111 protein-coding genes and 1 tRNA gene (2 of these 112 running past the window's edge) are annotated in these 115343 nt (G+C 49.0%); 75 read left to right on the forward strand and 37 right to left on the reverse strand.

Going from position 1 to position 115343, the window contains the following annotated elements; all coding sequences use genetic code 11:
- The 3 genes from eno to mutS form a co-directional block, all read right to left on the reverse strand.
- On the reverse strand, positions 1–1198 hold the 5' portion of the coding sequence (gene eno / locus J3369_RS05720) for a phosphopyruvate hydratase (RefSeq protein ID WP_349584840.1). Its footprint begins 95 nt before the window's first position; only the first 1198 of its 1293 coding nucleotides appear in the window; the start codon lies at positions 1196–1198; the stop codon falls past the left edge of the window.
- Between the two features lie 58 nt (positions 1199–1256).
- Positions 1257–2888 carry a CTP synthase gene (gene pyrG / locus J3369_RS05725; protein ID WP_303574471.1) on the reverse strand — a complete coding sequence of 544 codons (1632 nt, stop codon included), beginning with the start codon at positions 2886–2888 and terminating at the stop codon, positions 1257–1259.
- 166 nt (positions 2889–3054) lie between these two features.
- Positions 3055–5628, reverse strand: coding sequence for a DNA mismatch repair protein MutS (mutS, locus tag J3369_RS05730; protein WP_349586186.1), 2574 nt, complete (start codon positions 5626–5628; stop codon positions 3055–3057).
- A 329-nt stretch (positions 5629–5957) separates the two neighbouring features.
- Here mutS and J3369_RS05735 point away from each other — a divergent pair, with 329 nt between their 5' ends.
- The 3 genes from J3369_RS05735 (at position 5958) to J3369_RS05745 (ending at position 10084) form a co-directional block, all read left to right on the forward strand.
- Positions 5958–6473, forward strand: a complete 516-nt coding sequence (locus J3369_RS05735; RefSeq protein ID WP_303574501.1) for a CinA family protein — start codon at positions 5958–5960, stop codon at positions 6471–6473.
- Positions 6474–6681: 208 nt separating this feature from the next.
- On the forward strand, positions 6682–7719 hold the full coding sequence (gene recA, locus J3369_RS05740; RefSeq protein ID WP_349584843.1) for a recombinase RecA: 1038 nt from the start codon (positions 6682–6684) through the stop codon (positions 7717–7719).
- 376 nt (positions 7720–8095) lie between these two features.
- Positions 8096–10084 (forward strand): methyl-accepting chemotaxis protein, encoded by a 1989-nt coding sequence (locus J3369_RS05745; RefSeq protein WP_349584846.1) that lies wholly within the window; start codon positions 8096–8098, stop codon positions 10082–10084.
- Between the two features lie 53 nt (positions 10085–10137).
- On the opposite strand, the gene J3369_RS05750 is transcribed toward J3369_RS05745, so the two are convergent.
- Entirely contained in the window at positions 10138–10446 is a 309-nt protein-coding gene (locus J3369_RS05750) for an EscU/YscU/HrcU family type III secretion system export apparatus switch protein (protein ID WP_303574468.1), read from the reverse strand.
- Positions 10443–12506, reverse strand: a complete 2064-nt coding sequence (locus J3369_RS05755; protein ID WP_349584850.1) for a hypothetical protein — start codon at positions 12504–12506, stop codon at positions 10443–10445. Before J3369_RS05755 ends, J3369_RS05750 begins: the two co-directional genes overlap by 4 nt.
- A gap of 141 nt (positions 12507–12647) precedes the next feature.
- Here J3369_RS05755 and ccmA point away from each other — a divergent pair, with 141 nt between their 5' ends.
- From ccmA to J3369_RS05805, 10 genes are read left to right on the forward strand one after another with little or no spacing between them, the layout of a single operon-like run.
- On the forward strand, positions 12648–13313 hold the full coding sequence (gene ccmA, locus J3369_RS05760) for a cytochrome c biogenesis heme-transporting ATPase CcmA (protein WP_502877428.1): 666 nt from the start codon (positions 12648–12650) through the stop codon (positions 13311–13313).
- On the forward strand, positions 13310–13978 hold the full coding sequence (gene ccmB, locus J3369_RS05765; protein WP_349584855.1) for a heme exporter protein CcmB: 669 nt from the start codon (positions 13310–13312) through the stop codon (positions 13976–13978). The genes ccmA and ccmB overlap by 4 nt, the downstream gene beginning before the upstream one ends.
- Positions 13978–14733 (forward strand): heme ABC transporter permease, encoded by a 756-nt coding sequence (locus tag J3369_RS05770; RefSeq protein WP_349584857.1) that lies wholly within the window; start codon positions 13978–13980, stop codon positions 14731–14733. Before ccmB ends, J3369_RS05770 begins: the two co-directional genes overlap by 1 nt.
- Complete coding sequence (gene ccmD, locus J3369_RS05775) at positions 14723–14953, forward strand: heme exporter protein CcmD (protein WP_303574463.1); 231 nt, start codon at positions 14723–14725, stop codon at positions 14951–14953. The genes J3369_RS05770 and ccmD overlap by 11 nt, the downstream gene beginning before the upstream one ends.
- A 1-nt stretch (position 14954) precedes the next feature.
- On the forward strand, positions 14955–15425 hold the full coding sequence (gene ccmE / locus J3369_RS05780) for a cytochrome c maturation protein CcmE (RefSeq protein ID WP_349584861.1): 471 nt from the start codon (positions 14955–14957) through the stop codon (positions 15423–15425).
- The gene (locus tag J3369_RS05785) at positions 15422–17419 is read left to right on the forward strand and encodes a heme lyase CcmF/NrfE family subunit (RefSeq protein ID WP_349584864.1); all 1998 of its coding nucleotides are present in this window, start codon (positions 15422–15424) and stop codon (positions 17417–17419) included. Before ccmE ends, J3369_RS05785 begins: the two co-directional genes overlap by 4 nt.
- The gene (locus J3369_RS05790; RefSeq protein WP_303574461.1) at positions 17416–18021 is read left to right on the forward strand and encodes a redoxin family protein; all 606 of its coding nucleotides are present in this window, start codon (positions 17416–17418) and stop codon (positions 18019–18021) included. Before J3369_RS05785 ends, J3369_RS05790 begins: the two co-directional genes overlap by 4 nt.
- The gene (locus J3369_RS05795; protein WP_349584867.1) at positions 18018–18470 is read left to right on the forward strand and encodes a cytochrome c-type biogenesis protein; all 453 of its coding nucleotides are present in this window, start codon (positions 18018–18020) and stop codon (positions 18468–18470) included. The genes J3369_RS05790 and J3369_RS05795 overlap by 4 nt, the downstream gene beginning before the upstream one ends.
- On the forward strand, positions 18467–19720 hold the full coding sequence (gene ccmI / locus J3369_RS05800) for a c-type cytochrome biogenesis protein CcmI (protein WP_349584870.1): 1254 nt from the start codon (positions 18467–18469) through the stop codon (positions 19718–19720). Before J3369_RS05795 ends, ccmI begins: the two co-directional genes overlap by 4 nt.
- Entirely contained in the window at positions 19717–20535 is an 819-nt protein-coding gene (locus tag J3369_RS05805) for an MlaA family lipoprotein (protein ID WP_502877413.1), read from the forward strand. Before ccmI ends, J3369_RS05805 begins: the two co-directional genes overlap by 4 nt.
- A gap of 102 nt (positions 20536–20637) precedes the next feature.
- Here J3369_RS05805 and galE read toward each other — a convergent pair whose 3' ends face one another.
- The 8 genes from galE to J3369_RS05845 form a co-directional block, all read right to left on the reverse strand.
- Entirely contained in the window at positions 20638–21657 is a 1020-nt protein-coding gene (gene galE, locus J3369_RS05810) for a UDP-glucose 4-epimerase GalE (RefSeq protein ID WP_349584872.1), read from the reverse strand.
- Positions 21654–21956: a DUF6170 family protein gene (locus tag J3369_RS05815; protein WP_119500460.1), complete on the reverse strand. Its 303-nt coding sequence runs from the start codon at positions 21954–21956 to the stop codon at positions 21654–21656. Before J3369_RS05815 ends, galE begins: the two co-directional genes overlap by 4 nt.
- Positions 21957–22066: 110 nt before the next feature.
- Positions 22067–23548 carry a peptide MFS transporter gene (locus J3369_RS05820; protein ID WP_303574499.1) on the reverse strand — a complete coding sequence of 494 codons (1482 nt, stop codon included), beginning with the start codon at positions 23546–23548 and terminating at the stop codon, positions 22067–22069.
- Positions 23549–23747: 199 nt separating this feature from the next.
- Positions 23748–24857 carry a KpsE/RkpR family capsule polysaccharide export protein gene (locus J3369_RS05825; protein ID WP_349584875.1) on the reverse strand — a complete coding sequence of 370 codons (1110 nt, stop codon included), beginning with the start codon at positions 24855–24857 and terminating at the stop codon, positions 23748–23750.
- A 22-nt stretch (positions 24858–24879) separates the two neighbouring features.
- Positions 24880–25530: an ABC transporter ATP-binding protein gene (locus J3369_RS05830; protein ID WP_349584878.1), complete on the reverse strand. Its 651-nt coding sequence runs from the start codon at positions 25528–25530 to the stop codon at positions 24880–24882.
- Positions 25527–26309 carry an ABC transporter permease gene (locus J3369_RS05835; protein ID WP_349584881.1) on the reverse strand — a complete coding sequence of 261 codons (783 nt, stop codon included), beginning with the start codon at positions 26307–26309 and terminating at the stop codon, positions 25527–25529. Before J3369_RS05835 ends, J3369_RS05830 begins: the two co-directional genes overlap by 4 nt.
- Positions 26309–28156, reverse strand: coding sequence for a polysaccharide biosynthesis/export family protein (locus J3369_RS05840; protein WP_349584884.1), 1848 nt, complete (start codon positions 28154–28156; stop codon positions 26309–26311). Before J3369_RS05840 ends, J3369_RS05835 begins: the two co-directional genes overlap by 1 nt.
- Positions 28157–28170: 14 nt before the next feature.
- The gene (locus J3369_RS05845; protein WP_119500464.1) at positions 28171–28524 is read right to left on the reverse strand and encodes a hypothetical protein; all 354 of its coding nucleotides are present in this window, start codon (positions 28522–28524) and stop codon (positions 28171–28173) included.
- A 552-nt stretch (positions 28525–29076) separates the two neighbouring features.
- Between J3369_RS05845 and wecA the strand changes: the two genes are divergently transcribed.
- From wecA to galU, 4 genes are all read left to right on the forward strand, one after another.
- The gene (gene wecA, locus J3369_RS05850) at positions 29077–30147 is read left to right on the forward strand and encodes a UDP-N-acetylglucosamine--undecaprenyl-phosphate N-acetylglucosaminephosphotransferase (RefSeq protein ID WP_119500465.1); all 1071 of its coding nucleotides are present in this window, start codon (positions 29077–29079) and stop codon (positions 30145–30147) included.
- A gap of 94 nt (positions 30148–30241) precedes the next feature.
- Positions 30242–31132 carry a glycosyltransferase gene (locus J3369_RS05855; RefSeq protein WP_349584886.1) on the forward strand — a complete coding sequence of 297 codons (891 nt, stop codon included), beginning with the start codon at positions 30242–30244 and terminating at the stop codon, positions 31130–31132.
- On the forward strand, positions 31129–31986 hold the full coding sequence (locus tag J3369_RS05860) for a glycosyltransferase family 2 protein (RefSeq protein WP_349584888.1): 858 nt from the start codon (positions 31129–31131) through the stop codon (positions 31984–31986). The genes J3369_RS05855 and J3369_RS05860 overlap by 4 nt, the downstream gene beginning before the upstream one ends.
- Positions 31987–32345: 359 nt before the next feature.
- A complete protein-coding gene (galU, locus tag J3369_RS05865; RefSeq protein WP_119500467.1) occupies positions 32346–33239 on the forward strand; it encodes a UTP--glucose-1-phosphate uridylyltransferase GalU in 894 nt (297 codons plus the stop codon).
- A gap of 58 nt (positions 33240–33297) precedes the next feature.
- Here galU and J3369_RS05870 read toward each other — a convergent pair whose 3' ends face one another.
- The 7 genes from J3369_RS05870 to queF all read right to left on the reverse strand — a co-directional run bounded on the left by J3369_RS05870 (position 33298) and on the right by queF (position 40871).
- On the reverse strand, positions 33298–33621 hold the full coding sequence (locus tag J3369_RS05870) for a ComEA family DNA-binding protein (RefSeq protein ID WP_303574451.1): 324 nt from the start codon (positions 33619–33621) through the stop codon (positions 33298–33300).
- 169 nt (positions 33622–33790) lie between these two features.
- Positions 33791–34798, reverse strand: coding sequence for an isocitrate dehydrogenase (locus tag J3369_RS05875; RefSeq protein ID WP_119500469.1), 1008 nt, complete (start codon positions 34796–34798; stop codon positions 33791–33793).
- A gap of 219 nt (positions 34799–35017) precedes the next feature.
- Entirely contained in the window at positions 35018–36631 is a 1614-nt protein-coding gene (locus J3369_RS05880) for an HDOD domain-containing protein (protein ID WP_349584892.1), read from the reverse strand.
- A 10-nt stretch (positions 36632–36641) separates the two neighbouring features.
- Positions 36642–37016 carry a DUF3192 domain-containing protein gene (locus J3369_RS05885; protein ID WP_119500471.1) on the reverse strand — a complete coding sequence of 125 codons (375 nt, stop codon included), beginning with the start codon at positions 37014–37016 and terminating at the stop codon, positions 36642–36644.
- Positions 37017–37107: 91 nt separating this feature from the next.
- Positions 37108–38466, reverse strand: coding sequence for a nucleotide 5'-monophosphate nucleosidase PpnN (gene ppnN, locus J3369_RS05890; RefSeq protein WP_349584895.1), 1359 nt, complete (start codon positions 38464–38466; stop codon positions 37108–37110).
- Between the two features lie 9 nt (positions 38467–38475).
- Positions 38476–39993, reverse strand: coding sequence for a GGDEF domain-containing protein (locus J3369_RS05895; RefSeq protein WP_349584898.1), 1518 nt, complete (start codon positions 39991–39993; stop codon positions 38476–38478).
- Positions 39994–40028: 35 nt separating this feature from the next.
- Positions 40029–40871 (reverse strand): NADPH-dependent 7-cyano-7-deazaguanine reductase QueF, encoded by an 843-nt coding sequence (gene queF / locus J3369_RS05900; protein WP_502877429.1) that lies wholly within the window; start codon positions 40869–40871, stop codon positions 40029–40031.
- Between the two features lie 102 nt (positions 40872–40973).
- On the opposite strand from queF, the gene syd reads away from it, so the two are divergent.
- Complete coding sequence (gene syd, locus J3369_RS05905) at positions 40974–41522, forward strand: SecY-interacting protein (RefSeq protein ID WP_349584904.1); 549 nt, start codon at positions 40974–40976, stop codon at positions 41520–41522.
- 3 nt (positions 41523–41525) lie between these two features.
- Here the strand turns inward: syd and J3369_RS05910 are convergent, their stop codons facing one another.
- Positions 41526–41816 carry a hypothetical protein gene (locus tag J3369_RS05910; RefSeq protein ID WP_349584907.1) on the reverse strand — a complete coding sequence of 97 codons (291 nt, stop codon included), beginning with the start codon at positions 41814–41816 and terminating at the stop codon, positions 41526–41528.
- Positions 41817–42025: 209 nt separating this feature from the next.
- On the opposite strand from J3369_RS05910, the gene J3369_RS05915 reads away from it, so the two are divergent.
- The gene (locus J3369_RS05915) at positions 42026–42385 is read left to right on the forward strand and encodes a DUF3192 domain-containing protein (RefSeq protein ID WP_119500475.1); all 360 of its coding nucleotides are present in this window, start codon (positions 42026–42028) and stop codon (positions 42383–42385) included.
- A 135-nt stretch (positions 42386–42520) separates the two neighbouring features.
- Entirely contained in the window at positions 42521–43168 is a 648-nt protein-coding gene (locus J3369_RS05920; RefSeq protein ID WP_349584910.1) for a GNAT family N-acetyltransferase, read from the forward strand.
- Between the two features lie 847 nt (positions 43169–44015).
- Here J3369_RS05920 and J3369_RS05925 read toward each other — a convergent pair.
- The gene (locus tag J3369_RS05925; protein ID WP_303574442.1) at positions 44016–44318 is read right to left on the reverse strand and encodes a DUF3301 domain-containing protein; all 303 of its coding nucleotides are present in this window, start codon (positions 44316–44318) and stop codon (positions 44016–44018) included.
- A 3-nt stretch (positions 44319–44321) separates the two neighbouring features.
- Positions 44322–45374 (reverse strand): DUF3549 family protein, encoded by a 1053-nt coding sequence (locus J3369_RS05930; RefSeq protein WP_349584913.1) that lies wholly within the window; start codon positions 45372–45374, stop codon positions 44322–44324.
- Positions 45375–45483: 109 nt separating this feature from the next.
- Here J3369_RS05930 and J3369_RS05935 point away from each other — a divergent pair, with 109 nt between their 5' ends.
- From J3369_RS05935 to J3369_RS05945, 3 genes are read left to right on the forward strand one after another with little or no spacing between them, the layout of a single operon-like run.
- On the forward strand, positions 45484–45795 hold the full coding sequence (locus tag J3369_RS05935) for a YqcC family protein (protein ID WP_349584916.1): 312 nt from the start codon (positions 45484–45486) through the stop codon (positions 45793–45795).
- Positions 45770–46543 (forward strand): pseudouridine synthase, encoded by a 774-nt coding sequence (locus J3369_RS05940; protein ID WP_232373495.1) that lies wholly within the window; start codon positions 45770–45772, stop codon positions 46541–46543. The genes J3369_RS05935 and J3369_RS05940 overlap by 26 nt, the downstream gene beginning before the upstream one ends.
- A gap of 20 nt (positions 46544–46563) precedes the next feature.
- A complete protein-coding gene (locus J3369_RS05945; protein WP_349584919.1) occupies positions 46564–47013 on the forward strand; it encodes a flavodoxin domain-containing protein in 450 nt (149 codons plus the stop codon).
- Between the two features lie 100 nt (positions 47014–47113).
- On the opposite strand, the gene dapD is transcribed toward J3369_RS05945, so the two are convergent.
- The 3 genes from dapD to map form a co-directional block, all read right to left on the reverse strand.
- Positions 47114–47938 carry a 2,3,4,5-tetrahydropyridine-2,6-dicarboxylate N-succinyltransferase gene (gene dapD / locus J3369_RS05950; RefSeq protein ID WP_119500480.1) on the reverse strand — a complete coding sequence of 275 codons (825 nt, stop codon included), beginning with the start codon at positions 47936–47938 and terminating at the stop codon, positions 47114–47116.
- Positions 47935–50586, reverse strand: coding sequence for a [protein-PII] uridylyltransferase (gene glnD, locus J3369_RS05955; RefSeq protein ID WP_349584923.1), 2652 nt, complete (start codon positions 50584–50586; stop codon positions 47935–47937). Before glnD ends, dapD begins: the two co-directional genes overlap by 4 nt.
- Before the next feature lie 184 nt (positions 50587–50770).
- Entirely contained in the window at positions 50771–51565 is a 795-nt protein-coding gene (gene map, locus J3369_RS05960) for a type I methionyl aminopeptidase (protein WP_303574437.1), read from the reverse strand.
- Between the two features lie 404 nt (positions 51566–51969).
- Between map and rpsB the strand changes: the two genes are divergently transcribed.
- The 17 genes from rpsB to tilS all read left to right on the forward strand — a co-directional run bounded on the left by rpsB (position 51970) and on the right by tilS (position 71535).
- The gene (gene rpsB / locus J3369_RS05965; protein WP_349584927.1) at positions 51970–52701 is read left to right on the forward strand and encodes a 30S ribosomal protein S2; all 732 of its coding nucleotides are present in this window, start codon (positions 51970–51972) and stop codon (positions 52699–52701) included.
- A gap of 128 nt (positions 52702–52829) precedes the next feature.
- Positions 52830–53702: a translation elongation factor Ts gene (gene tsf, locus J3369_RS05970; RefSeq protein WP_349584930.1), complete on the forward strand. Its 873-nt coding sequence runs from the start codon at positions 52830–52832 to the stop codon at positions 53700–53702.
- A gap of 193 nt (positions 53703–53895) precedes the next feature.
- Positions 53896–54636, forward strand: a complete 741-nt coding sequence (gene pyrH, locus J3369_RS05975) for a UMP kinase (protein WP_119500486.1) — start codon at positions 53896–53898, stop codon at positions 54634–54636.
- Between the two features lie 16 nt (positions 54637–54652).
- Positions 54653–55210, forward strand: a complete 558-nt coding sequence (gene frr / locus J3369_RS05980; RefSeq protein ID WP_119500487.1) for a ribosome recycling factor — start codon at positions 54653–54655, stop codon at positions 55208–55210.
- Positions 55211–55219: 9 nt separating this feature from the next.
- Positions 55220–55999: a polyprenyl diphosphate synthase gene (uppS, locus tag J3369_RS05985; protein ID WP_349584935.1), complete on the forward strand. Its 780-nt coding sequence runs from the start codon at positions 55220–55222 to the stop codon at positions 55997–55999.
- A gap of 53 nt (positions 56000–56052) precedes the next feature.
- Complete coding sequence (locus J3369_RS05990; protein ID WP_349584938.1) at positions 56053–56916, forward strand: phosphatidate cytidylyltransferase; 864 nt, start codon at positions 56053–56055, stop codon at positions 56914–56916.
- On the forward strand, positions 56916–58097 hold the full coding sequence (gene ispC, locus J3369_RS05995; protein WP_303574433.1) for a 1-deoxy-D-xylulose-5-phosphate reductoisomerase: 1182 nt from the start codon (positions 56916–56918) through the stop codon (positions 58095–58097). Before J3369_RS05990 ends, ispC begins: the two co-directional genes overlap by 1 nt.
- Complete coding sequence (gene rseP / locus J3369_RS06000; protein WP_349584942.1) at positions 58097–59452, forward strand: sigma E protease regulator RseP; 1356 nt, start codon at positions 58097–58099, stop codon at positions 59450–59452. The genes ispC and rseP overlap by 1 nt, the downstream gene beginning before the upstream one ends.
- A gap of 57 nt (positions 59453–59509) precedes the next feature.
- Entirely contained in the window at positions 59510–61987 is a 2478-nt protein-coding gene (bamA, locus tag J3369_RS06005; RefSeq protein WP_349584945.1) for an outer membrane protein assembly factor BamA, read from the forward strand.
- Between the two features lie 48 nt (positions 61988–62035).
- Positions 62036–62551, forward strand: coding sequence for an OmpH/Skp family outer membrane protein (locus tag J3369_RS06010; RefSeq protein WP_119500493.1), 516 nt, complete (start codon positions 62036–62038; stop codon positions 62549–62551).
- 186 nt (positions 62552–62737) lie between these two features.
- Positions 62738–63187 carry a 3-hydroxyacyl-ACP dehydratase FabZ gene (fabZ, locus tag J3369_RS06015; protein ID WP_349584949.1) on the forward strand — a complete coding sequence of 150 codons (450 nt, stop codon included), beginning with the start codon at positions 62738–62740 and terminating at the stop codon, positions 63185–63187.
- A 1-nt stretch (position 63188) separates the two neighbouring features.
- On the forward strand, positions 63189–63959 hold the full coding sequence (lpxA, locus tag J3369_RS06020) for an acyl-ACP--UDP-N-acetylglucosamine O-acyltransferase (protein WP_303574430.1): 771 nt from the start codon (positions 63189–63191) through the stop codon (positions 63957–63959).
- On the forward strand, positions 63960–65114 hold the full coding sequence (gene lpxB / locus J3369_RS06025; RefSeq protein WP_349584952.1) for a lipid-A-disaccharide synthase: 1155 nt from the start codon (positions 63960–63962) through the stop codon (positions 65112–65114). It abuts the gene before it with no gap.
- A complete protein-coding gene (gene rnhB, locus J3369_RS06030; RefSeq protein WP_349584955.1) occupies positions 65107–65682 on the forward strand; it encodes a ribonuclease HII in 576 nt (191 codons plus the stop codon). Before lpxB ends, rnhB begins: the two co-directional genes overlap by 8 nt.
- Before the next feature lie 11 nt (positions 65683–65693).
- Positions 65694–69176: a DNA polymerase III subunit alpha gene (gene dnaE, locus J3369_RS06035; protein WP_349584958.1), complete on the forward strand. Its 3483-nt coding sequence runs from the start codon at positions 65694–65696 to the stop codon at positions 69174–69176.
- Positions 69177–69209: 33 nt separating this feature from the next.
- On the forward strand, positions 69210–70166 hold the full coding sequence (accA, locus tag J3369_RS06040) for an acetyl-CoA carboxylase carboxyl transferase subunit alpha (RefSeq protein ID WP_303574426.1): 957 nt from the start codon (positions 69210–69212) through the stop codon (positions 70164–70166).
- Positions 70167–70182: 16 nt separating this feature from the next.
- A complete protein-coding gene (gene tilS, locus J3369_RS06045; protein WP_349584962.1) occupies positions 70183–71535 on the forward strand; it encodes a tRNA lysidine(34) synthetase TilS in 1353 nt (450 codons plus the stop codon).
- 62 nt (positions 71536–71597) lie between these two features.
- Here tilS and J3369_RS06050 read toward each other — a convergent pair whose 3' ends face one another.
- Positions 71598–72503 (reverse strand): GGDEF domain-containing protein, encoded by a 906-nt coding sequence (locus J3369_RS06050; protein ID WP_161599110.1) that lies wholly within the window; start codon positions 72501–72503, stop codon positions 71598–71600.
- 174 nt (positions 72504–72677) lie between these two features.
- Between J3369_RS06050 and J3369_RS06055 the strand changes: the two genes are divergently transcribed.
- A complete protein-coding gene (locus J3369_RS06055; RefSeq protein ID WP_349586189.1) occupies positions 72678–74615 on the forward strand; it encodes a monovalent cation:proton antiporter family protein in 1938 nt (645 codons plus the stop codon).
- An 8-nt stretch (positions 74616–74623) separates the two neighbouring features.
- Here the strand turns inward: J3369_RS06055 and J3369_RS06060 are convergent, their stop codons facing one another.
- A complete protein-coding gene (locus tag J3369_RS06060) occupies positions 74624–74857 on the reverse strand; it encodes a hypothetical protein (protein WP_119500502.1) in 234 nt (77 codons plus the stop codon).
- A 295-nt stretch (positions 74858–75152) separates the two neighbouring features.
- On the opposite strand from J3369_RS06060, the gene tadA reads away from it, so the two are divergent.
- A complete protein-coding gene (gene tadA / locus J3369_RS06065; protein WP_349584967.1) occupies positions 75153–75689 on the forward strand; it encodes a tRNA adenosine(34) deaminase TadA in 537 nt (178 codons plus the stop codon).
- A 275-nt stretch (positions 75690–75964) separates the two neighbouring features.
- On the opposite strand, the gene J3369_RS06070 is transcribed toward tadA, so the two are convergent.
- Positions 75965–76918: a membrane-bound lytic murein transglycosylase MltF gene (locus J3369_RS06070; protein WP_349584970.1), complete on the reverse strand. Its 954-nt coding sequence runs from the start codon at positions 76916–76918 to the stop codon at positions 75965–75967.
- A gap of 214 nt (positions 76919–77132) precedes the next feature.
- On the opposite strand from J3369_RS06070, the gene purL reads away from it, so the two are divergent.
- Both purL and J3369_RS06080 read left to right on the forward strand, forming a co-directional pair.
- Positions 77133–81029 carry a phosphoribosylformylglycinamidine synthase gene (purL, locus tag J3369_RS06075; protein ID WP_349584973.1) on the forward strand — a complete coding sequence of 1299 codons (3897 nt, stop codon included), beginning with the start codon at positions 77133–77135 and terminating at the stop codon, positions 81027–81029.
- A 309-nt stretch (positions 81030–81338) separates the two neighbouring features.
- The gene (locus tag J3369_RS06080) at positions 81339–81680 is read left to right on the forward strand and encodes a hypothetical protein (RefSeq protein ID WP_349584976.1); all 342 of its coding nucleotides are present in this window, start codon (positions 81339–81341) and stop codon (positions 81678–81680) included.
- Between the two features lie 513 nt (positions 81681–82193).
- Here the strand turns inward: J3369_RS06080 and smrA are convergent.
- The 3 genes from smrA to J3369_RS06095 form a co-directional block, all read right to left on the reverse strand.
- Positions 82194–82781: a DNA endonuclease SmrA gene (gene smrA, locus J3369_RS06085; protein WP_349584979.1), complete on the reverse strand. Its 588-nt coding sequence runs from the start codon at positions 82779–82781 to the stop codon at positions 82194–82196.
- 39 nt (positions 82782–82820) lie between these two features.
- A tRNA-Arg gene (locus tag J3369_RS06090) sits at positions 82821–82895 on the reverse strand.
- Between the two features lie 85 nt (positions 82896–82980).
- A complete protein-coding gene (locus J3369_RS06095; RefSeq protein WP_349584982.1) occupies positions 82981–84156 on the reverse strand; it encodes a flagellar assembly protein T N-terminal domain-containing protein in 1176 nt (391 codons plus the stop codon).
- Between the two features lie 235 nt (positions 84157–84391).
- Here J3369_RS06095 and J3369_RS06100 point away from each other — a divergent pair, with 235 nt between their 5' ends.
- Positions 84392–84868: an LPP20 family lipoprotein gene (locus J3369_RS06100; protein WP_349584985.1), complete on the forward strand. Its 477-nt coding sequence runs from the start codon at positions 84392–84394 to the stop codon at positions 84866–84868.
- Positions 84869–84946: 78 nt separating this feature from the next.
- On the opposite strand, the gene flgN is transcribed toward J3369_RS06100, so the two are convergent.
- The 3 genes from flgN to flgA all read right to left on the reverse strand — a co-directional run bounded on the left by flgN (position 84947) and on the right by flgA (position 86552).
- Positions 84947–85378: a flagellar export chaperone FlgN gene (flgN, locus tag J3369_RS06105; RefSeq protein WP_349584988.1), complete on the reverse strand. Its 432-nt coding sequence runs from the start codon at positions 85376–85378 to the stop codon at positions 84947–84949.
- Positions 85379–85388: 10 nt separating this feature from the next.
- Positions 85389–85724 carry a flagellar biosynthesis anti-sigma factor FlgM gene (gene flgM, locus J3369_RS06110; RefSeq protein WP_119500510.1) on the reverse strand — a complete coding sequence of 112 codons (336 nt, stop codon included), beginning with the start codon at positions 85722–85724 and terminating at the stop codon, positions 85389–85391.
- Between the two features lie 93 nt (positions 85725–85817).
- Positions 85818–86552: a flagellar basal body P-ring formation chaperone FlgA gene (gene flgA, locus J3369_RS06115; protein ID WP_349584992.1), complete on the reverse strand. Its 735-nt coding sequence runs from the start codon at positions 86550–86552 to the stop codon at positions 85818–85820.
- Positions 86553–86717: 165 nt separating this feature from the next.
- Here flgA and J3369_RS06120 point away from each other — a divergent pair, with 165 nt between their 5' ends.
- From J3369_RS06120 to flgL, 13 genes are all read left to right on the forward strand, one after another.
- Positions 86718–87638: a chemotaxis protein CheV gene (locus tag J3369_RS06120; protein ID WP_303574415.1), complete on the forward strand. Its 921-nt coding sequence runs from the start codon at positions 86718–86720 to the stop codon at positions 87636–87638.
- A 19-nt stretch (positions 87639–87657) separates the two neighbouring features.
- Positions 87658–88491 (forward strand): CheR family methyltransferase, encoded by an 834-nt coding sequence (locus J3369_RS06125; protein WP_303574414.1) that lies wholly within the window; start codon positions 87658–87660, stop codon positions 88489–88491.
- Between the two features lie 142 nt (positions 88492–88633).
- Entirely contained in the window at positions 88634–89041 is a 408-nt protein-coding gene (gene flgB / locus J3369_RS06130; protein WP_119500514.1) for a flagellar basal body rod protein FlgB, read from the forward strand.
- Positions 89041–89463 carry a flagellar basal body rod protein FlgC gene (flgC, locus tag J3369_RS06135; protein ID WP_119500515.1) on the forward strand — a complete coding sequence of 141 codons (423 nt, stop codon included), beginning with the start codon at positions 89041–89043 and terminating at the stop codon, positions 89461–89463. The genes flgB and flgC overlap by 1 nt, the downstream gene beginning before the upstream one ends.
- Before the next feature lie 24 nt (positions 89464–89487).
- The gene (locus J3369_RS06140) at positions 89488–90177 is read left to right on the forward strand and encodes a flagellar hook assembly protein FlgD (RefSeq protein ID WP_303574413.1); all 690 of its coding nucleotides are present in this window, start codon (positions 89488–89490) and stop codon (positions 90175–90177) included.
- Positions 90178–90191: 14 nt separating this feature from the next.
- Positions 90192–91577 (forward strand): flagellar hook protein FlgE, encoded by a 1386-nt coding sequence (flgE, locus tag J3369_RS06145; RefSeq protein WP_303574412.1) that lies wholly within the window; start codon positions 90192–90194, stop codon positions 91575–91577.
- 228 nt (positions 91578–91805) lie between these two features.
- Positions 91806–92549: a flagellar basal-body rod protein FlgF gene (gene flgF, locus J3369_RS06150; protein WP_119500518.1), complete on the forward strand. Its 744-nt coding sequence runs from the start codon at positions 91806–91808 to the stop codon at positions 92547–92549.
- 47 nt (positions 92550–92596) lie between these two features.
- Positions 92597–93385, forward strand: coding sequence for a flagellar basal-body rod protein FlgG (gene flgG / locus J3369_RS06155; protein ID WP_349584999.1), 789 nt, complete (start codon positions 92597–92599; stop codon positions 93383–93385).
- Positions 93386–93396: 11 nt separating this feature from the next.
- A complete protein-coding gene (gene flgH / locus J3369_RS06160; protein ID WP_119500520.1) occupies positions 93397–94077 on the forward strand; it encodes a flagellar basal body L-ring protein FlgH in 681 nt (226 codons plus the stop codon).
- Positions 94078–94086: 9 nt separating this feature from the next.
- Positions 94087–95199, forward strand: a complete 1113-nt coding sequence (locus J3369_RS06165; RefSeq protein ID WP_303574411.1) for a flagellar basal body P-ring protein FlgI — start codon at positions 94087–94089, stop codon at positions 95197–95199.
- The gene (flgJ, locus tag J3369_RS06170) at positions 95199–96152 is read left to right on the forward strand and encodes a flagellar assembly peptidoglycan hydrolase FlgJ (protein WP_502877414.1); all 954 of its coding nucleotides are present in this window, start codon (positions 95199–95201) and stop codon (positions 96150–96152) included. The genes J3369_RS06165 and flgJ overlap by 1 nt, the downstream gene beginning before the upstream one ends.
- A 49-nt stretch (positions 96153–96201) precedes the next feature.
- Complete coding sequence (gene flgK / locus J3369_RS06175) at positions 96202–98319, forward strand: flagellar hook-associated protein FlgK (protein WP_349585003.1); 2118 nt, start codon at positions 96202–96204, stop codon at positions 98317–98319.
- A gap of 8 nt (positions 98320–98327) precedes the next feature.
- Positions 98328–99554, forward strand: a complete 1227-nt coding sequence (gene flgL, locus J3369_RS06180; RefSeq protein WP_349585006.1) for a flagellar hook-associated protein FlgL — start codon at positions 98328–98330, stop codon at positions 99552–99554.
- On the opposite strand, the gene J3369_RS06185 is transcribed toward flgL, so the two are convergent.
- Positions 99522–100505 (reverse strand): hypothetical protein, encoded by a 984-nt coding sequence (locus J3369_RS06185; RefSeq protein WP_349585009.1) that lies wholly within the window; start codon positions 100503–100505, stop codon positions 99522–99524. The two genes, flgL and J3369_RS06185, sit on opposite strands and share 33 nt — an antisense overlap.
- Positions 100506–100731: 226 nt before the next feature.
- Here J3369_RS06185 and J3369_RS06190 point away from each other — a divergent pair, with 226 nt between their 5' ends.
- A complete protein-coding gene (locus tag J3369_RS06190) occupies positions 100732–101571 on the forward strand; it encodes a flagellin N-terminal helical domain-containing protein (protein ID WP_303574407.1) in 840 nt (279 codons plus the stop codon).
- 754 nt (positions 101572–102325) lie between these two features.
- Positions 102326–103159, forward strand: a complete 834-nt coding sequence (locus tag J3369_RS06195) for a flagellin N-terminal helical domain-containing protein (RefSeq protein WP_303574406.1) — start codon at positions 102326–102328, stop codon at positions 103157–103159.
- Positions 103160–103359: 200 nt separating this feature from the next.
- On the opposite strand, the gene J3369_RS06200 is transcribed toward J3369_RS06195, so the two are convergent.
- The gene (locus J3369_RS06200; protein ID WP_349585013.1) at positions 103360–103533 is read right to left on the reverse strand and encodes a hypothetical protein; all 174 of its coding nucleotides are present in this window, start codon (positions 103531–103533) and stop codon (positions 103360–103362) included.
- Positions 103534–103954: 421 nt separating this feature from the next.
- Here J3369_RS06200 and J3369_RS06205 point away from each other — a divergent pair, with 421 nt between their 5' ends.
- From J3369_RS06205 to J3369_RS06275, 15 genes are all read left to right on the forward strand, one after another.
- Positions 103955–104779 carry a flagellin N-terminal helical domain-containing protein gene (locus tag J3369_RS06205; protein WP_349585016.1) on the forward strand — a complete coding sequence of 275 codons (825 nt, stop codon included), beginning with the start codon at positions 103955–103957 and terminating at the stop codon, positions 104777–104779.
- A gap of 82 nt (positions 104780–104861) precedes the next feature.
- Positions 104862–105305: a flagellar protein FlaG gene (locus J3369_RS06210; RefSeq protein ID WP_303574403.1), complete on the forward strand. Its 444-nt coding sequence runs from the start codon at positions 104862–104864 to the stop codon at positions 105303–105305.
- A gap of 13 nt (positions 105306–105318) precedes the next feature.
- Positions 105319–106761 (forward strand): flagellar filament capping protein FliD, encoded by a 1443-nt coding sequence (gene fliD, locus J3369_RS06215; RefSeq protein ID WP_303574402.1) that lies wholly within the window; start codon positions 105319–105321, stop codon positions 106759–106761.
- Between the two features lie 16 nt (positions 106762–106777).
- Entirely contained in the window at positions 106778–107206 is a 429-nt protein-coding gene (gene fliS, locus J3369_RS06220; RefSeq protein WP_349585021.1) for a flagellar export chaperone FliS, read from the forward strand.
- On the forward strand, positions 107203–107514 hold the full coding sequence (locus J3369_RS06225) for a hypothetical protein (protein WP_303574401.1): 312 nt from the start codon (positions 107203–107205) through the stop codon (positions 107512–107514). The genes fliS and J3369_RS06225 overlap by 4 nt, the downstream gene beginning before the upstream one ends.
- Positions 107515–107582: 68 nt before the next feature.
- Positions 107583–108581: a UDP-N-acetylglucosamine 4,6-dehydratase (inverting) gene (pseB, locus tag J3369_RS06230; RefSeq protein WP_349585026.1), complete on the forward strand. Its 999-nt coding sequence runs from the start codon at positions 107583–107585 to the stop codon at positions 108579–108581.
- Positions 108578–109723: a UDP-4-amino-4,6-dideoxy-N-acetyl-beta-L-altrosamine transaminase gene (pseC, locus tag J3369_RS06235; protein ID WP_349585029.1), complete on the forward strand. Its 1146-nt coding sequence runs from the start codon at positions 108578–108580 to the stop codon at positions 109721–109723. The genes pseB and pseC overlap by 4 nt, the downstream gene beginning before the upstream one ends.
- Positions 109720–110412 carry a pseudaminic acid cytidylyltransferase gene (pseF, locus tag J3369_RS06240; protein WP_349585031.1) on the forward strand — a complete coding sequence of 231 codons (693 nt, stop codon included), beginning with the start codon at positions 109720–109722 and terminating at the stop codon, positions 110410–110412. The genes pseC and pseF overlap by 4 nt, the downstream gene beginning before the upstream one ends.
- A gap of 4 nt (positions 110413–110416) precedes the next feature.
- Positions 110417–111388: a glycosyltransferase family 9 protein gene (locus tag J3369_RS06245; protein ID WP_349585034.1), complete on the forward strand. Its 972-nt coding sequence runs from the start codon at positions 110417–110419 to the stop codon at positions 111386–111388.
- Complete coding sequence (pseI, locus tag J3369_RS06250) at positions 111381–112436, forward strand: pseudaminic acid synthase (RefSeq protein ID WP_502877415.1); 1056 nt, start codon at positions 111381–111383, stop codon at positions 112434–112436. The genes J3369_RS06245 and pseI overlap by 8 nt, the downstream gene beginning before the upstream one ends.
- Positions 112437–112460: 24 nt before the next feature.
- Positions 112461–113489 carry a UDP-2,4-diacetamido-2,4,6-trideoxy-beta-L-altropyranose hydrolase gene (gene pseG / locus J3369_RS06255; protein ID WP_349585039.1) on the forward strand — a complete coding sequence of 343 codons (1029 nt, stop codon included), beginning with the start codon at positions 112461–112463 and terminating at the stop codon, positions 113487–113489.
- Positions 113486–114061 carry a GNAT family N-acetyltransferase gene (locus tag J3369_RS06260; protein ID WP_349585041.1) on the forward strand — a complete coding sequence of 192 codons (576 nt, stop codon included), beginning with the start codon at positions 113486–113488 and terminating at the stop codon, positions 114059–114061. The genes pseG and J3369_RS06260 overlap by 4 nt, the downstream gene beginning before the upstream one ends.
- 18 nt (positions 114062–114079) lie before the next feature.
- On the forward strand, positions 114080–114319 hold the full coding sequence (locus tag J3369_RS06265) for an acyl carrier protein (RefSeq protein ID WP_303574393.1): 240 nt from the start codon (positions 114080–114082) through the stop codon (positions 114317–114319).
- The gene (locus tag J3369_RS06270; RefSeq protein WP_119500540.1) at positions 114303–115070 is read left to right on the forward strand and encodes an SDR family NAD(P)-dependent oxidoreductase; all 768 of its coding nucleotides are present in this window, start codon (positions 114303–114305) and stop codon (positions 115068–115070) included. The genes J3369_RS06265 and J3369_RS06270 overlap by 17 nt, the downstream gene beginning before the upstream one ends.
- Positions 115067–115343: the 5' end (the start) of an AMP-binding protein gene (locus tag J3369_RS06275; protein ID WP_349585044.1), read on the forward strand. Its footprint extends 1106 nt past the window's final position; 277 of the gene's 1383 nt are visible here — the first part of the coding sequence; the start codon lies at positions 115067–115069; the stop codon falls past the right edge of the window. The genes J3369_RS06270 and J3369_RS06275 overlap by 4 nt, the downstream gene beginning before the upstream one ends.

A 115343-nucleotide genomic window follows, 5' to 3' on the forward strand; every position in this document is an offset into this window, starting at 1 on the left:
CAGAACGGCACAGAGAACCGGTCTTGATTTGACCCGCTGCAGTACCAACCGCCAGGTCAGCGATAGTCGCATCTTCGGTTTCGCCTGAACGGTGAGAGATAACCGCAGTGAAGCCGGCATCTTTCGCCATCCTAATTGCATTCAGGGTTTCGGTCAGTGAACCGATCTGGTTGAATTTAATCAGGATAGAGTTACCGATACCATTCTCGATACCACGGGACAGAATTTTGGTGTTAGTCACGAACAGGTCGTCACCAACCAGTTGTACTTTGTCACCAATCTTCTTAGTCAGGCTTGCCCAACCGTCCCAGTCGCTCTCGTCCAGACCGTCTTCGATTGAAACGATAGGGTACTGTTCAGCCAGTTCAGCAAGGTAGTCGCCAAAGGTTTCAGAGTCAAAAGACTTGTCTTCACCAGACAGCACATATTTGCCGTCTTTGTAAAATTCAGACGCCGCACAGTCCAGTGCCAGCGTGATGTCTTCGTTCATTTTGTAGCCCGCTTTTTCAACGGCTTCTACAATAACAGCCAGCGCTTCAGCGTTAGAGCTCAGGTTAGGTGCAAAACCACCTTCGTCACCCACTGCTGTGTTCAGGCCTTTAGCAGACAGTACTTTTTTCAGGTTATGGAAAATTTCCGCACCCATGCGCAGGGCTTCTTTGAAGCTCTTCGCGCCAACTGGCTGAACCATGAATTCCTGAATGTCTACGTTGTTGTCAGCGTGCTCACCACCGTTGATGATGTTCATCATAGGTACAGGCATAGAGTACTGACCTGACGTACCGTTTAAGTCAGCGATGTGCTCGTAAAGTGCAACGCCTTTTTCAATTGCAGCCGCTTTGGCAACAGCCAGAGAAACCGCCAGGATCGCATTTGCGCCCAGCTTTTCTTTGTTCTCTGTACCGTCCAGCTCTAACATTTTGTTATCAACGTCAGTTTGTGCCAGTGGATCCATGCCAGCCAGCGCCGGAGCAATGATGTCGTTTACTGCAGCAACGGCTTTTTCTACGCCTTTGCCCAGGTAACGGCTTTTATCACCGTCACGCAGTTCCAGTGCCTCACGTGAACCAGTTGATGCACCGGATGGTGCAGCGGCACGACCCATTGCGCCTGAATCAAGGTAAACGTCTGCCTCTACAGTGGGGTTACCACGAGAGTCCAGGATTTCGCGTCCTACAATGCGAGCAATCTTCGCCATTTTATTTCCTCAACGTTTGTGCAGAAGGCAACGGGAGTAAGCCTTCTGCTTTTTAGAATCAGTGATTTTCTTTCTGGTATTTCCCGGCAGCTTCTACAAATCCTTTAAACAGCGGGTGGCCATCACGGGGTGTAGAAGTAAACTCCGGGTGGAATTGACCGGCAACAAACCATGGATGGTCCGGGATTTCGATCACTTCTACAAGGCGTTTGTCGGTGGACAAACCACTTACTTTCAGGCCCGCTGCTTCAATCTGGTCACGAAGGTTATTGTTTACTTCGTAACGGTGACGGTGACGTTCGTAAATCTCTTCGCTGCCGTAGGTTTCACAGACTTTGCTGCCCGGGATCAGGTGGCAAAGCTGGCTGCCTAAACGCATGGTGCCGCCTAAATCTGAAGAGGCATCGCGCTGTTCAGTAGAGCCGTCTGCATCCAGCCATTCGGTGATCAGGCCAACAACCGGGAACGGAGTTTTAGGATCGAATTCGGTGCTGTTTGCGTTTTCCATACCAGCTACATTGCGGGCAAATTCAATTAAAGCAACCTGCATACCCAGACAAATACCCAGATAAGGGACTTTATTCTCACGGGCATAGCGTGCTGCTGCAATTTTGCCTTCGATACCGCGTTCGCCGAAACCGCCGGGTACTAAGATAGCATCCAGGTGTTCTAAAATTTGTGTACCTTTTGTTTCAACGTCCTGGGAATCGACATAGTGAATATTCACTGTCAGGCGGTTTTTTAGACCGGCATGTTTTAATGCCTCATTGACAGATTTATACGCGTCAGGCAATTCAACATATTTGCCCACCATACCAATATTCACTTCTGCAGTAGGGTTAGACTCTGCATAAAGTACCTGTTCCCATTCGGTGAGATCGGCTTCTTTGCAGTCCAGACGGAAACGGTCAACAACCAGCTGGTCCATACCCTGTGCTTTAAGCGCAGCCGGGATACGGTAGATGCTGTCTACGTCTTTCAGTGAAATAACGGCTTTATCTGCCACATTCGTGAACAGGGCAATCTTAGAACGTTCTGTAGCCGGCAGTGCGCCAACAGAACGGCAAACCAGGATGTCCGGTTGAATACCGATAGAACGCAGCTCTTTTACAGAGTGCTGAGTAGGCTTAGTTTTCACTTCGCCGGAAGCAGGCATGTAAGGTACCAGCGTCAGGTGCATGAACATGGCGCGCTCGCGGCCGACTTCTGTACCTAACTGACGGATAGCTTCCAGGAACGGTTGTGATTCAATATCACCTACTGTACCGCCTACTTCAACAATAGCCACATCGTGACCTTCTGCACCGTCGATAACGCGACGCTTAATTTCGTTGGTGATGTGCGGGATGACCTGGATGGTTGCACCTAAATAGTCACCACGTCTTTCACGGCGTAATACTTCTTCGTAAACCCGGCCAGTGGTGAAGTTATTACGCTTGGTCATACGGGTGCGGATAAAACGCTCGTAGTGGCCTAAATCTAAATCGGTTTCTGCGCCATCATCCGTGACAAACACTTCCCCGTGCTGGATTGGGCTCATTGTTCCCGGATCAACGTTGATATACGGATCCAGTTTTAACATCGTAACGGTGAGACCACGCGCTTCAAGAATAGCTGCTAACGAAGCGGCAGCAATACCTTTACCAAGCGATGATACGACACCACCGGTGACGAAAATATAATTTGTCATGCGAAACCTAAGGCGTTGGAATTTTTGGCTAATGTGCTGAGAGTTGCGAAAACCGAACTAAGCACCTGGACGGCGCAATATTATAGCGAAAGAGTAGCAGGCAAACAATCGGTTTGCCTGCCGGGCTGGCGGGTTTATTTCAGGTAAATTAATAAAGCCTTAAGTATCACGCCTGACTTAGCCGTTTTAGCGTATAGATTAAATCCAGTGCCTGCCTGGGAGAAAGCTCGTCGGGAGACAAATTATTCAGTGCATCCCGCAGCGGGTCAGGCATATCGGTAAAATGCATTTCCGACTGCCCGGCTCTGGTCGTGGGTGCACCGGAATCTGACGACGTTTTTGTTGTCTTTGTGGCCGGGGCGTCTTCCTGTGGTGCCCGGTTTTCCAGTTCATGCAATTTAGCCCGGGCAGCATTGATTACCGGGCGGGGAACGCCGGCAAGCTGGGCAACCTGTAAGCCATAGCTTTTGCTGGCCGCACCGGTTTCAACCGTATGCATAAAGCGGATGGTATCGTCGTGCTCTACCGCATCTAAATGCACATTGACCACACCCTCTTCAGAATCAGCTAACTGGGTCAGTTCAAAATAATGGGTGGCAAACAAGGTATAAGCATTAATCTCCCTTGCCAGGAAGCAGGCACATGCCCAGGCGAGAGATAAGCCATCGTATGTACTGGTGCCGCGCCCGATTTCATCCATTAATACCAGCGAGTGCTCAGTGGCATTATGCAAAATGTTGGCGGTCTCGGTCATTTCCACCATGAAGGTAGAACGCCCTGACGCCAGGTCATCTGATGCACCAATACGTGTGAAAATACGATCTACACGGCCGATTTTTGCATTTTCTGCAGGTACGTAACACCCAAGGTATGCCATTAGTACAATCAGAGCGGTCTGACGCATGTACGTTGATTTACCGCCCATGTTCGGACCGGTTATCACAAGCATGCGTTGTCTGGTGTCCAGGGTTACGGGGTTGGCAATAAACGGGTCGGTCATAACTTGCTCAACCACTGGATGACGTCCGGCTTCGTAAGTGATTTCACGGTTATCTGTGAGGGTAGGGCAATGTAAGTCGAGTGCGGTTGCCCGCTCTGCAAAACACTGAATCACATCCAGTTTAGCCAGTGCTTCAGCTGTGTTTATCAGTTTAGTGAGTTGTGGCTGGAAGGCATCGAATAACCCTTCATAGAGCTGCTTTTCCAGAGCCAGCGCCCGGCCCTGACTGGTCAGTACTTTATCTTCATGTTCTTTCAGCTCAGGGGTAATGTAACGCTCAGTGTTCTTTAACGTTTGACGGCGGATATAGTCTGCCGGGGCTGCGCCGCTGTTTGCGCGGCTTAATTCGATAAAAAAGCCATGCACTTTGTTGTAGCCCACTTTCAGTGTAGAGACACCGGTACGCTCCCGTTCTCTGACTTCCAGAGCATCCAGGTAGTCCGTGGCTCCCCTTGACAGCGCCCGCAATTCATCAAGCTCTTCATTAAAACCTTCAGCGATAACACCACCATCGCGGATCACAACCGGAGGGTTATCTACGATAGCCTGATTTAACAGGCTTTGTAATTCAGGATAGGTGCTGACAGCATTGGCCAGATCTGCACATAACGGATCCTCAAGAGAGGATAACTGGTCGAGCAGTCCGGGCAATTCGTTAAACGCATTGCGTAAACGGGAGAAATCCCTGGGACGGGCTGAACGCAGGGCTAACCGCGCCATGATACGTTCTATGTCACCAATGCGTTTTAGTGTATCTGATATTTCTTCATGACCCTCTTCAATCAGCTTGCCGACGGCCTGCTGGCGTCGGGTGAGCTCATAATGATCGGTAATGGGGGCGTGCAAATAGCGTTGAAGTAATCTGCTGCCCATGGGGGTGGCGGTAGAGTCCAGCACGCTGAACAGAGTATTTTCCTGACTGCCTGATAAATTGGCGGTTAATTCCAGATTTCTTCGCGTGGCTGCATCTAGCTGAATACGTGTTTCCTGCTGTTCACGATGAATACTGCGAATATGGGGCAGGGCGGTACGTTGGGTATCTTTAACGTATTGCAGTACACAGCCGGCTGCACCGGTGGCTTTATCTAAGCCGTTGATCCCGAACCCATCCAGTGATTTGGTGCCGAATTGCTGATTGAGTTGCTCTGTTGCCGTTTGCGGATCAAACTCCCATTCGGGACGACGACGTAAACCTTTTCGTTTTCCAATAAGAGGTAAGCCTTCGAATCCTTCCGGATAAAGCAGTTCCGCAGGATTAAGGCGTTGCAACTCGGCCAGCAATTGTTCGTCGCTGTCACATTCAACCACCAGAAAACGCCCGCTGCTTATATCGAGGGTGGCAACGCCGTACTGCATGCTGTGACCGCACACAGCAGCAAGCAGGTTATCACGGCGCTCTTCTAATAATGCCTCATCAGTGACTGTGCCCGGGGTGACAATACGCTGAACCTGACGGTCTACCGGTCCTTTGCTGGTGGCAGGATCGCCCACCTGCTCACAAATCGCCACCGATTCGCCCATTTTTACCAGGCGCGCCAGGTAACCTTCCACCGCGTGATAAGGCACTCCCGCCATTGGAATGGGTTCACCGCCGGATTTGCCTCTGGCTGTTAATGAAATATCCAGCAGGTGTGCGGCCTTTTTGGCATCGTCATAGAAGAGTTCATAAAAGTCTCCCATCCGGTAAAACAGTAAAATATTAGGATGTTGTGCTTTTATGGCCAGATACTGGCGCATCATCGGCGTATGTGATTCCAAGAAAACCTCTTTGTTATGTTGATACTGTTTGCGAAGGCGCTTCTGTCCGGAAGACGGAACTGCATTTGAAACACGGCGTAAACCCATCCATGGGGCCCCGGCTGCCGCTTCCCTGCGGCAGACGGTTTCATATGCAGTCCCCGTATTCCGTACGCGCGCCTTCTCAGTCACTTGCTTCCGGCCGGAGCATGGAACTGCATTGGAAACACGAAACAATTCCTTCCCCGACAGGATTGAACTTAATCGCTCCGGCGTCCGCTAAATGTGTAAAATGGTACAACGGAATTAATTCATTGGTGAGTATTATTCGTATGAGCGCAGATTTTTCAACTGTTTCACGAGACAGTGCCTTACTTAAACAGGTGGTTGCCACCGGAGATGTGCTTCGCCGGCGGAACTGGCATGTATCCTGTGCTGAGTCTTGTACAGGTGGTGGAATTGCTTACGTATTAACTTCTGTTTCCGGTAGTTCTGAATGGTTCAATCAATCCTGGGTCACTTATTCAAATGAGGCTAAGCAATCACTTATTGGAGTGAAAGCTGAAACGCTTGAGGAGTTTGGCGCGGTGTCTGAGCAAACTGTGGCTGAAATGGCGCAGGGTGTTGTTCAGGAAAGTGGTGCGCAGGTTGGCGTGTCGGTGAGTGGTATTGCAGGGCCTGGCGGTGGTTCGGCGGAAAAGCCGGTGGGTACGGTTTGGTTTGGCTTTATGATAGACGGTGAAATGAACACGCAGCGTCACGTATTTTCCGGTGACCGGTTAGCGGTGCGGGAACAGGCCATCGCCCATGCAATTTCTTATCTGTACCAACGACTGGTTGCTGAATAAAACGGGATTTGACAGACTAATTGTGAAATCTTACTTGACTGTATGCTTATACAGTATAAAATGCACTCAACATTCGAATTACGTTTCGTGAGTTACTGAAGCGCTGACCGAATCATATTTTGCGGAAGTTAAAAAATAACAGAAGTAAAAGTGGCAGCGTAATACGACAGGGTAACTACCGGACAGTCATTATCTTGAGGATAATATCGTGGACGACAACAAAAACAAAGCTCTTTCCGCCGCTCTTGGCCAAATTGAAAAGCAATTTGGTAAAGGTGCCATCATGCGCCTGGGTGACAATCAGGCGCATGATATCGAAGCAATTTCTACCGGTTCACTCAGTATCGACATTGCACTCGGTATAGGCGGTTTACCTTGTGGGCGTGTTGTTGAAATCTACGGTCCTGAGTCATCAGGTAAAACAACCCTGACACTGCAAGTTATTGCTGAAGCGCAAAAGAAAGGCAAAACCTGTGCATTCGTCGATGCGGAACACGCACTGGATCCTATCTACGCCAAAAAGCTGGGTGTAAACATTGACGATCTGCTGGTCTCTCAGCCTGATACCGGTGAGCAGGCGCTGGAAATTTGTGACATGCTTGTTCGTTCCGGAGCTGTGGACGTGGTAATTGTCGACTCGGTTGCTGCTTTAACACCGAAAGCTGAGATTGAAGGTGAGATGGGTGATTCTCACGTGGGTCTTCAGGCGCGTTTGATGTCTCAGGCGTTGCGTAAGCTTACCGCTAACATCAAGAAATCAAATACGCTGTGTATTTTCATCAACCAGATCCGTATGAAGATTGGTGTTATGTTCGGTAACCCTGAAACCACAACCGGTGGTAACGCGCTGAAATTCTATGCCTCTGTGCGTCTGGATATCCGTCGTATCGGTGCGGTTAAAGAAGGTGATGAGGTTGTTGGTAACGAAACCCGTGTGAAAGTGGTGAAGAACAAAGTTGCACCACCATTTAAGCAGGCGGAATTCATGATTCGTTACGGCGAGGGTATCAGTAAGGAAGCTGAACTTATTGACCTTGGTGTGAAGCAGAAGCTGGTTGATAAAGCCGGTGCCTGGTATAGCTACAACGGTGACCGTATTGGTCAGGGTAAAGCGAACGTAATGGCGTTCCTGAAAGATAACCCTGATATCGCTAACGACATCGAAACCAAGCTGCGCGCAGAGTTACTGGCTCAAAAAACAGTAAAGCCTGAAGAAGCCGAAGGCGAAACAGAAGAAAAATTGTAAGATTTATGTCCGGCAGCCTGTAAAAGGCTGCGCATGAAACGACAAATCGATAGACAGTTAATCAAATTAGAAGCCAGCTGAAAAGCTGGCTTCTTTTTTTGTGTGAAAAAACGGGTTTTAAAATCAATATCCTGAAAGGCGAACCGTCCTGTAAGAAGGCCTCTGTAGACCGTTTAACTCTTTTTATTAGTGTTATCTAATAAAAAGAATAATAAAATCAGTAGGTAATGAACTGTCCAAAAGACGAGGAATGCACTTTTTTTATCGTTCAATTTACTGTAGAAGTGAAGATGACTGCCGTTAAAAATATAAACTTATAAAAAAGATTTCACCAACTCCCGAATATGGAAGGTGAAACACAAACACGGGAACGCGTATGAAATCACTCTCACTTCAGAAAAAATTTGTGCTCATTGTTGGCGGTGCTATCGCATTGTTACTGATTGTAGCAACGATTTTCCTGCTCAATATTGTCAGCGATAAAACCAGGCAGACCGTTGAGCGGGATCTTCATTTTCTTGTTACCAGTGAAGCGGAATCTGTAAAAGGTTTCTTTGCTACCTACGGAGGTGTCGCTTCTACATTTCTGAACAATCCTTTCTTCACCGACTTTTTTACTCAACATTCGCAGCGTGGCGGTACGTTAAGTGGTGAGGCTGCTGACGATATTTTTGCATCATTCAGCGCCATCAGCAGTAATGACAAGCACATTAAGTCTGCTTTTTTCGGTACCGCCGGTACCGGAGAGTATTTTTATGAGCAGGGCCGTGTGGGTGAAGAAGATAATTACTTTGCAAATCAGCGCCCGTGGTTTTTGACCGCTGTAGAAAAAGGGGGCATCTATGTCACACCTCCGGCGACAGATTCACAGGATGGAAGCGTTTCGACGGTGGTTCAGGGTCCTGTGTACCGGGATGGTAAACTTCTTGGAGTGGGCGGCGTGGATATTCTCATCACCACAGTCGCAGATATGCTGTCAGAGATCCAATATGAGAAAGCCGGCGCTGCGTTTCTTGTCGATGACGAACAAAATATTGTGTACTTCCCGGGGAGCCGGGAAGCCCTGCCACTATCATCTCCACTGGCGTCCATTGATAAAAGCCTGAAAGGTGCTGATGGCTTTGCAGCTTTAAGCGTAGATATTGCCCGCCATCCGGAAGGTATGACGCCAGTTTCATACAACAATGAAAATTATTTTGTTGTTTATAAACATGTCACTCTAGCTTCGCCGCAAATGAACTGGACATTGGGATTACTGGTTCCGGAGGCCGTGGTTGAAGCACCGGTACAAGAGGCGTTACATACTTCACTAATTGTTGCTGTGGTTGTACTGGTTATCGCCGGAGCAGTTACCTGGTTTGCTGGTGCAGTGATCACCCGTCCGATTTTACAGCTCAAGAATGCTATGGCTGATATTGCTTCAGGAGACGGTGACTTAACCCGTCGTCTTGAAATTAAGTCGGGCGATGAAGTCGGGCAACTGGCTGAACAATTCAATGTATTTACCGGTAAAATTCATACATTACTACAGGATATTGTTCAGCATACCAGAGCCGTCGCGGAGGCCGCAGACCACTTGCGTGATGTGTCCGGCGCCAGCAGCCGCGAAATCAATCAGGAAAGAACTGAAGTAGACAGTGTGTCGACGGCAGTAACGGAAATGGCGCATACCGTACAGGAAATTTCAGCTAATGCTGCCGAATCCAGCAGAGCCGCAACCGTAGCAGAGCAGCAGGCGACAGACGGCATGTCGCAGGCACAAAACATGTTAACTGAGATCCATGCTCTTGCAGACGCAATCAGTCAGGGCGTTCAGACAGTTAGTGGTTTGAGTCAGGAGTCAGACAATATCGGCGCGGTCGTTGATGTGATTAATAGCATAGCAGAGCAAACAAATTTACTGGCATTGAATGCGGCTATTGAGGCTGCCCGTGCCGGTGAGCAGGGAAGAGGTTTTGCGGTCGTTGCCGATGAGGTACGTTCACTGGCTTCGCGCACTCAGGACTCCACTGATGATATCCGCAAAATGGTAGAAAAGCTCCAGAAGATGGCATCAGAAGCCGACACGGCAATGAAGGCTGGTAAAGAGCGCTCGTTAAAAGGTGTAGAGAAAACCGAACTGGTGGTGTCGTCCTTACGGGATATCAGTCACTCGATAAGTACTGTTCAATCGCAAAGTACGCAAATTGCCAGAGCGACTGAGCAACAAACCGTGGTGGCAACTGAAATAGATGAGGCGCTGGTTAAAATCATTAATCTGAGTGAAAAGACCAGCGAGCATTCAGAGGAACTGGCTGCCGAGGCTACCCAGCTCAGCGGTGTATCTTCCGAGCTGAGAGATTTAGCGGGACAGTTTAAGTTGTAACCTGGCGGTCAGGCCGTATCGGGTAAACAGGCCGGGCAGGTTTCTGTACCGGCTTATACCCGTTGAGGAAGTTGCCCGCTGTTCTCCCAGCCTTCCGGCATTTTGCCCTGAAGAACATAGGACCAGGCAATCAATTCTGCAATCACATAATACAGAGATTCCGGGATTTCCTGCCCGAGATCTAATGTTGCCAGCAAGTCAGAAAGGTAGGGATCTTCGTGAATAAGAATGCCTGAATCTTCAGCGGCCCGAATGATTTCACCGGCCAGTTCACCGTACCCTTTCGACACAACTTTAGGTTTTGCTCCGGCTTCGCCACTGTTGTATCTCAACCCGATAGCTTTACGTGTTTTGTCACTCATACCAGTGTCTCGAACAGTTGATAGGGCGTGTCTTTGAGTGACGGAGGTATTTTTCCCCGTTGACAACTATGCTGCTCAACCTCAAGTCCCAGGCCTTTTAAACGCTTTAACAGCCATGGCATGGTTTCCATAACCTTTATCAACAGAGCATCTGTCGATGTGTATACGTTGATATGAATAACGTCCTTATCAATTTTAGTTTTGGCAAGCAGCTCTCCGTCCCCGCCAGCACTGAGTTTCATGGTCAGGTGCCATATTCTCTGTGCGGACGATTTTGCCTGCTCTTCCCGCGTATCCCGCTCTTCAACACGAAGAAAAAGTTCGGGAGGTGGCTGATCATCACCGGCTACAGGCAACACATAATACAAGGTGTCCTGACCCTGCAACCGGGCTTCTGCACTTTGGAGTTTTTGTTGCTGATGATTCGCGAGCAGTGACTTAACGTGATCGAGCAAATGGGTCCTGCTGTCGATTTGTGCCATATCGCCGGCAGTTTTTGATGGCGGACTACCCCCGCCGGCCGAAGCTGTACTTCTGACTATTACCGATTCAGCTTTATCCAGCGCTTTTGCAAGGTCGGGCTGATTTCGAACAGCGCGACCTGCAAAACTGATTTGTAATAGCGTGATAAGGGCATTCACGAAACCGGATTGTGATGGCGGATTAAGAATATTCGTTGGCGTTGTGACCAGGGCGGGTGTCTGCAACAGCTGTTTAATCGACTGCGCCGTATCCTGAGAAAGAATGCCAGTCTCTGTTTGAACGGTAACGGCATGTTGAATATTGTCAGTTCCCGCGGCAGTTTTTATAACAGGAAGTGAAGCGGTTATCTGAGCGGATAAAGCACTCATTAAGTCCCTTGTACCGGCAGCCGTTCCCGGAGACGCTTTGGTAAGGATAGAAACCAGTTTAGTCAGTGCTTCTGATGTAGAGCCTGTTTCTGCGAGAAGTTGCCGTGAAAGCTTACGGATATTTTCACTGACGCGGCTAAGTTGTTCGGGCGGCAGGTTCAGCGGCCCTGCAGAAAGGACATCTTTTATATTATTAGATGTCGCGCCTGATAATTGCTGACTGGCTACCGGAGCCGCCAGATCCGGTGGCGGTAGGATATGCAATACCGGCAACCCTTTCCGGTTTGCAATGTCTGCCAGTTTAAGCGGGACCGGCGGAAGAGCCTGCAGAGTATTGCTTGCAGATGTCGCTAAAGCAGGTGGCAAATTGACCATAGCAAGGGGGCGTGTTTGGGTGCCCGTCGCTGATAGTTGCGTTCCGCGCATGCTGACATTCAGGGTTAGTAATGTTTCTCTTCCCGTACTGCCTGATGAGCCATCGGGTAAATGCAATGAACGCTTCAGTGCGACCGGCAGTTTCCCCTCAATGCTAAGCCCTTCACTGACCAGCGCTTTTGCCAGAGCCAGTTTTACTACCGGCGCTGATGCCGGTACAGTCACACTTTGTGCAGGCTGCGCAGAGCCTTTCCCTTGTGGCGTTAAGGTAATTTGCCATCCTGACTGCCTGCTGTCAGGTGAAGGCGTTATTTTTAAGGATAATTTGTCTCCGGCCTGAGTGGCAGCGTGTTGGGCTGCCGGTAAATCCAGTTTAATCACTGGGGCGCCGGGTAACTGTAACCTGAGTGTTAGTTGTTTGGGGGACGCCTGCTCAACCATGGCGCCCAGAGATAAGGCCTGATTATTTTTGACAAGGCTGAGTTGCTGTGTTTGTGTCAGCCCTTCTGCCACTGCTGTAACCAGTCTTTGAGTATCAGCCTGTGTCAGTACTGCACTGTGCTTCACAGGCAGAAGTTCAAATAACGTCATCTGACTGACCGATGTTCTGGCCAGGGAAACCTGCGGCTGAGATGTGCTGAGACCGGGATCTTTTACGACAAGTCCGTCCTGAGGGAGGGCGTTTCCGGTCAACTGAATAAGCGGACCGGGTAAACGGGTTATGGTTACTGCAGGCAGCTGATGCAAGGTGTCTGAACGCAATGCTCCAGCGTCGGGGTTAACCGGTGCGGCAGTGGCATTCGCCGAAAACAGTTGAGCAATCTGCAAGTTCATGTCAGATTTATCGGCAACTAATTGAAAAATTCAAGCATTTTGTGCATTTCACTGTTGTCAATGGTCCTTCAGTTTGAACTAAGTCATAAAAAAGTTTAATACGCCAATGGGCGTGATGTGTTCCGTTTTGCCTATGCTAGAATGACAGACCGGAATATACAAAGATATGTTAAAGAGGATAGCGGTTTGTCGGGACTGGTTGCCAGCAAACTAACGTGCATTAAACGGGACAGAGTATTGTTCGAAGATCTGTCTTTTCAGCTCCTGCCAGGGCAGCTGATTTATTTGCGTGGGCCTAACGGTGCCGGGAAAACCAGTTTGTTGCGTATCCTCAGTGGATTAAGTCAGCCTCAAAGCGGCTCCCTTCTCTGGCAGGGGAAACCATTGGGCGAAGACTGGTTCACCAGCCTCATCTATATAGGACACAAAGCCGGCATAAACGGCACCTTGTCGCCTTTGGAAAACCTTCAATTCTGGTGTGCGCAGCATAACGTCAGCTTTAACGAAGACAATCTTTATGACGTGCTGGCTTTGGTGGGGCTGGTGGGTATGGAAGATGTACCCTGCCGCACACTGTCTGCAGGGCAACTTCGCCGTGCCGCTCTGGCAAGATTATGGTTGAAGCAGGCTGACGTGTGGATCCTCGATGAACCTTTTACCGCACTGGATATCCGTGGCGTTGCCCAACTGGAAGATAAAATGTGTGAACATGCAAGCAATGGCGGTGCTGTGTTGATTACCTCACACCAGACACTGAGCCATCGCGCGGGCGGGTATAAGACATTTGATTTGGAGTACCGGTTTTGAGCGGCCTGTATCAGGGGGTTTTTAAACGTGACCTGGCACTGGCATTTCGCCAGAAGGCCGAGCTGGTTCAGCCGCTTATGTTCTTATTAATGGTAGTGACACTGTTTCCGCTGGGAATAGGACCCGGCCCTGAAACTCTGCAACGGATTGGCCCGGGCGTTATCTGGATAGCCGCCATATTGTCCTCATTGCTCGGGATGGAGCGGTTATTCCGGGACGATTTCGCAGATGGTTCACTGGAACAGTTACAACTATCCGGACAGCCGTACTATGCCGTCGCCGCCTTAAAGGTACTTTGCCACTGGCTGGTTACTTTCATTCCGCTTTTGCTGTTGTCACCTCTGCTTGCGCTGTTTCTCAATCTCACTGTTGACATGTACATAGCGCTGGTACTCACCCTGGTGTTAGGAACACCGCTTTTGTCACTGGTGGGTGCAATCGGCACGGGATTAACGGTAGGGCTTCAGCGTGGTGGCGTACTCCTGGCGCTGCTTTTGATCCCGTTTTTCATTCCATTATTGATATTTGCTACCTCGGCAGTGGATGCAGCTGCGCTACAATTACCCTACAGGGCGCAAATTGCTATTATTGGCGCGATGTTGTTGCTGGCAATGGCATTAGCTCCGGCTGCCATTGCCTACTCTTTAAAAGTGAGTCAGAACTGATGTGGAAGTGGTTACATCCCTACGCCAAGCCTGAGCGGGCTTACCAGCTTTGTAATACGCTGCTCCCCTGGTTTTCAGTGGCTGCAGTAATCAGCTTGTTGTGCGGTACGGTATGGGGGCTTTTCTTTGCGCCTCAGGATTATCAGCAAGGTGACTCCTTCAGAATTATCTACATCCATGTGCCATCTGCCATGTTGTCAATGAGTACCTATGTCGCCATGGCCGTAGCTGCGCTGGTGGGAATGGTCTGGCAATGGCGGACCGCGTACATGGCCATGATTGCCATGGCGCCTGTGGGTGCTGCAATGACATTCATTGCTTTGCTTACCGGTGCGGCATGGGGGAAACCTATGTGGGGCGCATGGTGGGTGTGGGATGCACGGCTGACATCAGAACTTATTTTGCTGTTTTTGTATTTTGGCGTCATTGCCTTATATACCGCGTTTGAAGATAAACAGCAGGCGGGTAAAGCGGCAGGCGTTATGGCGCTGGTGGGGGTTGTGAACATCCCGGTGATCCACTATTCAGTAGAATGGTGGAATACATTGCATCAGGGTTCCACCATCACCAAATTCGACAAGCCGTCTATTGCACCGGAAATGTTGTGGCCACTGCTGATTAATCTTGCAGGCTTTGCGCTGTTTATCGCCGCTGTTACGACCATGCGTATGAAAACTGAAATTCTGCGGCGGGAAATGCACCGGCCCTGGGTGCGGGATATCACCGGTTTGCGGGAGACGTCTGATGCAGTTTAACAGTTGGGCAGAATTTTGGGCTATGGGCGGTTACGGATTTTATGTCTGGCTGTCATTTGGCATTGCCGCGCTGGTGATGACCGGCATTATTTGTCAAAGCTTGCTGGCGCATAAGCAACTCATCCGCCACATTGCTGCTGAGCAAAAACGTAAAGGGCGCATCCGTAAGGCTGCGCAAGCCGCTCAGGCCTCTTCCCCTAATTCTGACAGGAGCGTTTAGTATGAATCCGCGCAGAAAACGAAGGTTACTAGTTGTTACTCTGGTTGGCGCGCTGGTTACCGGTGCTGTGGGCCTGATGCTGTTCGCACTGACCGACAGCATCGATTTGTTCTACACGCCATCTCAAATCGTCGATGGCCGCGAAGGCGTGAAGCCACAGGTTGGCCAGCGACTGAAAATAGGCGGAATGGTTGTGCCCGGCACTGTCAACCGTGACAAAGAAAGTCTCGCGGTATCCTTCGACCTTGTCGATACGGGACCCGCAGTGACGGTACGTTTCAAAGGCATTCTGCCGGATCTTTTCCGTGAGGGGCAGGGAATTGTGGCTACCGGTACACTGGTGGCAGACCGTGTCATTGAAGCGCAGGAAGTGCTGGCAAAACACGACGAAGATTATATGCCGCCGGAACTGGCTGAACAGATGAAAGGCATTAAACACGTGAAGCCGGCAAATACCGGAGCCGGACAATGATCCCTGAGCTGGGTAATATTTCACTGACACTGGCACTGGTATGCGCCATTTTACTGGCTGTGTATCCGCTATGGGGCGCGCAGACAAAGCATACTTTTTTGATGGGCACTGCCAAGCCGCTGGCCTCTGGCATGTTCCTGTTTACATTGCTGGCGTTTGTTGCGCTGGTGTGGGCCTTCGTCACCGATGATTTCAGTGTCGCTTACGTAGCGCAACACTCAAACAGCAGACTGCCGGACTATTACAAAGTAACAGCCGTGTGGGGCGGACATGAGGGTTCGTTCCTGCTGTGGGTACTGATGTTATCTGTCTGGACCATGGCTGTAGCAATATTCAGCAAAGGCATTCCGGATGAAATGGTATCCCGTGTTTTGTCGGTGCTGGGCGCTGTGGGGATCGGTTTCTATTTGTTTATGCTGCTTACTTCAAACCCGTTTGACAGCATGTTGCCTTTCTTTCCTGTGGACGGGCGGGACTTGAATCCTCTTTTACAGGATTTTGGCATGATTATTCATCCCCCCATGTTGTATATGGGGTACGTGGGTTTCTCAGTTTCCTTTGCCTTTGCCATTTCCGCACTGATTTCCGGTCAGATGGATTCAACCTGGGCACGCTGGTCACGCCCCTGGGTGATTGCTGCATGGTCGTTCCTCACCGTAGGGATCGCGCTGGGAAGCTGGTGGGCCTATTATGAGCTCGGCTGGGGCGGATGGTGGTTCTGGGATCCTGTTGAGAATGCGTCCTTCATGCCATGGCTGGTTGGTACGGCGCTGATGCATTCTCTGGCTGTGACAGAAAAGCGTAAGGTGTTTAAATCCTGGACTGTTCTGTTAGCCATCGCAGCGTTTTCATTAAGCCTGCTAGGCACTTTCCTTGTGCGCTCCGGCGTCATTGTATCTGTACACTCCTTTGCCAGTGACCCGTCAAGAGGACTTTTTATACTCGGTATCCTGGTAGTGCTGTCCGGAACCGGTTTATTGCTATATGCGCTGAGAGCATCACAACTGAAATCACCAGGCCGTTATGGCCTGTTTTCCCGTGAAGTCCTGCTGATGGGGAACAATGTATTTTTGTGTGCAGCAACACTGGTAGTGCTTCTGGGCACGCTGCTGCCTTTGGTTCATAAAGAGCTTGGCCTGGGTTCTATATCCATCGGTGCGCCGTTCTTTAATCAGATGTTTACAGTGCTGATAGTACCTTTCGTGTTCTTTCTTGGCCTCGGCCCGCTGACAAGATGGAAGCACCAGGCGCCGGGGGCATTGCAAAAGCAAATTTCCATTGCCGCCGGGCTGAGTATCAGCGCCGGGCTACTGATTAATTTTACCTACGACTCTCCCACCTATATGGCTGCACTCGGCCTGGTACTGGCAGCGTGGATCCTGGTGACCTCGGTGCTGGAAGTCATGCAGCGCACTGATGCAATGCCGCAGGACAGCTTGTGGCGGAAATTACGTAAGCTCACACCCAGCCACTGGGGCATGGTTCTTGGTCACCTTGGTTTTGCTGTCACAATTATTGGTATCACCCTTGTGTCAAATTACGCGCTGGAGCGTGATATCCGTATGGCTCCCGGAGAAACCGCAGAGCTGGGCGGTTACACGTTTACATTCAGTGAAGTGAAACCGTTTCAGGGGCCTAATTATACCGCTGATATCGGCGTTTTTGATGTGTATGTTGATGGTGAAAAACTGGTCCACCTGGAACCGGAAAAACGCATATATACCGTGCAGAGAATGCCGATGACGGAAGCGGGCATTCACTCCACCGTCTTCCGTGACCTTTTCATTGCTATGGGCGAACCTCTTGATGACGGTGCCTGGGCGGTGAGGGTGTACATTAAACCCTTTGTCACATGGATCTGGGCCGGAGCAGTTATTATGGCGCTGGGTGGGATCTGCTCTGTTTCAGACCGCCGCTACCGGATGGCAAGGCTGGCAAAAGTGAAAAAAGTCTTTCGTGCTTCAACATCCGCTATGGCAGGAGAGCAGGGATGAAAAAAACAGGTTTATTTGTTATTCCGCTGGTGATTTTTCTGGCACTGGTGGTGTTTCTTTTTCAGGGACTGTTTTCCGATCCCAGAGCACTGGACTCACAAGTGCAGGATAAGGTGGTGCCGGACTTCTCGTTGCCCGATCTGATGAAGCCTGATGTTGTTTACACTCCCGACGTTTTTAAAGGCAAGGTCACAATTCTGAACGTGTGGGGCGTATGGTGTGTTACCTGTGCCGTTGAAATGCCTTATCTCACGGAGCTACGTAATGAGCAGCAGGTCAACTTTGTCGGTTTGTATTTTGATCAGGACCTGGATCCTGACTTCGGCACGAAAACACTGAGCCGGGTGCAGCAGGAAGTCACGTCAATGCTAAGCCGCTACGGCAATCCGTATCAGTACAATATCTTTGATGTTTACCGTGACACATCGCTGGATTTAGGTGTGACCGGTGCTCCGGAGCACTTCCTGATAGACAGCCGCGGTATTGTCAGAATGCATCACATCGGTGATATCAATCCCAGAGTCTGGGAAACCAAAGTCGGGCCCTTGTACCGTAAGCTCCTGACTGAGCAGGAAGCGCAGCAAGCCGGAGGAGCCCGATGAATACCATACGGATAGCTTTGCTTTTACTGTTTTCTTTACTGCCTGTGACCGCGATATCGGTAGAAGATAACTATGCTTTTGACGAACCGGCACGGCGGGCACTTTTTCTCAAGCTGACCGGAGAACTGCGTTGTCCCATGTGTCAGAACCAGAATATTGCCGATTCTGACGCCATGATCGCCCATGATATGCGCAGGAAAGTGTACTCACTGATGCAGCAGGGCAAGTCGGAAGATGAAATCATCGGCTACATGAAAGAACGCTACGGTGACTTTGTTTATTACAAACCGCCGGTGAACATTGCCACATTCTGGTTATGGGCTTTACCCGTGCTGTTTATTGCAGTGGTGCTGTTCTTCGTCACCCGTAAATCCGGGCAGAGTATGCCGGTGGACACGGAAGAGAAATTAAAGCGCGCAGAAGCTATGTTAAAGCAGGATAAAGAATGAGCTGGACTGAATTCGGGCTGATTACCTCAGGACTGATCACACTGGTTCTGTTGCTCGTTGCCTTCCCCTGGCTACGACGTCGTGAAGTACGTCAGCGGGATGTCTTGTCGAATATTGTAATTGTCCGTCAGCGGCTGACTGAACTGGAAAGAGAGGTCTCAGAAGGCCTTATTTCCGAAGCTGACAGGCAAAAAGCCAGTGATGAACTTAAGCTGGCTATGGTGGATGAGGCCGTTTCTGAAGCGACAGTTAAGAAACAGTCTGCACTTCTGCCTTTGCTGACCGGTGCAGTGCTGGCCATAGCAACGGGCACCATTGTTTACGGGTCGGTTAACCATCTGCAACAGGTCAGACACGCTGAGGCAGCGATTGAGTCATTACCGGAATTGAGTGACAAGCTGGCATCCGGTGATGCCGGTAACTTCACCGCGCAGGATATCGCCAGCCTGACCTATGCTATCCGTCAGCGGCTACGCAGCGAACCCGAAGATGCTACCGGATGGATGTTTCTGGGCCGGTTGTGGATGTCTGTGGGAGAAGATGAACAGGCCTTACAATCCATTCAGCGGGCTATGTCACTCAAACCCGGTGACATGACTATCAGGATTACCTATGCACAGGCATTGATGGTATCTGAAGACGCCGGAAAGCTGGCCGCTGCCCGGCGGGTTTTGCAGAGTCTGACAGAAGAAAACCCTGAGAATGATAACTTATCTTTGATGATGGCTGTGGTATCGGCAAAGCTGGGTGATCTGGCCGGCACCGAACGGTACTTTGCGCTTATCCGCGATAAACTGCCGCCGCAGCATGAAACCCGCCTGGCGCTGGAAGAACGTATTGCCGGTCTTAAAAAACAGCAACAAGCTGTGCCTGTTGCAGCAGAGCAAATGACTGCTAAAACCGGGTTTGATATTACGGTAACTATTGCTGATGAAATAAAAGATAAACTCCCTGACGATGGTTATCTGATTGTTTATGCGCAGGATGCACAGAGTGAAAACCGTATGCCGGCGGCCGTAGTTAAAATGCAGTTACAAAATTTTCCTGTATCTTTGTCGCTAAGTACGGATAATGCCATGGTGCCAACGTTCACTTTGGCATCTCTGCAGCAGGTTAAGCTTACCGCAAGAATATCGACCGGTGATGATGTTATGCCCGCTGCCGGAGACCTCAGTGGAGTACTTACGGTACCGGTGTCACCGGGCGAAGTGCTCCCGCTCCCGATACAAATCAACAAGGAATTGCAGTGATCAATACGTCTAAATCACTCTTCGCCTGCATTTTGCTGGGCATAACGTTAATGTCAGGTTGCGCCAGTCAGCGTGCTGTGGATGAGCAGGCACAGGCCAGCAACGAGATGCCGCAAGGCGACCCGCGGGATCCGCTGGAGCCACTGAACCGTGTGGCCTGGAATTTCAACTGGGAAGTACTTGATCAATACATATTGCGCCCGGTAACAATTGGTTATGTGACGGTTATGCCGCAATTTGCCCGCACCGGGCTTGTGAATGCTACCAATAACCTGGATGAGCCCGGCAATATGTTTAATAACTTTTTCCAGGGAAAAATTGACGAAGGGCTGGATAGTCTGGCCAGATTTATCATCAACTCTACCGTAGGATTGTTCGGTGCGTTTGATGTGGCCGACGCGATGGGTATCAAACGTCAGCGTGAGAATTTCGGAGAAGTGCTCGGTTACTGGGGCGTGGAAACAGGTCCTTACCTCATGTTTCCTGCACTGGGGCCAAGCGATCCGCGCTCATTGGCCGGTGATGTAGCGGATAACGTGTATTATCCGATGACTGTGCTTACCGGTAGCATGAATGTGGCCCGTTTCGCTGTCTCTATTCTGGAAGGCCGTGCAGGGCTGATCGATCAGGAGCCGCAGCTTGAGCAGGCGATTGATGACTATGCCTTCGTTAAAAACGCTTATTTCCAGAATCTGGAATTTCGTGTGACTGACGGAAAAAGTGGTGAAAAGGTGATTAAGCAGGAAGAGTTAGACGATTTCGAAGAATTCGAATCTATGCTTGATGATCTTGATTTGCCAGAAGAGCAGAACTAACCGTCATTCAGATTGCTGCAGTAATAAATGTATGCGGAGAAAGTTTCTCCGCACTCCGGTTACTTGTTCCGGCACACATTTCAGTGTGCCGGCGGCTCATAATCAGTCCTGATAACCTTTCGGGTTATTTGACTGCCAGTGCCACACATCTTTACACATGTCCTGCAGGTTCTTTTCAGCATGCCAGTTTAGCTCTTTTGCCGCCAGTGTGGGGTCGGCATAACAGGCGGCAACATCACCGCTGCGTCTGGGAGCTATCCTGTAGTTAACGGTTTGCCCTGATGCTTCTTCGAAAGCTTTAATCATCTCCAGCACGGAATAGCCTTGTCCGGTTCCCAGATTGTACACATCCAGTCCCATGTTAAGTGCCAGGCGGTCAAGTGCTTTCAGGTGCCCATTGGCAAGGTCTTCAACGTGAATGTAGTCTCTTACGCCTGTACCATCTTCTGTATCGTAGTCATCACCGAATACGCTCAGTTGTTCCAGTTTACCTGTAGCTACCTGAGAGATATAGGGCATCAGATTGTTCGGAATACCATTAGGATCCTCACCAATCAGGCCTGATTTATGTGCACCCACCGGATTGAAGTAACGCAACAACACGATATTCCATTGTTCATCTGACTTGTACAAATCCGTCAGCATATGTTCCACCATGAGTTTCGACATGCCGTAAGGGTTAGTCGGATGACCTGTTGCCATTTTCTCATGCAATGGTAACGACACAGGATCGCCGTAAACAGTGGCTGAAGAAGAGAAAACCAGTTTCATGACATTGTACTTACGCATTGCCTTACACAGGCTCAGCGTGCCGTACATGTTGTTTTCGTAGTATTCCAGTGGTTTCTGTACAGATTCACCAACCGCCTTCAGCCCGGCAAAGTGGATCACTGCATTGACCTGATGTTGGCTGAAAATGGTATTCAGTACATTGTCATCGCGGATGTCACCCTGAACGAATGTCACTTGTTTGCCAGTGATTTTTTCAACACGACGAAGGGATTCGGCACTGGAATTAACCAGGTTATCGAGTACGACAACATGATAATCCTGTTCCAGCAGCTGAAGCACAGTGTGGCTGCCGATATATCCTGCACCGCCTGTTACCAGGATGGTTTTCATTGTCTCTCCTTAGATAATATTTGTGGCACATACTTGGCGCACAGTGAATATTGAATAGGTTTCACGACTAACGGATACAGCAAAAATACCAGCAATGCCCACAGCAATGAGTGCCAGTTCGTTGTTGTCCGTATAATCAATGCAAACACCGGTACGATAACCAGTAGTTTTAAAATATTGAGCAGAGTTTTTTCGGGGACAGTGAGACATTTTGCGGCACTGTCCAACACAGTCATACGCTGAGCAAGGGGAAGAGCGGACAGGCCCGGAATTTGTCTGGTAGAAAAATAAATTGCCATTACTGCTTGATGATCCTGAAAAGAAAAAACCGCTGAACCAGGAATAACGTTACAGCGGTTTATAATAAATTAATCGGTAGCGGGATCAACCCGCCTTTGGTGGAAGGTCTTTAATCTTCCTGTGGCAGCTTCTCCCAGCTACGGGTTTTCAGCGAGAATACCAGAACCAGTACACCGATGACACCGGCAAACATGGCGATATTGCTGAACAGTGCCGACACATTATCTGACTCTGTACCAAACGCACCGGCCATTACACCAGCAATCACACTACCGATAGAGTAAGTCAGTACAAACAGACCCATCAGCTGTCCTGAGAAGCGACGGGGGGATAATTTACTTACCGCACTTAATGCTACCGGGCTTAAACACAGTTCACCCACAGTGTGCAGGAAGTAGGTAGCAACTAACCAGTAAGGCGCCACTTTCTGATCGCCCGCTGCATACATGGCTGCAAAAAACATTACGATGAAACCGCTGCCCATGATAAGGGTACCCAGGGCACACTTGATACCGTAGGAAGGATCCATCATTCGTTTACCTAACTGGATCCACAAGGCGGCAAAGAAAGGTGATAATACAATAATGAACAATGAATTGAGCGACTGGAACCAGGCGAAAGGAATTTCAAAGTCGCCCCACATGCGGTCAGTATCTTCGTTAGCAAACACGTTCAGTGAAGAACCTGCCTGTTCGAAACCGGCAAAGAAGCAGGAAGAGGCTACGCAGATTAAAAATAATGCAAGCATCCGCTTCTTTTCATTTTCACTTAAATCGCCGAAGAAATAGATGAAACCAAAATACAGCAGGAAAATTGCAGTAAACAGATAGGCTACCGACTCTGCGACTTCTGCAACATCAATGACCAGATAACCCATGCTCATGGCATAAGTGACGATGGACAGTGTGACGAGGAACAAAATAATGCCGGTCCAGCTTTTCTTCACACCGGCTGGTGTCATGTTCACTGTCGGACTGGCTGATTCTGAAGGCAGTTTATGCTGAGTCATTTTGTATTGAACAAGACCAATAGCCATGCCCACTGCAGCAGCACCGAATGCCCAGTGATAACCCTGGTTAACGGCTAACCAGCCACACACCAGGTTACCGATAATTGACCCGATATTGATACCCATATAGTACAGGGTGTAACCACTGTCACGGCGGGCATCATGTTCAGAATAAAGCTGACCGACCATTGCACTGATGTTGGGTTTCAATAAACCTGTGCCAAGCACAACCAGGATTAAGCCGATGAAGAAGGTAGAGGTGGTGGGGATGGCCAGCACGATATGGCCGCACATAATAATAATACCGCCGTACCACACTGCATTCTGGCCACCGAACAGACGGTCTGCCAGCCAGCCGCCGGAAAGGCCCATGAAATAAACAGCACCGGTATACAAGCCATAAATGGCATAGGCGGTTTCTTTGTCGAAGCCTAAACCTTCCTGCTGGATGGTGAGAGTCATGAAAATAACAAGCAGGGCACGCATACCGTAGTAGCTCATGCGCTCCCACATTTCAGTGAAGAACAGTGTCTGCAGGCCCCCCGGATGGCCAAAGAAACTGGAATCGTTAGATGTTTTTATTGTCACAATGTCGTTCCGTTTTGTAATGATTGTTATTGGTTTTGTAATTCATTGCCTGAGATAACGGCGGTTCTGTTTCCTGGCGGACTCAGTCAGGTGAATTAATGCCTGACTCCACTATACACAAGAGAATTACAGGGTAAAACGCTTAGTCTTTAAAAGGACTACCCTGTAAGGCAGGTGTAGCCCTTTTAGCTGTTTACAACTCTTTGATAGTCGCAATGATAATACGTGCTGTGCCATACAGGATGAGTAAAATGACACCAAAAAGCACCATGTTATAGACTGTTTTAGGATAAGCATTGTCATCCGGCAGGGTGGGTGACTCGATGGTGACCAGATACTGTAATTTCTGATAGGCTTCGACCCTGGCATTTTCCAGTGACACCAGCGAGGACGAAAAGGCCTGAATAGCCAGTTGCATCTGAATTTGCAGGTCAGAGTACTTTGCCATCTGTTCTGTTACAGACAGCGATTCTCCGGTTACCTGGTTGCTGAAGCCTTCCTTTTGAATATTAATTTGTTGTTGCAGGGCACCAATCTGACGTTTGATGTTTTGTACCTCAGGGGCACTGGGTGACATCATCGTCTCCATGGTATTCAGCTCTGCCTTCTTTTGCGCCAGTGTGGCCTGCAAAGAGAATGCAATTTGCTGGGAAGCAGCACCTTCGGCGGTAGGGTCAAGCACGTTGTACTTAGACTGGAACGCGAGGATGTCACGCTTCGCAGTTTGCAGTTTATCTTCTACAACCTGATGCTCGCCCTTAGCGAATTCCATTTTAGATTTGGCCAGATTGTTGTTAATGTCGTTCAGAAATTGCTCGGCCTTATCCACAATGGTGCTGTTGACCTGCTGTGCAAATTCCGGCGTGTAAGCTTTTACATTCAGGGTGATAACAGAAGATGCTGAATCTACTTCCACTGAAATTTGTTGCAGGTAATACTCATAAAATTGTGTCTGGCTGTGGTCTTCCGGTAAACGGCTGAACATGTCCGCATGGTCTGCACCGTAATGGCTGCTTAAGGACAACGTTTTCTCCAGATAACGCATCATATCCTGAGATTTAATATAACTCTCAATGATCTGACTGTCGTTTGTCGACGCTACGCCGCTGATTGATGCACCCAGTAAACTGGTGGGGTCAAAGGAACTGCCGCCGTCTGTGGATTTAATAATGAGCTTACTTGTACTTTCATATTGCGGTGCTGCCCACACAATCAGGTAGAACGCATATAACAGCCAGGGCGCAAGAATGAAAACCAGCTTGTTCTTTTTCAGTTTGTTGAGGGGTGCTTTCGCTTTCATCATTTTAATATCACTTAACCTAAATTTATTCTGCCATGTAGGCACTGATGCCTTCTTCCAGGTCGCTGAAATAATTCAGCTTACCGTCTTCAATAAGAATGGCTGAAGTACAAAATTCCCTGATCTGGTCCAGTTCGTGACTAACCATGATCATACCTGCTGTCAGATTTTTCTCTTTCAGGGCATTACGGGCCTTGCGGCGAAATGTGGGGTCGCCTACAGAAGTTGCTTCGTCAATGAGATAAATATCAAAATCAATATTAATACAGCAGGCAAAAACCAGCTTGGCACGCATACCTGAGGAATACGTCTTAACCGGTAAATCAAACTTCCCACCAATCTCTGCGAATTCCTGCACCTGTTTTTCATACTGAGTCAGCGATTCCACCTGGTTGATACGGCCAATAAACCGCGTATTTTCCCTGCCGGTCATTTGCGGATGAATACCGGTGGCCAGTGCAACCGGCCAGGACATGGATTTATTTGTCAGGATCCTGCCCTTATCCGGATATTCGCTTTTGGCCAGCATACGGAACAATGTGGACTTACCGGCACCGTTTTTACCCAATATGGCCACACTATGGTCGGTGGGGAATTCGAAGTTTAAATTTTTGAAAATATATTGCGGCCCGAGCCTGCTCGGGTAACTCTTAGTCAGATTTTCTATTCTAATCACCGTGACAACACCTTCTTCCAGGTTGTGTGATAGAGCGCTAACCCGGTAAACAAACTGATTGCGGTAACTTCAACAGCAAACTGCAAAGACACACCGGCATCCCCATAGGTTTCGTAGCAGGCATATCTGGCGAGTTCTATAAAGTGGACAAGTGGGTTCCAGGTCAGCCAGGGCCAGACCTCAGGGGAGAAATCCTGCAGACTGAAAAAGGTACAGGAAATAAAAAAGATAGGCCGGTTAAGCATATTTTTGATTTTTTTCATTTCAGGTATGAAGGCGATAAGCACACCGAATACCAGACTGATGGAAAAGCAAAAAACCCACAGTAATGCGAAAAGTGCGATTAACAGTAGCGGATCATTTACCTCAAAATCAATCTCCATTAAATACACCGCACACACAATCAGGCAAACCACACCAACTTTTATCATAAATTCCATAAACGCCGAGGTGATAAGCGCAGCCATAGGCTGCACCTGCCTGAATGCATAGAGGGGTTTTGCTTTTCCGATAGAGTCAGGCACAACAGACGTACAGGTCATAAACGTTTGTACACCCATCAGACCCAACATCATAAAAACAAATAATGGGACCGAGTGAACGTCGTCACCGCTGATAAAACTGCGGAAATAGGACATGGCAAAAATGAACACGAAGGGCTCAATGAAGGCCCAGCCAAGTCCCAGCTTATCATTGAACTTACTTTGGAGTTCACGGAGAAAGAGGGCGAAGATCACTCTTCGCCATGCTGCAACCTGTGATTTAAATGTAGTATCCATCAGTTGGTAGCTACGTTGGCCGCCACAGCAATCTGATAAATGATTTGTGTGATGTCTTTGATGGTCTGCAGAGACTTAACATCAATAGACGGCAATACCACAACCTGGTCACCCGGACGGATTGTGAGCTTCCCTTCGCCTTCAGACCACAAACTGCTGTGAATACTGTCAAACTCTACGATACCGTTTTGTCTTATGATAAGGATGCGCTCGTCGTCAGCGCGTTGGGTAAACCCGCCGGCCCAGGCGACATAATCAGCGGTGGTCGCATCTTTATTGAAGACAATAGCCTGAGGCATCATTACTTCGCCGCCCACATGAATGAGATCAGTGGCTTCAGGGATGACAATGGTATCATTCGGCTCCAGCAGCACGTTGGCCACTTCACCGTTTTCAGCCACAATGACTTTACCCTGTGGCTCAACTTGTCTGGCGCGCTCAATGAAGTCGCTGACCAGCTGCGCTTCCTGAACACGGATAGAACCTTCTCCGGTAGAACTGATTGGTGCAGTGTAAATGCTGCGTTCCAGGCGCTGCAGTGACTGTTCAATGAGCTCCCGTTGACTTTGTGCCACGCTTTCGCGACGCAGATAAACATCTGATACACTGGCGAGTGACGGGTCAACATGAATGTAATCCAGGACATCCTGCAAACGGGTACCCCGGTCAACCATGATTTTGGAAGGGCCAGTGTGACCACCTTCAATGTTTATCTGGTAAACCTTCGCGACGTGGTCATTAATGAAATTGACCTCATCACCGGACTGCAAAACAACATTGTTGAATTCATTTAGCGAAACGTACTGGGCAAACTGCTGATCGCTTCTGAGGCCTGCAACGGAAACATGACTGATAAAATCCCGTGGTCTGGCATAGTCAAGCAAGGTTTCACCCATCAACTCATCTTTCTTGAATTCAAAGGTATAGCTGTTATTCGCGCCGTCGGCGACGGTCACTCTGTCACCTACCGGATGAACAACAATGGTATCACCGTCTTTAAATGAAACGCCGGGCAGGGTGCCTTCACGGATAAATTCATAAAGGTCTGCCGTGGCAATCACTTTTCCTTCACGACGGATATCGATTTTACGGAAGCTGCCACGGTTGAAATCAATACCGCCGGCACGCTTAAGATAATAAAGCACGCTATCTGATGCCAGGCCGGCATACTGGCCGGGGCGGATAACGGGGCCGGTAAGATAAACCGCTACCGGCGTAGACGTGAGCAGATTTACATAGGTGTTAACGTCGTTGGTATAAATTCTTTTAATACTGTTAGTGACCAGTGCATTCACCGAACCGGCCGGCGTATCTGCTACATGCACAGGACCAATGTTAGGAATAAAAATATTTCCCTGGTTATCAACTGTTACCACATCGGAGAAGGCGACAGCACCCCACATCCAGATTGAAATCTTATCACCGGGCGCAATCAGATAGTTTTCATTAAGGCCTGAGCTGCGTTCAGATTCAAAACCGCCGATGAAGAGGTTGGCAGCGAATGGCGGGCTGACAAGTGGTTCGCTGTAAGGAAATACATCTTCTACCGTTGGTTCGCCGGGCAAAGACACACCGGAGCGGGGTTCTTTGTTGTACTGGCCGGTAGACGTTGACATGCTGCTGCGTGCGCCCGGCAATGTACGGGAGGTTTGCACATTCATAGGCGATACAGCTTGAGTCTGGGCGTTCCCGGTTCCAGTGGTAGCGGAATTGCCCGAGTTTTGCTGTTGGGCCTGTTCACGTAATTGCTGAAGATCGGCCAGAGATTGTGCTGTTGCAAGAGAAGAAAAACAGGCGCAGGCCAACACCACCTTACCTAAGGTGGAAAGTGTACGGATTACTGACATAGATTCTGCCATGATTATTTAGCTGAGATTTGAGTAAGAAGCGGAGCAAGCATTTGCCATTGCCCGTCCCGTTCACAAATTGCACGACGGTTTGCCGGATTGGTCAGATCCCGCAATGACATACAGGTTAATCCTGATGCAGAGATATAGCGGTTGTGGATCTGATACTGTTCGTTGCCAATCTGCAACATCTCACCCGGCGACAAATTGCCTTGCGGTACCGGATATACCTGGCTGTCAGCTAGTCGCATTGAATCGCCTGAAACCAGCGGAATATTCGCATTCACCTGCGTAGGGGCTGAAGAACATCCGCTCAACAGTACGGTAAGACCTATCAGACCAGCACTTAAACTTCTGATAATACTCATGTCTTAATAATTCCTTGTCTAATCTGGCCGGATAGCATACCACATTCACCGGCTTTTGCAGTCTGCCCTTTATGCATCTGCGCTAAATCTGTAATTTGTCATGTTTAGTAACCATTTATAGTGATGGCTTGATAATTGCTTTAAAGCTTCTGACATTTAAAATGGTGTTGTTACTCAGGAGTGCCTGCTGATGTTACGTATCTGCTTAAGACGGTTCCCCCGGGTAATGTTAAAACTAAAAATGACGTCTGTGTGAGTCTGTGATGCTAAAAAAGTTCGCAGTATGCTTTGTAAAGCGGTGGAATGTCAGATGTGTGTCAGAACAGGTAAAGCAGATTAAAAGATTTGAAAGAAAATTTCTCTGTTGTAATTTCAGGAGGTAGTCTTTTTGTCTTTAGTCTATTATTATGTTGGCATGTTGGTGTTTGCTGATCAAAATGCTGCCCGGCATCAGGAAGTTTTAGACAAAATGGAATATCGCTATCAACACCGCTCACACACATTTCACATCTACCGGCAAGTCAGACCTATGGTTAGGGATTAGTACTTTGTATGTTTGATTATCTTCAAATTGTACCGTTGTTCACGGCATTTTTTGTCGCCCTGATTTTATTGATAGTGATGACTCCACTGGCTCATCAGTTTGGCCTGGTTGATCATCCGACTTACCGTAAACGTCACGCAGGCATGGTGCCTTTGACTGGTGGAGTTGCCATTTTCATGGCTGTGCTGGTGGCGAGTGTGGCGACTGATGTGTGGATGAAAAACAATCCTCTGTTTTTTACAGCATCAGCCTTTATTGTCTTGCTTGGCATGCTGGACGACCGCTTCCAGTTAAGTGCCAAAGGCCGTCTCCTTTGTCAGTTTGGTGTTGCTGCCATCATGGCATGGAGTGCACAGAATTATATTACTTCCCTGGGTAACATTTTCGGCTTCGGTGAAGCGTATCTGGGGATTGCCGGTTACTTCTTTACCATCGTCTGCGTTGTGGGTGTAATTAACGCTTTCAACATGATTGATGGTATTGACGGGCTCGCCGGTGGCATGAGTTTGATTGTTCTGTTGACTGTTGTCGGTATTCTGCTGGGAACAGGTAACGGTGCGGCGATTATGGAGCCGCTGATTATTGTCGCTGCTATTGTGCCGTTTCTGGCCTTCAATCTGAGCTGGAAGGGATTCAAAGGCAATAAAATTTTTATGGGTGATGCCGGCAGTATGTTTGTCGGACTTACTATTGTGTGGTTGCTGGTGGACCACACGCAGGGCGAAGCCGCCGCTTTCAGACCTATTACCGCTGTGTGGTTGATTGGTCTTCCTCTGATGGACATGGCAGCAATCATGTACCGACGTGCACGCAAAGGGCAGTCAATGTTGCGTCCCGACCGCAAGCATTTGCACAATATTTTTATGCGCGCAGGACTCTCCAGCAGACAAGCGCTGGCTGCGATTTTGTTCCTGGGTTTATGTTACGCCGGTGTGGGTATTCTGGGAGAAATCCTGATGGTGCCTGAGTATGTCATGTTCTGGTCGTTCCTCGGCTTGCTGATGGTTTACAGCTATATCATTCAAAACATCTGGAAATTGATCCGTCACGTTAAACGATCATTGAAAACAAAACCTTAAAACCGTCAACTGCCCATAAATAGTGCAGACGACAGGGAATAATTTTGGTATGTTTGCTGCCAGTTAAAATAGTGATGTGTTACTGGCGGCTGCATTGTCAAAAGCGAAAACAACGATAATTCATCAGGGTAAAATTCCTGCCGGTACCGGGTCTCTGGTGGCAATGGCGGTGTATCATAAAGACCAGTTAAACTGGTTGAAGCAAGCTGTCAGCAGCATTACCGGTCAATCCTACTCAACGTTTATTTTCCTTATCATCAAAGACGGTCCTGTCGACGGCAATATCAGTGACTTTCTGACGCATACCGCGGCCGGTGATGAACGCATTTTTCTCGCAGAGAACTGCTCCAATATTGGTCTGGCGGCCAGTATGAACTTTGCTATAGAGTGGGGCATGGCGTTGAACTTTGATTTCTTTTTCAGGATGGATGCCGATGATATTTCATTGCCGGATCGTATCGAAAAACAGGTGACATACCTCAGTAATCATCAGAATGTGGGGATCCTTGGTACAGCACTGACTGAAATCAATGAAAGTGGTGTGGTCGTAGGAGCGAGAATTATGCCGGCATCCCACAAGCAAATTGTTAAAGTCTTACCCCGCCGCTGTTCCATAAATCATCCTACAGTCGCTTTCAGATATGAAATATTCCGGAAGGGCTTTCGCTATGATGCTGAACTGATGAATACTCAGGACTACTTCTTGTGGATCCAACTGGCAGAGGAAGGTTTCGTATTCAGAAATCTCAGTGAGCGTTTACTGGAATTCCGCCGGGTAAATAATTTCTATAAACGCCGGGGCTTTTCCAAGTCGGTCAACGAATTTCGTGCAAGGCTCTACGCTATGCGTGCCTTAAAGCGGATGACGCCCTGGAATCTGTTTTATGCCAGTTGCGTACTGCTGATGCGGATGATGCCTTCAAAGCTGGTTAAACTGGCGTATAAACTGGACCGGAAGATGCTGGAGAGAGGCGAGAAGTCATGAAAACCGGGGTTGTTATAATCCTGTTTCATCCTGATACTTCGCATCTTAGCCGGATGTTAGAAACGCTGATTGATTCGGGTTACCAGGTGGTACTGGTAGATAATTCTCCCCATGAATTGAAGCTGGCATTGCCGCAGGAAGTGGTTTACCTCCACTATCCCCAAAACATCGGGATTGCCGCTGCTCAGAATCGCGGTTTGTCTCATCTTGCCGGGCAACAGTTCAGCCATGCTGTTTTATTCGATCAGGACAGTGCTGTTACGCCAGCGCTGATGGAAGGATTGTGCGCCGGTTTTGTTGAAGCGCAAGCACATTTCGGCAAGGTAGCTGCGGTAGGCCCGCAAATTATCTGCGAATTTTATAATCAGCCGGTAAAGCCAAAAGTGCAGCAGGCAGTAGATGTGCGGGACGGCCTTGCCAGTGTTAAACAAATAATTGCCTCAGGGATGATGCTCAGCCTTTCTGAGCTGGAAACCATTGGTCACAAGGAAGAGTCACTGTTCATTGACGGTGTAGACCATGAATGGTGCTGGAGAGCCAGAGACAAAGGATTCTCTGTGGTTAAGTTGACGAACGTGACCATGTTACATAAGCAGGGTGACGGCAGACATAAGGTCCTCGGAATTACCTTTAAACGTGGTGCACCGGTCAGATTATATTATCAGGTACGTAATGTGCTTATATTAAGTCGCAGAAGCTACGTGCCGCTTTACTGGAAGTTGAGAAATATTCCGGCCATTCCGTTAAGGTGGCTCATTAACCGTTGGGTTTTCGACAACGGAAAGCAGCGGGGCCGGTATTTTTCGAAGGGGTTTGTTGACGGACTCAAAGGAAAAAAAGGACCGCTGGTATAGTTTCATGTTTCGTCATCAATCCGTCACGGTGGTTGAGTAAACTGTCGCGATTTTAATACATAGACGTCATGAAGAAATTGTTCTAACGGAGTGCGTCTGTGTCTATTTTAGTGCGTTCGCACTAAAATGATGCGTAAGTGGCAGCTATTTTGTATTGGTTGTAGTAAATGCAAGTTGATTGAGCCATATTAACTCGTTTATCGTAGAAGCATGGGTAACGCATCCTGCTTATGTAAAATGATTTTTATAGCTGGTGTTAATCACTGACGGCAGCTTAAGTTGTGAACCATGTTGTAGAGCGGAATACGGATTGCATTACTACATCATCGGTTGAGGATTTTCAGTAAAAGGACACGAATATGAGTCAAGTAAAGAAAGCGGTTATTCCGGTAGCTGGTTTGGGAACACGTATGTTGCCGGCAACCAAGGCCATCCCGAAAGAGATGCTGCCAGTTGTTGATAAGCCGCTTATCCAGTATGTAGTAAACGAATGTGTTGCTGCTGGTGTGAAAGAAATTATCCTGGTTACTCACGCGAGTAAAAACAGCATTGAAAACCATTTCGATACGTCCTTCGAGCTTGAAGCGACACTGGAAAAACGTGTTAAACGTCAGTTACTCGAAGCGGTACAGTCAATCTGTCCAAAAGACGTAACTATCATGCACGTCCGTCAGGGGCATGCTGCTGGTCTGGGTCACGCAATCCTGTGTGCGCATCCGCTGGTAGGTGATGCACCGTTTGCGGTTGTTCTGCCTGACGTCATCATTGACGATGTTGCGAGTAATCCGAAGAAAGATAATCTGGCGGACATGGTTGCTAAATTTAATACCAGCCGCGTTAGTCAGGTTATGGTAGAGCAGGTACCAAAAGAAGATATCTCTAAATTTGGTATTGCAGATTTGGAAGGCGTAGACATTAAGCCGGGTGAATCTGCGAAAATCCACAAAATGGTAGAAAAACCAGAACTGGAAGAAGCACCTTCAGATCTTGCAGTAGTCGGTCGTTATGTGTTGTCCGAGAAAATCTGGGATCTGCTGGAGTTCACGCCTCCAGGTGCCGGTGGTGAAGTTCAGTTAACTGACGCCATTGATTCACTGATGAAAATTGAGCAGGTTGATGCGTATTACATGAAGGGCAAGAGCCATGATTGTGGTAGTAAACTTGGTTATATGAAAGCAAATGTTGAATATGCTCTTCGTCACCCTGACCTGGGTGAAGAGTTCAAGCAGTACATTGCTTCACTGAATGGTTAATGCCGCAACGAGAATAATAATGGAGCCCGCGTTTTGCGGGCTTTTTTATGTGCGGTGATCAATGTTGAACTACTTTTACGCGGTCCCGCACCTTTGCCAGCAATTTTTCACCTATACCTCTTACTTCGGTGAGTTGGTCCACTTCATGGAAATAGCCCTTTTCATTGCGGTAAGCAATGATGGCTTCCGCTTTACTCAGTCCGATGCCAGGTAAGGCAGTCAATTCTTCTGCCGTGACAGTGTTTAAGTCTAATGCATCGGGCAGCGTAATACCGGCTGCTTCAGTGACATCTGTTTCAATAGTATTGGCAAGAGCAGCGCCACTTTGAGTCAAAAAGAGTGTTGCAAATAAAGCGGCCAGTGCCAGTCTGGATTTGTTCATTGTATCTTCCTTGTGTTGAATTAAGTGATTTGTGTGTACCGGTGTACATAAAAAGCTTAAATCCAAAGAAGATAAAATGAGAGACCAGTTTTTGTACAGGTAAGGGTCAGGACAATAAAAAAGCGGACATGATGCCCGCTTTCTACAAAGTTTTGTCAGCCGTTCGCTATCAGAGACGTTCCAGTACCGCGTCGGTAAACTCAGTCGTTCCGGCCTGACCACCCAGATCACGGGTTGTACGGTCACCGGTTTCGATAACTTCTTTCAGTGCACTGCGGATTTTCTCTGCTTTGTCACCCATGTTGAGATACTCAAGCATCTGGATTGCAGCAAGGATCACTGATGTCGGGTTTGCCAGGTTTTTACCAGCGATATCCGGTGCAGAACCATGTACCGCTTCAAAGATGGCGCAGTCTTTACCGATGTTTGCACCCGGAGCCATACCCAGACCACCTACCAGACCGGCACACAGATCAGACAGAATGTCACCGAACAGGTTGGTCGTAACAATCACATCAAACTGGTGAGGGTTCATAACCAGTTGCATACAGGTATTATCAACAATCATTTCTGTTGATTCGATGTCCGGATAACGCTCACCCACTTCACGGGCCACTTTCAGGAATAAGCCGGATGTAGACTTCAGGATGTTCGCCTTATGCACTGCAGTGACTTTCTTGCGTCCTTCACGGCGGGCAAGTTCATAGGCAAACGTTACGATTTGCTCTGCACCCTGGCGGGTGATTTTACTCATCGCTTCAGCTTCCTGGCCGTCTTCAGAGACCACCTGACCAAGACCTGAGTACATACCCTGGGTGTTTTCACGTACAGTAATGATGTCGATATCTTCATAGCGGGCTTTGGTACCCTTGAAAGATAACACCGGACGTACGTTAGCATATAAAGAAAACTGCTTACGCAAGCTTACGTTGATTGATGTAAAACCTTCACCAACCGGCGTCGTCAGCGGGCCTTTAAGTGCCACTTTGTTTTTGGCGATAAGGTCGAGGGTTTCTTGTGGTAGCAGTTCGCCATGATTTTCCAGCGCTACCAGACCTGCATCAGCATAGTCATAAGCGAAGTTACATCCCACCTTGTCCAGAATTTTAATAGTGGCATCAATGATGTCCGGACCAATGCCGTCGCCGCGAATGACTGTAATGCGTTGCTGAGTCATGTTGAGGAATCCTTTGGGTTTCTGTTTTTAATTAATCGTCAGGTTGCCTGGCGCTACTGTGACAGCGGTAAAGTTGTGTCACCTACGGAGAGTCGCCAAAGCCGGAAATGCGTAAAACCGTTGCCAGCGGCAAAAGCCTTAACCCTTCTATTTTATATCAAGACGACAGGGTGTAACAGAAAACTGCATGTCACTCGCCATAAATTTCATGAATGTTGGCTATGAGCGTTGGCGAAGAGGTAACCACATCAGGTAGCTGGTAACGCCGGCTATTTCTGACAAAGAGGATGGCGTAAGCTTCAGACTCTGTAATGCCTGACTTTGAAACAGCTTCGTATCCTCACATTCAGCGCCACCAAACAGCCATTTGTTAGCCAGTAGGATACTGAGCCCGGCTAAAGCTGCGTCTGCCCGTACCGATTCAGGCATATGAGCCGGTAACGTTGAATAATAACTGATAACAGCCTGATAGCGCGCCGGCTGTTGCCACTGTTTCGCCAGCGAAGCAGACAGGGCCGGGAGGGGCTGAGTTTCAGTCTCCTGCAATGCCGTTAGCTGATACAACCGCTGCCGCTGAAGCGGCCAGTGTTTAATAACCTTTAGTGCATGCAAGGTAAACAAAGGTGCTGTTATGAAGGTGGCAATTAGTGCTGCTGTTTGCGGTGTCTGCTTAACGTGACCCCTCTCTGCCAGCTCTGATGCAATCGCAGCTACAAGTTCAGCGAACCGGATGCACACAGCAAGCAGCGGGAAGTGCCGCTGGTGCAGACGCTGGTTCAGTGCCCGCATGATAAGCATATCGCCTACACGGGTAAGGCCGTAAGTCATAATGGCTTGTTTAACGTCTTTCACCGGTAACTGAAGCCGGTTGTCCAGACTGGCCGTTTTTTTCAGATAGTCTGAAAATACCGGCATGTGTGAAAGCCTGCGTGAGAGCTTGTGAATGTCGGTATTGGTATCGTGCAAACTCGTAATGATAGTTTGCAGATCTCCGGGTAAACGACTCACAGGGTAGGTATCGGGTATCAGTTGTCTGACGGCAGGTTTAAAAGCCGCATCGCAGGCCTTTACTTCTGATAACCATTCATTCAGAGACAGGGCCTGATAGCGTGTTATTTTAATCTGACGAAGGTGTTTCTCCTCCACATCGCCTGAGCCTCTCAATACAGCACCTGTGGTGAACGTTAAAGTGAACAGGAAGACACCTTCACCTTTAGGAAAAGACACTGCGCAGCCGGGCATAAATTCGCCGGGATACTTCAGTAAAGATTCAAACCGGTGCTGTTCCCTCTCATTAGTGCGGGGAATAACCGGTTTCAACCTGCTTACCATTGAGCCCTGCTGATTTTTAATCAGTGAAATGACGGAGATAAACAGCGATTGTTCTTCGTTTAACCGGTGAGGATGCAGGAAACGGTGGGGGGCTGGTGCCTGAGCCACTTTTTGAAGTTTCAGTAAACCGGAAAAAAAAATCAGTCGCCTCTCCCGCCAGAAAAGCTGACAACCTTCTTGTTGTTCAGCATTGTTTTTCAGGCTGCAAACGGCGAAAGTAGCGGCTACGAGGTGCTGAAGATAGTGATCATTAAGTTGAAACTTAAGGCCCAGAAAGGTCATTAGACAAGCTGCACGTTGAGGCAACAGATTGTGAGCAGAAGAGGCCTGCGGAAGCGATGTAATGGCAAGAAGCGAGTCGGGTAATGTGCGGCCGGATTTAATTAGCCGGATGGCCAGAGAGAGACTCTGCCTGGTTATTTCTGCGGGAGAACACGCCTGCGTAAACAGCAGGCCGGTTTGATGAATATGGTTTACAAGATCTTCAATGACACTATGCATTGCAGGGGAGTTATGACTTCAGATAACTCTGATAGGCACCTTCTCCCCAGGCGATTAACTGATCGCCCTCAAACAACAAAGGCGTGCACTCATCCTGAGTAGTCAGGCCATCAGCCCTGACATGTTGAGTACGGTAAAACATCACCTGAATAGTTGTGCCTGAGTCCATCTTTGCTTCGGTAATGTCCGGAGACCCGAGCAAGGCAAGTACTTCTTCACGGGTGGCACCTAACTTCAGTTTGGTGATTTGAACCTTGTTGTATTCTTCCCGATCCTGCCAGTCCATATTTTCCGGCTTGTCAGGGTAAAATGACATTACCAGAAAAACAAAGAGGGCGTAGGCGCACGCGCCCAGCAAAATCAGTTTTAAAACCTTGCCATTCATCCTTTTTCACTTTTTACTGCGAATTGCCCTCAGTGTACCTTAAAACATCGTTCAACTGTAACGACTAAATCGTAACAAGCTTTAACCGGAACTAGGCATTAATTGTATAGCAGGGAACGTAATCCGAACCGGGCAACTTCATTCGCTGTTGTGATACAAATGACTGCAACAGCGTATCAATACGTTCCATCATGGCGTGATCGCCGGTAAGACGGAACGGCCCCTGTTCTTTAATCTGCTTTACACCGTCCGCTTTTACGTTACCGGCGACAATACCGGAAAAGGCTTGTCTCAGTACTTTCGCTATTTCTGAAACCGGCTGGTCAGTGTGCAGAGGAAGGGCAGCCATGCTCTCGTGAGTGGGCTCGAATGGCATCTGGAATGACTCGTCAATACGCACCGACCAGTTGAAGCTGAATGCATCTCCCATCGCGCGGCGGAAGTTTTCTACTTTTTTCAAACCGGCGCTGAGCGTACGGGCGACTTCTGCGGCATCATCGATAATGATTTGATACTTATCCTGCGCCTCTTTACCGAGTGTTGCACCAATGAACTCGTCTATCGCTTCAAACCAGACTCTTGATTCAGCGGGACCGGTAAGAATGACCGGGAAAGGTTGCTGGGCGTTGCGGTCGTTCATCAAAATACCGAGAAGGTAAAGTAATTCTTCTGCTGTACCCACGCCACCCGGGAAGATGATAATGCCGTGTGCAAGACGAACAAAAGCCTCAAGACGCTTTTCTATATCCGGCATGATAATGAGTTCATTGACGATAGCATTTGGCGGCTCGGCAGCAATAATGCCCGGCTCTGAAATGCCAATGTAACGCCCTTTGGAATAGCGCTGTTTGGCGTGGCCGATGGCAGCACCCTTCATCGGCCCTTTCATGGCGCCGGGACCACAGCCGGTACAAATATTCATTTCTCTCAGACCCAGCTGGTATCCGACTTCCTTGGTATATTTATATTCGTGCTGTCTTATGGAATGGCCACCCCAGCAGACAATGGTATTCAGTTCATCATTGCCTTCCAGTGCCTGTGCGTGACGCAGCATATCGAACACCATATCGGTAACAGCACTGCCTTCTGTGGGCGCTTTTTCATGTACAAAAGCGTATTTATTACCCATGAACAGTAAATCACGGAGCACCGCGAATATGTGCTCATGTACGCCACGCATCAGTTTGCCGTCCACAAAGGCAACCTCAGGGGGATTAATCAGCTCTATCTTGACTCCGCGCTCACGCCGTATCAGACGAATATCAAAGTCGTCGTATGGTGCAAAGAGCAATTCAAAATTGTCTTCGTCTACGCCGCTGTTGAGGACTGCGAGACAACATCGTTTAAAAACATCGAATAACTTGCTGTTAGTGGTGTCCTGAAGTCTGGCGACTTCATCTTGTGACAGCTGGCTCATCCAGCCTACCGGGTTCAGTTGCACTTTATTCATATCACAGACCTATTCGACTACAACGCGATTTCTGCCGTTCTTTTTCGCCTGATAGAGTAATTCGTCGGCCCGCTCAAACATGGAATGAGGTTCATCGTTCTCACGCAGGCAGGTACCACCGAATGATGCGGTTATACTGACTTTTTCCTGTTTAAATTTGAAAGGTAAACGGGACAGAGACTCCCGCATGTCATCCAGCTTTTTCTCCAGCGCTGAGGTTTCGATAAATGGCAGGATCATCACAAACTCCTCACCACCCCAGCGGGAAATAAACTCATCACCGTGAAGCTGTTTTTTCAGGTGATGTCCTACCACCTGCAAGGTTTTATCACCGGCCTGATGGCCGAAGCGATCATTAATAGATTTGAAAAAGTCGATATCAATCACAGCGAGTGATAACGCACGATTGTCATTCAGGGCATCCTCATACTCGCGGTTGAAGCGTTCATTGTAAGCCAGTCTGTTTGGCAGGCGGGTAAGAGGATCAGTATGACTAAATGCAGTCTGCTCAGCCAGCTTGCGACGGTAAACCTGAGTTTGACGCTGCAGGGTTTCCATTTGCGTTTGCATCGCACTCAGCAAGCCCATCAGTGCCTGCTGTTCCTTATTGTCTGCCTCTTTCCGGTTAGCCACGGCCGTAGAAATAGACGTAATGTGTGCCTGAGCCTGCGTTTTCAGTTTTTCCAGTGAATCAGAGTCCTGAACGGTCTGACCCATTTCCGTCAGCTGGCTGGCAATGTCATCCGCACTGGCGTTTCGCGCTTCAAAGGCTTTGCCCGACGAAGCCATACTGGCTTCAACGCCTTCCTGAATCCCGCCTAACGCGTGATGGATACGGTAGATCATACGTCCGGACAGGGTTGCCTCATGCATGGATTCCGTAACTACCAGCCTGATAACGATAATACAGGTCTGCAGCAGCTCTTCTTCAGAAAGTTGCGATTCCAGTTTCGTGCGCAAATCAACGACCTTCGGTTCATCAGGTTGCTTTTTGGCATAGCTGTCGATGAGCTGACTCAGTTCGTTCTGAATTTCTTCAAACAGTGAACCGCTCGTCCGTGCTTCAGGCTTTTTGTGCAATTTGGGAGATGAGCCGGCGTTTTCCTCAACGGCTTCTGCCGATACAAGAGAGAACAGTTTGATTGCTTTAAGACACAATGACTGCAACTGAAACAGGTTATCGACGGGCTGTTGAGCAGCAATCAGTAAATGCGCACTTTGCTGACGCAATGTCTTATTCTGCTGAAATGTGCTTTGAAACTGTTTAATCGCCTTTTCAAGTTCTTTAACGGTAAGCTGGGTGTGCTGTTTCACTGATGTGTCAGCATGCTGGATATGGGTGTTCAGCTTGTTAATACTGACCGTGGCGAGAGTAAAATCAGGCTTCCCGGACAAGTGTCCCCGCAGAACCCGCAATTCTTTATCTGTCTCGGCTGACAAACCCTCATAAAAGGAACTTAACCGTATTATGAACTGTACCAGCGTCTCATTATGTGAAACTAATGAAGATAATTGCTTAGAATCCATCATTTTCCTTTGCATACCGGCGGAGTGACCGCCCACTATTGGCGAGCCGAACGGGTGTTTACACCTGCAGTTTCATAATTCGACCGGAACGGATTAATATCCAGTCCTCCCCGTCGGGTATAACGGGCAAAGACAGTAAGTTTTTCCGGCTTACACTGGCTCATAATGTCGCAAAATATTCGTTCAACGCACTGTTCATGGAATTCATTGTGTTGTCTGAAACCAATTAAATATTTCAGTAACGATGCGTGATTGATTTGTTTTCCGCTGTACCTGATTTGAATACTAGCCCAATCTGGCTGATTTGTGATTAAACAATTCGATTTAAGCAGATGACTGACTACTGTTTCGGCAACATCCTGATTTTCTGTAGTTAATAACCCGCTGTCAGGAGAATATGACGTCACCGTAATATCCAGATCGTCAATCACATGCCCTGCCAGTTCCTCCATTCCCAGCGTGTTGAATGCGTCTGGCAGGATAATTGCGACATCGACATTTTCTCCGGCACAGGCAGATAGATCTCTGGTCAGGGCGTCCTTTACTGCTTCTGCATCATCAAATTTCGACTGATTAAAGCTGTTAAGGTAGAGCTTGAAAGATTTAGACTCAATTAATGACGGAGACGTGACCGGTACTCTGCATTCAAGAATCGCCACACAGGGTTTACCTTTGCTGTTCAGCCATGACAATTCATAACCGGTCCAGATATCGCAGCCCTGAAAAGGCAGGGTTTCCGCTGATAATGACAGTGTATCTCTGCTCAGGCTCCGTGGAACAGCTTGCAGCAATGAAGGATTGTAAGACGTTTCATATTCAACCGTTTTTCCAAGGGAAAGATCTGAAGGCACCTTGAAAGGCTTTGGGTTTGTCATAATGTGTGATTCAACCTTAAAATAGCGGGCAGAAAAGTCAACGGGCCCGCAATCCGATAAAACCAGAATGAAGCAGGTCCTCAGTGTAACCAAAAGGCCACCGAAATGCCCGACCAATTAACACAAAGTTTAGATGCTTTTATTCAGCAATGCCTTACCGCTGCGTCACAAAATCCCGATTTTCTGACGATTGAATTTGATAAAGACTGGCCTTCACCGTGCTATTCCCGGAATGCTGAGAATGGTGAAGTGGTAAACTGGCAACCTGTTAAGCAAACAGGCAACAATAACTTTAATGGTCTGGAAGAGGCGCTGGATATTAAATTACACTCTGATTTTGTTACCTGGTTCACCCGCTACTTCAGCTTTCATTTACCGGCAAAGGCAGAGCAGGGCAACTGTGAACTGCTGCAGGTTTGCAGCGATGAAGATTTCGAAAGACTTCAGGAAAATCTCATCGGGCACATTATGATGAAACGTCGCCTGAAACAGCCTGCTACGTTATTCTTCGCACTCACAGACGACGATGACTACCTGATTTCACTGGACAACAGCACCGGTGAGGTATTGCTGGAGAGAGTTGGCAAACGTGCTGAGCAGGTGCTTGCCCCTTCAATGGCTGATTTTCTGTCAGCGCTTACCCCGCGCCTTTAATCTTTACGCTGTTTTATCACTCAATTGTGCGAGACGTTGTTCAAGTATCGCCATAGCCGATTCCATTTCGCTGACACGTTTTTCCAGCGCAGCGACCCGGTCGCCGGCATCAGAAGCCGGTGTTACCGGCATTTTGCTGCTGGCATTCCAGGCTTTTATCGCATCGATAGCCTGCGTCACTGAGACTTTGAAAGGAGCCCGCGCGCGCAACAACCCCACGCCGGGCTGCAAACCTTCCTGGTGCATTTTGTGGCAAAGCATAACGAGCTGTTGTGACTGATCGGCCTGAGACATCATTTTTCCTTACTTCGGTTACTGAGAATACAGAGTTTTCGGGAATAGTATAAAGCACCAGTTAATAGTGTAATACACTAAATTTTAACCAGGCTTACTTTGCTGAATTTTATAATGTTAAACAAAATCAGTGAGTTAATTTGTGGTCTGATATTTGATTCTTAAGGTGTTAATAAAACCACTGAAATTATTTTACAAAAAGGATTAAAATGAAACATCTCATTCTGGCCGCTGCTCTTATTTCACCGTTCACACTCACCGGTTGTGTTATCTCTGTAGGCGGAGATGACGGACATTATTCTTCAGACTGGCAGGATCGTGAATACAATAACCGTAAGCATGTTTCGCAGTTAGAAACCGGTATGACCTATGAATCTGTTGTCCGCAAAATGGGTGTAGCCGATTTTAACGAAATGCACGATAAGAATGATCACGCTTATCGCGTACTGTTCTACCGTACTCAACGCACCATGGATGATGGTGTCACATCTAAAGACGAATGTACGCCTCTGGTATTCCGTGACGGTGTTCTTACGGGCTGGGGTGACGGTGCTTACAACCAGCTCTGAACCGCTCAATAGTGTGAATTAACTTTTAGTTAACAAGTGAGCTGTTCTTCTGTAAAGTGATTAAAAAACAGGCTATAACTGTTTGTCAGGCGTCAGTAGTACATCCGCCTGTTCTCATTTACAGGAGATCGTCCCATGAATACCGTTCTTGAGCCAGATGTACATATCGAAGACGTGCGTGCAGTATTCCTCACTGCCGACAATCTGAAAGTAGCCGCTTCCATTCTTTATAACGCCTATCATGATGATCCTCTGTTCATGGACATCTTTCAGGCAGAAAAAGAAGGCTATGAAGGCCGTCTGCGCAGTGCCATCAGAGAAGAGCTGGATGCCTTCTGGGATGCAGGTCAACCCATGATAGGTTTGTTCGAAGACAGTCGCTTGCTGGCTGTCACTTGTCTGACGAAACCCGGAAGCAGCTTTTCCAGCGGGCGTTTCTGGCACTGGCGATTGAAAATGCTGCTGACAGCAGGCTATTTCAGTACCCGTGCTATGGTTGAGAAAGAAGAGAAGATCCGTAGTGCAATGCCCGCTGAACATTATCATATGGTGTCTTTTATTGCCGTCCATCCGGACCATCAGCATCATGGTCTGGGTCATGTATTAATGGGGGCGATAGACAGTATCGTAAATGAAGACTCATCCAGCGAAGGGGTGGGCGTTTTTGTGAGCTTGCCCAAATACCTGAAGTTCTTCAGAAGCGGGTTCTATCAACAGATCTCGGTGATCACAGTGTCTGACGTTACCGGAGAGATCCTCTTTAAGCCAAAGCCGCTGGTCTGATCACTTAGCCTCTATCTCCCTGTTTTGAAAGCGTAACCTGATGGTTGCGCTTTTTTTCATCACTATTCTGCTACCGGTGTTTTTTCGCAGAATTCCGCTGGTAGACATTACCCAAAAGTTTGTAAGACATGTCTTACAAAAGTGTAGGACTTTGAAGTTTTTTTTATGACGCTTTTATTATACCAAAGTATAAAGTTACTGTTTTTGTTGGACTTTTTGATAATGCCGGTAATGACAGATTTATGACGGTGAAAATAATTGAAAAAAGCATGTAGCACAGATCTTCAGGATCAGTACTATTAATCATGTCACAGGGAAACACGACGAGTCAGGGATGAACTTTACGACACTCATGGATGAACTGCGGACAACCGAAGGAACGGAATACTGACTCAGGAAGAGCCAGTTTTCAGGAGAACGGAAAAGGGATACGGTCAGGATGACCGTCAGGGACAACTTCAGGATGAAGAACACCACGGGGATTGTGGTAACAAGGACATTGGAAGCGCGAAGGAAAGCGCATCAGGGACAACCTCAGGAACGGGGATTACCACTGCACGGATGAGTGGTTAATATGGATTAAGGGATAAGGATAGCGTTCATGATGAACGCAATGGACAACTTCAGGGATTGAAGAATGCTGCACGAAGGATGTGTAGTTACTACAGGAAAAATGGAAAGGGATCCGCTCACGGAACAGAGTGGCCTGCTCAGGATGATGCAGGAAAAGAAGGAAAGGGGCGCATACGGATTTTTACTGGACGGTGAAAGATGCAATGGATCGCAGAGAAGGACGCTCAAAATTCAGAAAAAGCGATAGCGTCTGGCTATCGCTTTTTTTGCGTTTTTATACGCGGTAAGGCGGTAATTGTGTTCTGAGTACCCGTTTTCCCACCATTTCCATTTCTCCTGTATATCTGTCTTCTCCGTTTCCGGAAAATTCAAACTCAAATCGTGAATGCCAGTCTGGCTTAGCATACTTGAAAGTCAGTCGTGTTGAGCGACGGGCCAGTGTCAGTAGCTGGAGATGATGCGTATCGCAGTAACGGCGCGCGTGTTCAAATGCCGCCTCTGAAATGCTGCGGATCCGCCAGAACTGAAAGCCCGCAAATCCAATCAGCAGAAATAAAGTTAATTCACCTAAAGTCATTGTTTACTGCTTCTGTGCCTGGTTAAACAACCGCCCGAAGGCCAGTTTCAGCTTTTCGGTGCACGTATCCGATCTCAACAGGGTCAGTACCTGTAATCTCAGCACCGGTAACTGAACCAGGTCAGAGAAAAAGCCGCCAAATACTGCGCCTTGCCTGTTTTCTTTATCATCCACAGCGGCAGCATTTTCAAAAAAGCGAACAAGAAGGGTTTCATCGAGCTGCGCATAGTGGCGGCCGGCAATCACGCTGAGCAGATGAATATCTGCCTGTTCCCCGTTCAGTAAATCTGTCAACAGTGCTGTGACAGTTTCATCGGCTGTTTCGCTGGCCAGCGCCCGCAGTGCGGCCAGACCCGTTACCGGGTTTTCAATCAGCGTTTCCCGACAGTAAACGGCAATGGCTTGTTTCAATGTTGGCGCCAGGTCAACGGGTTCACAATTCTCCATCAGTGTCTTGACAAAATCCTGCTGAAAAAGTGACAGGTTGGTTATCACAGCGGTGACAGCGTCATCTGATGTCAGCGTAGTGGCATAATCGGCAATGGCCTGTACAGAGAGTTCCCGCCAGTCACTGACTGCCGGGGCTTTTACATACTGCGCAACTTTATCTGTGCCCGGCGCCGCTGGCAGGCCGAGCATATTTCGGGTCAGGGCGTTGAACTGCGCCATCTGCGACTGCACCGGCACAAAAGAGTAAGGATTATCCGGCAATGTATCCTGCTTTTCATTTTCCGGACTGCTACCGAGCACATCGACAATAATTTGCAAAAAATGATTACGGGCGGCCATGACCAGTAAACCCCGCTCATCAACCGGGAACTTCAGAAACCAGATATAGTGATGTTTTACCAGCTTGCCCGACCAGAAAACAATGCCAAACCAGGCGTGTTGCTGGCGTGGTCTGGGGCAGGGGCGCATGCCGCTTTCCATCTCAAGGAATTGCTGTGTGTCCAGAGGGTGTACACCGCGGCCTAAATCAAACAATTGAAAGTCCGTTCCTGCGTGAAGCAGAAATTCGCTGAGTGTTTGAATAGATTGGGCTGACTGACCGGACATACTGAACTGCTCCACCTGAAAACAAAGGCGCTATGATAACGGTGTGCCGGGGCTTTTACTACCGTAACAGTGACTCTATAATGGCCGCTTTTCATCATAAAGAGCCGTTATGTCACAGGTTGAACACATTGGTCTGTTACTGAAAGATTTGGAAACAGTCCTTAAAGCTGGTGGCTACTGGTCGTCAACAGCACCGGCGCCGGAAGCGTTGCAAAGTACGCAGCCCTTCGCCCGCGATACGCTGGCCTATGAAGCATGGCTGCAATTTATTTTTATTCCCCGTTTTCAGCAATTAATCGCGGAAAGAAAATCTTTACCCGCCAATATGGCTTTACTGCCTATGGCCCAGATTGCGTTGCCGGGCGAGGTGGATTTGCATCTGGTACTACAGCAACTTGACGAGGTTGTTTGTGGTGAGTGAAGCGGGATTGATAACCGGTCATCAGCCAGTGAAGATTTTATATCGGGATGATCACATTGTTGCCATGGACAAGCCTCCGGGTTTGCTGGTTCACCGCAGCCCGATAGATAAGCGGGAAACTGAATTTGCCGTTCAGAAATTACGGGATACTGTGGGGCAGCACGTTTATCCGGTTCACCGTCTGGACCGGCCTACTTCCGGTGTACTGGTATTTGCATTTAACGGACAGATCGCCAGTCAGCTGGGGCAGGCAATGATGGGCAAACAGATCCGTAAAGGCTATCTGGCCCTGGTGCGCGGATGGATGAACGGCTGTGGTTTAATCGATTATGCCCTTACATTTAAACGGGACAAGTTTGCCGATGCTCACCGGGCAGAAGACGTAGCCCCGCAGCATGCAGTAACTGAATACACGGTTATGAAAAAATTCAGTGTACCTGTGCCGGTGGGAAGATATGATTCTGCGCGTTATTCGCTGGTGGCGCTGAGGCCGTTTACCGGACGCAAACATCAATTGCGCAGACACCTTGTTCATTTACGCCACCCCATCATCGGTGACACCTCACACGGTGATGGCAAACAAAATAAATTTGCACGGGAGCAGTTTGGTTTTAATCAATTAGCCCTTACGTGTACTTTAATGCAATTTTCACATCCGGTGACGGGAAAAACCGTTACCATCAATACAACGCCTCATGCGCCTTTTGCCAGTATGCTCAGCAACCTGGCCGGGTACGAGGTGACTTAATGACTGATTAGAGGGCTGATATGACAGCATTAACCATTCTTGCCGGCAGTGTTTACGGAAATGCGCAGCATGCCGCAGAAACGGTAGCTGAATCCCTGAGTGCGCAAGGAATCGAGTGTCAGGTGTGCAGTGATCCGCAAGTTTCAGATGTGACTGACGCCGGTGCTTTACTGGTGATCACATCAACAACCGGACAGGGAGATGTGCCACCGAATCTGGAATTTGTATTTTCAGATTTAAAAGACCAGTTTCCGTTGCTCGACAGAAAACCTTTCGCTGTTTGTGCGTTAGGTGACAGCAGCTACGGAGATACGTATTGTGCAGCAGGACGCCAGTGGTTTGAATTGCTAAGCGAATTGCAAGGTAAAGCCGTGGCTGAGATGCTGGAGGTGGATGCCATTGAGTGCTTTGAGCCGGAAAAGCCGGTGCTTGCGTTTGTTGAATCCATCAAAGATGAACTGGTGGTGTAATCACCGTCAGTGGGTTTCTAGCAGGCAGCTATAACGAAATAAGCGCAGCCGGGTCAGTTCATATTTCCGGCAGCGCTTTTTATTTATGTGATCCGCAGAATTATTCTACGCCACGGAGCAGGGCGTTGATGCCTACTTTTGCACGGGTTTTTGCGTCAACTTTCTTCACGATGACCGCTGCATACAGGCTGTGAGAGCCATCTTTAGAAGGCAGAGAGCCTGAAACCACAACTGAACCTGCCGGTACGCGACCATAAGTGATTTCGCCGGTTTCACGGTCATAAATGCGGGTGCTCTGGGAGATGTAAACGCCCATAGAAATTACTGCGCCTTCTTCTACGATCACGCCTTCAACGATTTCAGAACGTGCACCGATAAAGCAGTTATCTTCAATAATCGTCGGGTTGGCCTGCAGTGGCTCCAGTACACCACCAATGCCTACGCCGCCTGACAGGTGAACATTTTTACCGATCTGTGCACACGAGCCAACAGTTGCCCACGTATCTACCATGGTACCTTCATCAACAAATGCGCCGATGTTTACGTAAGAAGGCATCACAACCACATTCTTACCGACAAATGAACCGGTACGTACTGCAGCCGGTGGCACAACACGTACGCCTTCCGCGGCAAATTGTTCAGCAGTGTAGCCGGTATATTTTAAAGGTACTTTATCGAAGTATGTGGTTTCAGCACCATCGATAATGTCATTGTTGTGAAGACGGAAGTACAGTAATACCGCTTTTTTCAGCCATTGATGAACAACCCACTCACCGGCAATTTTTTCCGCTACGCGGGCTTTACCGCTGTTCAGCATAGCGATAGCGTCTGCAACAGCTTGTCTTACTTCGTCCGGCGCAGAAGAGGGTGACAAAGCGTCACGGTTTTCAAACGCATCTTCAATGATGGATTTCAATTCAGTCATGATATGTTGATGTCTTCAAGTTGATCGAGTTTAAACAGGATTTGCTTTTTAAGGGCAACCTGCTGCTCCTGGGTTAATGATTTGCCAGCGTCGTTGCTGACAATAAAAATATCTTCGGCACGTTCCCCGATGGTGGCAATTTTTGCCAGTTTCAGCACCACGCTTTTATCCACGAATGCATGGCCAATTTTAGCCAGAATCCCGGGGGCGTCCAGCGCTTCCAGTTCTATCAGTGTGCTTTCATCATTTAATGTAAAAAAGCGGACTTTCGTGGGGACATCCAGCTGACGCATCTGGCGGGAAAGTTTGCGCTTGTTGTCATGGGCCCGGCCCGGTTTTTCCAGTTGAGAAAGAATGGCATTCTCCAGACTCTTCGTACGGTTTTCACCGCTTAATCTGGAACCGTCATTTTCCAGCACCAGAATGCTGTCAAACACATAGCCGTCACGGGTGACTGTAATGTGAGCATCGTGAATTGAACAGTTTCTGCTGTCTATGACTGAGGCGACCTGAGCGAACAGCGCTTTTCGGTCCCGCCCGTAAATAAGAATTTCGGTGCCGCCTTTTGCGGAGTTGTCATTAGCCTTAACCACCAGAGCGTCCGGATTGTCTGCCAGTACGGATTTTTCCCCTTTTAAAATCTCCAGTGTATGCCAGGCAATCTGCGCCGGCTTGAAGCGCACGAAGTAATCGTCTTCCAGACGATCCCACAGCGACTGAATAACGTTTTCCGGCACGCCCTGCGCGTCCAGAATAATACGCGCTGTGTGTTTATGTTCTTTTACCCGGTCGTCCAGCGTGACCTGACATTGCAGACCATTATCCAGTGCCTTTTGGGTCATAAGATACAACTCTCTGAGCAGCGATGACTTCCAGTCGTTCCACAGGTTATCATTGGTGGCGCGGATATCCGCCAGAGTGAGTACATATAAAAGGTTCAGGTGGGTGTGGCTGCGCACGGCGGTGGCAAATTCGCTGATCACATCCGGATCATAAATATCACGACGCTGGGCAACCACTGACATCAGCAGGTGGTTTTCGACCAGCCATTCAATCAGCTCTGCATCTTTCGGCTTTATGCCATGTAATCCGGCAAACTTTGCCACATCTTCAGCGCCCAGTTCCGAGTGGTCGCCGCCACGGCCTTTCGCAATGTCGTGAAATACTGCAGCAATATAAATCAGCTCAGGTTTGTCCAGGTTACGGACAATTCTGCCGCACCGGGGGAATTCAATGTTTTCCGGCTGGAAGTAATGATTCACATTTTTCACCACACGGTGGGTGTGTTCATCAACCGTGTAGGCATGGAATAAATCGAATTGCATCATGCCGACAATTTTGTCCCATTCCGGTAGGTAACATTCCAGAATGCCGTACTGATGCATGATATCCCATGCGAAATCAAAAAAATGGGGATGGCGGAAAAGTAGCATCAGCCGTTCCCGGCAACCTTCCCGTTCCACGTAGTAGTTATTTTCAAACTTTCTGCGGACGTTCCTGAGCTGGCGGATGGTATCAGTGTCCAGTCCCTGTACCGCAGGGGTGTCGGCTACGACTTTGAGAAAATCCAGCACAGCTTCCGGGCAATCAAATACACCGGAGCGGGTAGGGGATATCATTCCGTCCAGGAGTTTGAAGTCTGCGTTAACCGGCGTTTCAGACTGTACACTCTGATTCAGCATATCGTAGCGGAACCGTTGCAGCAGCATTTTATTCAGTTCACTCACACGGCGGATAATGCGGAAAAAGTCACGCATCATTTTTTCTACTGATGCTTTTCCGTCGCGGCCGTAACCCAGTTTTTCTGCTACATCCGGCTGGTAATCAAACAGTAAGCGGTTTTCACTGCGTCCGGCTACAAGGTGCAGAGCAAAACGCATACGCCAGAGGTGCATGCGGCAGCTTATCAGTTCGCCATGTTCTTCTTCAGTAAAATAACCGTGTCCAACCAGATTAAAGCCGTCATATTCTTTGAAATGCTTTTTCGCGACCCAGCCGATGGATTGAATATCACGCAAACAACCCGGGTTCTCTTTAATATTAGGCTCAAGGTTGTAAGACGTGCCATTGAATTTGGCATGACGGGCCATTTGCTCGTCGTACTTTGCTTTGAAAAAGTCTTTCGATGAAAGGGCTTTGCGGCTGTTCAGCTTATCCCACAGTGTTTCAAACACATCCATATCACCGGTGAGCAGGCGGCTCTCCACAAGATTTGTGGTAATCGTGATATCTTCTTTTGCAAGTTGCAGTGTTTCTTTCACTGTTCGGACAGACTGACCCACGTCCAGTTTGATATCCCATAACAGCGTGATGAACTGACTGATGCGCTCCTGCACATCTTTATTGAGCTTTTTGTGGCTGACAATTAATAAGTCAATGTCTGAATGTGGCTGCAGATGACCGCGGCCATATCCTCCCACCGCACAAAGCGCCAGGCCGGATACAACATCCAGACCCATCAGTTGCCAGAGGTGGGCAAGCATGGCATCCACAAACTTCGCACGGCCGGTGACCAGTTGATCCACCGGTGTCGTATCAAACGCACTTTCGAGCCACTGGTTAGAAGCGGTAATACACGCTTTGATACCTGCGATATCTTCAGCAGAGGTGATGGTTTCGGCCTGTTCGATTAGTCTTGGTAAGCTCAAAATGTGCCTTTTATTACTTCAGAAAGGAAAAATCTGGCGAACAATAACACGAAACGTCATATTTTCGCATTATGCAAAGGTGATGAAAATGAGCTAAAAAGTGAATAATTAGTCGAAAAAGTTATAACTAAGGGAGAAGGACAGGCGCCGGGATACGCCTGTCGGAAAAACTCACCGGCCGGAATTAACTGTGGCTGATGACTCTGGGCAAATCTTCTTCTTCACGCAGCGTCAGTACTTCAACACCGTCTTCAGTAACCAGCAAAGTATGCTCCCACTGGGCGCTCAGGCTGCGGTCTTTCGTTACCACAGTCCATTGATCCGGCAGTACTTTTGAGTGGCGCTTACCGGCATTTACCATGGGTTCGATTGTGAAGCACATACCCGGAACCAGTTCATCACCCGTGCCCGGACGGCCATAGTGCACAATCTGAGGTTCTTCATGGAAACCTGCACCAATACCGTGTCCGCAGTACTCACGGACGATAGAATAATTATGCGATTCGGCGTGTGTCTGGCAAAGGTGACCAATGTCCCCCAGACGCATGCCGGGCTTTACCTGCCTGATGGCGTTATATAAACACTCCTGCGTTACCCGCACCAGGCGTTCAGCGAGAATGGCGGGCTTACCGACGATAAACATCTTTGAGGTATCGCCGTGGTAACCGTCTTTTATCACGGTTACGTCAATATTAATGATATCGCCGTCTTTAAGTTTTTTATCCGACGGGATGCCATGACAAATACAATGGTTTACCGACGTACAAATAGATTTTGGAAAGGGCGGATGACCATAGTTTAATGGTGCCGGAATCGCTTGTTGCTCATTGACAATATAGTCGTGGCATAAGGTATTCAGTTCGTCAGTGGTTACACCTTTCTTCACATGCGGTGTAATCATCGTCAGCACATCTGCGGCGAGTTTGCCGGCAACGCGCATTTTTTCAATTTCTTCAGCGGTTTTAATAATAGCAGCCACTGTACCCTCGATTATTGATAACAGAGAAAACGGGAATGCGCCGAAAATGTGTTTAGTCTGATGATATACCTGACTCAGGTATTTGAAGTTATCACAAAGTAAAACGGCAGGCGCATGATTGCTATTATGGTAACGTCTGACAGCGCAACTGTATAGTCATCCTGTATTTTGACAGCCTCAGATGACGTTAAAACTTGAGCATGGAGGCCTGTTGTGGTATAAAGCGCCCGCGATTTGTGAGAGTCGGAAAAACACTGTTTATCCGGACCGCAATATTCGTAAATTAACTTTTTAAATAACACACATATACCGACACTTGTCATCGGGGTGTCTGCAAGGTCTTCACAGATTGCGCGGATCGATGGAAGGGGTATATGGAGGCCTAACCCCAAGAGGAAAATATCATGGCTAACGTATCAATGCGTGACATGCTGAAAGCCGGTGTGCATTTCGGTCACCAAACCCGCTACTGGAACCCTAAGATGAAGCCTTTCATCTTCGGTGCCCGTAACAAAGTTCATATCATCAACCTGGAAAAAACAGTACCTCTGTTCAACGAAGCGATGAACTACCTGTCTGGTGTTGCTTCCAAGAAAGGTAAAATCCTGTTTGTTGGTACTAAGCGTGCGGCTGGTGAAGCTGTAAAAGATGCAGCACAGAAATGTGATCAGTTCTACGTGAACAAGCGCTGGTTGGGCGGTATGCTGACTAACTGGAAAACAGTTCGCCAGTCTATCAAGCGTCTGAAAGATCTTGAGCAACAAGCACAAGACGGTACTTTCGACAAGCTGACCAAAAAAGAAGCGCTGATGCTGCAACGTGAAATGGACAAGCTGGAAGGCAGCCTGGGTGGTATCAAAGACATGGGCGGTCTGCCAGACGTGATCTTTGTTATCGATGCTGATCACGAGCACATCGCAATTACTGAAGCACGTAACTTGGGTATTCCTGTAGTTGGTGTTGTAGATACTAACTCTAACCCTGACGGTGTTGACTTTATCATTCCTGGTAACGACGACGCTATCCGTGCAATCCAGCTGTATCTTAATGCCGCTGCAGATTCAGTAAACAAAGGTCGCGAAAGCAACCTTGAAGTTCAGGCTGAGCAAGACGACTTCGTAGAAGCCGCTGAGTAATCAGTTCTGTCCGGTGACAGTGGTTATGACATTGACATGCCACTGTCATCAAAAATACCGAATATCTTAAGAGGGGCACCAATAGCCCCTTTTCCCTTATTAAATGTTTAATGCTGAGGAATTGAAAAATGGCAGTGACTGCAGCACTTGTTAAAGAACTGCGTGAGCGTACCGGCGCAGGTATGATGGATTGTAAAAACGCATTGGTTGAAGCCAATGGTGACATCGAGCTGGCCATCGAAAACATGCGTAAGTCTGGTCAGGCAAAAGCCGCTAAGAAAGCTGGCCGTATCGCCGCTGAAGGTGTGATCCTGACTCAGGTTGAAGGCAACCGCGCTACCATGATGGAAGTAAACTGTGAAACTGACTTCGTTGCCCGTGATGAAGGCTTCCTGAGCTTCGGTAACAAAATTCTGGCAGTGGCTCACGCAGGTAACATCAACTCAGTTGAAGAGCTGAACGAAGCTGAATTAGACGGCGCGAAAGTTATCGAAGTACGTGACGCGTTAGTTGCTAAAATCGGTGAAAACATTTCTCCTCGTCGCGTTATCAACGTTGAAGGCGACAACCTGGGTGCATACGTGCACGGCGGTCGTATCGGCGTAATCGCTATCTTAAACGGTGGCGACGAAGAACTGGCTAAAGACGTAGCAATGCACGTTGCAGCGGCAAGCCCTCAGTTCGTTAAGCCTGAGCAAGTTCCAGCTGAAGTAGTAGAAAAAGAGAAAGAAATCCAGGTTGAACTGGCTATCCAGTCTGGTAAGCCTGCTGATATCGCAGAAAAAATGGTTGCTGGCCGTATGAAGAAATTCACCGGCGAAATCAGCCTGACAGGTCAGCCTTTCGTTAAAGATCCTTCTGTTTCTGTTGGTGAACTGCTGAAGAGCAAAGGCGCTGACGTTGTTAACTTCATCCGTTTTGAAGTGGGTGAAGGTATCGAGAAGAAAACAGAAGACTTCGCAGCAGAAGTTGCGGCGCAAATGGCGGCAGCGAAGAAATAATTCTGCGTTTCGCTTTTTCATTCGGCCAATGTCGGATACACTACAGAGCACCTCTTCGGGGGTGCTTTTTTATGAGTGAGGCAATCAACTGCCTGACAGTAAAAATATCGCTTGTAACGAGTCGGCTTGCGTCATTTCTTGTTATGTATAACGAGGCATGAGCCAAGCCGAATTCATAAGGACTATTCAAACAATGAGTATCACACCAAAATCAGCCTATCGACGTATTTTGTTAAAACTCAGCGGTGAAGCGCTAATGGGTTCCGAAGGATTCGGTATCGACCCTAAAGTACTAGACCGTATGGCTCAGGAAATTAAAGAGCTGGTTGAATTAGGTGTACAGGTTGGCTTAGTTATCGGTGGCGGTAACCTGTTCCGTGGCGAAGGCCTGGCGAAAGCGGGAATGAACCGTGTAGTGGGTGACCACATGGGTATGTTAGCCACTGTCATGAACGGTCTGGCTATGCGTGATGCATTGCACCGTGCTTTTGTAAACGCCCGCCTGATGTCTGCTATTCCTTTAAATGGTGTTTGTGACGCCTACAACTGGGCAGAAGCTATCAGCTTATTAAAATCCGGTCGCGTTGTTATCTTCTCTGCAGGAACCGGTAATCCTTTCTTCACTACAGACTCTGCTGCCTGTCTGCGCGGCATTGAAATTGAAGCTGAAGCCGTATTGAAAGCCACTAAGGTAGACGGTGTATACAGCGACGACCCGGTAAAAAATCCTGACGCTACACTGTATGGCCAACTGTCTTATCAGGAAGTGCTGGAAAAAGAACTCAAAGTGATGGATTTATCTGCTTTCACTCTGGCACGTGATCACCGTATGCCTATCCGCGTATTCAACATGAACAAACCGGGCTGTCTGAAGCGGGTTGTCATGGGTGAGCAGGAAGGTACTCTGATCGACCATCCTGAAAATTTTAAGTAAGAAATAGGAAACAACTGTGATTGATGAAATTGAATTAGATGCGCAAGAGCGTATGGATAAAAGCATCAGTGCACTGAAAAGTCAGTTAAGCAAAATTCGTACAGGCCGTGCTCACCCGAGCCTGCTTGACGGCATCATGGTGCCTTACTACGGTGTGGATACGCCGCTGAAGCAAGTTGCGAACGTTGTCGCAGAAGACAGCCGCACGCTGGCGCTGAGTGTATTTGATAAAAGTGCTATTCAGGCTGTAGAGAAAGCTATCATGCAATCTGATCTGGGCCTCAACCCGATGAGTGCAGGGGCGTCGATTCGTATCCCGTTACCTCCGCTGACGGAAGAACGTCGTAAAGATCTTATCCGCGTTGTGCGTAACGAAGCGGAAGGTGGTCGTGTTGCTATCCGTAACATCCGCCGTGACGCAAACGGTGACATTAAAGATTTGCTGAAAGAAAAAGAAATCAGTGAAGATGAAAGCCGCGCTGCGGAAGAAAACATTCAGTCTCTGACGAATGATTTCATTAAAAAAGTGGATGCCATGCTGGCAGACAAAGAAAAAGAACTGATGGAAATTTAAAAAGTTACTATGTTAGGAATGCGGTCTAACACAGCGCCTGAAACCACTGAGACCCCGGTCAATGTACCGGGTCCTCAGCATGTTGCGATTATCATGGACGGAAACGGTCGGTGGGCGCAAAAGAAAGGCAAAATCAGAACGTTTGGCCATAAAGCCGGCGTGGAATCTGTCCGGGCAGTTGTGCGTTTTGCCCGTCAGAACAGTATTCAGTCATTAACGCTTTTCGCGTTTTCCAGTGAAAACTGGAAACGTCCGGAAGAAGAAGTGTCTGTATTGATGGAGCTTTTTAATCTTGTTTTGAATAATGAAGCTAAGCGATTACATAAAAACGGTGTACGTTTAAAAGTGATCGGTGACGTTTCAGCTTTTGATGATAAATTGAAAGATAAGATCCGCAAAGCAGAAGAAATGACTGCTGACAATAAGGATCTTGTTCTCAATATTGCTGCCAATTATGGTGGCCGCTGGGATATCGTTAATGCGGCGCGGGAGTTATCTCAGGCTGTAGCAGAAGGCTTGATGAGTGCTGCAGATATCACTGAAGAGGCTTTCGACGCAAAAATGTCAACAGCAGGGCTGCCGGAGTTGGATTTACTTATCCGCACAGGCGGTGAGCATCGCATCAGCAACTTTTTGCTGTGGCAATGTGCCTACGCTGAACTCTATTTTACTGACGTGTTATGGCCTGATTTTTCTGAAGATGTTTTTCAGCAGGCAGTCAATGATTTCAAACAACGCCAGCGCCGTTTCGGTCTTACGGGCGAACAGGTCAGCGTTCCACGGAACTGAAGCCTGCAACTAACGGCGGTGCCGGCACCGCCATCAGGAGCACATCGCCAATTATGCTAAAACAACGAATAATAACAGCATTAATTCTGGCGCCTCTGGCGCTGATAGCCATCCTTTTCTTACCGGTCTGGCAGTTCGAAGTTGCCATTGCCGGTGTTGTCGGGTTGGGTGCTTATGAGTGGGCGAATATGTCCGGCATCACAGCACGACCCCGCAAAGCCATGTTCGCTGCTTTTGTTTTTGCGCTGTGTCTGGTGCTGTCTTCCATTGTGGATGCTCAATACATCTGGCACCAGGGACAACTCCACGGGCTTTACCATTTCATCCTTGGCGTATCCGTTATCTGGTGGATGTTCTCCCTGTGGATGATCATTTTCTATCCCCGTTATTCTGCCTTCTGGCGGAACAATAACCTGATTCGTTTAGGCTTCGGCCTGCTGACCTTAATCCCGACCTGGGTTGCCGTTATCAGTCTCAGAACCAGTCTTCATGATGTTGACACCTTATATGGCTCATCGCTGATTTTCTATGTGCTCGGTATTGTCTGGGCGGCAGATATCGGCGCATTCTTCAGCGGCGTTAAATTCGGTCGCCATAAACTGCGGCCTAATGTGTCACCCGGCAAAACGCTGGAAGGTTTAATCGGTGGTATCGGTGCGTCTTTCGCTATTATCGCTTTTGCAGCATTACATTATCAGGTAGCAACAGACCGCATCTGGCTGCACTTGCTTATTGGTGGTATTACCGTGGCGGTATCTGCGCTGGGTGATTTGAACGAAAGCATGCTGAAGCGCTGTGCAGGCATTAAGGACAGCGGCAAATTACTGCCCGGACACGGTGGTATTCTTGACCGTATCGACAGTCTCACTGCGGCCTTTCCCGTATTTGCATTTTGCTATGTTACCTGGATGGCTTGATGCAGACAGTTACCATACTTGGCGCAACCGGCTCCATCGGTTGCAGTACCCTCGACGTTATCAACAGACACCCGGATAAATACCGGGTTTTCGCTGTTACCGGCAACAGTCAGCTTGAAAAGCTCATGCAGCAGGCAATCAGCTGCGCAGCACGTTACGTGGTAGTCGCAGATGATAATTTGTACGACGATGCGGTGAAGCTGGCGCAGTCGATGAAAGTCAGTTCTGAGATTCTTTGTGGCCCTAAGGCGCTGGAAGAAGTCGCCAGTGCACCGGAGGTGACTTCGGTGATGGCAGCCATTGTTGGCGCAGCAGGCTTATTACCAACCCTCGCAGCGGTAAAAGCAGGAAAACGTGTATTGCTGGCAAACAAAGAAGCGCTGGTTATGTCCGGTGCGCTTTTCATCGATGCCGCTAATCAGAGCGGGGCAGAAATTCTTCCCATAGACAGTGAACACAATGCCATATTCCAGTGTTTGCCTGAAGGATTTCGCTATGGTGAATTGCAGCAGGCAGGGATCAGTCAAATTTTGCTCACCGGTTCCGGCGGACCTTTCCGTCACCGCGATATCGACACCTTTCACACCATCACTATAGAGGAAGCCTGTCATCACCCGAACTGGTCCATGGGCCGGAAAATCACGGTGGACTCGGCGACCATGATGAATAAGGGACTGGAATTTATTGAAGCCTGCTGGTTATTCGGTGCTTCTTCAAAAGATATTACGGTGGTACTGCATCCTCAAAGTGTGATCCATTCCATGGTACAGTACACCGATGGTTCGGTGATTGCCCAGTTAGGCAACCCTGATATGCGTACGCCCATTGCTTATGGCCTCGCCTGGCCCGCACGTATTGATGCCGGTGTTGAACCGCTGGATTTTGCGAAAATGGCAAGCCTTACTTTTGAGTCACCCTGTTACGCGCGGTATCCTAATCTGAAACTGGCCATTGATGCCTGTGACAGCGGTCAGGCTGCCACAACGCGGCTTAATGCGGCCAACGAAATTGCCGTTGCCGCCTTTCTGGATGGCGCCATTGGTTTTACCGATATTGCAGCAATTAACGAGGAAACGTTAAACATAATGGAACCTGTAACGGTATCGTCACTCCAACAGATCCTTGAAGAAGACAGAATGGCGAGGGAAGTCGCCACAGAACTGGTACGGAGTAAGGTGTAGTGTTCACGTTTCTGTGGAGTTTAGGTTCATTCATAGTCGCACTGGGTATTTTAGTCGCGGTGCACGAGTGGGGACATTTTATTGTTGCCCGGATGTGTGGCGTGCATGTCGAGCGGTTTTCAATTGGCTTTGGTAAACCGTTCTGGACACGAAAAGATAAGAAGGGCACCGAATTTGCGGTAGCCGCTATACCGCTGGGCGGATATGTACGTATGCTCGACGAGCGTGTGGATGACGTGCCTGCGGAAAAGCGTCACCTGGCGTTCAATAACAAACCTGTTTTACAACGTATGGCAATTATTGCCGCTGGCCCCGGTGTAAATTTTATCTTTGCAGTGCTCGCATTGTATATGATGTTCCTGATTGGTCAGAATACAGTAAAGCCGGTGATTGGCGATATAACGCCGGACAGTTTTGCTGCGCAGGCTCAGTTAAAAGCCGGTGATGAAATCATTACAGTGGGTGGTCATGAGACGCCTGACTGGGAATCGGTAAATCTGGAATTGATTTCTGCGATTGGTACACCACAGGTGGGTATTACCGTGAAATCTGCACAAGGTGTGACCAGTCAGACGAATTTACATATCGCCGGCTGGAACTTTGACCCGGAAAAACAGTCTGCTTTAAACAGTTTGGGCATCGTACCTTTCAGACCTGAAATTACCACCGTAGTGGCATTCATTTCTGAAGACAGTCCTGCAGAGCAGGCGGGGTTACAGGTCGATGATGAACTGATTGTGCTGAATGGCGAAAAGATAGAAAACTGGATGTCTCTGGTTGACACTATTAAAGGGTTACCCGGTGAAACCGTCAGCATTACGTTAATGCGGGGCGGTCAGCAACAGACAGTTAGTGCTACAATAGCGCGCCGGGATACCCCTGACGGTCAGGATGGTTTCTTAGGGGTAAGCCCTAAAGCGGAGCCCTGGCCTGAAGGTTATGTATTTACTCATCAGTACGGTCCTGTCGAGGCCGTGGGTAAAGCACTGGATAAAACCTGGCGGCTGACTGCCGTCAGTGTGGAAATGCTCGGCAAGCTGGTTACCGGCGATGTATCGCTGAATAATCTCAGCGGACCAATTTCCATTGCGCAGGGCGCAGGTGTCAGTGCCGGATACGGACTGGCATACTTTTTAAGTTTTTTAGCGTTGATCAGTGTCAGTCTCGGCATTATCAATTTGTTGCCAATTCCCATGCTGGATGGCGGTCACTTGCTGTTTTATATCATCGAGTGGGCATCGGGCAAACCTGTACCGGAACATGTGCAGGAGTGGGGGTTTAAAATTGGCGGCGCACTGCTTTTCATGATGATGAGCATCGCCATATTTAACGATATTAGTCGCTTTGTTTCTTAGGGACAAAACGGCAGTTTTACATTAGAACAGCAAACGCGGCCAGGAATAAAAGAATAGATGAAGTTAAATCAGTTAGTAGCAGCCGGAATCATGGTTTCCAGTGCTAGCTTCGCCAATGCTGCAGCGTCTGACAGTGAATTCGTTGTTGAAGATATTAAAATTACCGGCCTGCAACGTGTGGCACTGGGTGCGGCACTGACCTATCTGCCTGTTCAGGTAGGCGACCGCCTTAACAGCTTCCGCATCACCCAGGCTATTCGCTCTCTTTATTCTTCTACTCACTTTGAGCGGGTAGAGGTATTACGCGACGGTAATACCCTTATCGTGAAAGTGTCAGAGCGTCCGACTATCAGTAACATTATCTTTGAAGGTAACGATGACATCAAAGATGAGCAATTACAGGAGAGTCTGGATGGTAACGGGATCCGTGTGGGCGAGCCACTGGATAAAACCGTGTTGACGTCAATTGAAAATGGCCTCAAAGACTTCTTCTACAGCATTGGTAAATACAATGCTGATGTGTCTGCTATTGTGACACCGTTGCCCCGTAACCGTGTTGATTTGAAACTGCTGTTCGAAGAAGGCGATGCCGCTGAAATCCAGCAAATTAATATCGTCGGTAACTCAGTATTTTCTGATGAAGAACTGATGCAGGACCTTGAACTGCAGTTTGACACACCCTGGTGGGATTTTCTGTCTGAAACCCGCTACCAGCAGCAAACCCTGCAAGGGGATATGGAAACCTTAAGAAGCCATTATATGGACCGTGGTTACCTGCGTTTCAATATTGATTCTACGCAAGTTTCCATGACGCCGGAAAAAGACGGCATCTACGTTGCGATGAATGTCACCGAAGGTGAGCAATACACTATCTCTGATGTGGAGCTCGTCGGCGATTTGCTGGGTAACGAAGAGTATATCGAGCGGGTGCTGCCGCTGACTGTTGGCGAGCTTTACAGTCAGGCTGAAGTTACTTATACCGAAGAATTTATCAGTAAATATCTGGGCCGTTTTGGTTACGCTTATCCGACAGTGACCACGGTGCCGGAAATTAACGACGAAGATAAAACAGTTAAACTGACCCTGTCGGTCGATCCGGGTAAACGTATCTATGTACGTCGTATAAATTTCGAAGGTAACTCTGTTACGTCTGATAATGTATTACGTCATAACGTTAACCAGATGGAAGGCACGTGGCTGTCGAATTCACTGCTGGAAAGCTCAAAAGCGCAGCTTTCCCGTCTGACTTACATGGAAGAGGTTGAGTTCGAAACTAATCGTCTGCCAGGTATTGATGATCAGGTTGATGTGGACTTCTCAGTGAAGGAACAACCTTCAGGTTCGTTTAACGCCGGTATCGGTTATGGTGACAGAACGAAGCTGAGTCTGAATGCCGGTATTCAGCAAAATAACTTCCTGGGTACAGGTAAGCAGGTGGGTCTGAACATCAGTACGGTATCGTATCAGCGTTCAGCTCAAATTACCTATAACGACCCCTATTTCACCATCGACGGTATCAGTCTGGGTGGTAGCATCGGTTACAGCGAGTTCGACGGTTCTGACTTTAACGTTATCCAGTACAACTCTAAGCGTTGGTCAGTGGGCGCTAACGTTGGTTATCCAATCAACGAAGTTAACCGTATTAACTTCGGTATTACTTACTCCAGTGTGGAGTTATATAACACCGGTTACTACGAGCAGACTGAGCAGTTTTATAACCAGTTCCGCGATTCCGCCGATCCGGAAGCACCTATTAACTATGACAGCTTCCAGGCCAGTGTGGCGTGGAGCCGCAGTACACTGAACCGTGGTCTGTTCCCGACAGCCGGTTCATCACAACGTGCGAGTTTCAGTATTACTACGCCGAACTCTGACGTGAATTACTTTAAAACTGTATTCGATACCAAGTTCTATTTCCCGCTGTCTCGTAATCAGCGCTGGTCAGTACTGGCACGTCTGCGTTTAGGTTACGGTAACGGTTACGGCGACATTAACGGTAACGAGCAGATCCTGCCGTTTACGGAAAACTTCACGGCCGGTGGTGCAGATACGCTGCGTGGCTTTGAAAATAACACCGTGGGCCCCCGTGGAGTGATCAGACGTAATTATAATACGGTGACTGGTCCTGACGGAGAGGTGTATCCCGGCGATGCAGCTGATGATAGTATTCAGATTTCCAGCCGGAGCCTGGGTGGTAACGCCATGGCACTGGGTGGCATCGAATTAATCGTTCCAACACCATTTGTGGATGTGGAATACGATAATTCAGTACGTACCAGTGTGTTCCTCGACGTAGGTAACGTGTGGGATACTGAATTCGACTACGATAAGTACAAAAACTTAGACCAGATCAACTCATCGTACGGTAAGTTGTTGGACTATTCCGACTGGACACAGTATCGTAGTTCCGCCGGTATTTCTGTACAATGGATTTCACCGATGGGACCTATGGTATTCAGCTTCTCGCGTGCTATTCAGGAACGCGATGGTGATGATGCCAAGTTCTTTACGTTTAATATCGGTCAAACATTCTAATACTAATCCGGCAGTGAACCGGGCTTAAATTTTAAAAAGGAGTTCCTTTTGAAACAGTTGGCAAGACAATTCGTAGCAACCCTGATGTTAGGTAGTGCGCTGGTAAGTGCCTCTGCAATGGCTGAACAAAAAATTGGCGTTGTAGATGTACAGGGCGTATTCCAGGCGATGCCACAGGCCGCTGAAATCTCTAATAACATTCAGGTCGAATTCAAAGCGCAAATCGACGAAGTTAACCAGCTTCAGAAAGATGGTCAGTTCTATGCTGAGCGTCTGCAGCGCGATGCCGCTACGATGAGTGAAGATGAGAAAAAAGAACTGCAACAGAAAATTCTGAGTGTTCGTGAGCAACTGGCAGAAAAAGGTCAGCCTCTGCAACAGAACATCCAGCGTCGCAGCAACGAAGAGCGCAACAAACTGTTGGGCTTGATTAAGCAGGCGATTGACTCAGTGGCTGCGAAAGAAAAATACGACCTGGTACTGAATGCCGGTGCTGTAGCATTCGCTGACGACCAGCATGATCTGTCTGAGCAAGTGCTGGAACAGGTTAAAAAAATTAAGTAATGTCCGGCCGGTTACCGGCTGAAGATTACCGGGCCTGAGCCCGCAAGCAGACTAACGTCGTGAGGCGTTGGTCTGATTTGTTTTTAGCGCATATGCGCGTATGGTTGCCGCCATTTAAAATTACAATACGGCAAACAGTCTGCTATAAGCCTATGACAGACTGGTTTTGGCATTAGGAGAGCTTTTTTGGCCAATTCACTCAACACTATTGATATTCAGGAAATCCTGGATTTATTGCCTCACCGGTATCCGTTCTTGCTTGTTGATCGCGTAACTGATTACGTGGAAGGCGAGTCTATCAAGGCATATAAAAACATCACCATGAATGAACCCTGCTTTACAGGGCACTTCCCCGGCCGTCCAATTTTCCCGGGCGTTCTTATCCTGGAAGCGATGGCACAGGCTGCCGGCGTACTTGGATTCAAGACCATGGGTAAGTCAGATAAGCTATACTTGTATGCCGGTATCGACAGCGCACGTTTCAAGCGACCTGTTACGCCTGGTGACAGACTGGAATTTGATGTTTGTCTGGTCAAAGAGCGCAGAGGGATCTGGAAGTTTAAGGGTACCGCCAGCGTTGATGGTGAGGAAGCTTGCAGTGCCGAATTCATGTGTGCAATGAGAGAGATGGTTTAACGTGATTCATTCTACTGCCGTGATATCTGAAAAGGCGACACTGGGAAATAATGTTTCCGTAGGTCCTTTCTGTTATATCGGTGACGATGTGGTTATCGGTGACGATTGTGTACTTGAGTCTCATGTGGTCATCAAAGGCCCGACGACTGTGGGGAAGCGTAACCGCTTCTTTCAGTTTTGTTCTGTAGGCGAAGAATGCCAGGACAAAAAGTACGCCGGAGAAGAAACCCGTCTGGAAATCGGTGATGACAATGTGTTCCGTGAAACCTGTACAGTGCATCGTGGCACTATTCAGGATGAAGGGCTGACAAAAATTGGCTCCCGCAACCTGTTTATGATCAATGCCCACGTGGCTCACGATGTGATTATCGGGGACGATTGTATTCTTGCGAACAATGTTTCACTGGCAGGGCATGTTGAACTGGGTAATTTTGTTATTTTTGGTGGTGGTGCCGCTATTCACCAGTTCGGCAAAGTCGGTAGTCATGCCTTCGTTGGTGCCGGCGCGATTGTCTTGCGTGATGTACCGCCGTTTGTCATGGTTAACGGCCAGAAGCACGTCGCTGCGGGCATTAACTCTGAAGGCTTACGCCGCCGTGGATTTACATCCGGTCAAATTATGGCAATAAAGCGGGCTTACCGTGCCATCTACCGCGACAACAATACCATCGCTGAAGCTGTGGCTAAGTTGTCTGATGTAGCTGAAAGCGATGAAAATATCCGCTCACTGGTGTCTTTCCTTGAAAATGCCGAGCGGGGTATCATCCGCTAAATGCCCGCATCAACATTGCGAATTGGCGTTGTGGCAGGTGAGCCGTCAGGAGACGTGCTTGCCGCCGGTATGATAGCCGAACTGAAAAAGCGTTACCCCGATGCCATTATCGAAGGCATCGGTGGTGATCACATGAAAGCCGCCGGCTTTCACTCACTCTTCGATATGGAAACACTTTCTGTCATGGGACTGGTGGAAGTGTTGTCTCATCTTCCTGCTATTCTCAAACTGAAAAAGCAACTGCTGGCGCATTTTGAAGCCAATCCGCCGGATGTATTCATTGGTGTGGATGCACCTGACTTTAATCTTCGTGTGGAAAAAGTCCTGAAAGCCAGGGGGATTAAAACTGTTCATTATGTCAGTCCTACCGTGTGGGCATGGCGTGAAAAGCGCATACATAAGATTAAAGCCGCCACAAATCACGTGCTGGGCTTGTTTCCTTTCGAACAGCAGGTTTACGATAAGTATCATGTTCCCTATACGTTTGTCGGTCATACACTTGCGGATGCCGTGCCATTAGAACCAGATCAGTCTGCCGCCCGTGAGACACTGGGCCTGAGCAGCTCCGGTCCTGTGCTGGCCGTATTGCCCGGCAGCCGTGGTGGTGAGTTAAAAGCACTGTTACCTGTTTTTACTGCCACCATGGAGAAAATGAAAACCCTGCTGCCAGGCATCCGCTTTGTAATTCCTGCTGCTAATCAGTATCGTTTTGATGGCATTCAGGCTTATCTGAAAGAGCATTGCAGTGCCTGGCTCAGTGACAGCGACTACAAGCTGGTGAAAGGGCAGGCCAGAGACGCCATGATTGCCGGCGATGTCATTTTGCTGGCATCAGGTACGGCAACCCTGGAAGCCATGCTTTGCAAGCGGCCCATGGTGACTTGCTATAAGTTGTCACCGCTGACCTATAAAATAATGCAGCGACTCTACAAAGCGCCGTTCTTCTCCCTGCCTAATTTACTGGCCAATGAAGCGTTAATACCTGAGTTGCTGCAGGACGACGTGAATCCTGACACGCTTTGCGATTACTTATTGCCCCTTTTCACGCAGGATACGACTGAACTGGTAAGCCGGTTTACCGGTTTGCACCAGTCCCTTAAACTGGATGCTGATAAAATGGCAGCAGATGCGATTGCAGAGGTTATCAATGGCTGAATATATTGCCGGTGTTGATGAAGTGGGACGCGGACCGCTGGTGGGTGATGTAGTGACCGCTGCGGTTATTCTTGACCCTGCAAAACCCATTGCCGGACTCAACGATTCAAAGAAATTATCCGAAAAAAAACGTATCGCTTTATCAGAAGAGATTAAGCAAAAAGCCCTCTGCTGGGCAATCGGGCGGGCAACGCCGCAGGAAATCGATACGCTGAACATTCTGCACGCAACCATGCTGGCCATGAAGCGTGCCGTTGAGGGATTGTCTGTACAGCCGGATTTCGTGCGGGTCGATGGTAACCGTCTGCCGGACTGGCAATATTCAGCAGAAGCGATCGTGAAAGGAGATGGACTGCATGCAGAAATCTCTGCAGCCTCGATTCTTGCTAAAGTTGAACGTGACAATGATATGATTGCATTGCATGCCCTTCATCCGCAGTACAACTTCGCAGGCCACAAAGGTTACCCGACGAAAGCCCATTTTGAAGCATTAGAAGCATATGGTGTCCTGCCGTGTTATCGTATGAGCTTTAAGCCCGTACAGGCGCGTCTGGCAGCACAAAAATAAGAGAAACTCACATGTCTTCGCCGTTTATTCATCTTCGCGTTCACAGCGACTTTTCAATGATGGATGGGTTAAACAAGGTTAAACCCATCCTCGCGCAGGTTGAAGCCTTTAACATGCCTGCGGTGGCTATTACAGACCAGATGAACATGTGTGGTCTGGTTAAATTCTATTCTGAAGCCCATAACCGTGGTATCAAACCCATTATCGGCACCGACTTCTGGGTGCAGAACGATGTTCTGAGTGAGGAACCTTTCCGCCTCACTTTGCTTGCCATGAACAACGAGGGCTATAAAAATATTACCCTGTTGATTTCAAAAGGCTATCTGCGCGGTGCGGTGCACCATAAAACGGTGATAGACCAGGCCTGGCTGGCAGAGCATGCTGAAGGCGTGATTGTACTTTCCGGAGCATTGCACGGCGACGTCGGTATTGCTCTGACCAAGAACAACCAGAAAATGCTGGCTGATTCCCTTGAGTTTTATCAGCAGCATTTTGCCGACCGTTTCTATCTTGAGCTTATCCGCACCGGACGTCCCGGTGAAGAAGACTATCTTCATCAGGCTGTGGCTGTGGCAGAGGAATACGGTTTGCCGGTAGTGGCTACGAATGAAGTGTGTTTCATTGAGCAGGCCGGATTCGAGGCCCACGAAATCCGTGTAGCCATTCACGACGGTTACACACTGGAAGATCCCCGTCGCCCTAAACGCTACAGCGAACAGCAATTTCTGCGTAGCAGCGATGAAATGGTTGAGCTGTTCATTGATATTCCGGAAGCTATCGAAAATACAGTAGAAATTGCTACACGTTGTAATGTCACTGTAAGGCTTGGTGAGTACTTCCTGCCCCAGTTTCCTACCGGTGGTATGACAACGGAAGATTTTCTGGTTAAAAAATCGGAAGAGGGACTGGAAGAGCGTCTTGAATTCCTGTTCCCTGATGAAACCGTCAGAGCAGAAAAGCGTCCTGAATACGACGACCGTCTGAAAATAGAACTCGACGTAATTAACCAGATGGGGTTTCCGGGTTACTTCCTTATCGTTATGGAGTTTATCCAGTGGAGTAAGGACAACGGGATTCCGGTGGGACCGGGCCGTGGTTCCGGTGCAGGCTCATTAGTGGCTTATGCGCTGAAAATTACCGATCTGGATCCGCTGGAATTTGACCTGCTTTTCGAACGATTCCTGAACCCCGAACGTGTATCTATGCCTGATTTCGACGTCGACTTCTGTATGGACCGGCGGGATGAGGTTATTGACCACGTGGCCGAGCTTTACGGCCGTCAGGCGGTATCACAAATTATCACCTTCGGTACGATGGCTGCTAAGGCTGTTGTGCGTGATGTGGGACGTGTACTTGGTCATCCCTACGGTTTCGTAGACCGGATTTCCAAGCTTATCCCGTCCGATCCCGGTATGACTCTTGGCAAAGCCTTTGAGGTCGAGCCCCGTTTACCGGAACTTTATAACGACGATGAGGAAGTCAAAGACCTTATCGACATGGCCCGCATTCTGGAAGGTGTTACCCGTAATGCCGGTAAACACGCCGGTGGTGTGGTTATTGCGCCTACTACTATCACCGACTTTGCTCCGCTTTACTGTGATGACGAAGGGAAAAACCCGGTCACCCAGTTCGATAAAAATGACGTCGAAACCGCCGGTCTGGTTAAGTTTGACTTCTTAGGGTTAAGAACCCTGACCATTATCCAGTGGGCACTGGACATGATCAAAGAAGGTCAGGGAGTGGATGTCGATATCAGTGCCATCCCGCTGGAAGATAAAAAGAGTTTCCGTTCACTGCAGGCGGCAGAAACCACGGCAGTATTCCAGCTTGAATCCCGCGGGATGAAAGAGCTGATCAAGCGCCTGAAACCGGACTGTTTCGAAGATATTATCGCACTGGTGGCCCTGTTCCGTCCGGGCCCGCTGCAATCAGGCATGGTAGACAACTTTATTGACCGTAAGCACGGTCGTGAAGACATCTCTTATCCGGATGCTGATTATCAGCATGAGTGTCTGAAAGAAATTCTTGAGCCCACCTACGGTATCATCCTGTATCAGGAACAGGTTATGCAGATTGCCCAGGAAATGTCCGGGTACAGTCTGGGTGGCGCTGACTTGCTCCGCCGTGCAATGGGTAAGAAAAAGCCCGAAGAAATGGCCAAGCAGCGCTCAACCTTCGAGGATGGCGCAAGAGACAACAACATCGGCGGCGAGCTGGCGATGAAAATTTTCGATCTGGTAGAAAAATTTGCCGGATACGGATTTAACAAATCGCACTCTGCGGCCTATGCACTGGTGTCATACCAGACGCTGTGGCTGAAAGTACATTATCCTGCTGAATTTATGGCGGCGGTAATGTCGGCGGATATGGACAACACCGATAAGATAGTAACGCTGGTAGATGAAGTCGACCGTATGGGGATGACTATTTTGCCGCCGGATTTGAATGTCGGACGGTATAAATTTACGGTTGATGAGCATGGCCGTATTGTTTACGGTATCGGTGCTATAAAAGGGGTAGGTGAAGGCCCCATTGAAGCCATTATTGAAGCCCGGGAACAACAAGGTAATTTTACTGATTTGTTTGATTTCTGTGCTAAAGTTGACCTCAAACGGGTGAACAAGCGGGTATTGGAAAAGCTGGTTCTCGCCGGCGCCATGGACAATCTTGGTCCGCAGGACGGCAGGGGTCCGCACCGTGCATCGATTATGGCCTCTTTACCTGAAGCTATTGCTGCTGCAGATCAACATGCTAAAGCGGAATCCTACGGGCAGTCTGACATGTTCGGTTTGCTGACGACAGAGCCGGATGACGTGAAGCAAGCCTTTGCGGATGTGCCATACTGGCCGGAAAAAGTCTGGCTTGATGGTGAAAAAGACACCCTGGGCTTGTATCTGACTGGGCATCCGATTAATCAGTATGCTGATGAAATTAAGCATTACTCTGATGGTCGCCTGGTTGATTTAAAACCAACCGGAAAAGATCAGATGTCCACGGCCGTTGGTCTGGTGCTGGGCGTCAGGGTAATGACAAACAAAAAGGGGCGTCGCTGGGCCATTGTGACTCTCGACGACAAGAGCGCGCGCATGGATGTACGTTTTTTCCCCGATATGTACGAAAAATATGAGAGTATTCTCGAAACTGACCGTATCCTGTTAATAAAAGGACAGGTCAGCTTTGATGATTTCTCCGGTGGCAATACAATCTCTGCCCGTGATGCAATGGATATTGTTCAGGCCAGAGAACAGAACGCAAAAGCACTGATGTTGGAACTCGACACCGTGCAAATTGATGAAAACAGAATTTCGTCGCTACAGGCAATTCTTCAAACGTACCGGGGCGGCAGTTGTCCGGTACAAATGCGTGTAGTGCACCCGGATGCGGAAGCAGTGCTGGCCTGTGGCGCACAATGGTATGTGACGCCGGAAGATCAGCTATTGCACGAATTAAAACAGTGTCTGGGTGAGCAGTCAGTCGCCATGTGTTATCACTGACAGGCGTGAAAGGTAGTATAGATAGGACACAGAATGAGTATACAGTTTTTGGAATTTGAACAGCCGATCGCTGAACTAGAAGCAAAAATCGAAGAGCTTCGGCTGGTTAATCAGGGCGGTGAATTTGACGTTGGTATTGAAGAAGAAATCACAAAACTTCGTACTAAAAGTTCGGATTTAACCCGCAAGATTTTCTCAGATCTGGGCGCCTGGCAGATTTCCCAGCTTGCCCGTCACCCCATGCGTCCCTACACGCTGGATTATGTTGGCCGCATCTTCACTGAGTTTGATGAACTGGCCGGTGATCGTGCATATGCCGACGACAAAGCGATTGTTGGTGGTCTGGCAAAAATCGATGATCAGCCAATCATGCTGATTGGTCATCAGAAGGGGCGTGATACACACGAAAAAATTAAGCGTAACTTTGGTATGCCAAAACCTGAAGGTTACCGTAAAGCCCTGCGTCTGATGAAAATGGCTGAGCGTTTCAATTTGCCAATCGTCACCCTTATTGACACACCGGGAGCATATCCGGGCGTTGGCGCAGAAGAACGTGGACAGAGTGAAGCCATTGCCCGCAACCTGTTTGAAATGGCTCAGCTTCGTGTGCCGATCATCTGTACCGTTATCGGTGAAGGTGGTTCCGGTGGTGCACTGGCCATTGGTGTTGGCGATCGCGTTAACATGCTGCAATATTCTACCTATTCCGTTATTTCTCCGGAAGGTTGTGCATCTATTCTGTGGAAGAGCGCAGATAAAGCGCCCCTGGCTGCAGAAGCGATGGGAGTAAGTGCACCGCAAATCAAAGATTTGGGTTTAATCAACAGTATTGTTGAAGAGCCTTTAGGTGGCGCACACCGTGACCATGACGGTATGGCTGCAAACCTGAAAGCGACCATCAAACAGCAATTGAACCAGTTGAAAACACTGGATGTTGAAAACCTGATGGAAGAGCGTTACCAGAGACTGATGTCTTTCGGTTACTGCTGATCCGGAGCGGGTAACGGTGCCTGGTGAAATGGATGTCAGTACGCTGTGTTCTGACATCATCCGCACAACGGCCAGGTTGCTCGATACTGTTACCCCGTCACCCCACTGCCTTGTGGTAGGTTTCAGTGGCGGGGTAGACTCCGGTTTATTACTCCACGCACTCTCTTACTATTCTTCTTTACCCGTTCACGGGGTCTATATCCATCACGGCCTGAGTCCCAACGCAGACACGTGGCAAAACCACTGCGAAACCTTTTGTCACCAGCGCAATGTTATCTTTTCTGCGTTATCCGTTAACGTGACAGTTCAGTCCCGCACCAGCCTTGAGGCGAGTGCCAGAGACGCCCGTTATGATGCATTATTAAGCTATTGCCGGCAGCACAACGGTGCGCTGGTTTTAGGGCAGCATCAGGACGATCAGCTCGAAACCTTACTACTGGCGATAAAGCGGGGAAGCGGGCCGGCAGGTCTGGCTGGCATGCCAGAGCTTCATTACCGGCAAGTTAGTGAGAGTGAGTCACCCGTTGCTATTCTCCGGCCTCTGCTTAATTTTCGCCGTGAAGATATTGAGGCTGCGGCGGATTCACTGGGGATGCCGCGGGTTGAAGATGAGTCCAATCAGGACGACCGTTTTGACCGTAATTTCCTTCGCAATCGTGTACTGCCGGATATGCACAGGCGCTGGCCCGGTTTTGCAAAAGCCGCTTTACGCTCCTGTGAACTGTTACAGGAACAAAATGCATTGCTGGCAGAAGTGACCGCTGAACGGCTTAAAGACGCTGAGACCGGTAACGGAGGACTCAGCGTTCCTGCTTTGCTGCTGCAAAGCACAGGCTGGCAGAGGGCGATGATCCGTCACTGGCTGACCGGCAGGGGGGTGACCTTGCCTTCTAAAGCTCAGATGGACGAGATCCTCGCTATGTTACATGCCAGAGACGATGCCACACCGTGCGTTAAAGCCGGCGCTGGCGTGATCCGCCGCTACAACAGCGAACTGCTGGTTACTGCGGATAGCAGGAGCTGCACAGAAGTTATGATGCAGGAAAGTGTGGATCCGCAACCGGTAGATATAGAGCAGTGGCAGCAAGTCCCCGGGTTGCCGGTAACATTTAAAATCTCCGGCCCGGGTGACTGGCAGCGGGTGCCGGCGGTGAGTCTGGATAAAATTTATGTGAGCCGGAATCCCACAGGGAAAACAGCGCGGAAATGGTTTAAGCAGTGGAAGGTACCGCCCTGGGAAAGAGAACGCATTCCTGTTTTACTATGCAATGGTGAAGCGGCAGCTTTGTTGTTGACAGACAGAGTGGTCTGGCTGTCGGCCGGCAATCAGGATCTCAACAGGATAATGTACAAAAGCAGCGGTGAATAAGTTGGCAGTCTTCTGGTAAAGAGGCAAGGTTTTGCCTCTTTATTTAAAAGCCTGCGGGGAGATTATGCCGCAAGATAAGCATTCTTTCCGGCGGCTTTGACCTGGTATAACGCGTGATCAGCACGCTCAAATAACGACTGCATGTTGTCTCCCTGACGGTAGACCGCACCGCCGATACTGCAGGAAACCCCGTGACCTTTGAGTAACGGGTTCTTTTCGATTCGTTTGTTGAGACGGTCAGCAATGACTTTCAGCGACTCTTTTTGTTTGCAGTCCAGCAGACAACAAAACTCATCACCCCCGATGCGGAATGCTTCATCTTCATTACGCAGCACTGACGAAATCTCTGCAGCCACAGCTTGCAATACCTTGTCACCTTCCTGATGCCCATAGGTGTCATTCACTGTCTTAAAGTTGTCTAAGTCTATGACCAGTAATCCGAATTTTTCATCATGGCGATCTGCTCTGCTGGTCAGACGGCCACAGGACTCATCAAATGCGTTGCGGTTACCTAACGTGGTCAGTGCATCTTTTGTCGCCATTTTTTTCAGTCGTTCGAACTCCAGAGCATTGGCGAACTGATGGCTGAAAAGAACGTGTAACTCAGCTACACACTGACGTTCTTCCCTTGATGGCATGCTGGCAAACACATAGCGGATGTATTCCGGCGCGGATGTGCTGTGACGGTTATTCATAGGCAGCATCAGAGTGTTTGTGTCATTGTCTTCCGGCTTAATGCGGCCATAACTCAGGTGACGTGACGCATCGCTCAGGTTGAGGTGAACAAGTGCAACATGTTGTCTGAGCTGATGAAAGTATAAAGAACCCAGTGCAGAAATATCGATGGTTGACAGGATCTGCCCCAGGAAGCTGTTTTTCTGATCGGCAGTTAACCGCGGGCCGGATGAGGCCATAGGATAAAAGCTGTCAGGGTATACGTGTTCATAAACAGAAGTTGAGAATTCCAAAACAGTACTCCTCGGGAACATGGGTTATACTTAGCATTAATTGTTTACTTTTACGTCAGAAAATCGTCATCTAAGCGTGTCTGACTGAAGTCTTGCAAGTGGTGTGCCTGCTTGTAGTGCCGGATTGAAGGAGTTGCCGTGGTAACAAGTGGATTTGGACAAATCGTAGTGTTAATGGCGCTGTCAGTGGTCAGTGTCGCGGTATTCCGCAAGCTCCATTTGCCACCTATTCTGGCCTACCTTTTTGCCGGTCTGCTTACCGGCCCTGAATTGCTGGCGTTGTTTCCTCATCCGGAAGACATGCACCTGCTGGCAGAAATCGGGATTGTATTTCTGTTATTTTCTCTGGGGCTCGAGTTTTCGCTGCCCAAGCTCATGTCCATGCGCTCACTGGTTTTCGGTGTCGGATTAGGGCAAATGGTCGTTACTACGGGTGTGTTCTCAGCAATCGCACACTTTCTCGGATTTGCCTGGGGGCCGGCAGTTATCATCGGCGGCATGCTGGCACTGAGCTCCACTGCTATCGTCATTAAGCAGCTTACTGAAGCCGGAGCACTTAATCATCGTCGTACAGAAATGGCCATCAGTATTCTGCTGTTTCAGGATCTGGCAGTGGTCCCTTTCCTCATTGCCATTCCATTAATGTCATCAGAACAGAACATCAGTCTCGCCACTGCGTTAATTCAGGCACTCATAAAAGGTGTACTGGTCGTTATCCTGCTGCTTTCTGCCGGCAAGTGGGTATTACCCTGGATATTCCGGGAGGTGGCGAAAACCAGAACTGATGAGTTGTTCGTGCTCACCACGATTCTTGTGGCTATTCTCGCCGGCGGGCTGACCTATATTTTCGGTTTGTCCATGGCGCTGGGAGCTTTTCTTGCCGGGATGATGCTGGGAGAAAGCCAGTATAAGTACCAGCTGGAAGCGGACATCCGGCCATTCAGAGATATTCTGATGGGCCTGTTTTTCGTCACTGTCGGCATGCAACTGAATCTGCACGTACTTTACCAGGATGGTCTGTGGATATTCAGTGGGGTGGCGGTATTAATGGTACTTAAGGTGCTGGTATTGCGCCTGGTTGCAAGGTTACTGAATTCTGATGCGGTGGATGCCTGGGCTACCGGCATCAAATTGTGTCAGATTGGTGAGTTCAGTTTTGTCATTGCTGCACTGGCTACCGCAGAAGGAGTCATCGACAGCAGAACATCTTCTATTATCATCAGTATGGGGGTGATCAGCATGGCACTGACACCGCTGCTGGTAAACCGCAGTGTGGCCTGGGCGCAGAAACTCGAACCTGCGTCAGCGGTCAACGTGGAGCCCGACAGTGCCATTCCTGAAGCTTCAGCTTTGCAGAACCATATTGTCATCGCCGGATTTGGCAGGGTGGGGCAGTCTGTTGCCCGTTTGCTGAAACTGGAGAACATTGCCTTTATCACCATTGATGCAGACCCGGTAAGGGTGCACGAAAGCCGCAATGCCGGCGAACCAATTTTATTTGGTGATGCCAGTCAGAAGGACATTCTTGAAAATGCCGGTGTAGGCAGAGCCAGTTTACTGCTGGTCACTTTTGATCAGCCTGAGAAAGCCAAGCAGGTCATTAACGCCGCAAGGCAAATCTCGCCGGACATTAACTTAATGGTCCGCACAAAACGGGACTATCAGCTGGATGCTTTGTATAAAGCCGGTGCCAGTCAGGTCGTACCGGAAATACAGGAAGGCAGCCTGATGCTGATATCCCAGGTGCTGCATTGTGCCGGCGTACCAATGTCGCGGATCCTGCGAAGGGTGAGGGAGGAACGCCAGGGGCGGTACGATCACCTGCACGGCTTTTATCCCGGGGAAACCACGGAAATCAGCTACGGCACTGAAGATAAACTGGAATTTGTTCATGCTGTTGTACTGAATAACGATGCAGCCTGTTTAGGCCAGTCGTTGTCAGACATCGATTTTCAAAGAATGCGGGTAAGACTGCAGGGGCTGAGAAGGAATGGCAGCGAAATTGCGCAGCCGGATGGAAATGAAATGTTGCAAGCCGGTGATGTGCTAATCATCGCCGGCAAGCCCAGAAGGGTAGAGCGGGCAGAACGTCGTTTTATGGACGGTGCCTGACAAAGCCGTTATGCAACTTTACCGCTCTCAAGATCTTTAAATTGCTTTTTCAGATCGTAATTTTCTTCGGTGACGATTTTTTCCAGTACTTCAACGCGCTCCCGTAGTGCCGCGATTTCGGCTTCCATGGCTTTATCACTACGGATATCTTTTTTCGATTTACTCTTGTCTTTCGCTGCAGTGACGATAGAGACCAGTGCCCAGGCACAGATTGCAACAATGACAACGGCGGTTGTATTCATTTTGTTCCCTCAACAAAGTAAAATTTTAGTGTAACGGCTTACGGGCATTTTGTCGTTAATTCAGCCTTTTTTATAACCTTTTTGTACAATTTAAATCGTAACATTGTGTTTTTCATCAGTCTGAATTTTTGCATACAGACCCGCTTTAACCGTGCTTTTGCTGTATGATAATTAAGAGTACGCAAGATCGTGACCAATTTGGTAAATCATTATATTTCAATTGGTTATGATTTTTACTATACCGTGTACTGTATTCCTTTAGTTGAAATAACCAAAAGTTTGGTCAAAATAACCAATGAGTAATGAAGAATTATTCAGTGATGAACACTGGATGCAGCAGGCGTTACTTCGTGCTGATAAAGCTGAAGCGATTAACGAAGTACCGGTGGGCGCGATAGTCGTTGCAGACGGAAAGATCATCGGAGAAGGCTGGAATTCTCCGGTTAGAGACCATGATCCCGCCGCTCATGCAGAAATGCTGGCTGTACGTGCAGCCGCCAGCCACATAGAAAATTACCGGGTTACCGGTGCAACCCTTTACGTCACTCTTGAGCCCTGTGCTATGTGTGCCGGAATGCTGGTGCACGCACGGATCGCCAGAGTGGTATTCGGTGCCAGTGATTTAAAAACCGGTGCTGCGGGATCAGTGATGCAATTGTTGCAGCATCCTGAACTTAATCACCAGTGTGATATCACCGGAGGCGTGCTGGCTGATGTTTGCGGAGAAAAGTTGTCTGCATTTTTCCGGCGTCGCCGGGCTGAAATCAAAGCTGCTAAGTTATTGGCCAGAGCGACTCAGGTAGAAGAGTGCGGGGGAAATGGGGAGGAGTAGTCCGGAACTGCTACTGGCAGGCTGATTCCGGACTTTTCGCGAACATTTCATGAGTCATAAAATGACGGCGGCGTTGAAGGACCCGTTGATGGGCACGTTTAATCATTAATTTTCTGCGGTTATTACTTTTCAAGATTTTCTTTGCCTTTATTGCTTTTTGTCTTCTCATAAACCCTCCTCATCCTTAAATGTGTAAGGAGAACGTATTCAGGGTGGCATTGTTCTTATGCCTCATGCCGTTCTACCGGTATAACATGAAGGCTTTATGACAATTTTCAATCTTTTTCAGACAGTGTTTCCAACGTTGTTGCGTACTGCTGAATATTTTCTGTAAATCTCACTGTGTCTGCTCCGTCTGCGTAGCCATAATCAAGGTGACGGTAAACGTCCTTAACGGCCAGTAATGGATAGCGCTGTTTCACATCCAGCCAGCGGTCATTGTTGCCGCCCTGGCGGGATGTCAGTTCCCGGCAATCCTCAAGATGTGTCAGCCCCGTGCGCCACGCTGCAAGGGTCATCATCATCCTCTCCTCAGCGGGGATCCGTGATGGGATTTTCCCATGCAGTGTTAGTAGTTGCTCTACTGCACCGGCGGTTTCACCGGCATCTTCCCACTGATTTAATTGCCAGGCGAAAGCTGCCAGCAAAGTCCACTTTGCATCGCTGTCGTAAGCACCGAATTGCTCTTTGAGCGCCGTTATTTTTCCGGCAGCCGCAAGAATGAATGCCGGAATATCTGCCTCTGGCAGCGGAGCCGCCGGCGTCAGCCATTCATTCTGCATTTTAGCAACCACACGTTGTAGCCTGAGCGTTGCAAAGTAATCAAAGACTGCACTGCGAAGAGAGTCATCAAGGCGGGCAGAGAATGCCCAGGCGGTGCCGGCATACGCCGGTCCGGTAACGCTATCTGCTGACAATGCCTGCGCTCCGGCATCACTGCTCACAATCAAATCGATATCTGAGCCGGCCAGAGCAGCGTTCAGACAGTGGTCGTCGTAATAGGGGATAAGTGCCAGTTCAACGCCAAGGTAATCAGCGAATCCGGCGATCAGTGTGTAATCAAACCCGCGGGGACCCTGCGGGCCATATTCATAACGTGAAGGTGCATACTCAATGCCTGCTGTCAGTTTACCGGCTTCCTTAACAGAACGAAGGTGATTGGGTAATTCAGGTTCGCTGCAGGCGGCAACGGTCAGAACTAACAGCAAACCGGTAACGGAACGTAACATTACTGTCAGGGGGGCAGACAGGAGAAAAGACATCTTACTCGACACGGTCAGTGGTATTACCTTTGGTTGAAAATCGAAAAAAAACTAAACTTGTTTTGAATGTAGGTTATCAAGTGGGCGTAATTCCTCTATAATCCGCGCCGAAATCCCCGTGCATCCAAGAGATAGCGTTTGAGCTGTCAGACGCTGTTTCCAAACAATCAGGTAAAACGATATGTTGGTCCTAAGAGGCGCTCCCGCACTGTCTGAATTCAGACAAACTAAACTTATTGAAAGGCTGGGTCAATCCGGTATTACTGTGAATGGCATTTACGCTGAGTTTGTTCACCTTGTGGACACAACCGGCACGTTAACCGGCGATGCCCGTCAGGTTCTCGACAAATTGCTGACTTACGGTCCGAAAACTCAGGCGAAAGCGCCTCAGGGAGAGTGCTTTTTTGTCACTCCCCGTCCCGGCACCATTTCTCCGTGGTCATCTAAAGCCACTAACATTGCACAAAACTGCGGCCTGACGGCTATCGAACGCATTGAGCGTGGTTGTGCGTATTATGTTGACGTAAATGGTGAGCTGACAGATGCCGATAAAGCGCTGGTGGCATCAGAACTGCATGATCGCATGACTGAATCAGTGTTTGCTGCGCCGGAAAGCGCATCAGTATTGTTTGAACATGCCGAAGGCCAGAGCTTTACCTCGGTGGACGTGCTGGGAAGCGGCAAACAGGCACTGGTTGATGCGAATATCAGTCTGGGGCTGGCTCTTGCTGACGATGAAATTGATTACCTGTTTGACAGCTTCACCCGTTTAGGTCGTAACCCCAACGATGTTGAGCTGTACATGTTCGCGCAGGCCAACTCTGAGCACTGCCGGCATAAGATTTTCAACGCCAGCTGGACTATTGATGGCGTAGAGCAGGACAAGTCCCTGTTTAAAATGATCAAAAACACCTTCGAAACCCACCCTGAATTTGTTCACTCTGCTTACAAAGATAACGCAGCCGTGATGGAAGGCTGGCAGGCGGGGCGTTTCTTCCCTGACCCGCAATCTCATCAGTATGAATATCACCATGAAGATATCGACATTCTGATGAAGGTGGAAACCCACAACCACCCGACGGCCATTTCGCCGTTCCCGGGGGCCGCTACCGGTTCCGGTGGTGAAATCCGTGACGAAGGTGCAACAGGCCGTGGCTCTAAGCCGAAAGCGGGTTTAGTTGGCTTTACCGTGTCTAACCTGCGCATTCCGGGTGCTGAGCAGCCATGGGAAATCAGCTATGGCAAACCACAGCGTATTGTCAGCGCGCTGGATATTATGATTGAAGGCCCGCTGGGTGGCGCGGCGTTTAACAACGAATTCGGTCGTCCTAACCTGTTAGGTTATTTCCGTACTTATGAGCAGGAAGTGTCCAGCTTCAACGGTGTGGAAGTACGTGGTTACCATAAACCGATCATGCTGGCCGGTGGTCTGGGTAACATCCGTAAATCCCATATCGAAAAAGGCGAAATCACCGTTGGCGCGAAACTTATCGTGCTGGGTGGTCCGGCAATGAATATCGGTCTCGGTGGCGGCGCGGCGTCTTCTATGGCGTCCGGTCAGTCTAACGAAGATCTGGATTTTGCTTCTGTACAGCGTGACAACCCTGAAATGGAGCGTCGCTGTCAGGAAGTTATTGATGCCTGCTGGCAGTTAGGTGACAACAACCCGATCCAGTTTATCCACGATGTGGGTGCGGGCGGTCTGTCTAACGCACTGCCTGAACTGGTCAACGATGGTGGTCGTGGCGGTAAATTCGAACTGCGTGACGTGCTCGCCGACGAAGCGGGCATGACGCCACTGGAACTCTGGTGTAACGAATCGCAGGAACGTTATGTACTGTCTGTTGCCCCTGAGAACCTGGAAAAATTTGCGGCGATTTGTGCCCGTGAGCGTGCCCCGTTTGCGGTAGTGGGTGAAGCCACTGAAGAACAGCACTTGTCATTGCACGATGCTGACTTCGATAACCAGCCTATCGATATGCCACTGGATGTACTGTTAGGCAAGCCGCCTAAAATGCACCGTGATGTGAAATCAGAAAGCGTCGCGCCGGAAGCGCTGAAGCGTGAAGACATCACGCTGGCTGATGCGGCTCAGCGTATGCTGCGACTGCCTACTGTCGCTGAAAAAACCTTCCTTATTACCATTGGTGACCGCTCGGTAACCGGTCTGGTCTCACGTGACCAGATGGTGGGGCCGTGGCAGGTACCGGTGGCTGACGTTGCAGTTACAGCCAGTGCGTTTGACACCTATCACGGTGAAGCCATGTCTATGGGTGAACGTACGCCTGTAGCACTGCTGTCTCACGGTGCATCTGCACGTCTGGCAGTAGGTGAAGCACTGACCAACATTGCTGCGTCAAACATTGGTGATATCAAGCGCATTAAGCTGTCTGCAAACTGGATGGCTGCTGCCGGTCACCCGGGCGAAGATGCGGGTCTTTACGAAGCCGTAAAAGCGGTAGGTGAGGAACTGTGTCCGGCGCTGGGTCTGACGATTCCGGTAGGTAAAGACTCCATGTCGATGAAAACAGCCTGGCAGGACGACGATGGCGCTGACAAGGCAGTAACGTCTCCATTGTCACTGGTGATAACCGCATTTGGTGCAGTAAAAGACATTCGTAAAACGCTGACGCCACAACTGCGTACAGATAAAGGCGCAACCCGCCTGATGCTGATTGACTTAGGTGCGGGTCAGAACCGTCTGGGTGCAAGCTGTCTTGCACAGGTGTATCAGCAACTGGCTGACAAACCGGCTGATGTGGATAACGCAGAAACACTGCTGGGCTTCTACAACGCTGTACAGGCGATGGTAGAAAAAGAACTGGTTATCGCGTACCACGACCGTTCTGACGGCGGTCTGTTTACATCCATAGCGGAAATGGCTTTTGCCGGTAAGACCGGTGTGACTGTTTCTCTTGATGGTCTGGCTGACGATGATTTAGCGGTACTGTTTAACGAAGAGTTAGGTGCGGTTATTCAGGTAGCAGAAAGCGACGTGGATGCGGTGACAGCGATTGCTGAAGCTCACGGTCTGGGCGCGCTGTTACACGATATTGGTACCCTGAATGCGACAGATATGGTTGAGTTCAACCGTGGTGACGTAGCAGTGCTTACCGATACCCGCGTAAACCTGCGTACCATGTGGGCAGAAACCACGCATAATATGCAAAGCCTGCGTGATAACCCGAAATGTGCTGATGAAGAGCACGCTGCCAAGCAAGATGCAGCAGATCCGGGTCTGAGCGCGAAGCTGAGCTACGATGTAAGCGAAGACGTTGCAGCGCCTTACATTGCTAAGGGTGTGAAGCCTGAAGTGGCAATTCTGCGTGAGCAGGGCGTTAACTCTCACCTGGAAATGGCAGCGGCATTTACCCGCGCTGGCTTTACTGCTATAGACGTACACATGAGTGACGTACTGAACGGTCGTGTGTCTCTGGACAACTTTAAAGGTCTGGCAGCTTGTGGTGGTTTCTCTTACGGTGACGTACTGGGTGCCGGTGAAGGTTGGGCGAAGTCGATTCTGTTCAATGCACAGGCCCGTGACCAGTTTGCTGCTTTCTTTAACCGCAAAGATACGTTCAGCCTCGGTGTATGTAACGGTTGTCAGATGCTGTCTAACCTGAAATCTTTGATCCCCGGCACAGAAAACTGGCCACACTTTGTGACTAACGTGTCTGAGCGCTTTGAAGCCCGTGTTGCCATGGTAGAAGTGATGGAGTCAAACTCTGTGCTGCTGCAGGGTATGAAAGGCTCGATGATGCCGATCGCGGTATCTCACGGTGAAGGTCAGGCAGAGTTTGCCTCTGCGGATGCACTGAGTGCGGTTCAGAGTGCTAATCAGGTAGCCCTGCGTTACGTGAACAACTACGGTCAGGTAGCAGATACTTATCCTGCGAACCCGAACGGCTCTCCGGCGGGTATCACGGGTCTGACATCTGCTGATGGTCGGGCAACGATTATGATGCCTCACCCGGAACGTGTATTCCGTACTGTAGCGAACTCCTGGCGCCCGGACGACTGGCAAGAAGACGGCGCGTGGATGCGCATCTTCCGAAACGCCCGCGTCTTCGTGGGCTAGGTTGAGGTTGTAATACCGCTTCTCGCACGAAGAGGGGCTGCGTTTTAAAAACACGCCGAAAAACCATCCATGGTGGCTCGGTTGCGGCGTCCCTGCCGCAAACGGTTTTTAAAACGCAGCCCCTCTTTTTTTGTGCGAGCGCTGGTTAGTCAACCTGTTCAGCACTTGAGTCGCTTCCGCATTACGCGGTGCGACCGGAGGTCAGAAACACGCATAAACCCATCCATGGGGCTCGGCTGCGGCATCCCTGCCGCAGACGGTTTCTGAGCCCCGGCCGCAAACGGTTTTTAAAACGCAGTCCCTCTTTTTTTGTGCGAGCGCTGGTTAGTCAACCTGTTCATCACTTTAGTCGCTTCCGCATTGCGCGGCACGACCGGGGTTCAGAAACAGGCATACACCCATCCATGGGACTTGGCTGCGGCATCCCTGCCGCAGACGGTTTCTGAAGCCTGGCCGCACTCGCTGGTTACGGAAGCTGGCATCTTCAGCCTTTTCAGTTTTCAAACCCGGCCGCACTCGCTGTTTGCGGAAGCCGCATCTCCATACCCATTCCTGCTCAGTTACAAAGATTTACGAAAATTGATTAATTTTTACATTTTCCGGAACAATTTTAACCGGACGTGGTCTGCATATACTGAGCGCCAAAAATAAGTTGTTTCAGTGTCAAATTTTTGAACCGATCTCTTGTGATCTGTAAATCACTGTTTTACATTAGGTGTGTCAGGAAGACTTATAAAAGGTAGCAACGGAAGCGGGTTGTTTGGTTAGGATCGTTAGGGATCCGCAGTTAACGTTAGATAATAAGAGACGAATATGTATCGTTCTGGTAAGGGGTTCGGTTTAACCGGTGTCGCTGTCGCAGTCTTGTTTATGATTCTGACCGCTGTATTCAGTTCTTCCGCAAGTTCCGCAGAATTAAAAGTGAGCGAAAAGCGCTCGCAATCAATCTGATTGCTGTTTAGTCGCAGGGTCAGTTAACAGTGCACTCTTCGCATTGCGGAGTGGGTTAGTACTGTCTTCAAAAACTTCTGGTTTAGTCAATTTCGTAAACACTAGAATGATTACCGGTGTAGACGCAATACCTGAAACACATCTCAAAACCGCCACACATAGCATTTCAACGGCCGGTCTTTTAACATAGATCACTATCGCAATTTTTCCACATTATCTTTTTCTATTTTTTTCGCGGTTTATTAACTTTTGTTGCGGATGTTTTTTCAGCAATACATAGGTTGCGCCGAAACCGCCATGACCGGGTTGTGCGGTATGCCACGCGATAACGAAATCCAGCTCGGCGAGCCAGTGGTTTACGTAGCTTTTTTTCATTGCCGGAAGCGGTTTACTGTTTTCGCCTTTGCCATGCTGAACAAGCAGAGCGCGTGTGCCCCGTTCATGGGCGTTTTTGAGTTGCTTGTAAAGTAAGTCTCTGGATTCAGCGAGGGTCAGGTTTTTAAGGGATATACGCTGTTCAAGTTCATACTTACCCAGCCGTAAGTTCTTAAACACGCCGTCCTGAATGCCGGGTTGTTGAAAAGCAATGAAATCGTCAGGTTTGACGGGCTTCACGTTTTCCATGCTGAGGGGATTGAATATGTCCGGATTATCTTTGGCCAGTGCGGCTCTTTTAGCCTTTTTCGCAAGGCTGTCCTGTGCGTCGTGATTGAATACTTTGTCGTATGTAGTTATCCGTTGTACATCGCCCATCTCTTCCATGAAAGAACGTAAATCATCATCGTCGAACTGGTGGTGCATGGCTGACCTCGAACACAAAGAATATGTCGCTTAACGCTATGGCGTCCCTAGCTGGAATCGAACCAACATCTAAGCCTTAGGAGGGCCTTGTTTTATCCATTAAACTATAGGGACATCCGGTCCGGAACTGCCGGAGAACCGCTATTATAGCTATCCTGAATGGAAGTTGAACCCGCAATTCTCTGATTTATCGTGTTTTCTATCGTCTGGCTACAAAATCATTGGGCTGGATATTGGCAAGAATTCCCCCGTCAACCGCTTCAACTGTAGCGCTGTCAACGGATGCGCTGGTTACCCGCACTTTCACGGGATAAAGGTTATATTGCAAAAATGTCATGCCCTGCGGATCGCGCACCTGGCTGGTTTTATAGACGGTGAGTTCGTCACCGGGTTGAATACCATGACTCCGGCCAATGGATACCTGCAAGACATCGCCTCTGACTGCCAGTACCCGGCCGGTAGCAGGCTGACAGGTGAGCATATCATCAATGTCCTCCACCACGCCGGTAAACAACCGGTTGACGGCTTTGCCGTATTCACTCTGCCAGAACCGGTAGCTGCTGACATCAATTTGTGAGAACTGATCGAATTCCCACACGGCTTCGGTAGCATAATTTTTCTGCATGAGTACGGCACCGTTCATACCGTCTACCAGAGATATATCGAGGGAAAACTGACGCAATGCATCATCACTCTTCCAGAATGCCAGTGAAGAGTGAGCGGGACGCAGCATACTCAAATCTGTAATGGTTGCTGCCAGAATGTATTGTGAGCGGCTCTGACGGGCCAGGTCAGGTGCCTGAGCCAGCACGTTAGCGCGGCTCCATCTGACAGTATAGGGCACTATCTGAGCCATTGAAGTTAATTCAGAGCGGGCTTTAAATAATTGCTGGAGGTGTCTGGGCGCCTGTTCGGACAAATCGTGGATTTGTCCGTCCTGTGCCTGCGCCCGGTGTTCGATAGGAAACCAGGTGGTGACGAGGGTTTTTTGAAAGTCAGCAGCACTGCAAGTAGCGGTTTGCGGGAAAATGTCTGCCCGTATGGTCACTATCACATAATCGCTGTGCCATTTCTCATCAATAAGCTCAAGGTTGTTCACTTCTCCGCTGGCACTGATTTGAAGCCTGTCTTCCTGCAACAGCCCGTTGGTCAGCATCTGAACACTTTGCACAGAAGCGCCGGCAAAAATCATTGCCTGTCTGATCGCCTCTTCGGTGGCCTTTGCTTTGGCGGCAATTTTATCTCCGCCCTGGATGAGTGCCTGTCCTCTTGCTTCATACCAGGCGGCAGAACTTTGCCACGACAGTAATAAAAATAGCCCTGTAAGAAACAGTTTAATCCCCGCTGGCCGGAGCAAATTGTCAATTCGAGTCATCTTTATCACCGCAATCATAATTAAAAATGAAGCGGAACCGCTGGCAAAGCAGCGTTTCCGGCCTTATGTGCAAAGACAAGAGCAAAAAGCGTTCCTGAAATTGCGTCTGAAAAATGGCGCAGAACATCAGGGCACGGTTATTGCTGGAAACGGGTAACAGAAACAATCTGCTGTGGATGCAGAACAATGGTGTTCAGCGACATTCAGCAAACTGATTAAGAACTACAGGTGGGTTATGCAATCTATTATCCTGCAATCAGCAAGAGCTACAGGCGTCAGTCTGGTATTACTGCTGGGTGGTTGCTCAGGGCTTATTGATAAGCATGTTGAGTGGGAAGTGGTGGAGCCGGAAAGTTACCCCGTGCTGACAGCGATAGGATATGCACCGGTTGCGCAGCAGATGGGTCAGACGGAAAATGACCGTTCCCTGATGGCAATGAAAGCATCAAAGCTGGATGCCTACCGCGAACTGGCTGAGCAGGTATACGGTCAGCGACTGAATGGTTCCCAGTCGGTGGCAAACATGGTGATGCAGGATTCGCAATTAAAAGCATCCGTTGAAGGCGTGATCCGCGGTGCGAGGGTGATAAAAAGTTATCCGGTGGGCCAGGATACTTACGCCACTGAGTTAGAGCTGGACATGCGTAAGGTTTACGATATTTACCTGACAACTGCTAAGCCTAAAAAGATTAGAGACGTTACTTATTACTGAGCCGGTTTACTGACTCCGGTCTTCTGCAAAAAGCAAAAAAGCCCGTTTTCACGAGCTTTTTGGTACTTGTCACTATTATCAGGCACTCACGCCTCTGCCTAATCCGGAGCCTTTCGGCTTTCCGCTTTTATCGTAGGTCAGAGATTCTTTGGCGCGGACTTCCAACATTAAATTGCGCAGGTGGGTCAACCTGAGCTGACCCTGTTCAACGGCTTTTTGATTAACTGATGTACGGTACTGACACTCTTCGAGAAGCTTTTTGGTCTGGGCAATCAAGGCGGTAACATCGTCTGGCACTGTTTTTTCCGCTGTAAGTGCAGTGTACTGCTTACTGATAGCAATATCACTTTGCTGAATGGTATCGAGGGTTTGCTCTTTATCCTTGAGCAGATTCATCAATGCCTCAGCATCCCGGGAGCTGATCAGGTGCAATTCCTGTTCAAGCAAAGTTGCCAGATGCGTTAAGTTTGCGATCTGTTGCTCCAGTGCCTGTACCAGTGACTGCGACATAAATTACTCTCTACGATTTAATGCCAAAAACCTGCGCTTCTAACCGTGCGATTTTCTGCGCCAGGGAATCCGGGTCGATTTTATACTCACCACTTTGAATGGCTTTCTTCAGTTTGTCGACCTTTTCCTGATTGACCGGCGCCTCAGTGCCTTTCTTCTGTACCTGACTTAACTGCTGAGCAGACTGAGTCAGTGAGACAGAATCCTGACGCGGAGCCGTCGTCTGTGTATTTTTCGCCGCAGCTTCCTGTTGCTGCGCCGTTTGTGTCTGTGCCTGCTGATTATTCAGCTTTGCATTGTCAATGGGCGCCTTAGGAGTTCCATTGTTAACATTGTTGATTGCCATAAATTTTTTCCACTACCAATATCACCTCATACACGTTATCGGCCTGAACTGGCGCATCTTTAACCCTTTTTCAGTGTTTTTTACTGTTTCAGGCTATAAATTCACAACCACTGTTTGCGTGCTGGCAACTTCAGCGATAAGCGTCTTTTTCGACGATGCATTAACTACCTGAATACTATCGCCTATTACCCCGTCCTGTCTAGCAATGCCGGCTGTTTTCACCTGCATTCCCGCGGCCTGAGCACGGATAGTGATGCGATCACCTTTACAGACAAAGCATAGCATATTTGCCTGTACAGGCTGGCCGTCACGGACCCGTCTTTTCATCCTCGCGCCGATAAGCTCTTTTTGCGACATGTAACTGGTGTGCCGCAACTGGTTAATGTCTACTTCAGCCAGCTTCAGGTTTGCTGATGTCAGCACTGTGCCCGGACTGATTAGACCGGATGTCACCACCACTGTACGGGTACGGGCAACCCGTGCGTTGGTAAACAGATACCAGTCGTTATTGCCGCAACTCACTCTCACGGAAATGTAGGACTGGGTGAGGGCGCTGCTGTCTGCGTGATACTGAAAAGGTGTATGGCAGACAGGGATCTGAATGCGGTCATCAACTGGTACAATACTTACCTGAATATTGTCGTCGCCGTGAGCGTCACCAATTGCGCTTAACAGATAAGCCTGAGCTTCCTGCTGAATTTTTTCCCGCATCTGCGCTGAAGATTGGGCAAATGCCGGAATACTGGCTATGTTTAGCATCATCAGCAACATAACCATCAGCAGCCTGCTTAAAGATTTCTGCAATAATTTCGATAACTTTTTCTGCATGATGACTTTTTTCGTGTTCAGTTCATTGTATTTTGACTATGATTAAAAGCAGAACCCTTACATTCGTAACGGTTAAAGTGTCACTTTTTTGGCGATTCTGTTTTAAAACATTAAGTGATATGGTTAAACGCAATGTTCGTGCCCAATTTAAATTAGAGGTGATGTATGTCAGGCATTCTTGATTCCGTTAACCAGCGCACGCAGTTAGTGGGGCAGAATAGGCTGGAGCTACTGTTGTTCAGACTTAACGGCCGTCAGCGCTTTGGTATTAACGTGTTTAAAGTGCGGGAGGTACTGCAGTGCCCGCCATTGACAGCAATGCCTAAATTAAATTCACTGGTACGGGGAATCGCGCATATCCGCGGGCAAACCATTTCTGTCATCGACCTTAGCATGGCAACAGGCGGCAGACGAATTGAAAACCTCGAAACAGCGTTTATCGTTATCGCCGAGTACAACCGCTCAGTACAGGGCTTCCTGGTTGGCGCGGTTGAACGCATTATCAATACGAACTGGGATGCCATTATGCCCCCGCCTCAGGGTACGGGTCGCGCCAGTTATCTCACCGCCGTTACAGAAGTGGATAAAGAGCTGGTGGAAATTCTGGACGTAGAAAAAATTCTTAACGAAATTTCTCCGCTAAAAGCTGAGGTCAGTGCCGATGTTATTGCCGGACTGAATACCACTGCCCAGGAAGATAAGATTATATTCATCGCCGATGACTCTTCTGTTGCCCGCAGTCAGGTGAAGAAAGCACTGACGGCACTGGGACTGAAAATGGAGCTTGCTAAAAATGGCCTGGAAGCATTGAACCGACTCAAAGAGATTGCTGCCGAAACCGGAGATGTCACAGATAAAGTGGGCGTACTGGTTTCCGATATAGAAATGCCGGAAATGGACGGATACACACTGACGGCTGAAATTAAAAACACCCCTGAATTGCAGAAATTAAAAGTGGTCCTGCACACGTCATTAAGCGGGGTATTCAATCAGGCGATGGTGCAAAAAGTCGGTGCCGATGATTTCATTGCGAAATTCCATCCTGATGAACTTGCTACTGCTGTAGGTAAATGGTTGTCTAACTGATTGACGAGGCCGGGGAAGCTTGAAAAATAAAGAAGTGTCTGCCGACAGTTACCGTCAATTCGGAACTTTTCTGCAGCAACAGTGTGGCATTTCATTAGGCGACAACAAGCAATATCTTGTCCGTAGCCGCTTGTCGTCTTTGATGTACGAATACGACTACGACAGCCTGGATGGCCTGATTGCAGCAGTGGTACGCGGTGGGAACCGTAATCTGTTGCAATCCGTCCTGGATGCCATGACCACCAACGAAACCCTCTGGTTTCGTGATAATTATCCCTACGAATTACTCATCAATAATATCTTGCCGCTGTACGCCAGTGAAAATCGCCGGTTGCGGGTCTGGAGTGCTGCCTGTTCCTCCGGGCAGGAGCCGTACTCCATCGCTATGTCAGTACTGGAATTTCAGCGGCATAAACCCGGCGCTTTGAGAGCCGGCGTGGAAATTACCGGCACCGATTTGTCGTCGGCTATGCTGGAAAAGTGTAACAAAGGTGTGTATGACGAACTTTCTCTGGCCCGCGGGTTATCGGCAGAACGCCGTCAACGCTATTTCTCTCCCAACAGTGAGGGGATGGTTCAGGTCAATGAGGAAGTACGCAGAATGGTTTCTTTTAAAAGCCTGAATCTGCTGCACAGTTATACGGCCCTGGGGCGCTTCGACATCGTATTTTGCCGTAATGTACTGATCTATTTTCCGGCAGATGTGAAACAAAAGATACTGCAACAAATTGCCGCCCAGATGCAGCCCGGGGGGATTTTGTTCCTCGGCGCTTCCGAATCTATCGGTGAAGCCGGATCTCACTTTACCATGGTGAAGTGCCATCCCGGCCTTTACTATCAAAGAAATAAATAATCTCCTGACGCCCCGCCCAGGGCGTCAAAAAATACTTGGCACTTCATTTGCAAAGTTCTCAACGATAAGAAAACGACGATTCATACTCTGAGTCTCTTTTTAATTCGATGTTGTTGAAATCTTTGCCTGTGGAGTGTTTTACATGGCCATCAACCTAGACAATCTGACCGGTTTCCATAAAAAAGCGCTGGATATCAGAGAGCAGAAGATGGAAGTGATTGCCGGTAATCTGGCAAACGCAAACACCCCCGGCTACAAAGCCCGCGATATAGACTTTAAGCAAGCCATGGAAAGCGCCCGCAGTGAACAGCGCCAGGGTTCTTTGCAACGCACTCATGAAAATCATATTGGTGGCGGTCTCAATATCAACAGCTTCGACATCGATTATCGAATCCCAAATCAGCCCGACACCGGGGACGGCAACACCGTTGAAGTGCAGGCTGAAAGAAATGCCTTTCTGGATAACGGAATGAGATACCAGGCAACCCTGCAATTTCTCGAAGGAAAACTGAAAGGTATGAAGAAGGCCTTAAGTGGAGGGCAAAGTTAATGAGCCTGTTTAATGTCATGTCCATTTCCGGTACCGGTATGGAAGCAGAAAGTGTTCGTCTGAACACCACCGCCAGTAACATTGCTAATGCTAACAGTGTCAGCAGCAGTTACGAAGAAACCTACAAGGCACGCTACCCGGTTTTTGCCGCAGAACTTGCCAGAGCATCTGATGAACAGAGCAAAGGCGTGGGTGTTGAGGTTAAAGGTGTAGTGGAAAGCGATGCACCTCTGCAAATTGAGTATGCACCGAATAACCCCATGGCTGATGAAAACGGTTATATCTACAAGCCCAACGTCAACATTGTCGAGGAAATGGCAAATATGATGTCTGCTTCGAAAGGCTACGAAACAAACGTTCAGGTTGCTGACACAACCAAACGTATTTTCCGTCAGGTACTGCAGCTTGGTCGCGGTCAGTAATAGCGCTGAGCAGAGGGTATTTTCGTGAGTACTATTTCAAATACGACCGGCTTAAATTCAGAGCTCTACTGGCAGGAAGAAGGTGTAGCTGTTGCCGATGGCAGCGAACAGCGCCTGACCCAGGAAGACTTCTTCTCACTGCTTACCGAGCAGCTGGCAAATCAGGATCCAACCAAACCGGTGGATAACGATCAGATGGTTGCCCAGATGACATCTTTTACGATGGCAGACGGGATCTCCCAGTTGAATGAAAAGTTCGAATCCTTTGCCGCGTCTATGACCTCCAACCAGGCATTGCAGGCTTCCAGTCTGATTGGTCAGCAGGTGCTGGTAGAAGGTAATGTAGGCTATATGGCAGAAGAAGGTGCCGGCTTCAGTGGCGTACTGGTTAACGATCAGACCGTTCAGGATCTAAAGATCACCATCGAGAATCAATATGGTGAAATTGTTAAGACCATTGATGCGGGAACGCAGGCGGCAGGAAATATCCAGTTTAACTGGGACGGAACAGACACAAACGGCAATCCTATGCCGGCCGGAGAATATGTGGTTAATGCTAACGGCACCGTTGACAATGAAGGAACATCTGTTCCTACTGCTATTAACCGGCAGGTAGGCAGTGTCAGCATGACTGGCAGCAGTCAGGGCATTATTTTGAATTTGGCGGGTGATGTGAGTATCAATCTCAGCGACGTCATCCAGATAGGCAGTTAACAGGAGAAAGAGTTATGTCTTTTAATATTGCACTTAGTGGCGTTGCAGCCGCGCAGAAAGATCTCGACGTAACCGCCAATAACATTGCGAACGTCAACACGGTGGGCTTTAAAGAGTCCCGCGCAGAATTTGGTGATGTCTATGCATCGTCATTGCTGGCAGGCGGTAAAACAAAAGTCGGTGACGGTGTTTTGACACAAGATGTGGCACAGCAGTTTTCTCAGGGTAGTTTACAGTTTACTAATACTTCTCTGGATCTTGCGATCACCGGGAATGGCTTCTTTGCTACTGTGCCTGAAATCACATCACGGGACTTCTCATTTACCCGTGCCGGACAGTTCAAGCTGGATGAAGATAACTTCGTTGTGAACAGTAATGGTGACAACTTATTAGGATTTCCGGTAAATACAGATGGCACCAGTTCATCTGTAGCATTAAGTACTACCATCCCCGTACGCATTCCTGATTCATCCGGTTCGCCGCAACAAACAAGCGAAGTGGATATCCGGATGAACCTGCCGGCAGGGGATCAGGCACTAGACCCTACGATGTTCAATCCGGACGATCCGCTGACTTATAACGCGGCCACATCGGTCACCGTTTATGATTCACTGGGTGACAGCCATGTAATGACTTACTATTTCATCAAAGACCCGGCGGCTACAACCACTAATGACTGGTATGTTGCTACTGCCATTGATGACAATCTTGTGGACCTGGTGAATTCTGACGGAACGAACTCAGACCCGGCTACCGCGACGAACGTGGTTGGTACTGCAAGTGGTTCAGCAGTCACCGTGGCGAAAATGTCTTTCAGTCAGGGCGGTGATTTTGTGGGCATTGAATCGCCGGATGGTGTGGCTCAGACTAACCTGAAGATTCAAACTGAAGCCTTAGGTGGAACTATTCTGTCAAACGGTTCTGATCCGTCACAACAAATTGCAATAGACTTCAACCTGGATCCGGCGGGGGCAACCACCAACGAACCGACTCAGTTTGCGTCAGCGTTTGAGGTTACTTCACTGGAGCAGGATGGTTTACCGGTAGGCCGTTTGACGGGTATCGATATCGGTGCCGACGGTCTGGTTCGGGCGACCTTCTCGAACGGGACTTCTGAGCCTATCGTACGGGTTGCGCTGGTGCGCTTTTCAAACGAGCAGGGCCTGACCCAGCAAAGCAGCACTCAGTGGAAAGAATCAATTGCTTCCGGTGAGGCACTGGCTGGCGAAGCCACAACCGGTACTTACGGTGAAATTAACTCATCAGCTCTGGAGCAGGCGAACGTTAACCTGACTACCGAACTGATTGACCTGATTATCGCTCAGCGTAACTTCCAGGCGAACTCACGGGCGCTGGAGGTCAATAATCAGCTGAACCAGACAATTCTGAATATCCGTTAATACCTCTGTGGTATAACATTCAGGCAGGCCGGTTTTCCGGCCTGTTTTATTTCCGCAGCGGGGCGTTCACTCACATTCTGCACGCTGAAATTTACCCTCCGCCCGTGTTGTCGGGCGAGGAAACTTTGTCAGCAAACCGTCAAACTTTCTCTTCTTTACGTCAATTTACTTTTGGCATTTGAATTGCAGTTGTCACTGTAAGGTTCATAAAAACGTCAAAAGTCAGTCATGGATAAATTACTCTATATTGCTGCAAGCGGCGCCAAGCAAGACCTGCTGGCCACCGGAGTGCGCGCCAATAATCTGGCTAATGCGCAAACCACCGGTTTCCGTGCGCAGCTTGAACAGGCCAGAGCTATGCCGGCATACGGCGAAGGTTTGCCGACCCGTGTATTTTCCATGACTGAAAGCCCGTCTAATAACTACGAGTCCGGTGCGATGGTGCAGACCAACCGCGATCTGGATGTTGCTATTCAGGGAGACGGCTGGTTTTCCGTTCAGGGCGCCGACGGGCAGGAAGCTTACAGCCGTGACGGCAGCTTTCAGCTTGGTGCCGACGGCATGCTCACAGACATGCACGGCAACATTGTGATGGGTGACAACGGGCCAATTTATCTGCCTGTGCCACTGGATAATCTGAATATTGCAATGGACGGCACCATTTCCACCCGCCCTGTTGGCGCACCGGAGAATGTGTCGGAAGAGGTGGGCCGGTTAAAGCTGGTTAACCCCGATCTGAATAACCTGGAAAAAGGGTATGACGGTCTGTTCAGAACCAAAGACGGCGCGGCAGTTGATGCCGATGCAAATGTTATGGTCAGAACGGGCATGCTGGAAAGTTCCAATGTGAATGCGGTTGATGAGATGGTCAATATGATCAGTCTGCAACGCCATTATGAGATGCAGGTCAAGCTGATGAAAGAAGCTGACCAGCTGTCGACTCAGGGCAATCAGCTACTTCGCATAATTTAATTTTTAACTAACGACCACATGCTGTTGCCGGTGGTCAGGAGGTCGATATGCATCCTGCGTTATGGATTAGTAAAACTGGGCTAGACGCCGCACAAACCGACGTTGCCGTGGTATCCAATAACCTGGCAAACGCCTCAACAGTAGGCTTCAAGAAAGATCGTGCGATCTTTGAAGATCTGCTGTACCAGAATATCAATCAGCCGGGCGGACGTTCGTCGGCCGACACTGAATTGCCTTCAGGCCTGATGCTGGGCTCCGGTTCAAAAGTGGTTGCTACGCAAAAAGCCCATACTCAGGGCAATATGCTGACTACCGAAAATGCACTGGATATGTCTATTCAGGGCCGCGGATATTTTGAAATTCTGCAGCCTGACGGCACCATTGCTTATACCCGTAATGGTCAGTTCACCTTAAATGACCAGGGGCAAATCGTCACATCCGGCGCAGGTTTCCTGTTGCAACCTGAAATTGCCGTACCGGAAGATGCCCAGCAAATCACTATCTCACAGGATGGCGAAGTGTCGGCATCGGTGCGCGGTCAGGCAGAGCCTCAGGTATTGGGCCAGTTGAACGTGTCAGATTTTGTTAACCCCACCGGTTTACAACCTACCGGACAAAACCTGTTTGTGGAAACCGCATCCAGCGGGGCGCCGATTCAGGGCGTGCCGGGTTTACAGGGGCTGGGTACGATTTCTCAGGGCACGCTGGAAACCTCCAATGTGAACGTCACGGAAGAACTGGTAAACCTGATTGAAAGTCAGCGTTTATATGAGATGAACTCAAAAGTAATTTCTTCCGTTGACCAGATGCTTGGTCAGGTGATTCAGCAGCTTTAACAGGTGATGTCATGCGAATTTTTGGTTTTATCGCAATCAGTGTAATGCTGGCGGGATGTAACAGCACCCCGCAGCCACCGGCCCAGGCGAATGATCCTGCGTTTGCTCCGGTGATCCCCGATATTCCCCGGGAGCAGATCACAGAGGACGGTGCACTGTTCCGCCCGTACATGGCAAACAGTTTGTATTCTGATGTGACCGCGCGTCGGGTAGGCGACATCATTACCGTTACGCTGAGTGAAAATACCGCGGCGTCGAAAACGGCTGATACCACAACAGCGAAAAGCACCGGTGTGGATGTGCAGCCAATAACCGGTCTGGGTGGCGATACCATTAATCTTGGAAGCCAGTCCATTCAGTTCGGCCTGAATTCGTCGAATGATTTTACCGGCAACGCCCAGGCGAACCAGAGCAACAGCCTTTCCGGAGCTATCTCGGTTACCGTGGTTGATGTGATGCCAAATCAGAATCTGGTGATCCGGGGAGAAAAATGGCTGACGCTGAATCAGGGCGATGAATATATCCGTCTGACCGGCATTATCCGTCCAGCGGACATTAGTCCTGAGAACGAAATTGTGTCGACAAAGATAGCCAATGCCCGCATTCAGTACAGCGGTACAGGCAGCTTTGCACGGGCACAGGAAAAGGGCTGGCTTACCCGCTTTTTCTCTTCCGACGTGTGGCCTTTCTAGGAGCGACGTATGCCAATTTTAAGATTTCTCCTTACAGCTGCTGTGATATTTACAGCCCCTCTTGCTGACGCACAACGCATTAAAGATGTGGCCAGTATCCAGGGCGTGCGGAGCAACCAGCTGGTGGGGTACGGACTGGTTGTGGGTTTGCCTGGCACCGGTGAACAAAGTCCGTTTACCGAACAAAGCTTCCGCACTATGCTCAGCAACTTCGGTATCAGCCTGGATCCGAATACTAAGCCAAAAATTAAAAACGTGGCAGCAGTTGCCGTACATGCTGAACTGCCGCCGTTCATCAAGCCCGGTCAGTCTATCGATGTGACTGTATCATCTGTGGGCGAAGCCAGCAGCCTGCAAGGCGGCACATTGTTGCAAACCTTCTTAAAAGGGGTTGACGGAAAAGTGTACGCCGTTGCTCAGGGCAGCCTGATAGTAAGTGGTTTCGGTGCCCAGGGCGGAGACGGATCACGCATAGTGGTGAATACACCTACTGTTGGCCGCATCCCGAACGGTGCGTTTGTTGAGCAGACTGTTCCTTCCGGTTTTGCCAACGGCGACACCTTAACACTGAATCTGCACTATCCGGATTTTTCTACTGCAAAGCGGCTTGCCGATACCATTAATGAACGTCTTGGTGCGCAACCGGATCAGGGCTATACCATTGCCACACCTATTGATGCTGCATCTGTCCGTGTTACCGCCCCCCGTGATGTGGGTCAGCGGGTTGGTTTTCTGGCTACGGTGGAGAATTTTGATTTCGAACCTGCTGACGCACCGGCGCGGGTGGTTATTAATAGCCGTACCGGCACCATTGTTATCGGTCAGGATGTGGTACTGCTGCCTGCAGCTATTACCCACGGCGGATTAACGGTGACGATTGCTGAAAACCAACAGGTGTCTCAGCCGAATGCACTTGCAGACGGAAATACCGTAGTGACGACCCAGTCTATTGTGGATGTGGATATGGCAGACAGCCGTATGTTCAAGTTTGAGCCCGGCGTAACACTGGACCAACTGGTACGTGCCGTGAACGAAGTGGGTGCCGCTCCGGGCGATTTGATGGCAATCCTTGAAGCCCTGCGTCAGGCCGGCGCGCTTCGTGGTGAACTGGTGATTATCTGATGAATCTGCAAAACACTTCCCAAAGCCAGTTAGAAATGGCCCGTAATGCCAGTGATATCAGCGGGCTTAATAACCTGCGTGAAGCCATGGCAAGTGGTAACGGTGAAGTATTGCAGGAAGCGGCACAGCAGTTTGAAGCGATTTTTGTGCAAATGATGCTGAAGTCTATGCGCAAAGCCCAGGATGCTCTTGCTGATGAGGACAGTCCGTTTAACTCTGAGCAGGTTAAGTTCTACCGCGATATGCACGATCAACAGCTGGCCGTGGACTTATCCAGTAATGGCGGGCTCGGTCTGGCTGATTTAATTGTGAAGCAACTTGGTCAGCAGGACCCGGACTACCGTCCGGCAAGTACCCTGCGCTCCGACGGCAACCTGTCGTCAATCAATCGTGAAAGGGCAGAGGCAGTAAGCCGTGCTCAGGCAACAATGCTGGACTCCGCGTCTGCCGGTTCACAATCCGCCTACAAGGCCGCAATGTTCAGTGACCAGCAGGACTTTGTAGAAACCCTCTATCCGTACGCAGAAAAAGCCGCAGAAGCACTGGGTACGGATGCCAGAGCCATTATCGCCCAGGCTGCCGTTGAGACCGGCTGGGGCCAGTATGTTATTCACGATAAGCACGGCAACAGCACGCACAATTTGTTTGGTATCAAAGCCAACAACCAGTGGCAGGGTGAGCAGGCTGTAGTTGATACGCTGGAATTCAGTAATGGTGTACCCGAACGGCGCAAAGCAGCCTTTCGTCAGTATGATTCTCTGGAATCCGGACTGGCTGATTACGTTGATTTTATCCGTACTCAACCCCGTTATCAGCAGGCAGTGGCAAAAGGTGCAGATGCATCGCAATACTTTAATGAATTACAACAGGCCGGTTACGCCACCGATCCGCAATACGCCAGTAAAGTGATGGCTGTTTACCGCAGTGATGCAGTACAGGGATATCAGCCATGAATACCGGACCTGCTCAACCTTATGATGTTCTGTTACGGAGTGTCACACCATGATCCGCACTGACCTTTTTAATATTGCTAACAGTGGGGTTACCGCCAGCAGCAAATTGCTGAATACAACGTCGAATAACATAGCTAACGTAAACACGGAAGGCTACGTCCGCGAGCGCACGGTATTTGAAAGTACAATTCTAGGTGGTGTGGGTAAAGGCACAACGGAACGGGTTATCAGCATTTTTGCGCAAAACCAGTTACGCCGTGATATTACCTCTGTCGGTGAGCTGGAAACTTTCGTGGAGAAAACCAACTCGCTGGATAACCTGCTGGCCAGTGAAGCCAACTCCATTGCTGACGGTCTGAGTCAGTTTTTTTCTGCCATACAAACAGCGTCTGATGACCCGACTAACCTTGCTTCACGGGAAGCGGTGCTGGGTAAGGCTTCGGGATTGTTGTCCCGCATGAGCACGTTATCTGACTTCATGGAAGCGAAAGAAGAAGAGCTGAACCTGGAATTCACCAGCCAGATTGAACGGGCGAACAGTTTGATTGCCAGTATCGGTGAATTAAATACCGCCGTTTTGACAGCCAGAGGCGGTAGCGGCGAAGAACCCGGAGCATTGCTCAACGAACGTGACAAGGCGATCAACGAACTGGCTGAGCTGATGTCAGTGGAAGTGCGTGAAAACCAGTATGGTTCAGTGGTGGTAAATTTATCATCCGGAGAGTCGCTGGTACTGGAAGATGGCAGTTTTAATTTGTTCGAGCTGGGCAATGATGCCGATCTGACTTTCAAAGAACTGCAACTCACCACCAATTTTGCTAATAAACAGAATACTGCCATCAACGTGAATGAAAAAGATCTTGGCGGTTCGCTGGGTGGCTTGTTCCGTTTTCGCGATGAAATTCTCGGACCGGCACAACGGGATATTGGCCAGATGGCGCTGGCGATGGCTGATGCGGTGAATCAGCAAAACCGTCTTGGTATGGATTTAGATCTGCAGCTTGGCGGTAATATTTTTTCCATGCCGGAGTTTACCGGTTTACCGTTCAGCGGAACACCGGATAACTTACCCGTACGGGCACAGGTAACGGCAGGGCAGGGTAATCAGCTTACTGATGCAGATTATAAAATTACCGTCGATGCGGTAAACGGCGCAGGCTTTCCCACTTCGGTGACGGTTGAGCTGTTAAATGGTGACGGTACGCCGAAGAAAGACGCTTCCGGCGCTGATGTGGTATTTTCCGGGATCTCAGTCGGAGCCGGTTTCAACGAATTGCTGGGTGGCATTGAGGTCGAGTTTCAGGCTGCTACGGGCTACAGTGTCGACAATGAATTTTTGATCCAGCCGTCAAAATATGCGGCATCCGATCTCACGCTGGCAACGGACCGGCCGGAAGATCTCGCCTTTGCTGCTCCACTGCGGGCAGAAGCCAGCTTATCTAACCTTGGTGATGCCACGGTCAGTAAAGTGTCTATAAGTAATACTACAGTTGATGCTGCCTTAGGTGCTGAGGCGTCAGCCTTTGACGGCGCCGGCGGTATACACAGTGCGGCAGCCGCACCGGGTGGTACTGTCGGAGCGCCGGCGCAAATCGTATTTACCTCTGCCAGTGATTTTCAGGTGCTGGACGATGCAGGTAACGTCATAACCAATGTATCCGGTGTGACCAGTTTCGACAATTTGCTGGCACAGGCGGAAGCAAATGGCACAGGGCCGGCATGGCCGGCCGCGTTCAGTGCGCTGGATGATTATCCCGGTTACGATGTCAGCCTGAGCGGCATTCCTGTTGCGGGAGATTCTTTTAATCTGACCTATAATACTGACGGGATTGCTGACAATACTAACGCCGAAGAAATGGCGGCGTTACAGCGTGAAAGCCTGGTACAATTAAGCAGTGACAGTTCGAATAAACAGCGTACTTTTCATGATGCTTATTCGTCGCTGGTTGGACGGGTTGGTGAGAAATCTGCTACGGCACAAATTTCTCTGGATGCCGCAGAAGCGATGAAAGTGCAGTCGGAAAACTGGTTTGATTCCACATCCGGCGTGAGTCTGGACGAAGAAGCGGCGAACCTGGTTCGCTATCAGCAATCCTATGCTGCGGCAGCCCGCATTCTCACCACGGCTCAGGAGTTGTTCGATACGATTTTATCGGCAGCGAGGTAATGTAACTTATGCGTATTTCAACTAATCAGATTTACGATCAAAATATCCGCGCCATCATGGATAACCAGAAAGGCCTGGCAGATACTCAGGAAGCGCTGGCGACGGGGAAAAAACTGAATCGCCCCAGTGACGATCCTGTGGGAGCTGCAAAGGTTATCCGTATCACCGAACAACTCGATAAGCTTACCCAGTATCAGCGTAACAATGACTTGTTAACTAATGCCCTGGAACAACAGGAAGCAGTACTGACCAATATTAATGATTCGTTGAACCGTGCCCGGACTCTGGTTGTGCAGGCGGGCTCCGGCATCATGACCGACGAAGATAAACGGGCAATCGGCGTGGAACTCGAGCAAATCCGTAATGAGGTGTTCGACTTGATGAACACGCAGGATGCTGCCGGTAATTATATTTTCGCAGGCTATCAGTCGCAGCAGCAGGCTTTCACCTTCAATCCCGCAGCCACCGGTAATGCTATTTTCTATACCGGCGATTCGGGGGCGACATCAGTGAGGCTTTCAGACAGTGTGACGGTGCAGCGCAGCACGTCCGGACAGGAAGTGTTTGAAAATGTGCTCAGTCGTTTTGATTTCACTGTAACCGGTTCTGCCGGCGCCACCGTGCAAACGGCGAAGGTGGGAGAGCAGGGCACGTTTGATCAGTTTTACGAAAAAAATTATGACCCGGTGACAGCGGCAAATAATAATTACCAACTGACAGTACTGGGTACCGGACAGGTACAGTTAACGAATACCGGTACCGGTGCTGTGGAAGGAACGGTAGATTTTACGTCCGGAGAGCCGTTCACGATTAAAGGGATGGCATTTACCCTTGACGGAACCACCGGAGACACGGTGAATTTCTCTCTGGATACGCCGGTGAAGAAAAACGTTGCTGAAACGCTGAATGATATCGCCAATCAGCTGATTAATGATTCGTTAAGCGGCGATGCGTTAACGGATGCCCTCGGCGATGCGCTGGTGGGTCTGGACAACGGCATGGAACGTATTAATCTTGAGCGTTCATCGCTGGGGGGCCGGATGAACGTGGCGGAATCGATATATGAAACTAATCTGGATTTGGAAATCACCGCAAAAGATGCCCGCGCACAGATTGAAGAAACCGATTACGCAGAAGCTTCAGCAGAGTTTGCTAAACAGGAAGCTGCGCTTAGCGCAGCCCTGGCAACATTCCCGAAAGTCTCAAACCTTTCCCTGTTTAATTATATCTCTTAACTTATTCACGCCTGAAACCCGTGCGAAATACACGCGGGTTTCATCGTCGGTATGGCCTGAGTAATAGCTGACAAACAGTGTGTCGTCCTGAATCACAAGGCCGGGATAGCTGTTATCTCCACCGGACGGTAATGTGAGGCAGGGCACCAGTGAAGCCTTCGCCAAATCCAGCAACCAGATTTGTGTCACCAGTTTTTTTCCCGTCCACTGTCTTCCGGCTACCAGTGCATATCCCTCCGTCAACATTACCATAACAGGTCCGCCAATATAGGTTTTTAAATCCCGCCAGTACCAGCGGTTATACGGTGGCTTACTTGTGCCTAACTGCGCGGTAAAACTGTCTGCATCGCGTCTGACCAGTGCGGTAATCACACCGTCACTGCTTATGTGCATGTCACTTTCATTAGGGTAGCCCAACTTATCTCTTGCCAGAGACATCGCCGGGATCGGATGACGCTGCATATTTTTGCCGGGATGACCGGTAAATAACGCCAGTTGCTGAGGGCCGCCATGGTAAGCAAGACCCAGCGCTTTGTTGTTTTGCCATACAATCCGCCATAACCACCAGTGTTGCTCACCAAAGAAACGGGGAGAGGACCAACTTTTTCCGGAGCCGGAAAACCAGTTCACCATCTGAAAACGGTGTCCCCGTGTCGCCTGAGTCACCGGACGGGCAAATGCAATTAACCATAATCGCCCGTTATCATCGCGGGAAAGTTTAGGATCCCGCAAATCGTAACCCGGTAATGAAAATCTCTGCCTGTTTGTCACCTGTCCGTCACCGGTCACCGATGTCACTTCAATCCTGCCATCGTCACTGACATGGGTCAGTGCCTGGCGGTAACAGCAAAGAAATGTTTCACCATTTTCTATCAGCCCGGTAAAGGCGGAGTGGGCATACGGGCTGGATATGCGGCAAAGACGATCAATTTTTAAATTTTTTTCGGGCATAGAAAATAGTTATAAAACCAATGTGTTAACTAAGTATAGGCGGCAAATGTCTGCCGCTCTACGGCAATTTTTGTATTTTTTTATTAAAGGGAAATCCTCCTATGTCGATAACACTACTGAGAGAGCCAGTTCATCAATTACCCCTCAGGTTTTGGTGACTACTAATTTGTAATCGCCGGTTGTTCCGGCAGCCAGCCCTGCTGGACTGAGAGTGTAGGAGAGACTTATGTCTTTGTACGTCAATACAAATGCGTCTGCATTAAACGCACAGCGTCAATTATTTGATGTTGGTAATTCCCTGAGCACCTCTTTTGAGCGTCTGTCATCTGGTTTCCGGATTAACAGTGCAAAAGACGATGCCGCTGGTCTGCAAATCACAGACCGTATGACTACCCAAATTCAGGGCCTGAATCAGGCCGTCCGTAATGCCAATGACGCGATTTCTCTGTCACAGACAGCAGAAGGTGCGTTAGATGAGACCACAACTGCGCTTCAGCGTATCCGCCAGCTTGCGGTTCAGTCTCAGAACGGTATCAACAGTTCTGCTGACCGTCTGGCGCTGCAAAAAGAAGTGTCTGCACTGAAAACAGAGATCACCCGTATTTCTACGGACTCTCAGTTCAACGGTGTTGATATCTTAACCGGTGGTTTCTCAGCGCAGTTCCTGGTTGGTGCGAATGCCGGTCAGACTATCTCTGTAAACCTTTCTGCTGCCAATCTGGCGGGCATAAATGGCTTCAGTGCCGGTGGCCTGGGCATGAGCGATGCGACTGTTGCTACCGTTGCCGGCGCGTCAAGCGTGCTGGACGCCGTTGACAGCGCAATCTCTGCGATTGGTGGTGTACGTGCTGACTTAGGTGCGCTGCAAAACCGTTTCCAGTCTACTATCCGTAACCTGAGCAGCATTTCAGAAAACGTATCTGCAGCACGTTCACGTATCCGTGATACTGACTTCGCTTCAGAAACCGCTGACCTGACCCGTAACCAGATTATCCAGCAGGCAAGTACTACAGTATTGTCACAGGCTAATCAGCGTCCACAGGCAGCCTTACAGTTACTGGGTTAATCACCCGTATAGCTGAAAACGCATGGGAATGAAGCCGGGAGGTAGTGACTCGTAAGGCCCTTTGCGTGAGAATACGCTCATTCTCTCCTAACGAAGAGCGGTTGGCCGGACAATTTGTTCGGCCATTTTTTCCTTTAAAATCAATCATCCTCAAAAAATCCAATCTCTTTTCTCTGCTTTTTTTAAAAAAAGGCTAAAGGAAATTTCGTCCCCGTACGATACATAAAGCAAAGGGGCACGGAACAAAAATAATAATCATCCGGCTACCCTCAGAAGAACAATAAAGTGACACGAATAAAAACAATATTTGTCACCGCCGGGAAAGAATAAAAGCAACATATCCGGCAGCAAAAATCGTTAGGAGATGACAGGTAAGTGGCAATATTTTGACAAGCCCGCTTACTCCGGCAAAACAACCGAACATTGCCGGCTATCATCAGACCAGACAATTTTCCTCAAAAAATCAGAAGAATAAAGGTTAGGGAAAATTTGGTTTAATAGTGATAGTAAGTGCTTACTAGTTGATGGGGCCGACCGGCAGGAATGAAGCCAGGAGGTAGTGAGAGGTATGAGGTCTGGAACAACATACCTGCCTGTCAGCAGAGCGTGACGCTCAACTCCCGGGAGTGACCCGGAAGTGTCAGAGAATTATCACTGACATAGCTTATCTAGCATACGCTGTGCCAGATTTTAAAAAACCGGTGTTGATAAAAAAGATAAATACAACACTTATTTAAATTGTTAGGAGAGACCCATGAGTCTGTATGTAAACACCAACGTGTCATCTTTGAATGCACAACGACAATTGTTTAACACTGGAAATTCACTGACAACTGCGTTCGAACGCTTGTCTTCCGGTTTCCGTATCAACAGTGCCCGCGACGATGCTGCAGGTCTGCAAATCTCTGACCGTATGACGTCGCAAATCATGGGTCTTGATCAGGCAGTTCGTAACGCAAACGACGGTATTTCACTTGCTCAAACCGCTGAAGGTGCGATGCAGGAAATTACCAACGCATTACAGCGTATTCGTGTACTGGCTATTCAATCCCAGAACGGTATTAACAGTTCTGCGGACCGGCTGGCACTGCAAAAAGAAGTATCTGCGCTTAAGTTTGAAATTTCCCGTATCGCACAAACTACCCAGTTTGCCGGTGTGGATATTTTGACGGGCGGTTTTTCTTCAGCCTTCCTGGTCGGGGCGAACGCCGGGCAAACAATTGGTGTGAATATTTCACGTGCCGGTGGGTATGGCTTCTCTGGTCTGACTAATGGTAATAGCCAGCTTAACGTGCTTACTGAGTCTAACGCTTCGGTGACTTTGACTGCAATTGATGCGGCTATCTCCAATATTGATGCTAAACGGGCAGATCTCGGTGCGATACAGAACCGTTTTCAGTCAACTATCCGCAACCTGAGCAACATCTCGGAAAACGTATCAGCGGCAAGATCCCGCATTCGTGATACAGATTTTGCCACGGAAACGGCAGAGCTTACCCGCAATCAGATCCTGCAACAGGCAAGTACAACTATACTGTCACAGGCAAACCAGCGTCCGCAGGCAGCGTTATCTCTGCTCGGAGGTTAATAAGGAATAGAGCGCTATACCCTGCGTAATTATAAAGGGTAAAAAATGGGGGGTAGGAAATGAGAGGCCAGCCCATGAAAAACGGCCCCCGGGTGGGGGCCGTAGCAAGAAAACGCCGGCTAACAGGACTGAGAGGTAGAAGTGTTGGTTGAGAGGCCAGTTAATTCTACTAATTTTCCTGCCAGCCGACTGGAAACATTTTAAAAGTTTGCTCTATCTCCTAACGTGAGCAAATTGGCCGGAACATCTGTTCCGGCCTTTTTTATAGGATGTACCGGAACACCGTAATTTGCTTCTCTTTTTAAGAGCGAAACTTTTTCATCAAACGTCGATGATGAATCCCCCGGCATTATTTTCATACCTGAAGTCTTCATTCTAATCTTAGCATTTCCTGTGCCAACTAATTGTCAAATTGTTGGCGTTTGCATCAGTTATGTACTTTCTCAGATACACAAGTTGTGCCAGTTATACTTTTCTATTTTGCACATTTTTGCCCGTTCGCAAACTAAATATCTTTATCAATACTCCTCTAAAACTACTTTTTAGCTGTTTTTAATTATATAAAATCTTTATGATTCAATGGCTTGAAATTATTTTAAATTTTTTTCGAAAAAAAGCTAAAGATCCTCAAGAAGTCGCCGATACCTATAGCTGAGGGGTAATTTAATTACTTTAATGCGATTCACCGAATGTGTTCGCTAAGAGGGGATTCAATGGGAGTAGTGACCCGGAGAATCTGAACAGGAAGGATTTGATTGTAGCATTGTATGCAACGGATCCCCAGGAGGTATTCAAATGTCTTTATACGTAAATACAAATGCTTCTGCTCTCAACGCACAGCGTCAGTTGTTCGATGTAGGCAATAAGCTAAGCACATCTTTTGAAAGACTGTCGTCAGGTTTCCGCATTAACAGTGCTGCTGATGACGCAGCCGGTCTGCAAATTTCCGATCGTCTGACTACGCAGGTTCAGGGTTTAAACCAGGCCGTGCGTAACGCAAACGATGCTATCTCATTAACGCAGACTACTGAAGGTGCGTTAGCTGAGGTAACAACCAGTTTACAGCGTATCCGTCAGCTTGCTGTTCAGTCACAAAACGGCATTAACAGTTCTTCTGACCGTGCGGCGCTGCAAAAAGAAGTAGCGGCACTGCAAACTGAAATTTCCCGTATCTCTACCGACACTCAGTTCGGTGGTGTTGACCTGCTGAAAGGCGGTTATTCTGCCGCGTTCCTGGTAGGTGCAAATGCTGGTCAGACTATCAGTGTTAACCTGTCACGCAGTGGCGGTTACGGTGCTTCCGGTCTGGGCGTTGGTACATTGTCAATTGCTACTGTAGACGGTGCAACTTCCGCTTTAACGGCCATTGATAACGCCATTTCTACTATCGGTGCTGCACGGGCAGACCTGGGTGCATTGCAAAACCGCTTCCAGTCTACTATTCGTAACCTGAGCAGTATTTCTGAAAACCTGTCAACTGCGCGTTCACGTATCCGTGATACTGACTTTGCGTCTGAAACTGCAGAACTGACCCGTAATCAGATCATCCAGCAGGCGTCTGTTTCTGTGCTGAGTCAGGCTAATCAGCGTCCACAAACAGCTCTGTCTCTGCTAGGATAATAGTAGAGAGCCGTACTTGAAAGGCTAAGGGGAAACAGGGAGTTCTGTTTCCCGTCTGAGCCGTTTGAGAATGGAGGTAAACGTGGAAATTGCGAATTTACAAGTTGGCCAAAATTTTGCTGCTTCAAACCTTACAGAAGTGCAGTCTCAACGTGTGCAAACACCGGCCCCTGCAAACCAGGATGCATCAGCAACTGATAAGCAACAGGAAGAGCGTAATTCTTCCCGAAATGCTCAAGGTGTGACCGATGCTGCCGATATAGTAAGCAGAGAGGGTCAGGCTCAGCAAGACATCGAAGTTGCTGCGCGTGAGGTAGAAGCATTCCTACAGGTTCAGAATCGAAACCTGGCATTTTCTGTTGACGAAAATACTAATCGTTCAGTGGTTACTGTTAAAGATTCTGAGTCTGGTGATGTCATCCGGCAGATCCCTTCCGATGAAGTGTTAAAGCTCGCGGAACGGATTAAAACCTTGCAGGAAGATGTTGGCAGCAGTGTAGGAGTGCTGGTAAACAACAAAGTTTAAATGAGGTAAGCAAATGACTATTCAATCGTTAGGTGTTGGTTCCGGACTTGCGCTTGACGATCTGGTCACGCAACTGCTTGAGGCCGAAAGGACGCCAAAAGAAGAGCGCCTGAATGAGCGTGAAGATCGTATTGAAGCTGAAATTTCTGGTCTCGGGCAGGTTAAATCCTTATTGTCCGATTTTAAAGACGCAGTCGATAAACTGCGCAGCGATAACGACATCAATGGTCGTGAGCCTACTATTACCAATCCTGATGAAGATGTAGAGATCCTCTCTGCAGAAGCATCAAATTCAGCCCTGCGGGGCAGCTATGAAATTGCCGTGGAGCAGTTGGCAACGGGAAGCCGTATTGTCACTGATGACGGTAACTTTACTTCCTCTTCCGATACAATATTAAGTTCCGGATCAGGTTCCCTGACATTTAACGTGGGGGCATCCGGCGATTCCTTCACCATTAATGTGTCTGCCGGTATGACTCTGGCGCAGTTGCGGGAAGCCATTAATAACAGCGAAGATAACTTTGGTGTGAATGCCAATATTATCGACACGGGCACATCGGCCGGCCCCAAGCTGGTTTTCACATCTGATGTGACCGGAGACGGTAATGATCTGGAAATTGTCAACGACACCGGTGCGGCAGAACTTAACCGCGTGGCAACAAGCAGCTCAACTTCTGCCGGTTTAATCTCTTCGTCTAATATCACGTCTGCGACCAATGCACGGGCTACCATCGACGGTATCGTGGTAGAGAGCAGTACCAACGAATTTGAAAACACGATCCAGAACGTTTCTTTTGAAGCGGAGCGCGTGTCACCAAAATCGGCTGATGGCCTGAGCTTTCAGACATCAACATTAGAAATTGGTTACGACCGTGACGGCCTGGATAAAAAGATCCGTGATTTTGTCGACACCTATAACGGCGTCATCAAAGAGTTGCAGAACCTTACCCGTTACGGTGAATCAGAACTGGAAGACGATGGTGATCTCGCCGGCGACTCGCTGATGCGGGGCATCATGACCGGACTGGGTTCGATTGTCGGCGGCAGTGTTTCATCCTCTGCGCTTGGCGGTTTATTCCAGTTGGGTGTAGAGCTTAATTCCGATGGTGAGCTGGAAATCGGTGACACAGATTTCGGTCTGGGCTCCGGTAATGAGCGCCTTGAAGATGCACTTGAAGATAATTTTGACGAAATAGCTAAATTATTTACTGATGAAAACGAAGGTATTGCCGTTAAACTCTATGAGTTCACTGATCAATACACGTCATACAGTGGATTAATCAGTTTAAGAGAGCGTGCAGCGAAGGATGACCGGGATCAGCTTTATGATGATCGTGAGCGTCTGGAATTAAGAATGGCAAACTACGAACAAATTTTGCGGGATAAATATCTGGCCCTCGACCAGACCGTTTCGCAATTGAATTCGACAGGCTCTGCACTGCTGGCATCTCTGTGATAAGTGAGGAATTATAATGGCACTGACAGGCATAAACGCATACCGCAAGGGTAACCTGAAACAAGATATCGCAAATGCTGATCCCCATAAGTTGACGCTTATGTTGATGCAAGGCGCACTGGACCGTTTAGCGTTTGCAAAAGGCGCAATGGAGCGTAAAGAATTTGCCGCTAAATCTGAGTTTCTTTCCCGCGTGACGGCTATTCTGATGAATCTTCGTGACACACTGGATTTGGATGTGGGCGGAGAAGTCGCAGAAAACATGTACTCACTTTATGAGTATATGATTGAGAGAACCGGGGAAGCTCACGTACGGAATGACTTGCAGATCCTGGATGAAGTGATTAGCCTGTTAACTCCCATTCGTGATGCCTGGGTACAGATTCCTCAAGGCGCTAAAGAGGAAGCGTACGAAGCACAGCGTCAAAAACGACAGGCCGTGTGAATATACAATTAAATCATGAGTTTACTCCTCAGGCGCTGGCAGATATTAATGCTGAAATCCTGCAGTGCCTGACGGACGATGACGAAGAAGCCCGCTACAGCACTTTGCTGTCTTTGATGACCCGGCGTGATACGGTTATTCAATCCCACCTTAAAAATTCAGACCCTGAAACGGCAAGATCTTTTGCAGAACAGGAAGTTACCGTCAATAATATGTTAAAAGAAATGGCGCAGACTTTGCTAAAATCAGCTAAAGACGATGTCAGCCAATTTCTGAGAAGCCAGAAGGCGGTAAAAAAATACCGTTAAGTCTGGCTGTACGATGCGCTGAATCTTGACTTGCAGCCTTAGGGCTCACGCTTTGTGGGAACACGAATATGTTCAATGATAAAAATATTTTGATTACCGGTGGTACAGGCTCTTTTGGGAAAAAGTTTGTCAGTCACTTACTCAAAAATTACTCACCCCGAAAAATCATCATTTATTCCCGCGATGAATTGAAACAGTTTGAAATGCAGCAGCGCTTTAATGACCTCTGTATGCGTTACTTCATTGGTGATGTCAGAGATAAAGAACGTTTGATCACTGCCATGAAAGATGTGGATTACGTGGTCCATGCGGCAGCACTGAAGCAGGTACCGGCGGCAGAATACAATCCTAATGAGTGTATAAAGACCAATATCAACGGCGCGCAAAATGTCATCGATGCCTGCATCGCAAATAAAGTATCCTGGGTCATTGCGTTATCCACCGATAAAGCTGCTAATCCGGTTAATCTGTACGGCGCAACGAAGCTGGCTTCGGATAAACTCTTTGTGGCAGCCAACAATATTTCCGGAGCCAACGGTGCAAGATTTTCGGTAGTACGCTACGGCAATGTAGTCGGCTCCCGCGGTTCGGTAGTTCCTTTTTATCGTCAGTTGCTCAGTGAAGGACGGGACAAGTTGCCGGTGACTCATCCGGAAATGACCCGTTTCTGGATCACACTGGATGAAGGGGTGGAATTCGTGATTAAAAACTTCTCCCGTATGCAGGGAGGAGAAATCTTCGTTCCAAAAATACCCTCAATTCGTATTGTCGATCTGGTGGAAGCCATGAGCGGTAAACGGGAATACGAGACCATCGGCATACGCCCCGGTGAAAAACTTCACGAGGTCATGGTGCCTGAAGAAATGGCACATCATTCTATTGAGTTCGATGACCACTTTGTTATCGCACCGGCAATTACTTTTTTCGATAAGAATGTGGATTACTTCAAAAATCGCACTGGTGAGCGTGGTAAAGCCGCAGAAGAAAAGTTTGAATATCATTCCGGTAAAAATCCACATTTTTTGTCAGTGAAAGAGCTTCGTGAACTGGATAAGCTCACCTCATGATCCCTTACGGTAAACACACTATTGCTAAAGAAGATGTGGATGCCGTGGTACAGGTGCTGGAAAATGAGTTCCTGACTCAGGGCAAGCAGGTACCGGCCTTCGAGCAGGCATTATGTGACTATACCGGGGCAAAATACGCAGTCGCCTGTAACAGCGGCACGTCAGGACTTCATATTGCTTGTCTGGCTGCCGGTGTAGGGGCCGGAAATTTAGTATGGACAGTTCCGAACTCCTTTGCGGCTTCTGCCAATGCGGCGTTATATTGCGGAGCTGCTGTGGATTTTGTCGACATTGACCCTGTCACCCGTAATTTAAGTGTGGATGCCCTTGCGGCTAAACTGGACAAAGCTTCTGCTGCCGGTAACGTGCCTGATGTGCTCATTGCTGTGCATTTTTCGGGTAGTAGCTGTGACATGAAAGCGATTGCAGATTTATGCCGCCCGCTGAATATTACGCTCATTGAAGACGCTGCCCACGCGCTGGGAGGTGAAGATGCCGGGGGAAACCGTGTCGGCTCCTGTGTTTACTCAGACATGGTCGTGACCAGTTTTCATCCGGTGAAATCAGTGACGACTGCAGAAGGCGGGGCGGTGTTGACGATGTCTCAGGTGCTGGCAGATAAACTTCGTTTGTATGCCAGTCATGGCATTACTAAAGATCGGGCGGCCTTACCGGCCGGGCATGACGATGAACCCTGGTTCTACGCGCAAATACATTTAGGCTTTAACTACCGGCTGAGTGACTTACACGCGGCGTTAGGTGTGGCACAAATGGGCAGACTGGACAGTTTTGTCGCAGAAAGACGCGCCAGAGCAGCCAGATATCATGAGGCACTGGCGTCATTGCCGGTAAAACGTCCGTTGTTCGATAAAAACAGTGCGTGGCATCTTTATATGATTGAAGTGGAACCGGCGCAGCGCACAGCCATTTTTAATACCCTGAGAGCCGCTGGTATCGGCGTAAATGTTCATTACATCCCTATACATCTTCATCCTTATTATCAGGCTTTGGGGTTTGCCGCAGGTGACTTTCCTGTCAGTGAACAATATTACCGGGGGGCACTGACGTTGCCCTTATATCCTTTACTCACAGACGGCGAGCAGCAAAAGGTGATTGACTGTCTGAAAGAGGTATTACTGTGAACATTGCCATTATTCCGGCACGGGGCGGCAGCAAACGGATAAAAGGTAAAAATATCCGGAATTTTGCTGGCAAACCGCTCATTGCTTATTCTATTGAAGCGGCGCTGAAAGCCGCTGTTTTCGATGATATTGTCGTATCCACCGACAGCGAAGAAATTGCCGCTATCGCAGAAAAGTACGGTGCCAGTTATGTTATCCGTCGCCCGGCGTCGCTGGCTGATGATTTCACCGGCACTGCGCCGGTAGTGTGTCATGCTATTGATACTTATCAGGACGATAAGGGGCAGGTCGACAACGTATGTTGTATCTATGCCACAGCGCCTTTTTTAAGTGCCACATACCTGAAAGAAGGGTTGTCACGGCTGAACGGCAATCCTGACATGCACTTTGCTTTTTCAGTCACAACGTTTCCCTTCCCAATTCAACGGGCAATCCGGTTACATGGGAAAGGCGTGCTTCCTTTCGATGCCAGCAAAATGGCTACCCGTTCTCAGGATTTGACCGAAAGTTTTCACGATGCCGGCCAGTTCTACTGGGGGAAAGCTTCTGCCTGGCTGACAGATAAGCCTATGTTTGCGCCTACCAGTATTCCCGTGATCCTGCCCCGCCATCTGGTACAGGATATTGATACACCGGAGGACTGGGAAAGGGCTGAACTCATGTACCGCGCGTATATAAAGACAGAATAAATTTATGCAGGAAAAAATACTCATAATCAGAATGCTGGGACTTGGCGATGTGACTTGTGTGGGGATCCCGGCTATCCGCTACGTAAAAACAAAATTTCCCAGAGCCAGTGTTCACGCACTGACCTATGCCGCCGGTGAGGAGTTACTGAAGCTGGTAGAACCGGACATTACCGTTCACGCGCTGAAACAGGGAGAGTGGCCGGAAAACATCGTAGATGCCATGCAAACTTTTCTCGGGCTCGCTGAAAAGATTCTGGCTGAAGAATATACTCAGATCATCAATCTCGACACCTGGTTTATGCCGTGTTTCCTCGCCCGTTTCTTAAAGGACGCCGGTGAACCTGTGGTTGGTAATACCATGAGTATCAGTGTGGCTGAACTCGTTGATAAATTTCAGAAGCAAACTCTGTCGCCGGATTACGTTAATTTACCTGCTCAGTATATGCAAAGCAGCTGGATGAGCATGGCACAATGGCATACAACGTGGTGGGAGTACGGGCAGGTACCTGAGCGGGGGTATCCTGAATTTTATCTCAGACGTTGTTGCGGATTCAGCACTATCGACATGGACATGACCATTGATGTGGAAGCCGACAGTCATCTTGCCGGTCTCAATCAGCCTGTGGTTGCCATGGCGACAGGCGCAAGAACTGCGGAGCGGAATTACCCTCACGGAGAGGCGCTCAAAGCGCTTCTTGAAGCACAGGGCGTTCATGTCTGGACCGGTTTTGACGGGCGTTGCTCTATGCGTCAGACGTTATCACAACTCAAAGCAAGTCAGTTACTGATAACCGTGCCTTCTGCACCGCAGTGGCTGGCAACAGCAACCGGTACGCCGTCTCTGGTTATCAGCGGCAATGTCGATCCCAGAACGCTGATGCCCGAGTATGCCACTGACATGTCAGATGTGGCTGTTGAACCTGAGCAGATAGCACAGGGCGTGATGAATATCTTAGAGGGGAATGCCGGTGCATGATGTAAAAATTGGTGGCCGTTTAATCGGCCCGGATGAACCTCCGTTCATTATCGCAGAACTGAGCGGCAACCACAGTCAGGACTTTGACCTGGCCTGTGCGATGGTGGATGCTGCAGCTGAAGCCGGTGCTCATGCTATTAAATTGCAAACCTACACCGCCGACTCCATGACGCTGGACGTTGCTACCGACGATTTTGTGATTTCAGAAAAAGACAGTCTGTGGCATGGCGAATCTTTGCACGCGTTATATCAAAAAGCGGCAACGCCTTATGAGTGGCACAAGCCTCTGTTTGACCGGGCAAAGGCGCTGGGTATGCTCGCTTTCAGCTCTCCCTTCGATGGTGAAGCTGTAGATTTCCTCGACAGTCTGGACGTGCCCTGTTTTAAAATTGCGTCATTCGAGTTAACCGACTTACCTCTTATCGCCCGGGCCGCGAGTAAAGGGAAGCCCCTGATCATGTCTACGGGAATGGCAAGCCTTGCTGAAATTGAGCAGGCCGTTCACTGTGCCCGCCGCAACGGGTGTGACAATATCGTACTGCTGAAGTGTACCAGTACCTATCCGGCAGACCCCGGCAATACCAATCTGAACACTATTCCCAATATGCGCAGCGCTTTTCACTGTCAGGTGGGATTGAGTGATCACACCGGCGGTATCGGGGTGGCAGTGGCTTCTGTCGCGTTGGGCACGACTGTTATTGAAAAACATTTCGTGCTGGATCGTAGCGCCGGTGGTGTGGATGCGGCTTTTTCACTGGAGCCTGCAGAGCTCAAAATGCTGGTAACAGAATCTGAGCGTGCCTGGCAAGGCATGGGACAGGTTCGCTACGGAGGCAGTCAGGCTGAGGAAGCGGCAAAACAATACCGTCGCTCAATTTATATAAGCGCAGATGTGAATATTGGTGACACGCTGGATGAGTCTAACCTGAAAATCGTCCGGCCGGCTTTCGGCCTTGCGCCAAAGCACTGGCAGGAAGTCCTTGGCAGTAAAGCCCGTACCGCGTTGAAAAAAGGCACCGCGCTCAGGTGGGAACATCTGGAGAAATGAGCGCCCTGAAGTGAGAACCTTTAAGTGAGACCTATAGTATTCAGAGTCAGTGTGTCGCCCGCGATTGGAATGGGTCATCTGATGCGTTCGCTGGCACTGGCTCAGGCGGCCGGAAGCTACGATATTCCCTGCCATTTTTTTACAGATAAAGGCGGCAGGGCGCTGGCTGCAGCAAGAAACGACTGGATTTACCCGGTGACGGAAGTGCCCTGTAGCAGTGATGATGACGAAAGTCGCTGGCTGACAGAACAGGCACAGCGCATGAATGCCTCAGCTGTTGTGGTTGATGGCTACGATATTCCGGCAGCCTCATTGAGCGGACTGCGTGGGGCAGGGATCCCTGTGGTGGTCATGGATGACGGGCAGCTTAGTCAGGTCGCGCAGGCCTCGCTGGTGGTAAACAGCACCACTTCGTCACTGGATGCACGCTATCAGGAAATTAACCCGGCAGTAAAAATTTGTTCCGGACCTGATTACCGTTTGATGAGACGGGAATTTCAACGGGGCGATAACCCTCCACAGGACAAGCGCTTTGGCATCGCCGTTTGTATCGGCGGCAGCGATCCGAAAGGGCTGACCGTCCCGTTAATTAATGCGTTGTCTGATGTACTTAATGATGTGCCGGTGCGGGTAATTACCGGTGCGGCGTTTAATCATATCAGTGCGCTCAATGAGGCAATAAAAGCGAGTCCGCTGGCGATTCAGCATATACATAATTGTCAGGATATGGCCGATGTGTGGCGGCACAGTAAGCTTGCTGTCAGTGCCGCCGGAGGCAGTCAATTTGAACTGGGCGTATGCGAAACACCTTCAGTACTGCTGATGGTGGCAGAAAACCAGAGAACGGCGACTGAGCAGGCTCAGCAGGAAGGCTGGTGTACCACTTTTGACTGTACCGCTGATGTGCCTTTTGATGAAATTGCCGGCACAGTGCATGCACTCTGGCAGCAACCCGTTAAGCTGGAAGCCATGCAGCAGGCAGTAAAAGGTAAGTATCACGCTGAGGGGGCGTTTAATGTCCTTAATGCTATCGCAGAGGTTATTCAGCCATGAGGCAGGAATCTCTGGTTACAGTACCACGTATTAAAGCCTGGCAGGTAACCTTAAGGCCGCTGGAAGAGGGCGATCTGGATAAATTAAGGCAGTGGCGGAACAGCGACTACGTGCGTGAGAAGATGGTGTCTACATCACTCATCACTGCGGAGCAACAAGCTGCATGGTTTCAAAAAATCAGTCACGACCCGTCTCAGATGCACTGGATTATCGAATACAAAGGTCGGCCTGTTGGCTCAACCAATGTGAAAGTGCCGGTCATCGGAGAGACGGTAGTCTCCGCCCGGGTATTGGAGCCCGGTTTATATATTGGTGAACCCGATTATCAGGGTAACATTCTGGCTTTCGCTCCCACTCTGGCGATGTATGATTATTGTTTTTCCCATTTCAATGTGACCGAATTTTCGGCGGCGGTAAAACCGGATAACGACGCCGCACTGAAATATAACCGTCAGTTGGGCTATGAAATCAGCGGTCAGGACGATTTTGTGCGCTTGCGCTTGCAAAAAGAGGCCTATGAGCGGCAAACTGTAACACTGAAATCTTTCTTGTCGCGTCCGCGCAAGTCTTAGTCAATAAAGAGGTTTTTTGTGGATAATCAGCAAAAGCTCGTACAGTCATTTGTTCAGGCTCTGGGGATCGGTGCAGAGCTGGTCACGGATGAACTGACCTACAACACTATTAAAGAGTGGGATTCTACTGCACACATGATCCTGATCTCCGAGCTGGAAAACACCTTTGATGTCATGCTCGATACCGACGACATTATTGATATGAGTTCCGTGGGCAAAGCGAAAGAGATCCTGACAAAGTATGACGTCCAATTCTGAATCTATCCTGCTTAAAGGTGGCTCGGTACTGGTAACAGGGGCTACCGGTGATATTGGCCGTGCCATTGTTAATGAGTGCGTGCAGGCCGGTGCCGCAGTATTTGCTGCCGGGCGCAATGAAGCCAAACTGGCTGCGCTGGTAAATCAGTATGAATCACGGGTGATCCCGCTGAACTATGACGTGACTGACGAAAAAGCGGTTAAAGACGCCTTCCGTCAAATTCAGAAACAACAGAATCAAAGTGATATCGGTCCGTTAACTGGCCTGGTTAATAATGCCGGCATTATGGAAGAAGCCGCTTTTACCGTAAGCGGTATGGACGCGTTAAAGTCACAGCTGAATGTGAACTTCCTTGCCCCTTATCAGCATATGCAACTGGCCAGCCGCTTAATGGCGCGCCACCGACATGGCAGTATTGTGAACATTGTGTCTCAGATTGGCGAAATGGGGGCTACAGGCATGAGTGCCTACGGTGCCAGTAAAGCTGCGCTGAGCGGAGCAACCAAATCGCTGGCGAAAGAACTGGCGGCAGTGGGGATCCGTGTGAATGCAGTATCCCCGGGCTTCATCGATACAGGACTTACCGCGCATTACGAAGAGGATGCCAGGGCTGAAGTGGAAGCCAGAATTACCATGAAAAGGGCTGGCCGTGCCGGTGATGTAGCGCGGGCTGTTGTATTTTTACTGTCCCGTCAGTCCGCTTATACGACGGGACATACCTTGCCCGTGGACGGGTTATTTTATCCGTGAGCGTTGTGTTCCCTGAGGATGTGTTTGCCTGCAACAGTGAAAAGGCGGCACTGATCACAGACGAAGGGATCTGCTCTTACGCTGAGCTGCAAAGGCATATTGCAGAGTGGCAGGAAAAACTCAGTAGCACCGTGGAGCGACCGTTAGTGGCACTGGCCATGTGCGGTAATGTTGATTCTGTAAGTTGCTACCTGGCCTGTCTGAAATCGGGCTTTCCTGTGGTGCTGTTTCACCCTGGTTTGTCCGCAGCAGGACAACAGGCATTAATCACCA

Source organism: Alteromonas sp. NFXS44 (assembly GCF_040148705.1).
GTDB lineage: Bacteria > Pseudomonadota > Gammaproteobacteria > Enterobacterales > Alteromonadaceae > Alteromonas.

Excerpts from the sequence above, each read along its gene's own strand:
- pyrG (WP_303574471.1), bottom strand. The coding sequence starts at position 2,888 with ATGACAAATTATATTTTCGTCACCGGTGGTGTCGTATCATCGCTTGGT.
- mutS (WP_349586186.1), bottom strand. The coding sequence starts at position 5,628 with ATGATGCGCCAGTATCTGGCCATAAAAGCACAACATCCTAATATTTTA.
- J3369_RS05735 (WP_303574501.1), top strand. The coding sequence starts at position 5,958 with ATGAGCGCAGATTTTTCAACTGTTTCACGAGACAGTGCCTTACTTAAA.
- J3369_RS05745 (WP_349584846.1), top strand. The coding sequence starts at position 8,096 with ATGAAATCACTCTCACTTCAGAAAAAATTTGTGCTCATTGTTGGCGGT.
- J3369_RS05750 (WP_303574468.1), bottom strand. The coding sequence starts at position 10,446 with ATGAGTGACAAAACACGTAAAGCTATCGGGTTGAGATACAACAGTGGC.
- J3369_RS05755 (WP_349584850.1), bottom strand. The coding sequence starts at position 12,506 with ATGAACTTGCAGATTGCTCAACTGTTTTCGGCGAATGCCACTGCCGCA.
- ccmA (WP_502877428.1), top strand. The coding sequence starts at position 12,648 with ATGACAGACCGGAATATACAAAGATATGTTAAAGAGGATAGCGGTTTG.
- J3369_RS05770 (WP_349584857.1), top strand. The coding sequence starts at position 13,978 with ATGTGGAAGTGGTTACATCCCTACGCCAAGCCTGAGCGGGCTTACCAG.
- ccmD (WP_303574463.1), top strand. The coding sequence starts at position 14,723 with ATGCAGTTTAACAGTTGGGCAGAATTTTGGGCTATGGGCGGTTACGGA.
- ccmE (WP_349584861.1), top strand. The coding sequence starts at position 14,955 with ATGAATCCGCGCAGAAAACGAAGGTTACTAGTTGTTACTCTGGTTGGC.
- J3369_RS05785 (WP_349584864.1), top strand. The coding sequence starts at position 15,422 with ATGATCCCTGAGCTGGGTAATATTTCACTGACACTGGCACTGGTATGC.
- J3369_RS05790 (WP_303574461.1), top strand. The coding sequence starts at position 17,416 with ATGAAAAAAACAGGTTTATTTGTTATTCCGCTGGTGATTTTTCTGGCA.
- J3369_RS05795 (WP_349584867.1), top strand. The coding sequence starts at position 18,018 with ATGAATACCATACGGATAGCTTTGCTTTTACTGTTTTCTTTACTGCCT.
- ccmI (WP_349584870.1), top strand. The coding sequence starts at position 18,467 with ATGAGCTGGACTGAATTCGGGCTGATTACCTCAGGACTGATCACACTG.
- galE (WP_349584872.1), bottom strand. The coding sequence starts at position 21,657 with ATGAAAACCATCCTGGTAACAGGCGGTGCAGGATATATCGGCAGCCAC.
- J3369_RS05815 (WP_119500460.1), bottom strand. The coding sequence starts at position 21,956 with ATGGCAATTTATTTTTCTACCAGACAAATTCCGGGCCTGTCCGCTCTT.
- J3369_RS05825 (WP_349584875.1), bottom strand. The coding sequence starts at position 24,857 with ATGATGAAAGCGAAAGCACCCCTCAACAAACTGAAAAAGAACAAGCTG.
- J3369_RS05835 (WP_349584881.1), bottom strand. The coding sequence starts at position 26,309 with ATGGATACTACATTTAAATCACAGGTTGCAGCATGGCGAAGAGTGATC.
- J3369_RS05840 (WP_349584884.1), bottom strand. The coding sequence starts at position 28,156 with ATGTCAGTAATCCGTACACTTTCCACCTTAGGTAAGGTGGTGTTGGCC.
- J3369_RS05845 (WP_119500464.1), bottom strand. The coding sequence starts at position 28,524 with ATGAGTATTATCAGAAGTTTAAGTGCTGGTCTGATAGGTCTTACCGTA.
- wecA (WP_119500465.1), top strand. The coding sequence starts at position 29,077 with ATGTTTGATTATCTTCAAATTGTACCGTTGTTCACGGCATTTTTTGTC.
- J3369_RS05860 (WP_349584888.1), top strand. The coding sequence starts at position 31,129 with ATGAAAACCGGGGTTGTTATAATCCTGTTTCATCCTGATACTTCGCAT.
- galU (WP_119500467.1), top strand. The coding sequence starts at position 32,346 with ATGAGTCAAGTAAAGAAAGCGGTTATTCCGGTAGCTGGTTTGGGAACA.
- J3369_RS05870 (WP_303574451.1), bottom strand. The coding sequence starts at position 33,621 with ATGAACAAATCCAGACTGGCACTGGCCGCTTTATTTGCAACACTCTTT.
- J3369_RS05875 (WP_119500469.1), bottom strand. The coding sequence starts at position 34,798 with ATGACTCAGCAACGCATTACAGTCATTCGCGGCGACGGCATTGGTCCG.
- J3369_RS05880 (WP_349584892.1), bottom strand. The coding sequence starts at position 36,631 with ATGCATAGTGTCATTGAAGATCTTGTAAACCATATTCATCAAACCGGC.
- J3369_RS05885 (WP_119500471.1), bottom strand. The coding sequence starts at position 37,016 with ATGAATGGCAAGGTTTTAAAACTGATTTTGCTGGGCGCGTGCGCCTAC.
- ppnN (WP_349584895.1), bottom strand. The coding sequence starts at position 38,466 with ATGAATAAAGTGCAACTGAACCCGGTAGGCTGGATGAGCCAGCTGTCA.
- J3369_RS05895 (WP_349584898.1), bottom strand. The coding sequence starts at position 39,993 with ATGGATTCTAAGCAATTATCTTCATTAGTTTCACATAATGAGACGCTG.
- syd (WP_349584904.1), top strand. The coding sequence starts at position 40,974 with ATGCCCGACCAATTAACACAAAGTTTAGATGCTTTTATTCAGCAATGC.
- J3369_RS05910 (WP_349584907.1), bottom strand. The coding sequence starts at position 41,816 with ATGTCTCAGGCCGATCAGTCACAACAGCTCGTTATGCTTTGCCACAAA.
- J3369_RS05915 (WP_119500475.1), top strand. The coding sequence starts at position 42,026 with ATGAAACATCTCATTCTGGCCGCTGCTCTTATTTCACCGTTCACACTC.
- J3369_RS05920 (WP_349584910.1), top strand. The coding sequence starts at position 42,521 with ATGAATACCGTTCTTGAGCCAGATGTACATATCGAAGACGTGCGTGCA.
- J3369_RS05925 (WP_303574442.1), bottom strand. The coding sequence starts at position 44,318 with ATGACTTTAGGTGAATTAACTTTATTTCTGCTGATTGGATTTGCGGGC.
- J3369_RS05930 (WP_349584913.1), bottom strand. The coding sequence starts at position 45,374 with ATGTCCGGTCAGTCAGCCCAATCTATTCAAACACTCAGCGAATTTCTG.
- J3369_RS05935 (WP_349584916.1), top strand. The coding sequence starts at position 45,484 with ATGTCACAGGTTGAACACATTGGTCTGTTACTGAAAGATTTGGAAACA.
- J3369_RS05945 (WP_349584919.1), top strand. The coding sequence starts at position 46,564 with ATGACAGCATTAACCATTCTTGCCGGCAGTGTTTACGGAAATGCGCAG.
- dapD (WP_119500480.1), bottom strand. The coding sequence starts at position 47,938 with ATGACTGAATTGAAATCCATCATTGAAGATGCGTTTGAAAACCGTGAC.
- rpsB (WP_349584927.1), top strand. The coding sequence starts at position 51,970 with ATGGCTAACGTATCAATGCGTGACATGCTGAAAGCCGGTGTGCATTTC.
- tsf (WP_349584930.1), top strand. The coding sequence starts at position 52,830 with ATGGCAGTGACTGCAGCACTTGTTAAAGAACTGCGTGAGCGTACCGGC.
- pyrH (WP_119500486.1), top strand. The coding sequence starts at position 53,896 with ATGAGTATCACACCAAAATCAGCCTATCGACGTATTTTGTTAAAACTC.
- uppS (WP_349584935.1), top strand. The coding sequence starts at position 55,220 with ATGTTAGGAATGCGGTCTAACACAGCGCCTGAAACCACTGAGACCCCG.
- J3369_RS05990 (WP_349584938.1), top strand. The coding sequence starts at position 56,053 with ATGCTAAAACAACGAATAATAACAGCATTAATTCTGGCGCCTCTGGCG.
- ispC (WP_303574433.1), top strand. The coding sequence starts at position 56,916 with ATGCAGACAGTTACCATACTTGGCGCAACCGGCTCCATCGGTTGCAGT.
- bamA (WP_349584945.1), top strand. The coding sequence starts at position 59,510 with ATGAAGTTAAATCAGTTAGTAGCAGCCGGAATCATGGTTTCCAGTGCT.
- lpxB (WP_349584952.1), top strand. The coding sequence starts at position 63,960 with ATGCCCGCATCAACATTGCGAATTGGCGTTGTGGCAGGTGAGCCGTCA.
- rnhB (WP_349584955.1), top strand. The coding sequence starts at position 65,107 with ATGGCTGAATATATTGCCGGTGTTGATGAAGTGGGACGCGGACCGCTG.
- dnaE (WP_349584958.1), top strand. The coding sequence starts at position 65,694 with ATGTCTTCGCCGTTTATTCATCTTCGCGTTCACAGCGACTTTTCAATG.
- accA (WP_303574426.1), top strand. The coding sequence starts at position 69,210 with ATGAGTATACAGTTTTTGGAATTTGAACAGCCGATCGCTGAACTAGAA.
- J3369_RS06055 (WP_349586189.1), top strand. The coding sequence starts at position 72,678 with ATGGCGCTGTCAGTGGTCAGTGTCGCGGTATTCCGCAAGCTCCATTTG.
- J3369_RS06060 (WP_119500502.1), bottom strand. The coding sequence starts at position 74,857 with ATGAATACAACCGCCGTTGTCATTGTTGCAATCTGTGCCTGGGCACTG.
- tadA (WP_349584967.1), top strand. The coding sequence starts at position 75,153 with ATGAGTAATGAAGAATTATTCAGTGATGAACACTGGATGCAGCAGGCG.
- J3369_RS06070 (WP_349584970.1), bottom strand. The coding sequence starts at position 76,918 with ATGTTACGTTCCGTTACCGGTTTGCTGTTAGTTCTGACCGTTGCCGCC.
- purL (WP_349584973.1), top strand. The coding sequence starts at position 77,133 with ATGTTGGTCCTAAGAGGCGCTCCCGCACTGTCTGAATTCAGACAAACT.
- smrA (WP_349584979.1), bottom strand. The coding sequence starts at position 82,781 with ATGCACCACCAGTTCGACGATGATGATTTACGTTCTTTCATGGAAGAG.
- J3369_RS06095 (WP_349584982.1), bottom strand. The coding sequence starts at position 84,156 with ATGACTCGAATTGACAATTTGCTCCGGCCAGCGGGGATTAAACTGTTT.
- J3369_RS06100 (WP_349584985.1), top strand. The coding sequence starts at position 84,392 with ATGCAATCTATTATCCTGCAATCAGCAAGAGCTACAGGCGTCAGTCTG.
- flgN (WP_349584988.1), bottom strand. The coding sequence starts at position 85,378 with ATGTCGCAGTCACTGGTACAGGCACTGGAGCAACAGATCGCAAACTTA.
- flgM (WP_119500510.1), bottom strand. The coding sequence starts at position 85,724 with ATGGCAATCAACAATGTTAACAATGGAACTCCTAAGGCGCCCATTGAC.
- flgA (WP_349584992.1), bottom strand. The coding sequence starts at position 86,552 with ATGCAGAAAAAGTTATCGAAATTATTGCAGAAATCTTTAAGCAGGCTG.
- J3369_RS06120 (WP_303574415.1), top strand. The coding sequence starts at position 86,718 with ATGTCAGGCATTCTTGATTCCGTTAACCAGCGCACGCAGTTAGTGGGG.
- flgB (WP_119500514.1), top strand. The coding sequence starts at position 88,634 with ATGGCCATCAACCTAGACAATCTGACCGGTTTCCATAAAAAAGCGCTG.
- flgC (WP_119500515.1), top strand. The coding sequence starts at position 89,041 with ATGAGCCTGTTTAATGTCATGTCCATTTCCGGTACCGGTATGGAAGCA.
- flgE (WP_303574412.1), top strand. The coding sequence starts at position 90,192 with ATGTCTTTTAATATTGCACTTAGTGGCGTTGCAGCCGCGCAGAAAGAT.
- flgF (WP_119500518.1), top strand. The coding sequence starts at position 91,806 with ATGGATAAATTACTCTATATTGCTGCAAGCGGCGCCAAGCAAGACCTG.
- flgG (WP_349584999.1), top strand. The coding sequence starts at position 92,597 with ATGCATCCTGCGTTATGGATTAGTAAAACTGGGCTAGACGCCGCACAA.
- flgH (WP_119500520.1), top strand. The coding sequence starts at position 93,397 with ATGCGAATTTTTGGTTTTATCGCAATCAGTGTAATGCTGGCGGGATGT.
- J3369_RS06165 (WP_303574411.1), top strand. The coding sequence starts at position 94,087 with ATGCCAATTTTAAGATTTCTCCTTACAGCTGCTGTGATATTTACAGCC.
- flgJ (WP_502877414.1), top strand. The coding sequence starts at position 95,199 with ATGAATCTGCAAAACACTTCCCAAAGCCAGTTAGAAATGGCCCGTAAT.
- flgK (WP_349585003.1), top strand. The coding sequence starts at position 96,202 with ATGATCCGCACTGACCTTTTTAATATTGCTAACAGTGGGGTTACCGCC.
- flgL (WP_349585006.1), top strand. The coding sequence starts at position 98,328 with ATGCGTATTTCAACTAATCAGATTTACGATCAAAATATCCGCGCCATC.
- J3369_RS06185 (WP_349585009.1), bottom strand. The coding sequence starts at position 100,505 with ATGCCCGAAAAAAATTTAAAAATTGATCGTCTTTGCCGCATATCCAGC.
- J3369_RS06190 (WP_303574407.1), top strand. The coding sequence starts at position 100,732 with ATGTCTTTGTACGTCAATACAAATGCGTCTGCATTAAACGCACAGCGT.
- J3369_RS06195 (WP_303574406.1), top strand. The coding sequence starts at position 102,326 with ATGAGTCTGTATGTAAACACCAACGTGTCATCTTTGAATGCACAACGA.
- J3369_RS06200 (WP_349585013.1), bottom strand. The coding sequence starts at position 103,533 with ATGAAGACTTCAGGTATGAAAATAATGCCGGGGGATTCATCATCGACG.
- J3369_RS06205 (WP_349585016.1), top strand. The coding sequence starts at position 103,955 with ATGTCTTTATACGTAAATACAAATGCTTCTGCTCTCAACGCACAGCGT.
- fliD (WP_303574402.1), top strand. The coding sequence starts at position 105,319 with ATGACTATTCAATCGTTAGGTGTTGGTTCCGGACTTGCGCTTGACGAT.
- fliS (WP_349585021.1), top strand. The coding sequence starts at position 106,778 with ATGGCACTGACAGGCATAAACGCATACCGCAAGGGTAACCTGAAACAA.
- pseB (WP_349585026.1), top strand. The coding sequence starts at position 107,583 with ATGTTCAATGATAAAAATATTTTGATTACCGGTGGTACAGGCTCTTTT.
- pseC (WP_349585029.1), top strand. The coding sequence starts at position 108,578 with ATGATCCCTTACGGTAAACACACTATTGCTAAAGAAGATGTGGATGCC.
- J3369_RS06245 (WP_349585034.1), top strand. The coding sequence starts at position 110,417 with ATGCAGGAAAAAATACTCATAATCAGAATGCTGGGACTTGGCGATGTG.
- J3369_RS06260 (WP_349585041.1), top strand. The coding sequence starts at position 113,486 with ATGAGGCAGGAATCTCTGGTTACAGTACCACGTATTAAAGCCTGGCAG.
- J3369_RS06270 (WP_119500540.1), top strand. The coding sequence starts at position 114,303 with ATGACGTCCAATTCTGAATCTATCCTGCTTAAAGGTGGCTCGGTACTG.